Source organism: Actinomyces sp. oral taxon 171 str. F0337 (genome assembly GCF_005696555.1).
Taxonomy (GTDB): Bacteria; Actinomycetota; Actinomycetes; order Actinomycetales; family Actinomycetaceae; genus Actinomyces; species Actinomyces oris_E.
The window spans coordinates 1,892,011-2,007,353 of record NZ_CP040005.1 but is presented as its reverse complement, the minus strand read 5'-3'; the positions used below and the strand labels follow the sequence as shown (position 1 = coordinate 2,007,353).

Genomic DNA, 115,343 nt, shown 5'->3' with positions numbered 1-115,343 from the left:
CATCCCCGCGCTGCCACGTAGGCGCGGTGCGACTCCAGTCCCCAGAGAAACATGAAACGTAAGGAGAATCCGATGCCTGCTCCAACCAGTGCCACTACTGAAGCGGCCCCGGCCAGTGAGACTGTTCTCGAGGTCGCGTCCCAGAAGACCTCGCTCTGGCGTCAGCTCGGCCTGCTCATCCAGTGGCAGTTCCGTCGCAGCCTCCCCATGCTTCCCTTCTTCATCATCGTCCAGACGCTGCTGTCCGTCTCCATGGTCCTGGGATACGGGCTCATCGCGGGCCACCCAGGCCGCGAGGCGAGCCTCTACCTGGCCGGCGGCGGCCCGGCGATCGCGCTCATCTCGCTGGGCCTCATCATGACACCTCAGTGGGTCTCCCAGTCCCGCACTGAGGGCAGCCTGGACTGGATGCGCACCCTGCCCGTCCCCAGGGTCGCCTTCCTCCTGGCAGACCTCGCCATCTGGACCGCTCTTGCACTGCCCGGCCTGGTTGTGGGCGTCCTCGTGGCCAACGCCCGCTTCGACGTCGACCTCGCCCCGCAGTGGTGGCTGGTGCCCGGCGCCGTACTGGTCGCTCTGACAGCGGCCTGCATCGGATACGCCATCGCCACGCTCCTGGCTCCGGCCCTGGCTCAGATCCTCTCCCAGGTACTTGCTTTCGGCATCATGCTGTTCTCGCCCGTCAGCTTCCCCGCCGACAGGCTCCCCGACTGGGCCCAGGAGATCCACCGCTGGTTGCCCTTCGAGCCCATGGCTCAGGTGGTGCGTGCGGGACTGTTCTCCCACGACGCCGCCATGCCCGCCCGTTCCTGGGGCCTCCTGGGCGGATGGTGCCTGGTGGCCGTCGCCGGAGCGTCATGGGCCCTGGGAAGGCGGCCCTGAGTCGGCCGGGATGCCCGAATGGTTGGAGCCCGGTGGGGGAAGTGACGAACGTGGAGGGGGAAGTGCCGTGAACCCCTTTCTGAGGGGCCTCCTCTACAGTGGGGGCATGACCGCCAGGAGCTCTGCCCGTGGGCCGAACAGTGACAGTGATGACTCCGGGGCCTCCGCCTCTGATGACATCAGGGAGGCGACGCGCGCCCTCAATGAGGCGATCACCGCCTTCTCCCGTGCGGTGGGGGCGGCCGGTCAGGGTGCGCGCCGGAGCAGTGAGAGTGCGGTAGCGGCCTCCCTGGACCTCGCCTCCCGGAAGCTGGCCTCCGCCTCCACTGCAGTCAGCGGAGCCACCCCGGGGCGGAGCGGCGGGCGCCGTCGGAGCGAGGAGACCAGGGCGCGGATTCTTGCTGCTGCCAGGGAGGTCTTCGCTGCCAAGGGCTACGAGGGGGCAGCGGTCAGCGACATCGCCTCGGCCGCTGGATTCACCAAGGGCGCCTTCTACTCCTCTTTCCCCTCCAAGGAGGCCCTATTCCTGGAGGTCGTCACCTGTGGTGAGGAGAGCTCGGATGAGGCCGCTCAGGAGCCGGCGACTCCCGAGCAGTGGAGTGAGCAGCTCCAGGAGCTTCCCATGGAGGATGTTGTCCTGCACCTGGAGACCTGGCTCTACGCGATTCGTCATGAGGACTCCCGCGACAGGCTGGCCGGCACCTGGCGCCGCTGGCTGAGAGAGACCTCCCACCTGGTGGCCCGTTCCCGTGGGCGCCAGGAGCCGAGCCAGCAGGATGAGGAGACGGCCTTCGGACTTCTGGCGGTAGGCATCTTCGGCCGCGTGAGTGCTGCAGCCACCACCTCGCAGGAGATCGAGCCCATCATCCAGCGCCTGTCCGAGCGGCTCCTTGATACGGCAGACGACTGACGCCGCCACTCGCCGAGAGCGACATGTTTCGCGTAGGGGTGTGGAAAAACGGTCGCCCTCCGCGAAGAACGCCCGGCTCGGGGCGGGGTGCGCTCGCGGTCAGGCGATCTGCTCCCGGTAGCGGCGGGCCACCAGCTCGGCGATCGCCGGGTGGTCGCCGATCGGGACGGCTACGACGTCGGCGCCCGTGGAGTGCAGGGCCCGGTGGAAACGCCCCTCCGCCAGCAGGTAGGTGGCCACACCCACCCGCCTGGCCCCCAGGGCCCGGGCCGTGCTCACCGCGTCACGGACGCTGGGGCGCGCAGCCGAGAGGTAGGCGGGCGTCACCTCGCGCCCCAGACGCGCCTCGAGCAGGCGAGTGATGGCCTCGACCTCCTCCAGCGCCGCCGCCTGACGTGACCCGGCCGCGCCCAGGACGATGCGGTCGAGCCCTGCGATCCCGCCCAGAGGCGCGGACGCCTCGTGGAGACGCTGTGCGATGGCCTCCACCAGGTGCTCCTCGACCCCCAGATGCCCGGTGACCGTCCCTGATCCGTGCTGTTCCACCGCGGCAGGTACGTCCTTGAGGACGTGATAGCCGCGGGCCAGGAAGAAGGGCAGCACCACTGGATCCACCAGCCCCTCCAGCGCCGTGGCCGGGTCCGGGGGCTGGAGCTCGACATAGCCGGTGCGCACCTCCACCTCCGGCAGGATCGTGCGGACGCGCTCGGCGGTGCGGGACAGGACTGAGGACGGCCCGGGCCGGCGCGAGCCGTGGGCCAGCAGCACCAGAGGACGAGTACTCATGCCGGCTCCACCACCAGATCCGCGCGCGCGTGAGAACGAGCCGGCTCGACCGGCCTCGACCCGACGAGACCACCGGAAGCGATTGGCTCGTCCGGTGCAGCAGTCTCAGGTGCGTGGCCGTGCCGAGGATCGGCGTGGACCTCCTCAAGCACCTGTTCGGTCTCCTCCCGAATCTCTGTGGCGGTGACGCGCGCCTTGCGGACCGCCAGGGCCAGGAAGACCGCCCAGACTACCCCGAGTACGCCGTACAACAGGACCCCGGTTCTGGCCGAGGCCCCGGCCCAGGACAGTAGCACCCGCAGGTTCGTGGCCAGGATCAGCCCGCCGACGGCGGTGCCCAGCACCGCCCCGGGCAGACGGGAGACCAGCCAGGCGGAGACCGGTGCGGCCACCAGTCCACCGGCCAGCAGGGTCAGGACGATCCCGAGGCTGATGCCCGCCGTTCCCAGGCCGGTGAGGAAACCGGCCGAGGCCGCCACCGTCACCAGGAACTCCGAGGCCCCTACCGAACCGACCACGGTGCGCGGCGCCGTGCGACCGCCAGTGAGCAGTGTCGTCGTCACCACCGGTCCCCAGCCACCACCGCCGGTGGCGTCAACGAAACCACCCACCATTCCCAGGGGGACCAGGAGCCGCCTGCCGTGCGGGGAGCGCCGGCTACCAGATCCCCTGGGCGGGCGCAGGGCGAAGCGCCCCAGGACATAGGCCCCCAGCAGGATCAGCAGGCTCGCTGTCACCGGGGTCGCTGCGCGGGTCGACAGGTGCGACAGGACCGTGGCGCCGCTGAAGGCCCCCACCGCACCGGGCAGCCCCAGCCGGACCACCAGGCGGGGGTCGGTGTTGCCCAGTCGCCAGTGGGAGGCCCCCGAGGCCAGGGTCGTGCCGATCTCAGCCAGGTGCACCGAGGCCGAGGCCAGTGCCGGGCTCAGCCCGGCCAGGAGCAGCAGGGAGGACGAGGTCATGCCGTACCCCATCCCGAGGGAGCCGTCGACCAGTTGAGCGGCCAGGCCGACGAGGGCGAGAAGAACAAGCTTGCGCATGAGAGACTCCGGGACATTCGGTCTGCACGCGCCGAGGCGGGCTCAGGCGGCGGGGCTTGCCGGCCTGGTCTCCTCGACGACTCGGTCGGCCCAGTACGGGCTCAGGGTGACGACGTCGCCGATGACGATGACCGCGGGGGCGGTCACGCCGTACCGGGTGGCGACGTCGGCCAGACATCGCAGCTCGGTGGTGGTCACGCGCTGATCGGGGTGGTAGCCGCGCTCGATGATCGCTGCCGGAGTGGCCGGATCGCTGCCGGCTTCCAGCAGGGAGGTCACCGAGTCCCGCAGGCGGGAGACCCCCATGAGCAGGATGAGGGTGTGATCGCGGCGCTGGGGGAGGACCCCAAGATCCGCATGAGCCGTGATGACCGAGAAGCCGCGCGACAGCCCCCGGTGGGTCACGGGTATTCCCGCCGCCGCGGGCACGGCGATGGCGCTGGTGATCCCCGGGACGACCTCGACGGCGATGTCGGCCTGGCGGCAGGCGGTCGCCTCCTCCCCGCCGCGCCCGAGCACGTAGGGGTCGCCGCCCTTGAGACGGACCACCCCCTTGCCGCGGCGGGCGAGGTCGACCAGGAGCGCATCGATCTCCTCCTGGCTCATGATGTGCCGGCCGCGCCGTTTGGAGGCGTCGATGACCTCGGTTCCGGGGGTGAGGTCCTCCAGGATGTCCCGGGGTGCCAGCGCGTCGACGACGACCACGTCCGCCCGGCCCAACAGCTCCAGGCCGCGGGCGGTGATGAGGCCGCTGCTGCCCGGGCCGCCACCTACCAGGGCCACCCAGCCGCCCGCGGGGCCGGTGGGTGCATGGGGAGAGATCTCGAGAGCCATGCCTCAACCCCTGCCTGAGGGGGCGGCCGTAGCGGGGTCACTGCCGCCTGTACCCGCCAGCTGCACCATGCCCGCACCCAGCGTGCCGCCCTCGTGGGCGTCGATGAGGAGGAAGGCGCCGTCAGACCGGGAGACCGAGTAGTCGGCCAACGGCACCGGGGAGGCCAGGCGCAGCTGCACCAGGCCGATGTCGTTGAGCTCTAGGGAATCGGCCGGCACCGTGGTCAGGTCGTCCAGGTCGAGGCGGCCCTCAATGGTGCCCACGATCGCCTGGACCGTCAGGGCGCCGTGCTTGAGCAGTACCCGCGCCCGGGGGCGCAGGGGCTCCTCGCTCAGCCAGGACACGCGGGCGGTGACCTCGGTGAGCACCTGCGGCGCATCGCCCGCCGCGGCCAGGGTGTCACCACGGGCGACGTCGACGTCGTCGCTCAGACGCACCGTCACCGACTGCCCCTCGACGGCCTCCTCCAGGCTGCGCTCACCCAGGTCGATGCCGGCTACGCGTGAGCGCCTGCCCGAGGGCAGCGCCACCACTGGGTCGCCGACGCGCACCGTGCCCGAGGCGATCTGCCCGGCGTAACCCCGGTAGTCGCGCAGCTCGGGTGCCGGCGCCGCACCCTGGGGGCGGATGACCAGCTGGACCGGCAGGCGGAAGGCGCCCTCGTCGCGGGCGGTGGGCAGGGACTCCAGGAGCCCCAGCAAGGTCGGCCCCGCATAGAAGGGAGTGCTGGCCGAGGCCTCGACGATGTTGTCGCCCAGGAGCGCGGAGGTCGGCAGGACATGGATCGCGGCCACGCCCAGCTCGGCGGCCACGGCGCGGATATCGGCCTCGATGGCCGCGTAGACCTCGGCGGAGAAGTCCACCAGGTCGATCTTGTTGACCGCGACGATGACGTGCGGGACCCGCAGGAGGGCGGCGACCGCCAGATGGCGGCGCGTCTGCTCCAGGACCCCGTTGCGGGCGTCCACCAGCAGCACGACGACGTCGGCCGTGGAGCAGCCGGTGACCGTGTTTCGGGTGTACTGCACGTGTCCGGGGCAGTCGGCCAGGATGAAGGAGCGCTGCGGGGTGGCGAAGTAGCGGTAGGCGACGTCGATCGTGATGCCCTGTTCCCGCTCGGCCCGCAGCCCGTCGGTCAGCAGCGCGAGGTCGGCGCTGGTCAGACCCCGGTCCAGGCTGACCTGCTCGACGGCGGCCAGCTGGTCGCGCAGGACGGACTTGGAGTCGAACAGCAGGCGGCCCACGAGCGTGGACTTGCCGTCGTCGACGCTGCCGGCCGTGGCCAGTCTCAGTAGTGAGCCGGTGGCGGCGGCGCGTGCGTCGGCCTCGGCGGGGATGTCGGTGAGGGTGGGGGCGCTCATCAGAAGTAGCCCTCCTTCTTGCGGTCCTCCATGGCCGCCTCGCTCAGGCGGTCATCGGCGCGGGTGGCTCCCCGCTCGGTCAGGGTGGAGGCGGCGACCTCCAGGACGATGTCGTGGTTGGTGGCGGCGTCGGACTCGACGGCGCCCGTGCAGGACATGTCGCCCACGGTGCGGTAGCGCACGGTGCGGGTGACGACCTCCTCACCGTCGCGCAGCCGGTTGACGCCGCCGCCCGCCAGCCACATCCCGTCGCGCAGGAAGACCTCGCGCTCATGGGCGTAGTAGAGGCTGGGCAGCGCGATGTCCTCGCGCTCGATGTAGCGCCACACGTCCAGCTCGGTCCAGTTGCTCAAGGGGAAGACCCGCACGTGCTCGCCGGGTCGATGGCGGGGGTTGAGCAGGTTCCACAGCTCGGGGCGCTGGTTGCGCGGGTCCCACTGGCCGAACTCGTCGCGCAGGGAGACGATGCGCTCCTTGGCCCGGGCCTTCTCCTCGTCGCGGCGTCCGCCGCCGAAGACGCCGTCGAAGCCGCCCTCCTCGATGGCGTCGAGGAGTGGGATCGTCTGGAGCGGGTTGCGGGTGCCGTCGGTGCGCTCGCGCAGACGGCCGTCGTCGATGTAGTCCTGGACGCGGGCCACCACGAGCCGCAGACCGAGGTCCTCGACCGTCCGGTCGCGGTAGGCCAGCACCTCGGGGAAGTTGTGACCGGTGTCCACGTGCAGGACCGGGAAGGGGATCGGAGCGGGCCAGAAGGCCTTGCGCGCCAGGTGCAGCATGACCACGGAGTCCTTGCCCCCGGAGAACAGCAGCACGGGACGGCGGCACTCGGCGGCGATCTCCCTGATGATGAGGATGGCCTCGGCCTCCAGGACGTCAAGGATGTCCAGGGTCTCGGCGGCCGTGGCGGCCCAGGAAAGGTCAGCGAGACCGACCGGTTCGCGGCCCGGAGCCTGAGCAGGGTCGGGGGAGGAGATCGGGGCCGATTGGGTGAGGGTCAGGGTGATGCTCATAGGTGGATTCCGCATTCTGTCTTGGTGAATCCGGCCCAGCGGCCGGAACGGGGGTCGTCTCCGGGGTTGACTCGCGCCGTGCACGGGGCGCAGCCGATCGAGGGGTAGCCGTCGTAGAGGAGGGGGTTGATGAGAACGCCGTGCTGGTCGGCGTAGCCGGTCAGGTCCGCCATGCTCCAAGCGGCCAGGGGGTTGATCTTGACGATCTCGTGGGTGGTGTCCCATCCGATCAGCGGCGTGCGGGTGCGGGTGGGGGCGTCCTCGCGGCGCACCCCGGTGGCCCAGGCCTCGTAGCCGCTCAGGGCCCGGGCCAGCGGCTCGACCTTGCGCAGACGGCAGCAGGCGGCCGGGTCCCGTGACCACAGGTCCGGCCCGTGGCGCTCGTCCTGCTCGGCCACGCTCAGCTCGGGAGCCACGTCGACGACGGTGACGTCCATGGTGGCGGCCACCGCGTCGCGGGTGCCCACGGTCTCCGCGAAGTGGTACCCGGTGTCCAGGAAGAGGACGTCGACGCCGGGCAGGACCCGGGAGATCACGTGCGGCAGGACGGCGTCGGCCATGGAGCAGGCCACGGCCAGTGTGCTGGGGAAGTTCTGGGCCGCCCACTGGGCGACGTCGAGGGCCGGGGCGTCGTCTCCGAGCTCGCGCGCTCCGGCCTCGGCGAGGGCGTGCAGCTCCTCGGCGGACCGCAGCGAGGCCCGGCCGGCGCCCCGTGACCTTGAGGCGGCAGGAGCCCGGTGCGGCAGGCCCAGGGGCACCCGGGCACTTTCAGCGGTTGCGGCGCTCACTGCAGGGCCTCCTCATCGGCTCGGTGCGCCCACTGGGCGAAGGTCTCCTCAGGGAGGCGCTGGTCCAGGTAGCGGCGCACCAGGCGCTCGACGTAGTCGGTCAGGCCGGAGGCGGGGACCTTGAGGCCCCTGACCGTGCGGCCCAGACCGGCCTCGGTGCGTCCGTCGGTGGCCAGGCCGCCGCCCAGGTGCACCTGGAAGCCGGGCATCTGCTCGCCGTCGACCGTGATGATCTGGCCCTTGAGGCCGATGTCGGCGATCTGGATGCGGGCGCAGGAGTTCGGGCAGCCGTTGACGGTCAGGGTGATGCGTCGCTCGAGGTCGGTGTCCGCCAGGCGTGCGTCGAGCTCGGCCGATACGCGCGCTGCCAGCTTCTTGGTCTCCACGATCGCGAACTTGCAGAACTCCAGCCCGGTGCAGGCCAGGGTCGAGCGGGTGAAGGCACCCGGGTCAGGATCGAGCCCCAGCGCCCGCAGGCCGGCGACGGCCTCGTCGACTCTGTCGGCAGGCACGTCCAGGAGCAGCAGGTTCTGCAGCGGGGTGGTGCGCACGCGGTCCGAGCCGACCCGCTCAGCCAGGTCGGCCAGACCCAGCAGGACGTCACCGCTCAACCGGCCGACGGGTGGCTTGGCCCCCACCCAGAAGCGGCCGTCCTTCTGCTCGTGGACGCCGATGTGGTCGGAGTCCCCGCTCGGCTCCTCGGGGGCCGGTCCGTCGGGCAGGGCGCGCCCCAGGTAGTCGTCCTGGAGGACCTGGCGGAATCTCTCCGGCCCCCACTCGGCCATGAGGAACTTCAGCCGGGCCTTGTTGCGCAGGCGACGGTAGCCGTAGTCGCGGAAGATGCGGATGACGCCGTACCAGACGTCGAGGGCGTCCTCCGGCGTGACGAAGGCCCCCAGCCGCTGGCCCAGACGTGGGGCGGTGGACAGGGCGCCGGCCACCCACAGGTCGTAGCCGGGACCGAGCTCGGGGTGGTTGACGCCGACAAAGGAGATGTCGTTGATCTCGTGGAGGATGTCGAGGCTGGGGGAGCCGGTGATGGCCGTCTTGAACTTGCGGGGCAGATTGGCCAGCTCGGGGTCGCCCAGGTAGGTGTCCTTGATGGCCCGGGCCAGTGGGGTCGGATCGATGACCTCGTCCTTGGCGATGCCGGCCACCGGGGAGACCAGGAACCCCCGGGGTGTGTCCCCGCAGCCCTCGATCGTGGTCAGACCCACCGACTCCAGGCGCTGCCACAGCTCAGGCACGCTGCCGATCTCCACCCAGTGGAGCTGGATGTTCTGGCGATCGGTGATGTCGGCGGTGCCGCGGGCGAAGTCGTTGGAGACCGAGCCCAGTACCCGCAGCTGCTCGCGGCTCAGACTCCCACCGTCCAGACGCACCCGCTGCAGGAAGTAGTGGTCGGAGAGCTCGGAGACGTCCAGCTGGGCGGTGCGGCCGCCGTCGATGCCCTGCTTGCGCTGGGTGTACAGGCCCCACCAGCGGAAACGGCCGTTGAGGTCGTCGGGTGCGATGGTCTCGTAGCCGCCGGGGCCGTAGATGTGCATGATCCGGTCGCGCACCGCCAGCGGGTCCCCGTCCTGCTTGAAGGCCTCGTTGTCATTGAGCGGCTTGCGCCCGTCGAGGGCCCACTGGCCGTTGGAACGGGCCTTGCGCGGCGGGCGCAGAGTGCGCGCGGGTGGCGTGACGGTGGTGGTCATTGCTCCTCCATGACGGTGGCGTGTCATTGGCGTATGAGGAGCGTCCGGGGTCGGCCTGGTGTGCAGCTGCGTGCAGAGCCTGCAGGGCCGTTCGGTTGGCGTCAGCCGTCTCAACGGGGCCTTCCGGACGCTTCATTGCGCCGGATACCTCGTTGCGGGGGTGAAGTCCCCGTGGTGTCAGGCGCTGGTCAGGCCCGACAACACATGACAGCATGGGCACGCAGAACGTCAGCGGGATGGGTACCGCTGAAGCGAGCTGCGTGAGAGAAGGTCATGGCCGAAACATTAGCCATGCATTTACCTGACGACAAGCAAGAATGATCTGTGCTTTGAATCACGACAGGGTTGTTGAGAGCCGCTTTATCGTGTCGGGACGCAGAAAAGGGTCGTGCTGCGCACGCTGTGCCTGTGGTGGCGTGCGGCAGCGGGGTGGGACCGCGTCTGAGCTCAGGCGCCCAGCTGCCGGTCGCGCTCGGCGATGGCCTCGAAGGCGCGCACGACGGCGTCGGAGAAACCGGCCCGTTCCAGGGCCACCATGCCCGCCACCGACGTGCCGCCGGGGGAGCAGACCGCGTCGATGAGGTCGGCCGGGGTGCGGCCATTGCCTCCCTCCGCGGTGCGCTGAGCCTCGGTCTGCACCGTGCGGGCGGTCCCCAGCACCGCCTGAGCCACGATCTGGACGGCCAGGGCCTTGGGGATGCCACCCATGACGCCGGCGCGCGCCAGGGCATCGATGAAGGCGCACACCAGGGCGGGGGAGGAGCCCGCCAGGCCAATGAAGGAGGAGAAGTCCTTCTCCTCCAGGATGACGGTGCGACCGATGCTCTCCATGAGGGTGCGCACCGTCTCCAGGTCCGAGGCGCTCGCACTGCTCCCCGGGGCCAGTGCCGTCATCGACTCGCCCACGGCGGCGGCCATGTTCGGCATGGTGCGCACCACCCGGGCCCCGTCGGGCAGCATCGACTCCAGGCGCTCCAGGGTCAGGCCGGCAGCGATGGAGACCACCAGGGGCCTGCTGCGGCCGATGGCCTCCGACAGCCGGGGCAGGACGTCGGGGATGACGTAGGGCTTGAGTCCCAGGATGAGGACGTCGCTGCGTGAGACCAGCTCGGCGGCGTCGGGCACGTGGACTGCTCCGACCTGCCCGGCCAGGCGCTCGGCGGAGCCGTGCTTGCTGGTCAGGAGCAGGTGCCCGGCCGGTGTCCCCGCGGCCACGGCCCCTCGCACAATGGCGCTGACCATGTTGCCGGCGCCGATGAACCCGATACGCATGAAGGCCTCCTGCTCGTCTGCGACGTGAGGTCATCACCGTACCGTGCCGGTGTGCCGGGCGGTGAGACTTCCGGGGGCCGGTGGCCTTCAGAGCACCATCGCGGCGATCCAGCCGGCGATGAGCAGGGGGATGTTGAAGTGCAGGAAGGTCGGGATGACCGAGTCGCGCATGTGGTCGTGCTGCCCGTCGGCGTTGAGCCCGGCTGTGGGACCCAGCGTGGAGTCCGACGCCGGTGAGCCTGCGTCCCCCAGGGCCCCTGCGGTCCCGATGAGGGAGACCGTGGCAACCGGCGAGAAGCCCAGGGAGACGCACAGCGGCACATAGATCGCCGAGATGATCGGCAGGGTGGAGAAGGATGAGCCGATGCCCATCGTCACGATGAGGCCCACGAGCAGCATGACGAAGGCGGCGGCGGGCTTGGAGTCCGCGAACAGGGAGGTCGCCGACTTCACCAGCGGCTCGATCTGCTTGGTCTCCTTCAGGACGGCGGCGAAGCCCTGCGCCGTGATCATGATGAGCCCGATGAGAGCCATCATCCGCATGCCGTCGGTGAAGATGTCATCGGCCTCGGCGATGGTGACGGCCCGGGTGGCCATGAACAGCAGCAGGCCTGTCAGCGCCCCGACCAGGAGCGGGTCGGCCTTGGACTCCGTCCAGGTCAGGAAGGTCTGGACCATGAAGCAGGCGACGACGGCGACCAGGGCGATCGCGACCTTGTGGCGGTCGATCTCGACCGGGCCGGAGATCTCCTCGCCTGAGCCGGTGCCGCCGCCGGTGTCGATCCGGTAGGCGCGGGGCTTGCGGTAGGTGACGAACACGGCGATGAGCAGCCCCACGACCATGCCCAGCGCCGGGATCCCCATGGCGTGGGTGGCTGAGATCTGGGAGACGTCCAGGCCCGCCTCCTGGATGTTGGCGTAGAGGATGTCGTGGAGGAAGACCCGTCCGAATCCCAGGGGCAGGAACATGTAAGTGGTGACCAGCCCGAAGGTGATGGCGCAGGTCACGGCGCGGCGGTCCAGCTGCAGCCGGCTCATGACGATGAGCAGCGGCGGGACCACGAGAGGAATGAAGGCAATGTGAACCGGGATGAGGTTCTGACTCATGACTGCCATGGCCGTGATCCCTCCCAGCACCAGAATGGTGGTGGTGCGCACGGCCTTACGGGAGGCGGACTCGTCCTCGTTCTCGATTCTGCCGATGAGCCAGTTCGCCAGCAGCTGGGGCAGGCCCGAGTGCGCCACCGCCATGGCGAAGGCTCCCAGGAGCGCGTAGGACAGCGCGATCTTGGCCCCGTCGGCCAGCCCGTTCTGGAAGGCGACCATGGTGTGGCTGACGCCCAGGCCGGCGCTCAACCCGCCGGCGAGCGCGCCGACGAACAGGGACAGGACCACATGGACGCGCAGCATCGCCAGGATGAGCATGACCAGGACGGCGAGGATGACGGCGTTCATAGGGGGCCTTCCGGTGGGGCCGACTGTACTGGGCTTCGCGAGTGGGCCTGGGTGGACCCGTGCGAATCGTGGTCGATTGTGCCAGGTGAGCATGACGGAGACGTATCGTGGGCTCATGAGTGAGAACCGCAAGAACGTCACCGTCGACTCCGCACCGGCCCGCCGCGCCCTGGTGACCGGGGCCTCCACCGGCATCGGCGCCGCCACCGTTCGCCTCCTGCGCTCCCACGGGTGGGAGGTTGTCGCCACCGCGCGGCGGGTGGAACGCCTTGAGGCGCTGGCCGCCGAGACCGGGTGCACGTGGGTGGCCGCCGATCTCCAGGAGCCCGACGACGTCGCGCGCCTGGCCAGTGAGGTGCTCGCTGAGGGGTCTGTTGACGCCGTCGTCAACAACGCCGGTGGTGCGCTGGGGGTCGACCCGGTCGCCGAGGGCAGCGTCGAGGAGTGGGCCACCATGTATGAGCGCAACGTGCTTGCGGCCCTGCGCGTGAGCCAGGCCTTCCTTCCGGGACTGCGGGAGCGGGGCGGGGACCTGGTCTTCCTCACCTCCACGGCGGCCCACGACACCTACCCCGGTGGGGGCGGTTACGTGGCGGCCAAGCACGCCGAGCGGATCATCGCGAACACGCTGCGCCTGGAGCTGGTGGGTGAGCCGGTGCGCGTCATTGAGATCGCACCCGGCATGGTGGCCACCGAGGAGTTCTCCCTCAACCGCCTTCACGGCGATGCCGAGGCCGCCGCGAAGGTCTACGCCGGTGTCGCAGAGCCCCTGAGCGCCGACGATGTCGCCGCCTGCATCGCCTGGACGCTGGAGCTGCCCGCCCACGTCAACATCGACTCCATGGTGGTGCGGCCCCGGGCCCAGGCATCCAACACGCTGGTGGCCCGGGAGCGGTAGGGGAGCGGGATCGCCGGACATAGGTGGTCCACAGGCTTGACCTGCCCCGGGCACAGTGCGGGTCCCTAACGTCTGTTCCAGCCCCGGCCGGGCCGGGAAACGGACTGAAAGGACACCCATGACCAAGCACGTCTCCTCCGGCGGCGACGCCACTTCCTCCCCGCGCGACGCGGCCACGGAGAGTCTTCCCACCAGGGACGCCGCCGACGACGCTGCGCAGCGCCTCTCGCAGGGCGCCACCAGTGGTCGCGGCAGTGACGGCAGCAAGGACGCCAAGGACCTCAAGAACCTCAAGGACCTCAAGGATCTCAAGGACACTGTGGAATCCGCTGACGCAGGCTCGGTGAGGACCGAGGCCTCTGCCAAGGACGTCACGCAGGACTCCGCAAAGGACTCCGGGACTGCTCGAGCTGCGGCCGGCAGCAGCACTGCCGACACCAGGCTGGGAGGGGCGTGGGTGTCCCCGGATGCTCAGAACGCGGCGGCCATCGGTGCCGTGCCCTCCACGTCCCCAGCGGCCAAGAAGGCCCGGGCCAAGGCTCGTGGGCCCTGGTACCGTCGTCGCGCCGTCGTGGGTGCTGCCGGGGTGGCGCTGCTGGCGGGCTCCTTCGGGGCCGGGTGGGGGAGCAACGAGCTCCTCAGTTCCAGCGCCCAGAACGGTCACGCCCAGCAGCAGGGAGCCGGCAACGGTCAGGGCGTGCCCGGAGGGGGCCAGGGAGGTCCTGGCGGGCAAGGAGGCCCTGGTGGTCAGGGCGGGCCTGGCGGACAGATGCCCGGTGGCGGCCCCGGCGGTCAAGGTGGCCAGGGAGGCCCCGGCGGACAGAACGGTCAGGGCGGTCCGGGAGGAGGCTCCGGCGGAGCCGGCCGGACCACCCCTAACGGGGACGCCTCCGGTGGTTCCGGCTCGGGCTCGAACGGCGGCCAGCAGTCGGGCTCCGGCTCGAGTGATGGCAGCAACCAGAAGGGTGGCTCAGGCTCCTCGGGTGTCCTCCAGCAGCAGGACGCCTCTCCAGGCGCCCAGGGCTGAGAGCGCCGGCGCCACCGCCCACAGAACAACATTTTCTTCAAAGGCGACGCGTATTCGTGTCGTCTTTGAAGTTCTTGTTGGTGTGTGCAGATTCGGTTACGGTCGCAGGCGTACCTCACATCGCTCACCCTGATGACACGGAGGAGAGGCCCCCCATGACTGACGCACACCCCCGCATGGCGCTGGGCACCATGCACTTCGGAACCCGCCTGTCCGCCACCCAGTCCGGAGAGATCCTCGACGCCTACCTGGATCTGGGCGGCCAGTGGATCGACACCGCGAACTGCTACGCCTTCTGGGGATCCGAGACCGGCCTCGGTGGCCAGAGCGAGACCGTCATCGGCCAGTGGCTCGCTGATCGAGGTGTGCGCGACCAGGTGAGGATCAGCACCAAGGCCGGTGCGGAGCCGACCCGCCCCCACGGCTTCCCCGACGCCGTGGAAGGCCTCAGCAAGGACACTGTCAATCGGGCCATCCGGGACAGCCTGCAGCGCCTGCAGACGGAGCGCATCGACATGTACTGGGCTCACATGGAGGACCGGGAGCAGTTGGTCGCCGATGTCGCCGAGACCTTCGGCGACCTGGTTGGTCAAGGGCTAACCTCACGGATCGGGCTGTCCAACCACCCGGCCTGGTACGCCGCCGCAGCCAACGTGCACGCCCAGCAGCGAGGCTCGGCCGGTTTCAGCGCTCTACAGCTGAGGGAGTCGTATCTCCATCCGAGGCCGGACATCCCGGTCGAGGGTGAGGACCACCCTCACGGGATGATGACCATCGAGAGCAAGGACCTCGTCGAGCGCTACGGGCTGGACCTGTGGGCCTACACGCCGCTGCTCACCGGCGCCTACGAGCACCCGGAGCGCCCGTTGCCCGAGGCCTACAGGCATCCGGGGACTGACAACCGTCTGACGGTGCTGCGCAGGTGGTCGGACAGCCTGGCCATGAAGCCGAGCCAGGTCGTGCTGGCTCTCCTCAACGCCCAGCAGCCGACCATCACCCCGATCGTGGGCGTCAGCAGCGTCACTCAGCTCACTGAGGCCGTCGAGGCCACCCGCTTCAACCTCCCTCAGGAGGCCGTCGAGGAGCTCAACGCAGCCGGCTAGACCGAGCGGATCCGAGTCGGTGATCAGCATCCAGGCTTAGGCTCCCCAGATCAACATTCTCTTCAGGGACGACGCGTATTCGTGTCGTCCCTGAAGTTCTTGTTGGTGTGTGCGGATTCGGTCGGGGTCGGGGCCGGGACAGGAGGGCGCTTGCCGCTATTCCACCTATTCCGCCGTCGGGTGTGGGAAGGACGACGTCGCCGAGGCGGGGTGCGAACTGGCCCCGGATGCATGCCGCCCACTACACTCCCCGGAGCAAAGGCACCGACCCGGCCATCACCGGCGAGCCTCCGGAAGAACCGGACCCCGGCGCACCAGCGCCGTCGGCCCGCAGTAGAACCGGACGGGACAGCCCGTCACAGCTGGAAACGAAGCGGTCGTGCACGCCGTCCCCGTCGGGGCATGCAGCACGGCAAGCGAGGTGGTACCGCGGTGCGGCACCAGCCGGGCACCAGTCCCGGCCGGGAGCCGACGTCGTCCTCGTCAGGCCCTGGGCACCCGCCCGAGGCGGTAGGAACGAGTGAGACGAGAGCACACCGCGATGGCTGAGAAGATGGCTGACAGCACCACCGCCGGCGGCAGCGAGCCGACCGGCGCCGCCTTCTACCCCCTGCACCGGCCGGGGGAGCAGATCGACCCCTCGCCCTCCTTCCCCGCCATTGAGGAGGACGTCCTGGCCTACTGGAAGGCCGACGGCACCTTCCAGGCCTCCATCGACAACCGCGGCGAGCCCTGCGACGAGTTCGTCTTCTACGACGGCCCGCCCTTCGCCAACGGCCTGCCCCACTACGGCCACCTGCTGACCGGATACGTCAAGGACGCCGTCGGGCGCTACCAGACTCAGCGCGGCAAGCGCGTCGAGCGCCGCTTCGGCTGGGACACCCACGGCTTGCCCGCCGAGCTCGAGGCCCAACGCCTGCTCGGCATCGATGACGTCACCGAGATCACCCGCCCCGGCGGCATCGGCATCGAGAAGTTCAATGAGGAGTGCCGCAGCTCCGTCCTGCGCTACACCAAGGAGTGGGAGGACTACGTCACCCGCCAGGCCCGCTGGGTCGACTTCGACAACGACTACAAGACCCTCGACCCCGACTACATGGAGTCGGTGCTGTGGGCCTTCAAGCAGCTGTGGGACAAGGGACTGGCCTACCAGGGCTACCGCGTCCTGCCTTACTGCTGGCACGACCGCACCCCCTTGAGCAACCACGAGCTCAAGATGGACGACGACGTCTACCAGGACCGACAGGACAACACGGTCACGGTGGGCCTGCGCCTGGAGGAGCCCCTGCGCCAGGGTGCCGAGCGCCCCGAGCTGGTCCTCATCTGGACCACCACGCCCTGGACCCTGCCCTCCAACCTGGCCATCGCCGTGGGCCCCGACGTCGAGTACGTGACCGTCCACGTCGACGAGGACCTCGACTCGCCGGTGGCCGGCCAGGACGTCGTCATGGCGCGTGACCTCCTGGGCGCCTACGCCCGCGAGCTCGGCGAGGAGCCGCAGGTCGTGTCCACCTGCACCGGGGCCGACCTGGTGGGGCGGCGCTACCACCCGATCTTCGACTACTTCGACGACGCCGCCCACCGGGCCGAGGGGGCCGCCCCCGGGCCGAAGGCCTGGCAGATCATCGCCGCCGACTTCGTCACCACCTCCGACGGAACCGGCCTGGTGCACATGGCCTCGGCCTTCGGTGAGGACGACATGATCGCCTGCACCGAGGCCGGCATCGAGACGGTCGTGCCCGTCGACGACGGCGGCCGCCTGACCGAGGAGGTGAGCGACTACGCCGGGCTGCAGGTCTTCGAGGCCAACAAACCCATCGTCGCCGACCTGCGCGACGGTACCGGTCCCCTGGCCCGCCGCAACGAGAACCAGCGCGCCGTCCTGGTGCGCCAGGCCTCCTACGTGCACTCCTACCCGCACTGCTGGCGCTGCCGCAAGCCGCTCATCTACAAGGCCGTCTCCTCCTGGTTCGTGCGCGTCTCGGCGATCCGCGACCGCATGGTCGAGCTCAACCAGGACATCGACTGGTACCCCGGTCACATCAAGGACGGCATCTTCGGCAAGTGGCTGGCGAACGCGCGCGACTGGTCGATCTCCCGCAACCGCTTCTGGGGCGCGCCCATCCCGGTGTGGGTCAGCGACAACCCCGACTACCCGCGCACCGACGTCTACGGCTCCTACGCCGAGCTCGAGCGCGACTTCGGCGTGAAGGTCACCGACCTGCACCGCCCCTTCATCGACACCCTCGTGCGGCCCAACCCCGACGACCCCACGGGCACGTCCATGATGCGCCGCATCCCCGACGTCCTGGACTGCTGGTTCGAGTCCGGCTCGATGCCCTTCGCCCAGGTGCACTACCCCTTCGAGAACGTCGAGTGGTTCGAGTCGCACTACCCGGGCGACTTCATCGTGGAGTACATCGGCCAGACCCGCGGATGGTTCTACACCCTCCACGTCCTGGCCACGGCCCTGTTCGACCGGCCCGCCTTCACCTCCTGCGTCTCCCACGGCATTCTCCTGGGCAACGACGGGGCGAAGATGAGCAAGTCGCTGCGCAACTACCCGGACGTCTCCATGGTCTTCGACCGCGACGGGGCCGACGCCATGCGCTGGTTCCTGCTCTCGGCGCCGGTCATGCGCGGAGGCAACCTCGTGGTCACCGACAAGGCCATCCGCGACACCGTGCGCCAGGTGGTGCTGCCGCTGTGGAACACCTGGTACTTCTTCGCCCTCTACGCGGGTCAGGCGGGCCAGTCCGGCTACGTCACCGACGGCGTCGACCTGAGCGACGCGAGCCTGTTCGCCAAGCACGGTGGCCTGCACGTCATGGACCGCTACGTCCTGGCCCGCACCAAGGATCTGGCCGAGACGGTGGCCGCCCAGATGGACGGCTACGACATCACCGGGGCCTGCGCCACGATCCGTGACTTCCTCGACGTGCTCACCAACTGGTACCTGCGCACCTCGCGCCAGCGCTTCACCGACGGTGAGACGGCCGCCTTCGACACCCTGGCCACCGTGCTGCGCGTGCTCACCGAGGTCATGGCGCCGCTGGCGCCGCTGGTGAGCGAGGAGATCTGGCGGGGCCTGACCGGTGGGCGCTCCGTGCACCTGACCGACTGGCCCGTGCTGCCCAACCACGTCGCCAACGCCGAGCTCGTCACGGCCATGGATGAGGCCCGCGCGGCGGTCTCGGCCGCCCTGAGCCTGCGCAAGGCCGAGAAGCTGCGCGTGCGCCAGCCGCTGCGCAGCCTGACCATTGCCACGGCCGACCCGGCCGGGCTGGCCCCCTTCCGCGAGCTCGTGGCCGAGGAGGTCAACGTCAAGGAGGTGCGGGTCCTGGACGCCGAGTCTGCCGGCTACGAGGCCCGAACGGACCTGGCCCTCAACCCGCGCGCCTTCAGCCCCGAGGTCCGCAAGCTCACCTCCAGGCTCTTCGCCGCCGTCAAGGCGGGCCAGTGGGAGCTCACCGAGGACGGGGACGTGCGCTTCAACGACGTCCTGCTCGACGGCACCCCCGTGGTCCTGGAGGCGGAGGACTCCGCCTTCACCCTGACCACCCGCATCGAGGTCGATGACGACTCCCTGGCCGCCACCATGCTGCCCTCGGGTGCCTTCGTCGTCCTGGAAACCGCCCTCGACGACGCCCTGGAGGCCGAGGGCTGGGCCCGCGACCTGGTGCGCCTGGTCCAGGACGAGCGCAAGGCCGCCGGCCTGCACGTGGGGGATCGGATCCGCATGGAGCTGAGGGTCCCGGAGGACAAGGGCGCCTGGACCGGTGCCCACCTGGACCTCATCAAGCGGGAGGTCGGCTGCGTGGATGCCTCCGTCGTGGCGGACCCGGCTGCGAAGGATCCCACCGCCACCGTCGAGAAGGTCTCCGAGACGACGGATCGCTGATCCGACACGACGGTTGATTAACTTTCCGATTGCCTGAAGGATGGGGTGGAGTAAAACCGCTGCTCGGTCACCAGGGCTTGGCTGAGTCACGGCACTTCCTCCCACAGGTCACCTCTCCCACCTCTCGGCCAGCACGCCTCTCGTGTCGTCATGGTGACGACACGAGAGGCGTCGTGCGCTGTTTCCTCCCTGGAACGGGGTCGCTGGCCGGCTTGGCTTTGAGAGGTGCGGAGGATGAGTATCAGGGGAGACGCTGAGGCCACTTCCCCCTGTCGGCTCAGGCTGGCTCAAGGTCTACGACTCCGCCTCTCAAAGGGCGTCTGGCGGACAAGTTCCTGGTGCGTAAGTGGGGAGCCGGCGCGGCTGGTGGAGGAGTGCCTCGTGCCCCTGCTGAGGGTGTGGGACTCGCCCGACGAGATCGGCTTCGCCTCCCTTCCGAGCCGCTTGGAGACCAAGCTCCAGGTGGCCAGCAGGCTTGGAAAGGGGTTGGCCTGTGTGCGCGTCGACTTCTATGAGGCGAGAGGGCGCGTCTGCTGCGGCGAGATCACCTTCACGGACGCGGACGACTGTCTGATTTTACTTCCCCCTCGTGATGGCATGTTATCGGAGCTCGAATTTTACTGACTGAGAGGAATTCGTTCACAGAGGTCACGCTGTGATGGTTTAAAATGCGGGGGATGGCGCTGTAGATCTTCCACGAAAGTCGTCATAATCGGTGAGCGATACCCTTCAATCTTCTCGGTGCGCATGAGGAGATTCTCATGAAAACCGCTAGTCACTTGCCTTTTCTGTGCTCTTGCGTGCTACTTTCTGTGCCATTAATTCTGGCTCTCCTTCGCAGGGGTTTCATGGCTGATGTTTCATGTTGATGGGTGCTGTGATCTATCGGTCCTGAATAATGGCAGGTGATACGCAGATGACGCTCGAGGATCTTCTCCGACTGAGTCGTCGACGTCTCGGATCTCTCGCTCTGGCACTCATGGAGGCTTAGGCACTCATGGAGGCTTATTCGTAGGGTGTTGAGGGTGTTTTAAAGGGGGGGCGTGTCGCTAAGTAAGATGGCGGTTTGCTCTTGAGAGAGTTTTGGTGTCGAAGCCAGCTCAACCAAGAACAAGCCGCCGCCATGAATAGTAGCGCGAGGATTACTCGCGATGATGTCCTGGATCTGTGCGAGACGATCCACGCCGACGGCCCCCTGCCGGCCTTCGGGGCCCGGGTGCTGGGGGTGTTCCTGTGTGTGCGCCTGACCCTGATCCTGGCTGAGGCACAACCTTCCCCAGGGGCTGCTCGCCGAGGTCTACTGCGTCTCCCAGGCCACCGCCTCCCGGGTGATTGGTGCCTGCACACCCCTGATAGCCGGCGCCCTCAGCGACCAGGTACCAGTCGTGGAGGACCTGGACCCCACCGCCCAGCTGATCGTCGACGGCACCCTGCTTGAGTGCTGGTCCTGGAAGGACCGCCCTAAGCTCTACTCCGGTAAGCACAGGACCACGGGACTCAGCGTGCAGGTCGCCTGCACCCTGTCAGGAGCCCTGGCCTGGGTGTCCGACCCCCCACGACGAGAGGGGCCACGACACCGAGGCGCTGCGCCGCTGTGGCCTGAGCGACGTCCCACCCCAGGACCTACCCGACGGAGCGCAGCCACCGTTGCATGTCGGCGACAAGGGCTACACCGGACTGGGCATGATCACCCCCAGGAGAGAACCCGCGAACCTGCCCCTCCACCCCAACGACAGGACCTGCAACCGGGCCGTCAACCAGATCCGCTACAAGACCGAAAGAGCCATCGCCAACATCAAGACATGAAGGGTCCTGCACACCGGCTACAGAAGACCACCAGACACCTTCCCAGAAACCATCACAGCCATCCTCAGACTCATATTCACATACACCCCATGAATAAGCCTCGTTGTGCTCAAGTGATTTTCGTGTCATTCATTGAGACGGAGGTGCGCGTCTGCATCTGTGGCTTCGCATGTGATGAGGTGGGTGGTCCGTGATCGCCCAGGGCGTGAGAGCCCGGGGCGCGGGGGCCTGCGCTGTCGCAACGCGCGGTGGGGCGTGTAGTCATCGCGTCGGACTTCGGCCATCAGGGGGCAGGGGAGCGGGACGGGCTGCTCGGGAGCCTCGGCTAGATTAGGGCGGGACCGGAGTGCATGAGAGAGCCTCTACCCAACCCTCCACGTCGAGTAAAGGATGGCACAGTGCCCGCAGACGACGACTCCAAGCAGACCACTCCCGGCGCCGCCTTCGGCATCCCCGAGGGCGCCACAGGGGAGGAGGTCGTCGACGCCGTCTTCGGTGAGACCGGTGTCGACCCCGAGCTCCTGCCCTACCTGGAGGCGGCAGGCGCCCCCCATCCGACCGAGAGCGATGGGCTGACTGTCTCCGCCGCCGACCTTCAGGCTGCTGGTGCTCAGCAGGAGGTCGACACCGAGGTCCAGGACCGTGAGGACCTTGAGGCTCTGCGCGAGCTCGTCGCCGCTAACATGATCCCCGGCGGCGACACCGACCGTCTCGAGGAGCTCCTCGCCGAGGTGGACGCCGATGACTCCGACGACTGGGACTCTTGGGAGCCTCAGCTCCCCGACGACTCCGAGGGTGAGCACCTGCGCGACCTGGAGGCCGCTGCCCGCGGCGTCGAGGTCTCCGCCCGCATGCGCGAGGTCGAGGCCGAGATCCTCGCGCGCGCTCCCGAGCACCAGGTCCAGCCCTCCCTGGAACGAGTCGAGGCCGTCCTCGATCTCCTGGGCAACCCCGAGCGCACCTACCGCACCGTGCACATCACCGGCACCAACGGCAAGACCTCCACCGCCCGTATGACCGAGCGCCTTCTGGCCGCCGGCGGCCTGCGCACCGGCCGCTTCACCTCTCCGCACCTGGCCACCATCCGCGAGCGCATCAGCCGCGACGGTGAACCGATCAGCGAGGAGGACTTCATCGCCGCATGGGAGGACGTGGCCCCATACGTTGCCATGGTCGACGAGCGCTCTCAGGCCGCAGGTGGGCCTCGCCTGTCCTTCTTCGAGGTCCTGGCCGTCATGGCTCTGGCCGCCTTCGCCGACTATCCCGTCGACGTCGCCGTCATCGAGGTGGGCCTGGGCGGGCGGTGGGACGCCACGAACGTCATCGGCTCCGACGTCGCCGTCATCACCCCGATCGGGCGCGACCACGAGCGCTGGCTGGGCTCGTCGATCACCGAGATCGCTCACGAGAAGGCCGGCATCATCAAGGACGGCTCCACCGTCATCGTCGCCCATCAGGTCCCCGACGCCGCTGCCGAGATCGAGCAGGCAGTGGTCTCTCACCGGGCGATCGTGCGTCGGGAGCGAGACCCGCAGGAGGACCCCGCCTCACCGGAGGCCGGCGTCCTGCAGGTTCTTGACCGCCAGCTCGCCGTCGGCGGCCAGATGGTCACCTTTGCTACCGCAGCGGCCGTCTACGAGGACGCCTTCGTTCCGCTGCACGGGGAGTACCAGGCCCACAACGCCCTGCTGGCCCTGGCGGCCGCCGAGGCGATCCACGGCGGGCGCCGGCTGCCCGCGCGCATCGTCGAGGACGGCTTCGCCTCCGTCACCAGCCCGGGCCGCCTGGAGGTGCTGCGCTCCTCGCCCACGGTACTGGTCGACGCCGGACACAACCCCCACGGCATCGAGGCCCTCACCGGAGCCATCGAGGAGGCCTTCGGCTTCCAGCACCTCGTTGCGGTCCTGGGCGTCATGGCGGACAAGGATGCCGAGGGCATCCTGGCGGGCCTGGAGCCTGTGACTGACGCCGTTGTGTGCGTCCCCATCGACTCGCCCCGGGCGATGGATGTTGATGATCTGGGCGGGATCGCCCAGGAGGTCTACGGTGCCGACCGTGTCGTCGTGAGCCAGCAGCTCGGCGAGGGTGTGGCTCAGGCCGTCGCCCTGTCCGAGGGGTATGACACCCCGCTGACCTCCTCGGGAATTCTCATTGTCGGCTCCGTGGTCCTGGCCGCAGAGGCCCGCGCCCTGTTCGGCAGGCCTTGACTCCTAGCTGCTCACTTGGTTCCCCTGGGCGTCGTGGACTGTGACGTTCGACTTGTCGAATGAGCTCCCGTTCCAGCTCAGGTCAGCGCTGCCCGTGCCTGATCCGCTGTGTATCCCACGGGTGTCCGTGGGGAGCCTCTCGTTGCTCCACTCCACGTGCAGGGTGTCGCCCTGGGGCTCCAGTGAGGTGACGGTGGGCTCGTAGGACTCTGCGTCGCTGATCTTCGACAGATCGTAGGAGGCGATGAGGTTCAGCTCTTCGTCGTAGAACGCCAGAGACGGGAAGGCGGCTGAACCGCCGCCGTTGCAGGTCAGCGCCACCGCGATGGTGGGAGTGCCGTTGACGGTGTAGGTGGCTGAGGGCTCCTCGATCCTGGCGAATCCCCCGAAGCTGAGAGAGGCCTGTCCGCCGGAGAAGGATGCGGGGCCGGTGGCTGGGCACGTCGAGGGCAGGGACAGTGAGGCATTGAGGAGCGTGCTGCGGTCGGGGGCGGTGTTCGCCGGTGTGGGGGTGGGGCTGTCGGCGGTCTGGGTGGGCTGAGATGGCGATGGCGAGGTGGTCTGCGGTGTTGTCGCTGATGGCTTCTGCTCGTCTGCGGGTGTCGACGGGGCTGTCGAGTGCGGTGCTGCGGAGGTCGCCTGGCTGGATGGGGTGGAGGCGGCGTCCAAGGGTGCTGCGCCGTTCGTGCCGCAGGCACTGAGCGTCAGGGCGCACAGGAGTGGGAGCACGGGCGAGGCCCACCGGGCTCGGGAAAGGAGGATTCGGTCAACGGACTTCTGGGTGCTCATGGGAGGGTCGTCTTTCTTATGGGGAGAACGAGGAAGATGGGACGCTATGCCTGAGGCTCGGGAGGATGATTCCGGAAACCGGTCACATGATACATAGCACAAAAGGGCGTATCGGTGAGTCATGTCGCTCCGAAGCATGTACACACAGCGATCACGTCGCTTGACGTCTCCGTGTCATGTGTGGCGGTGCACGTGATCGGACTGGTCGCCAACCAATTGGTTGCCTCAACGCGCGAGGCGGCAAGGTGCGTGAGAGGATGGAACCGCGAGCGGGCGATGAGCACCTCGTCGGCCTGCTTCGGCGCGTCCCACGGACGTTCCCGGGATGTGCCGGGGCCCATCGGGTCCGTGCGGGGCCCGATCACAGCCACATGGTCGTCCTTCACCCTCGGGTGCATGACGGTCAGGCCCGGAACCAACACCTGCCAAGACCCGAGAAGGAAGCACCATGTCTTTGGACGCCGCCTGGGCCCTCGACTGGGCCCGCCGCGCCGCTGATCTGATCGCTGAGAACCGCGCAGAGCTGACCGAGCTGGACCGAGCCATCGGAGACGCCGACCACGGGGACAACCTGGACCGTGGCATGAAAGCAGTGGTCTCCAAGCTCAACGCCGCTCAGCAGGCCGGAGGCATTCCGGCGAATCCCGGAGGAGTCCTCAAGCTCGTCGCCACCACCCTCATGGCCACCGTCGGCGGCGCCGGTGGGCCGCTGCTGGGAACGGCCTTCCTCAAGGCCTCCCGCTCCAGCGAGGCCGCCTCCTGGGGGCCGGAAGAGCTGGCCCGCGCCCTGGAGGAGGCCACCTCGGGCCTGGAGGTCCGGGGGCACGCCAACAGCGGGGACAAGACCATGGCCGACGCCTGGCGCCCTGCGGCGGTGGCCGCCAAGGAGGCCGCCGAGGTCGGAGAGGACGAGGTCGGTGTCCTCACCGCAGCGGCGCAGGCTGCTGTCAAGGGCGCCCAGGACACCGAGCCCCTTCAGGCCCGTCGCGGTCGGGCCTCCTTCCTGGGGGAGCGCTCCTGCGGCCACCGCGACCCCGGAGCCCAGTCCTCCGCGCTCATCCTTCAGGCGGCTCTTGACGCCGCCTGCGACCGTGCTCCGGCCTCGATCCTGGTGGTCGAGCAGGCCTGAGCCCGGCTCTGCCATGGCCGGCAGGGGCCCGGACCCGTTATGGTCCACTCGGTCTCTCACCCGCCAACCCACCAAGGAGCCCCCATGACCAGCACGTCCCAGACCGGTCGCATCCTCGTTCTCATCAAGCCCGACGCCGTCGAGCGTCGCCTCACCGGTGAGATCCTGCGTCGTATCGAGGCCAAGGGGTACGCCCTGACGGCCCTGAAGGTCCTTACGCCCACCGAGGAGATCCTTGCCGAGCACTACGCCGAGCACGTGAACAAGCCCTTCTACCCCGGTGTCGTGGAGTACATGACCTCCGGCAACGTGGTGGCCGCGGTCGCCGAGGGGCAGCGCGTCGTCGAGGGCGTGCGCAGCCTCATGGGGCCCACAGACCCCACTAAGGCCGCCCCCGGCACCATCCGCGGAGACCTGGGACGTGACTGGGGCACCCCGGCCATCCTCAACCTCGTCCACGGCTCGGACAGCGACGAGTCCGCCGCCCGCGAGATCGCCATCTGGTTCCCCGAGCTGGCCGGCTGACTCGCAACCCGCCGCGCAGAGCGCTTGACGGCTGCCATCAGACGACGATGGTGCGCCTCCCTTCATGGGGAGGCGTACCATCGTCGTCGGTATGTGGTCGGTGAAGGCGGATGAGGACCGTGCTCAGGCCCGCTCCGCCCTCCTGAGGACCTCCTTGAGCGGGACCCGGGCGCCGGTGCGGGTGACGGCCCGGGTGTAGATCGCCGCCGCCACGCGCACCAGCAGCGGAAGGAAGACGAGTGCGATCCCCAGGGCGATCAGCTGCTCGGTCCAGGAGGAGATCCCCAGCACCAGGCGCGCCGGCATCATGAAGGGGGCGAAGGGCGGCAGGTAGGACAGCACTCGGAAGGTCACGCTGTTGGTGTCCCCAGTGGCCATCATGAAGCTCAGGACATAGGGGATCATCGAGAGCATGACCAGGGGCATGCTCACCGAGCTGACGTCCTCCTGCCGGCTCACGAGTGAGGCCGCGGCCCCGAAGGCGACCGCGAAGATCGCGTAGCCCACGATCATCCACACGATCATCGCGACGAGCACGCCGTCCAGGTTGAGACTGATGTCCGGCATGACTCCCGTTGCCTTCGCGGTGATGACCCCGGCGACGGCGACGACTCCCGTGGTCAGCACCGAGGCGATGCCGATCCCCAGGATCTTGCCGGCCAACAGTGAGCTGGGCCGTACGCAGGCCAGGAGGATCTCCACGATCCGGCTCGACTTCTCCTCCACCACTCCCTGGGCGATGAACTGACCACCGCCCATGATGGCGAACAGCAGCAGGATGTCGATCGTCATGAGGATCGCGTAGCGCGAGCCGAAGTCGGCGGAATCGCGCTGAGGGGCATGAAGCACCGTGACCTCAGGCTTGGCGGCACTGAGCTGCGAGGCCACCTGGGCGGGATCGCCTCCCAAGGATGCGATCTGCTGGCCCAGAGCCGCCTGCTGAAGGAAGGCCGTGACCCCCGAGACGACCGCGTCGTCAGCCGACTTCTCCACCGTGATGGTGGGGGCGGAGCCGGAGACGTCGAGAACCATGTCCACGTGCGGCGTGCCCTCGGGGGCGTCGTCGGCCAGGACGTCCTTCGCCTGGTGAGCGGAGACGTCAACGAGCTCAATCGTCTCCCCGTTGGAGGCGGACACCTTGTCCAACCCGGTGGCCTGAGCAACCGTCACGCCCTTGAGTCCGACCCGGTAGGCCTGGTCCTGGCCCGAGGTGTAGAGCTTGATACCGACGATGCCGCCAATGGCGGCGATGAGCAGCACCAGGGTCAGGATGATGGTCGACTTCTTCAGCAGGTGCGCCCGCAGCTCGCGGCCGGTGACCAGGGCGATCTCCTGACGGCGAGTGATAGGGGTGGTCCGGTCGCTCATCAGTGAGCCTCCTTCGTCTCGTTCGTGTCTGCCGTCCCCTCACGGGCGGCAGTGGTGAGGACGTCCCGGAAGATCTCGGTGAGCGGGTGGCGCACCGGGCCGAGCTCGCGCACCGTTCCCAGGCGCTGGGCCGTACTCAGCAGCTCCTGCTCATCGGCTCCCGCCGCGGTGATGACCAGGCGGCCGGCATCATCGAGCTCGACCGCGGGGGCGGGCAGGTTCAAGGACGCGGCCTCCACTGGGGCGCTCCCGGCGGCCTGCTCGACGACGACCCGCCACCGGGGCGCCTCGGTGGCCTGCAGCTCGGGAATCGTGCCGTCGGCCACGAGTCGGCCCGAGCGGATGATGACCACCCGGTCACACAGGCGCTCGACGACGTCGAGCTGGTGGGAGGAGAAGAGAGTGGGCACTCCGGCGGCCGCCCGCTCCTGGATGACCTGGCTCATGACGTCCACGGCCACCGGGTCCAGGCCGGAGAAGGGCTCATCGAGAATGAGCAGCTCGGGGTCGCTCACCAGCGCGGCGGCCAGCTGGACGCGCTGCTGGTTGCCCAGCGACAGGCTCTGCACCTCGTCGCCGCGGCGCTCCTCCAGGCCCAGGCGCTCGGTCCACTGGTTCGCGGCCGTCTTGGCGGCGGAGGTGGACAGTCCGTGGAGACGGGCCAGATAGATGAGCTGCTCGGCCACCTTCATCCGGGGGTAGAGGCCGCGCTCCTCGGGCATGTAGCCGATGCCGCGTCGGATAGCGGCGTCCACGGGAGTGCCCTTCCAGGTCACGGTGCCGGCGTCGGCGTGCAGCACCCCCATGACGATGCGCATCGTGGTGGACTTGCCCGCCCCGTTCGCGCCGACGAAGCCGACGATCTCACCGCGGTCCAGGGACAGGGAGAGGTCATCCAGGGCCTGCAGGCTCCCGAAGCGTTTGGACAGACCGGACAGTACGAGCATCATGGCTCCTTCGGGCTCGGGGATGAGATGGGAGGGTGAGGCGGGTATGCGTGTCGCATGCCCTCCTCCCTTGATATGGAAAGTCTGTTTGTCTTATGTGGTCGTGTCAAGTCCCTTTGTCGTTTCTGTCCCCGTGAGAACCGCCTGCGCTGTTAGGGTGGCGCCCGTGCACCTCAAGACGTTGACGATCAAGGGATTCAAGTCCTTCGCCTCGTCGACCACCCTCCGCCTGGAGCCCGGCATCACCGCCGTGGTCGGCCCGAACGGGTCCGGCAAGTCCAACGTCGTCGACGCCTTGACCTGGGTCATGGGGGAGCAGGGCGCCAAGAACCTGCGCGGCGGCTCCATGGCCGACGTCATCTTCGCCGGCGCCGGCTCTCGCCCGGCCCTCGGGCGCGCCGAGGTCTCCCTGACCATTGACAATACTGACGGCGTCCTGCCGATCGACTACACCGAGGTCACCATCTCGCGCACCCTGTTCCGTGGCGGCGGGTCGGAGTACCGGATCAACGGCAGTCCATGCCGCCTTCTCGACGTCCAGGAGCTCCTCAGCGACACCGGTCTTGGGCGCCAGATGCACGTCATCGTCGGGCAGGGGCAGCTCGACGCGGTCCTGAGCGCCACGCCCGAGGACCGCCGCGGCTTCATCGAGGAGGCCGCCGGCGTCCTCAAGCACCGCAAGCGCAAGGAGCGCGCCCTTCGCAAGCTCGAGTCCATGGCCGCCGACCTCGCCCGCGTCTCCGACCTCGCCCAGGAGCTGCGCCGCCAGCTCGGTCCCCTGGCCAGGCAGGCCGCCATCGCCCGTCGAGCCCGGAGCATCCAGGTCGAGGTCCGTGACGCCACCGCCCGGCTCCTGGCCGACGACGTCGTCCAGGCCCAGTCCCTCCTGGAGGCCGGCGATGAGGACAAGGAGGCCCTGGCGCGGCGCCGCAGCGCCGTCGAGGAGGCCGAGCGCGTCGCCAGGGTGCGTCTGAGCGAGCTGGCCGCCATCGAGACCACCTCCGCCCAGCGTCTCGCCCGTGCCGGCAGCATCTGGGAGGATCTCACCGGCACAGCCCAGTCCCTCGGTGCGCTCGCGGACGTGGCCGGTGAGCGGATCCGGCTCCTGGCCTCCGCCCCCGCTCCGAGCCACGGCACCGACCCAGAAGAGCTCGAGCGGCGGGCCGAGGCCGCTGGTCGGGAGGAGGCGGAGCTCGCCGACGCCGTCGAGGCCGCCCGCACTGCACTCAGTGACGCCACCCGGGTGCGCACGGACGCGGAGACTGCTGAGAGGGCGGCGGACCAGGAGCTCTCGGCCGCTCAGCGTCGTGTCTCAGAGCGACGCGAGACCATCGCCCGGGCCGGCGGGCGCGTCGCCTCGGCCCGCAGCCGCCATGAGGCCAGCCTGGCCGCTCTCGAGCAGGCGCGCAGTGCGCTAAGGGCCGCTGAGGCTCGGGAGGACAGCGCCCGGGCCGCCCTGGTCAAGGCCGGGGGAGGAGTGGAACCGGTAGAGGCGGCCAGCGGTGGGCTGGACGATGCCGGAGCTCGACGGCAGGAGCTCACCGAGGCAGGCGTGACGGCCGACGTGGCGGCCCGGGCCGCATCCGCGCACGACGAGGCCACGCGGCACCTGGCCGAAACCCGTGAGGCTGTCGCGGCCGCGACAGACGCGCGTAGGGAAGCCGCCTCCGACCGGGCCACCTGGACCGCCAGGCGCGACACCCTGGCCATGTCCCTGCGTGGCCAGGACGGCACGGCCGCGCTGCTGCAAGCCGGTATCGATGGTCTCCTCGGCCCGCTTGCGGGGCACCTCAGTGTCGAGCGCGGCTGGGAGAACGCCGTCGCCGCCCTCCTGGGAGTGCTCGCTGAGGCCGGCCTGGCCACCGATGCCGAGGCGGCCCTGGCCGGACTCGATCATGCCCGCAGCCAGGACATCGGGGCAGTGCGACTGGTACTGGCCGATGATCCCTCATTGAGCGCTGCCGCCGACACCGATGATGAAGGGGCGCCGGCTCCCGGTCACGGAGCGCTGGCGGCTCGCAGGCTCGTCAGTCCCGCGCAGCCGGGGAGCCTCGAGCAGGTCCTGGACGGGCTGCTCAAGAGCTCCTGGGTGGTCGAGGACCTCGAGACCGCCAGGGCGCTGCGCGCCGAGCTGCCCGACGCCGTCGTGGCCACCCGCAACGGTGACGTCCTGGCGCCCGGCTGGGTCGCCGGGGCCGGCCGAGGGGCATCCTCGGTCCTCGAGCTCGCTGCCGCCCACGAGGAGGCCGACGCTGAGGCCGCCGCCGCCGCCCAGGCCGAGACCGAGGCCGACGCGGCTCTGGAGGAGGCTCGGCGCCAGGAGGATGCCGCTCGCCAGGCGCTCAGCGAGGCACTGTCCGCCCTGCGCCAGGCTGACGCCGAGGCCGCCCGGGCCGCCGAGGCGATGGCCCGTCTGACCTCGGCGGCCCACGCCGCCGCCGAGGAGACCGGACGTGCCCGCCGGGTGCTGGAGCGTGCCGAGGCCGAGTCGGTCCAACGCACCGCCGAGCTCGCGGCTGCCACCGCCGCACTGGCCGAGGTGGAGGGTGGGTCCAAAGATGCAGAAGATTCCGGAGCGGCCGACGGCGTCGGGGGGTCGGAAGACGTGGGCGCCTCGGGGAGGAGGCGCCCCGACAGCCATGAGCGCGTACTGGAGGCTGCCCGCCAGGAGCGTGAGACCGCTGCGGATGCTGCTCGCCAGGCCCGCGCCGCCGAGACCGACGCCAGGCTCGCTCTGCGCACCGCCGAGGAGCGTGAGCGCTCCAGCCGCGGTCGCGCCGACTCGCTGCGGGCGGCCGCGCGCCGTGAACGGGAGCAGCGTGCCGCCGCCGAACGGGCCCAGCAGCGCCGCAGCGCCCAGATGGCGGTCGCCACCCATGTGCGGGATCAGGCGCGCGCCGCCGCCGAGGCGGCGCGCCTCAGTGTTCAGCAGGCAGCCGATGAGCGCGCGGCCATTGAGGCCGAACGAGCCCAGGCCCTGTCCGCAACCAATGAGGTTCGTGAGGAGATCGACCGGCTGACCAAGGAACTCGGTAGTCTCACCGATGCCGCCCACCGCGAGGAGGTGGCCAGGGCTGAGCAGCGCATGCGTCTGGAGGCCTTGGCAGGGCGCGCCATGAGCGAGCTCGGCCTGGAGCTGGACCCCCTCGTGGAGGAGTACGGGCCGCACATGCTTGTCCCCGATCTTATCGAGGACGCTGACGCAGCCTCCGGGGCTGGCACTGACCCTGCTGGAAGCCGGGATGATGCTCATGCCTCGCCCAGCACCGGTCACATGGGCCGTCCCTACGTGCGCTCCGAGCAGGAGAAGCGCCTGGCCAAGGCCTCGCGCGACCTCGCCCGACTCGGCAAGGTCAACCCGCTGGCCCTGGAGGAGCATGCGGCCTTGGAGCAGCGTCACCAGTTCCTGGCCGAGCAGCTGGCCGACCTCAAGCGCTCACGAGATGATCTGCTGAGCATCGTCGAGGAGATCGACGCTCGGGTCCAGGAGGTCTTCGCCCAGGCCTACGAGGACACCGCCCGCCAGTTCGCCTCCGTCTTCGACCGGCTCTTCCCGGGTGGAGAGGGACGTCTGGTGCTCACGGATCCTGATGACATGCTCACCACCGGCATCGAGATCGAGGCGCGCCCCGCCGGCAAGAAGGTCAAGCGGCTCTCCCTGCTCTCAGGAGGCGAGCGATCACTGGCCGCCGTGGCCCTGCTGGTGGCGATCTTCAAGGCGCGCCCCTCGCCGTTCTACGTCATGGACGAGGTGGAGGCGGCCCTGGACGACACGAACCTGGGGCGGTTGCTGGAGATTTTTACCGAGCTGCGGCGCTCCAGCCAGCTCATCATCATCACCCATCAGAAACGGACCATGGAGGTGGCTGACGCTCTCTACGGCATCACGATGCGTGACGGGGTCACCAAGGCCGTCTCGCAGAGGCTGGCCCAGCCCGACCCCGGTACGGCTGTGACTCCTGATGTCTGAGTGAAACTTGAGGAGTATGTGATAGCTTGCTTACAGTATGACGGTCGTTTTCAGATTCGAGCCACCGTTGTGTCAGGAAGTTATCAGGTTTTGTTGTTGATTGGACGACAAATGCTCGCAAAGTCTGGTCAGATCGCATTTCGCAAGGCAGAATCCTGGCCATGGGTGTCATGATTCTTCCCCTCGTTGTCGTGCTGGTCGCCGGCCTGCTTGTGCTCGGCATGGTTTGCGCCGAGCGCTTCCCGGTGCGCTCCTGGCCCTCGCGTATTCGCGGCCTGGTCCGCAACTCGCAGGAGGTGCGTCTGGAGGAGCAGGATGTCGAGGTTGAGGTCGTGCCCCAGGAGGCTCGCCTCTCCGATCTCATGACGCGCGAGGGGCCGGCTGCCTATGTCGGGACCGATGGCTTCGGAGGCCTGGTCGGCGTCGTCGGAAAGGCGATGGATGCCGCGGAGAGGACCCGCGGCTCCGCCGGCTCCCGGCGTCGCGGCCAGGTGCATGAGCCGGCTACTGGTGGACTGTCTCAGCCTCAGAGGTGAGCGGTGACGGCCGCGTCGTGAAAAAACTATGGCCGACGATTATTTTCACGACGAGATGAGGTTGTGGCCTCGCTACTTTTGGATAAAATCCTGACCTCGGGAGAACGTTTCCTTGGCGCTCCTCGTGCTTTCTCTTTATCTCGCTGCCCTTATGGTGCTTCGGTCTGAGAGCGATACGGATCAACAGGCGACGACACGGCGAGAGAACTGCGAGAGAACCGCCCGTCCTGCAGCATGCCCACAGGCATGCTGCAGTTTTTCTCCCCACGACCGAGCCGTGCGTCCGTGACTCTTGCGCCTCCCACGGGTGAGAGGTGACCAGGGGAGGACGACCCTGCCACAGTGAGTCCATGATCGGGCATGATGGGCCCATGGAACCGATCCTCATCGTTCTCGGCATCATCCTGGTCATCGTCGTCGGAGGAGGGCTGTGGCTCTATGCCGGTAGACGGCGGGGCCAGGTCCCTGACGAGATCAGCGCCCACAAGCCCATATCCGTTGAGGACCTTCTGCCCTCAGAGGGTGAGGACGCCGAGGAGGCGGAAGGGGAGGCTGAGCCGGCTGCGACGCTGGAGTCCCCCGAGTCCATCCCTGGTCGCATGCAGCGCCTCCGCGCCCGCCTGGCCGGCGCCGGCGGCTTCGGTAAGGCGGTCCTGTCCGTCCTGTCCCGAGGTGACCTCACCGAGGAGGACTGGGAGGAGATCGAGGACACCCTCCTCACCTCCGACCTCGGTATCGAGGTGACCACCTCCCTCATGGACGAGCTGCGCACTCAGGCCAAGGTCCTGGGCACCTCCGACCCCGAGGCGGTCCGCACCGTTCTGCGCGCCGAGCTGCTCAAGCTCGTCGACCCCTCCCTCGACCGCTCCCTCAACCTGAAGCGCCCCACCCGGGCCGAGGGGGCGCAGGCAGCGCCCGCCGCGGCCATCCTCATGGTGGGGGTCAACGGCACCGGCAAGACCACCACCTGCGGCAAACTGGCCCGCGTCCTGGTGGCCCAGGACAAGACCGTCGTCCTGGGGGCGGCCGACACCTTCCGCGCGGCTGCGGCCGAGCAGCTGAGCACATGGGGCGAACGTGTAGGTGTCGACGTCGTGCGCTCGGAGAAGGAGGGCGCCGACCCCGCCTCCGTCGCCTACGACGCCGCACGCCGGGCCGCCGACCAGGAGGCGGACGTCGTCGTCGTCGACACTGCCGGGCGCCTGCAGAACAAGGCCGGTCTCATGGATGAGCTGGGCAAGATCAAGCGCGTCATGGAGAAGATCGCGCCGGTCGGCGAGATCCTCCTGGTCCTGGACGCCACCACCGGCCAGAACGGTATGCGTCAGGCCCAGGTCTTCTCCGAGGCCGTCGGTATCACCGGTATCGTGCTCACCAAGCTCGACGGCACCGCCAAGGGCGGCATCGTCGTCACTGTTCAGAGGGAGCTGGGCGTTCCCGTCAAGCTCGTGGGCCTGGGGGAGGGCGCCGATGACCTGGCTCCCTTCGATCCGGAAGGCTTCGTCGACGCGCTGCTGGGCTGAGCCGTCGCTCACGGGCCTGCCCGTCTCTGCGTAACACCTCCGGCCACTCGCCTCGTTTCAGAGCCTGGGTAGCCGGAGGCGTCTCGACCATGTCGGGTGAGGGCCCTTACTGAATGATCCAGCCCTTCTGGGCGGCGATATGCACTGCTGCGGCCCGGGTGGGCGCATCGGTCTTGGCCATGGCCTGGGAGAGGTGGTTGCGGGTGGTGCCCTCAGAGAGGTGAACGCGCCGGGCGACTTCGGCGACGGTGGCTCCGTCGGCGGCGGCCTGGAGCACCTCGGTCTCGCGGGCGGTCAGAGGGGAGTCTCCGAAGACGAGCGAGTCGGCGGCCAGCGCCGGATCGACGACGCGCAGTCCCGCATGGACCCGACGCACTGACTCGGCCAGATCTGTGGCCGGAGCATCCTTGACGACGAAGCCGTGCGCCCCGGACTGGACGGCGCGCCGCAGGAATCCGGGGCGCCCGAAGGTGGTGACGATGAGGACCCTCGTGGCCGGCAGCCGCTCCAGGAGACTGGCGGTCGCGCTCAGCCCGTCAGTGCCGGGCATGTCAACGTCCATCAGAACGACGTCGGGTCGGTGCTCGAGTGCGACGGGAAGGACGTCATCGCCGCTTCCTACCTGGGCGACGACTTGGATATCGGATTCCAAGGTGAGCAGCGCGGCCAGCGCTCCGCGCACCATGGCCTGGTCATCGGCCAGCATCACTCGGATCATCGATCATCTCCGTCGCTCGTGGTTCATCGAGGGCTTGGTGCATCAGCAGCTGCGTACTGCGGTTCGCCGCCGGCCTCAGCTCGTCGTGTCGTGCGTCAGTCGAGACGACAGATGGGCGCTCACCCTCAGAACAGTGCCCTTGCCGCTGGAAGGCGTCCCAGTGGTGAGATCGGCGCCGTTGTCCTGACAACGCTGGCGCAGCCCCTCCAATCCGTGACCGTCACCGGTGCCGGACGAGACGAGCCCGATACCGTCGTCGACCACCTCAATGGAATCAGTAGTCAGCTCCACCTTGCAGCGCGAGGCGTGGGCATGGCGCACGACGTTGGTGACGCCCTCACGCACCACCCAGGCGAAGAGCTCGCGCAGCTCGGGGTCAACGGCATCCACGGTCAGCGGCAGGTCGGTGCGGACTCCGGCAGAGGTCAGGACGTTCGTGGCCCGAGCCAGCTCGCCGGCCAGGCTCAGCTCGCGGTAGCTGTTGACGGTGGCGCGCACGTCGGCCAGGGCTGAGCGTGCCAGGGACTGAACCTCAGTCAGCTCCGCCTTGACCTGATCCGGTGCGGTGTCGACGAGCCTGGAGGCGAGCTCGGTCTTCAAGGCGATGACAGTCAGCGAGTGCCCCAGAATGTCATGCATGTCCCGGGCCATGCGGTTGCGCTCCTCATTGATCTCCAGCTCATGAGTGCGCTGCTCCAGAACATGGGCCACCCGCCGCTGCTCCATGATGTAGCGTCCGAAGACGCAGGCGCCTCCCGCACCGAGAAGAGCGATCCACGCGTCATCACTCGTGGACCAGGACGAAATCACCCTGGGGACGAGGAACAGCGTGCCGGCCAGGATCGCAATGGGGCCGATGGCCACCTGCCAGGGCAGGGAGAAGGCCAGGACAACGGCCAGGAACACCGCCAGCTGCAGGCTCTGAGGGCCCACGCCGAAGGCGGCCCCAGTGGCTGTGAGTGCGCCGACGACAATGAGCAACAGACCCAGGCGGCTGGGCCAGGTCAGGCCCTGACGCACCCGTCTCACGCTGAGCGAGCAGGTGGCGTACAGGCATGCGCAGGAGACAACGGCGCTGACGGCGCCCCACACCCCACCGCTGGATCCTTGGGCCAGCCCCACCCTGACGACCGGAACCATGAAGGCGGCCCACACGATTCCCCAGCCGACTGCCACAGCGCGGGTGCGGCGCGCCCGCGCCTCGTCGGGGGACAGGGCGCGGGCGGTCATGGACGAGATCGTACTCATTCTTGGAGCCTAGACCCGAGCAGTGTCGCGGCCCATCCTCCAGGCGGCCCCGCCCAGGAAGACGGCGAGCCAGGTCAGCACGTTGACCACCCACCACCAGGAGAAGCTCTCTGCGCCCATGGGCCACAGCGCCAGGTTGTGCAGCCCGTACATGGGGGTGAGGCTGCCGATGCGATCCATGGTGGAGCCCGGTGTCAACGGGATGAACATGCCCCCGAGGAAGGCGAGCAGGGCCATGAGCGGGCCGACCACCTGCATGGCGTTGTCCGAGGGCAGGAGGTAGCCGACGAACAGTCCGAAGGCGACGAAGACCAGGGAGCCCAGCCAGATGATGAGAGCCGAGGAGATCCAGGCCGTCGCAGGCATCTGCGCGTGACGCAGGGGGCCGCAGGCGTAGACGGCGCCGATGGCCAGAGCGCTGATGAGCATCCCCACGATCGTCTTGGCGGTGATGTAGGCGATGGGCTTGAGCGGGGTCAGACGCAGCTGGCGGCTCCATCCCGAGGCCCGCTCAGTGCTCACGGCCGCTCCGGCCCCGGTGGTGGTCATGAGTGCGCCGTACAGGGCCATGCCGATCATCATGTTCGCCACGACGTTGCCGTTGCCGTAGGGCGTGGAGGAGTAGTCAGTGGTGGTGAACATGAGGAAGAAGGCCACCGGAAGAACGATCGAGAAGAAGACGGACCGACGGTTGCGCAGGCGTCGGCGCACCTCGAGCGACAGCAGGGGAAGGCTCAACCCTCCCAGCGGCGGCGCGGTGCGGGAGGAAAGAGCAAGGCGGTCGACTGCTGATGAGGCGGAGGAGGACGAGGAGGACTGAGAAGAGGACATTGCGGTTCCGGTGGAGGACGTGGACGGGAGGGTGACGGTGCTGCTGGGACGGACGGAACGGCTCATGCTGACGCTCCGGTACTGGGGACGGAGGCGCTGTCGCTGGTCAGGGCCACGAAGGCGTCCTCCAGGCCTCGGCTGGTGATCTCCAGGTCCTTGGCCAGGTGATCGCCGAGGAGGAGCGCGGCAACGGCGTCGGTGTCGGTCGAGCTCAGGGTGAGCGTGCTGCCCAGGATCTCGACGTCGTGGATCCGGCCTCGGGCCTGCAGATCGGCCAGGGCTCCGCGTAGCCGCTCGGGCTCGCAGGTCAGGGTGGCCCGTAGGGTGCGGCCGCTCACGGAGGCGCGGATCTCCGCGGCGGTGCCGTCGGCGATGATGCGCCCATGACGCATCAGGACGATCCGGTCGGCGAAGGCGTCGGCCTCCTCGAGGTAGTGCGTGGCGAAGACGATGGTGCGCCCCTGCTCGGCGTCGGCATGGATGGCCTCCCAGAAGCTGCGGCGCCCCCCGACGTCCATGCCGGTGGTCGGCTCGTCGAGGATGAGCAGCGCCGGATCGCTCACGAGCGCCATGGCGAAGCGCAGGCGCTGCTGCTGGCCCCCGGAGCACTTCTTGACGATGCGCGAGGCGAAGTCGGTGACGCCGGCGCGGTGCATGGCTTCCTCGGCGTCGATTCTGTGGGAGAAGAGACTCGCCGTCAGCTGCACCGTCTCACGCACGGTGATGTCGGGCAGGAGCCCGGCGGTCTGCATGACTGCGGCGACCAGGCCCCGGTCGACCGCTTGGCGCGGGCTCATCCCGAAGACTCTCGCATCGCCGTTGGTGGGGCGGTTCAGTCCCAGGATCATGTCGATCGTCGTCGTCTTGCCCGCACCGTTGGGGCCCAGGAGGGCGACGACCTCGCCGGGACGAATGGTCAGGACGACACCGTCGACGGCGGTGACGTCACCGAAGGACTTGTGCAGATCGGTCAGTCGGACGGCGTCCACATGGTCCGTCCGGGGGACTTCCGGGACGGAGGTCTCCCGGCCGGTCCGAGGCGTTGCTGTGCTCATGGCTCAAGACTCGTCCCGCGTCGGCTGCGGTCTATGGCCCATCGGTCACTACTTGCTCATGACATATCTCAGGGGTCGGCGAGCCGTGAAAAACCGCGGTATACCTGGAGAAAACCCTCGTACGGAGTGGAGAGGCAGTCACGGCGCGCCGAGGCCGTGAGGCATGACGTAGTCAAGGCCGCCGGCCGGGGAGTGTGGGCTCAGTCCCGGTCCGGGCGCGGGGGAGAGGACCGGCCCGTCTTGCCGCTATCCTGGGTCGCAGTCAGCGGAGTCGCCATGGCTCACGGCCATGGACACTCCGCCCTCATCCACTCTCAAGTCTCCCGACCAACGCGCCCGACGGCGCCAGGAAGGACCATCGCGTGTTCGGCAACCTCTCCGATCGCATCACCGCCTCCTTCAACCAGTTGCGCGGCAAGGGTCGTCTCACTGAGGCCGACGTCAACGCCACGGTCACCGAGATCCGCCGCGCCCTCCTGGAGGCCGACGTCGCCCTGCCCGTGGTGCGCGCCTTCACCGCGGCGGTGCGCGAGAAGGCGGTCGATGCCGCCCGCTCCCAGGCCCTCAACCCGGGCCAGCAGGTCGTCAAGATCGTCAACGAGGAGCTCATCGAGGTCCTGGGAGGTCAGACCCGGGAGATCCACTGGGCCGACCGCGGGCCCACGATCATCATGCTCGCCGGTCTCCAGGGTGCCGGTAAGACCACCCTGGCCGGAAAGCTCGGACGCTGGCTGCGCGACCAGGGCAAGCGCGTCCTGCTGGTGGCCTCCGACCTCCAGCGCCCCAACGCCGTGACCCAGCTGAGCGTCGTCGCCGAGCGCGCCGGGGTGCACGTGTGGGCGCCCGAGCCCGGCAACGGCGTGGGTGACCCGGTGGCGGTGGCCCGCTCCGGCGTCGAGCACGCGCGCACCAACGGTTATGACGTCGTCGTCGTGGACACCGCCGGCCGCCTGGGTGTGGACGCCGAGATGATGGACCAGGCGATCCGCATCCGCGATGCGGTCTCTCCCCACGAGATCCTCTTCGTCCTGGACGCCATGGTCGGTCAGGACGCCGTCAACACCTCGGTGGCCTTCCGCGACGGCGTCGGCTTCACCGGTGTGGTCCTCTCCAAGCTCGACGGCGACGCCCGCGGCGGTGCGGCCCTGTCCGTGCGCGGCGTCACCGGCGCTCCGGTCCTGTTCTCCTCCACAGGTGAGGGACTGACCGACTTCGAGCGCTTCCACGCCGACCGCATGGCCTCGCGCATCCTGGACATGGGTGACCTGCTCACCCTCATCGAGCAGGCCGAGCGTACCCTGGACCGCCAGGAGGCCGAGGACGCCGCCGCCAAGCTCGCCAAGGGAACCTTCACCCTCGACGACTTCCTGGGCCAGCTGCGCCAGATCCGCAAGATGGGCTCCATGAAGAAGCTCCTGGGCATGATGCCCGGCATGGGCCAGATGCGTGAGGCCCTGGACAACTTCGACGAGCGCGAGGTCGACCGCATCGAGGCGATCGTGTGCTCCATGACGCCCGCCGAGCGCAAGGACCTGTCCATCCTCAACGGCTCCCGCCGTAGCCGCATCGCCAAGGGATCGGGAACCACGGTCCAGGCCGTCAACGAGCTCGTGGACCGATTCGAGCAGGCCAAGAAGATGATGGAGGCCATGGCCTCCGGCGGCATGGGCGGACTCGGTGAGGGCGGTCCCATGCCCGGCATGGGGTCGCTGCCCGGCATGGGCAAGCACTCCAAGGCCCGCCAGGCCCCCAAGGCCAAGCGCGGCAAGGGCGGCAAGAAGGGCCGCAGCGGCAACCCCGCCAAGGCCGCCCGTCAGGCCAAGGAGGCCGCTGCCGCCAAGCAGGCCAAGATCGAGGGCGGCCAGGGCGCTGCGCCCGCAGCCGGCTCCTCCTTCGGGCTCGGCGGCGGCCAGTCCGGCGCCTCCGGCTACGGGATCATGCCTCAGGCCCAGCAGCAGGCCCAGGCCGGAGCGCAGCCCTCGGACGACGACGTCGCCGACGCCATGGGTGCCCTGCCCGAGGACCTGCGCCGCCACCTCGGGCTGTAGAAGTCAGGCTCCGCTCACAGCCAGCCGTTGGTCTCGGCGGTGCGGGCAGCCTCGGTGCGGTTACGGGCGTGGGTCTTGGCGATCGCTGAGGATAGGTAGTTGCGCACCGTGCCCTCGCCCAGGCTCAGCCGCGTGGCGATCTCTCGGGCGTCCGCGCCCGTGGCCGCCGCCAGCAGAACCTCCTTCTCCCTGTCGGTCAGCGGATTGGGTCCGAGCAGAACTGACTCCTGGGCGAGCTCGGGGTCGATGACCCGCAGACCCGCATGAACCTTGCGGATCGCATCAGCCAGCGCCTCAGGCGGGGTGTCCTTGACGATGAAGCCCACGGCCCCCGCCTCCATGCTCCGTGAGAGGTAGCCCGGGCGACCGAAGGTCGTCACAATGAGACACCTGCACGACGTCTCGGAGGAGACGACCTCGGCGGTGGCCGCCAGCCCGTCGCGCCCCGGCATGTCGATATCCACCAGGGCCACATCCACGGCGTGCTCGCGCACCGCCTCCAGGACCTCGTCGCCCCGCCCCACCTGGGCCACGACCTCCAGATCGCTCTCCAGCCCCAGAAGCGTCGCCAGCGCTCCACGCACGAGGGCCTGGTCGTCGGCGATGAGTACGCGGATCGGGCTCACGGCAGCCTCACTTCCAGTCTGGTTCCACCGGACTGCACGTCAGTGGAGTCTGTGTCGACGGCGCCGGACGATTCGGTGCGACGGTTGATCGGACTGGTCATGGTGAGGCAACCGCCCTCCTGCTCAATGCGGGAGCGCAGGCCCTCCAACCCGTTGCCGGGTTTGTCACCGGCCAGGCCGATACCGTCGTCGCTCACCCGTAGCAGCCCCGGTGCCAGGTGCACGGTGACATGGGTGGCGTGCGCGTGCCGGACGACGTTCGTGGTGGCCTCGCGCAGGGCCCAGGCCAGCACAACTCGCTGCCGCTCGGGAATGTCCTGGGCGCTGCCGGTCACATCCACGCGGATCCGGGCGGCACTCAGGGCGGTACGCGTGGCCTCCACCTGGCTGACCAGGTCTGGGGACCGCAGGCGTGTCACCGTGGATCGCACGTCGGCTAGGGCCCCGCGGGCCAGGGTGATGACCTCGTCGAGCTCCCGGGAGGAGGCGGCCGGGTCGCGCTCGATGAGCCGGCGGGCGACCTCGGCCTTGAGAGTGAGCACCGTCAAGGAGTGTCCCAGGATGTCGTGGACATCGCGCCCGAGCTCCTCTCGCTGGGAGACGAGGGCGAGCTCCCGCTCGGCGGATGCTCTGCGCTCCTGGAGCTCCACCGCGATGCGGGCGATGACGATGGTCAGTCCCGATAGCGCAGCGCCCAGCACCAGCCAGCGTGACTCCGGATGCGTGTTCCACGCCAGGGAGGCGGCCGTCAAGAGAGTGACCGCGGTGATAACGGTCGGGAGTCCCCGACGCAGCGTTGTGAAGAACAGGATCAACGAGCAGAAGAAGGGGAAGAAGTAAGCGGTCCACCAGCCCAGAGCCGGCAGTGCCATCATGCTGAAGAGAATCGGGCCCGCCAATTTACCCAGAAGAGCACGAATCGGGAGATCAGGAAGAGGATCCCCTGCCCGCACCGCCTGGGGGTCCTGTATGGAGAAGGCCCAGACGTAGGCGACGATGAACCCCATGACTCCGGCGATTCCCAGCAGACGCTCCCACTGGGCGAAGGAGCCGAGGAGAAGCTGGACGAGGGGGATGAACAGGAAGAGCACCCACACCGTGGCGTCCCAGACGATATGACGGCGATAGCGGCGCCAGGAGCGGGAACGGGACCCTTCCTTCTGCGATGCTGAGGTCTCTACGGCAGCATCGTTGTCAGAGGGCTGCGATGTCGTCATCGTTGTCGTCACCGAGCTCATTGGTGGCCGGTCGCCCGGCGTCGGGCCCCGATCACGAGCAGCCCGAAGATGAGTGTCCACGCCACCAGGTTAGCCAATGGCATCCACAACGGGTCCTGAACGCCCGCCTGTCGATCCGGTACGTAGGTCCACCCCTCGCCCAGCGGCCACCGGGCCAGCGTCGTCGACCCGTACATCGGGGTGAAGCGACTGATCTTCAGGAGCGTGTGGTTCAGGGGCATGAAGGTGTTGCCGATGAAGGCGAACAGGGAGACCAGGGAGGTCGCGATACCGATCGATGCCGAGGACGGTAACCACATCCCGGCGGCCAGCCCCCACAGGACGAAGGGCAGGACCCCGATCAGGCAGATGAGGGGACTGGCGGCCCAGGCCCAGCCCTCCATCCGGGAGTCCGTCAGTGCGCCGGCGGTGAGCACGACGACGACGGGAAGAGCTGCGGTTCCCACCGCGGTGCCGGTCTTGACCACCAGGTAGCCGCGCAGGCCCCGGGAGGTGACAGCCATCTGCCGGCCCCAGCCCGCAGACTGTTCGACAGCGGCCGCCGCCGAGGCGCTCGTGGCACCCAGACAGGCGCTGAAGGAGGCCATGGCGAGCATCACCGATGCCGAGACATTGCCGTGAGCGTGTGGGCCGTAGTCCCCGGCGGAGGCGTTCAACCGGCCGAAGACGAGGTACATCGCCAGAGGGAAGGCGATGACGAAGAAGAGGTTGGCCGGCTCGCGCAGGCTCCGGTAGAGGTCGAGCCAGAGGTAGGTCAGAAGAGGGCGTGCGGGCCTGAGTCCTCCCGAACGGTGTGACTGGCCGCCGGAGCTGCCGGCAGAGGGACTCACGGGGGAGGCGGAGAGATCGGAGGCTGCCTGGGGTGTCGCGGTCATGATGTGGCCTCAATGCATGTGGTGATGGTGGTCAGGGTGAAGGATGCGGGCTAAGGCGTTGGCGGGGGTGCTTCGTCGGAGCCGCCGGAGGTCAGTGCGGTGAAGACCTCGTTGAGGCTCGCGGCGCCGATACCCAGGTGCTCGGCGGGGGTGGCGCTCAGCAGCCAGCGGGTGACGGTGTCGGAGTCCGTCGTGCGCAGCTCCACGTGCTCACCGTGGACGACCGCGTGCAGGATGCTGCTGGCCGCGGGGCAGTCGGCCAGGTGCTGACCCAGTGCTTCCTCGGAGATTCCGGGCCAGGTGGCGGTGACCAGGGCGCCGTCGCCCAGGGCTCGGATCTCATCGACGTTGCCGTCGGCGACCAGGCGGCCGTGGGCGATGATGACGATGCGGTCGGCGAAGGAGGCCGCCTCCTCCAGGTAGTGGGTGGCGAACAGGATGGTGCGACCTCGCCGGGTCTGGGTGCGCATCGTCTCCCAGAAGGCAATCCGGGCGCTGACGTCCATGCCGGCGGTGGGCTCGTCCATCACGAGGAGGTCGGGGTCTGGCAGCAGAGCAAGGGCCAGGCGCAGGCGCTGGCGCTCGCCTCCCGAGCAGCGGCTCACTCTGCGGGTGAGGATCCGGCCAAGATTCGCCTGGTCGACGACGTCGTCGAGCCTGGAAGCGTGCGAGACGCCGTCGCAGTGCCGGGGTCGCATCGAGGCCACGACCCGCAGGGTCTCCCCGACGGTGAAGTCGTCCAGAAGACCGCCGTCCTGGAAGATGACACCAACGCGACCAGCCTGGACCGCCTGGTTGGGGGAGGTCCCCAGAAGCTCGATCGTTCCGGCGTCGGGCCGGGCCAGCCCCAGGACCATGTCGAGGGTGGTGGACTTGCCCGCGCCATTGGGGCCCAGGAAGGCGACCACCTCTCCGGGCCGGACGGTCAGGTCGAGGTTGTCGACGGCGACGATGCTCCCGAATGTCTTACGCAGACCACGGGAGTTGATCGCGGGGGCTGGAGCTGTGCGCCCGACCTGAGGGCAGGAACTCGGGGAGCGAGTGACGGGGGCTGCGGTGGTTCGGATCATAGCGCCAGGTTCCCGCCGGCCCGCGGCTCCCGGTACTGAGCGCTGTCACCGCTGCCGCATGACAGGTGTCATATGACAGGGGCGCTCCAGTGGTGTACTGGAGCGCCCCGAGTTCTGTCGTGAGTGGCTTACTCCTCGTTGCGAGGTCGACTCAGAATGAATCGCAGGAGGAATGGGTAGAGGAATGCTGCCACCAGAAGGTAGGAGACATACCCGAGGAGGCCAGTGTGAGAATCATGAGAAATGACGAGAAAGACGATGGGGTTCATGAGCAGAATTGTTAAAGCCGTGATGAACGTTATGCTCCATGGGCCCAAGTGCCTGATCGCCATGCCCACACATACGGATGCGAGGAATCCGGGGAACGCCCCCAGGGGGACGAGGAGCCAGAGGTAAGGTCCGACTCCAGTGTACTGTATGACGTAGATATAGGTGACGTTTACGTTCCCTACTGCAATGTCCAATGCGGTGCAGATAGCCATGCCGATGGCGATGAGTGCGGTGGTCGCGCACGCGCAGGCAATCGTAATCCGCCAGATCGTCTGTGCGGTAGCTCCTGCGAACAGGAGAGAGCGTTCAGTCAAGGAGAGCGCAAACCCGACCGTGATGCCCCCGGCAATGAACTGAAGCGATCCGGCATACACGTAGGAGTCAGCCATTGGGGTGATGGAAATGACGATCAGAATGCAGATGATCTGCAGTGCAAAGAATGGTGTGACCCATCTCTTCAGTAGTGCTCTTGCTATGCGGGCTGCTCGGAGCCATTCGCCTGTGGTGGAAGGAGGGGTGGCTACTGCCCCTGACATGCCAGAAGATGTTCTCGTTGTGTCGGCATTCTCTTCAATGGTGAGACGGTCATGAAATGAAGAATGGATAAGTGAGGGCATGGTCCTGCTCCTTCTAGAGCCAATGCTCTGCGCGGAGAGATCTTACGAGAGTATGTGCCGCAGACATGTCTTAACTGGTGGTGTCCGACGCAGGGGTCGTCATGTCCACAAGTGCATCAGTCAGCGATGCCAGCGGGGTGTTGGGGGCGGTGGCGGCGGCTCGCAGGTCGTCGGCGCTTGCCGCCGCGCTCATGGTTCCGTGCTGCAGGACGACGACGTCCTCCACAAGGTCCTCAATGTCATCAACCTCGTGAGAAGAGATAATGATGGTAGGGCGCTCCCGTACGTAGAGGTCGAGCAGGGCCTCCCAGAACATGCGTCGAACCACGGCATCCATGCCCAGCTGGATCTCATCCAGGAGCAGGACGGGACAGTGGCATGCCAGTGCGAAGACGGCGTCGAGTGCGGAACGCTGACCGAAAGACAGTCGCGACGGACGTGTTGTGGCCGGTATCTCGAACAAGGTGAGATAGCGCTCGGCATCCTGACGGCTCCACCCCGGTCGAGAAGCCTCCCACAAGGCAAGCGAGTCCTTGATCTGAGAGCGTTCCAAGAGGCTCCTGCGCGTTCCGAGCAGACAAATCGACGACCGAGCCGCAGAGCTATCGATGATATCCATGCCTGATGTCGTCACTGCTCCCTCTGTTGGGCGACGCAATCCGGCGGCCAGATCCAGTAGTGTCGACTTCCCTGAGCCGTTTCTCCCCAGGAGCCCGGTGATTCTTCCAGGTTTGAAGGTGTGGGTGATGTTGTGCAGCGACCAGTTCCCCCAACGATGCCTGTAGCCGGCGTTGGAAAATTCTATGGAAAGTCCGCTGCTCGTCACCTGCTCCTCCAATGGCGAGTCAGAGTTTGAGGGGCTCGAGACAGGGGTGGAAGATGGTGAGGCGCTCATCATGGTCCTTCAGTCCTCTTGATCGTGGTTCCCGGCGATGTGCAGATGATGGTCAGCGCAGTGGTGGTGTTCTCAGGGTCAGCTGACGGCAAGTGATCGCTCCGAGGGTGAGAACTGCGGCAATGAACTGAACTGAGAAAGTGGTCAGTGATGGGACTGAGAGGGGCCCTGATGATGGGGTGTGGACCTCGCGGGTGAGGGCTGCACGAGGCAGGCCATAGGCGAGGATTCCAATATCGAAGGTGGCTAGCACGAATATCTTGACGATGGCGCTGAGAATCGGGTGTCGCAGCTCAATGGCTCCCATGGTTGCTCCTAGGTAGTAGCTCAGTGTGATGACGCCTGGCAGGAGCGCCCATCTGACGGGCGCTGAGAAGTTGGACCAGATATTGGCTGGCTCGGCGTGACCTCCGACGATGATGAGCTCACACCCGGCGCAGATCAGTGCATAGGGGACGCTCATCGCAAGGATCTGCCGTGCCGAGGTTGTGTGCGCTCTCCAGATGTCCGCCCCTGTCAAGCCCGCATACCGTTCAGCGAGCTCACGAGACGCCGCGTTCTCGCCGAAGAACAGCACGATGAGCGCGGGAACGGCGGAGATCACCAGAAGGACTACTGAGTACGTGTAGAACAACCTGGCATCATCGGGCGTCAACCGCACTGCCGTACCGACAAGAAGGTTGACGGAGGCGCCGAGGGTGAAGATCCGCAGCACTGCTCTTGTTGGTGCCGGTCTGAGTTGACTAAGAGTCGTCCGGTGGTGCGCGTCGTATGACGTGGCGGACGGGTCGGCGGATGAGTCCGTCATGGTCGCTACGGTCATGCTGGCTCCTTGAACGGATTGATGGGTGAGTCCCTCAGGTAGGTTCGTGCTGCCTCGACCAGGTCGTTGTCGCTCAGTCCCAGGACTCTCCCCGTGTGCAGGGCCGGACCAAGAGTGGTGTCCACGTACGTGCGGGCTCGTTCGCTGCGCAGGCGTTCCTCGGCGCCCAGTGCCACGAACATCCCGATGCCGCGCCGCTTGACGACGAGCCCTTCATCAACCAGAAGCGTGATGGCCTTGTTCGCTGTCGCGGGGTTGATGCGGTACCGGGTGGCGTACTCAGTAGTGGAGGTCAGCCGGTCTCCATCCGAGAGGTCTCCGGAGAGGATCTGGGTGCGCACCTCTTCTGCGATCTGGAGATAGATGGGTGTTGAGTCCTTGAAATGACGTGACATCCAGATCACCTCCTGTCTGTCCCACTGGTGCTGTTCAGACGCCGCTGCTGTTCAGGTGGCGCAGGTTGTCTGGTTCATTAGTCGACTAATGAACCAGACAACCTTGGCCCTGTCAACCGGTAGGTTCGCCTCGGGGTGTCGCGCCGGCTGTGGGCGATCTCGCACCGAGTGCTGGGGTGGTGTCCCGGCTCGGGCTGGCGACGTCGTCCGACGCTCTGGCAGAATGTCCGGCTGTACTCGATCGGACGTCGGTCCCTCTCCCGGCCCCGGTCGCGTCTCGGCTCACGCCGGAAACCGTTGCTTGACCCCACCGGGGACCAGCGCGCGCCAAACCATCCAGAACCAGGAGTTCAACCAAGTGGCAGTCAAGATTCGCCTCAAGCGCATGGGCAAGAAGTTCGCCCCCTTCTACCGGGTCGTCGTCCTCGACTCCCGCAAGAAGCGCGATGGCCGTGTCATCGAGGAGATCGGTGTCTACGACCCGATGCAGGAGCCCTCGCTCATCAGCATCGACTCTGAGCGCGTCCAGTACTGGCTCGGTGTGGGCGCTCAGCCCTCCGACGCCGTCTACAAGCTGATCAAGATCACCGGCGACTATCACCAGTTCAAGGGCCTCAAGGGTGTGGAGAGCACCCTCAAGGTCAAGGACGCCGACGCCGCGGCGGTCGCCAAGGAGGCCGCGGTCAAGGCCGCCGCCGACGACGCTGAGAAGCGCAAGGCCGCCGCCGCCAAGGCCAAGGCCGACGAGGAGGCCGCCGAGTCCAAGGCCGAGGAGTCCGTCGAGGACCAGGCCTCCGATGAGGCCGCCGCCGAGGAGGCCTGAGATGCTGGCCGACGCCCTCGAGCACCTCGTACGGGGCATCGTCGACAACCCTGACGACGTCACCGTCACCTCCCGGTCGCTGCGCCGCGGCGACCTGCTGGAGGTACGGGTCAACCCCGAGGACCTCGGCCGAGTCATCGGCCGCTCGGGCCGTACTGCTCGAGCACTGCGCACAGTGGTCGGAGCGCTGGCGGACTCGCCGGTGCGCGTCGACGTCGTCGACACCGACCGCCGCTGAACGCAGGGCCTTCAGGTCGGAGCAGCAGACCGCCTCGGCCGATCTGATCGATCACCACGAGTGCCCGGTCCCCGTGAGGGGGCCGGGCACCGTCGTCCTCCTGGGGCTGCGCGCCCAGCGTCGCGAGCATGACGACCGCCGCCGACAGGAGGAAGGTCTGCATCGAGTTGGCCAACCTCACGCCATCGGTGCCCCACCTCATCCCCGTGGCCGATGGGAACGCAGACCGGGGCGCGGTAGGTTGGCGTCAGATAATCAGACCTTCCGGCCAAGCCTTTCCATGCCCCGATCCCAGGAGAACAGGTGCTGCTCACCCTTGCTGTCATCGGTCCCGCCCATGCCCTCAAGGGCGAGGTGCGTCTCGAGATCCGTACCGATGACCCCGAGGGGCGTCTCGCACCCGGAACCACTGTCCCCACGGAGCCGGCCCACGCGGGTCCTTTGACGGTCAGCCGTCTGCGTTTCGACGGCTTCCGCTGGTTCGCGGCCTTCGAGCAGGCGCGCGACCGCACGGCCGCCGAGGCCCTGCGGGGCGTGAGGCTCCTGGTCGAGACCGACGACGACGCCCCCGGCGGAGAGGACTCTGAGGACTCGGACGAGTCCTGGTACCGCCACGAGCTCGTCGGCCTGCGGGCGCTGAGCGTCTCCGGTGAGGACCTGGGGGAGGTCACTGACCTGGAGCCCGGCGTCGCCCAGGACCGACTCGTGGTCACCACCCCCGAGGGGGACGATGTGGCTGTGCCCTTCGTCGCAGCGCTCGTGCCGGCCATCGACCCTGAGGCCGGCACGGTGACGCTGGCCCCGCCCGGTGGCCTGTTCCCCGGACGCGGAGAGGCGGAGGAGGCCAGGTGAGGATCGACGTCGTCACCATCTTCCCCGACTACCTCAAGGTCCTCGACCTCTCGCTCATCGGGAAGGCGGCCGACCGAGGCCCCCTCGACCTGCACGTCCACGACCTGCGCGACCACGCCCACGACCGGCACCGCACCGTCGATGACACGCCCCTGGGCGGCGGAGCGGGCATGGTCATGAAGCCCGACGTGTGGGGTGAGGCCCTTGATGAGGTGCTCACCGCGAACGCCCCCGGTGCAGGCCGCCAGGTGCTCATCATTCCCACACCCTCGGGCGAGGTCTTCACCCAGCGCACCGCCGAGGACCTGGCCGGCGCCGACTCCCTGGTCTTCGCCTGCGGCCGCTACGAGGGCATCGACGCCCGCGTGCCCGAGCACTACGCCTCCCGCGGCATCGAGGTGCGCGAGCTGAGCATCGGCGACTACGTGCTCAACGGGGGAGAGGTCGCCACCATCGTCATGATCGAGGCCATCGCCCGACTCCTGCCCGGAGTCCTGGGCAACCCCGAGTCGCTGGTCGAGGAGTCCCACGGCGCCGCCGGCCTGCTGGAGTACCCCGTCCACACCCGCCCCACCCGGTGGCGCGGACACGAGATCGACCCCGTCCTGCTCTCCGGTGACCACGGTCGTATCGCCCGAGCGAGACGGAACCAGTCCATCACCCGTACCGTCGAGCGCCGCCCCGACATGATCCGGGCCCTGGAACCCACCGGCCTGGATCGTCAGGACCGTGCGGTCCTAGCCTCCGTGGGGTGGGCGGTCCCGGCCGGAGCGGACCACCCGGTTCCGGTGCGCATTCGCAACGCCACCGCCCACGACGCCGACGCCCTGGCCGCGCTCGCAGCCCGCACCTTCCCTGATGCCTGCGAGCATGTCATCGCCCCCGAGTCCATCACCCGGCACATCGCCACCAAACTGGTTCCCGAGCTGTTCTCCGCCTGGGCCGACGACGATCGCGTCGACCTCGTCGTCGCCGAGCTGCTCGAGCCTCCACCGGCACAGGAGTCCTCCTCCGGGGGGGAAACGGGCACGAGCGCCGCTTCGGCTCTGGTCGGCTACGCCGCGGTGCTGCGCGAGGAACCCGACTCCGACGGCGAGCACCCCCACGGGATCGACCCTCGTCCCGCCTGCGTGCGGCCTCGCGGGGGAGAGGTCGTCGGCGAGCTGTCCAAGGTGTACGTCGACTCCACGATGAGGGGATCCGGACTCACCCCCGCGCTCATGGACGCCGTGATGCGCCAGGCCGCCGCCCACGGAACGAGCCTGCTCTGGCTCGGCACCCACATCACCAACAAGCGCGCCCAGAAGGCCTACAAGCGGGCCGGCTTCCGCCAGGTCGGTACCCGCACCTACAACGTCGGTGGCCAGGACGCCCACGACGTCGTCATGACTCGGCGGACAGGAGAAGGCCTATGAGCAGCGGAACCGACCAGAACCTTCAGGACAGGACTGACGGTGAAACGGATGAAGCAGTGATCCCGGGGAAGCGCCTGCGGGCCGACAATGACCGCCAGAAGGACCGCCGGGACAGGGGCGGCGCCCACAAGGACAAGGCCGGAGCCGCAGAGGCGGCCGAGCCGACGTCGCTGGGGGAGCGGGTCGTCTTCCGCCTCAAGCAGTGGGGCATCACCCTGTCCTACCTGGTCGTCGCCGTGGTGATCATCGCCCTCATCCGCACCTTCATCATCCAGAGCTTCACCATCCCGTCGGGGTCGATGGAGAACACCCTCAACGAGGGTGACCGTGTCACCGTGACGATGTACGACTCCGACGAGGTCAACCGGGGTGACGTCGTCGTCTTCACTGATCCGGACCACTGGTTGACGACCCAGGAGCCCACTGGTCTGCAAGGCGCCGCGCAGGACTTCCTCGTCGCGATCCGCATCTTTCCCCAGGACGCCGGCCACCACCTCATCAAGCGGGTCATCGGAATGCCCGGTGACCATGTCGTCGCCGACGGGAAGGGCTCCTTGACCGTCAACGGCGTCGAGCTCGATGAGGTCTACCTCAAACCCGGCCGGTCGGCCTCCGACCTCGCCTTCGACGTCACCGTTCCTGAGGGCTACATCTGGGTCATGGGTGACAACCGTGCCAACTCCTCGGACTCCCGCTACCACCAGAATGATGCCCACCGCGGCTTCGTGCCCCTGGGCAACGTCGTCGGCGTCGCCAAGAACGTCGTATGGCCCTACTCCCACTGGTCCAGCCTCAGCTCCGGACACGAGGTCTTCTCCCAGGTTCCGGAGCCGACATCCACCCCGACGGCGATTCCCTCCGGTCCGGCCGCTCCGGCGAGCACGCTGGCGGGCTCAGGGAGCTGATCGTCCCGGATACCTGCGAGGGCGTGAGAAAGGCGTGAACTCAGGCACGTCGAGGCTGACGCACTCGTCCGAGGACTGAGCCTGTGGCAAACTGAGCGGGCACTTGGGTCCTGCGGCTCCTCTGCCACTGGGGAGGCGACCGCTCTGAAGGAGCCCAGGAGCGTCCACCTCCGGCGCTGCCCCGTATGGCGCGGCGCCGCCGAACCAGCACTCCTGACCAGTGGCACGGGTGTGGAGAGAAACATGAACCTGATCGACGAGATCAACGCCGCATCACTGCGCGACGACATCCCCTCCTTCCGCCCTGGGGACACCCTCAAGGTCCACGTCAAGGTCGTTGAGGGATCCCGTACCCGCGTCCAGGTCTTCCAGGGCGTCGTCATCGCGCGCCAGGGCGGCGGCGTCTCGGAGACCTTCACCATCCGCAAGGTCTCCTTCGGCGTCGGTGTCGAGCGAACCTTCCCCGTCCACACGCCCTCCATCGAGAAGATCGAGGTCGTCACCCGGGGCCAGGTGCGTCGCGCCAAGCTCTACTACCTGCGCAACCTGCGTGGTAAGGCCGCCAAGATCAAGGAGCGTCGCGAGGACTGAGCGCCTGCACTCTCGAGGCGGCGCCCGGAGCCCTCGGGTTCCGGGCGCTCGCCATCTCTCACCGCCGAGCAGCGGCGGACCCATGTCCATCAATTCCGGGGGAAGGAGCACGGTGAGACCGGTGCAGGATGGGGCCGACGACGTCGGGCTGGACCTGAAACAGGCCGATCCCTCTCAGATCGGTCGGACCTCCCGGTCCGCGATCACTCCGGCCTGCAGCTCTCCGTCAGCGGACTCCCCCCAGGAGTCCCGTAAGTCTCCTGAGACGACCGGAGAATCCCCGAACCCCGTCCCGGTCGACGACAGCGATGAGTGGGACTACGACCCGTTCATCGACCCGGACGCCGACCCCGAGCCCGATGACGAGCCCATCGAGCTGCCTCCCTCCATCCAGCCCCGCCGGCACGTGGCCCCCGCCATCCCTCCGCCGCAGACCAGCTCCCTGTACCAACGGGTGATCAGGCTGGTGCTCGTGGTGGCAGTCGTTATCCTGGTGCCGGCCCTCCTGCGGGCCTACGTCGTCCAGATCTACGAGATCCCCTCGGGCTCCATGGAGCGCACCCTGCGCGACGGGGACAAGGTCGCGGTCCCCATGTACGGCTCCCGTGACGTCAAGCGGGGCGACGTGATCGTCTTCATCGACCCTGATGACTGGCTTCATGTCAAGGAGCCGACGGGTCTGCGCGGTGCCGCCCGGACGATCATGGTCTCAGTGAATCTTCTGCCCGAGCACACCGGTCATCACCTCGTCAAGCGGGTCATCGGTGTCGGAGGCGACCATGTGGTCGCTGATGGGAAGGGGACACTCAGCGTCAACGGTGTCGCGATCAAGGAGCCCTACGTCAAGGACGGTCAGTCCCCGTCCCTGACGTCCTTCGATATCACCGTCCCCCAGGGCTACGTGTGGGTCATGGGGGACAATCGCGGCAACTCGGCCGACTCCCGCTACCACCGCGATGACGCCCATGGCGGCTTCGTGCCGTTGACGAATGTGGTCGGGGTGGCCAAGGGGGTCTTCCAGTGGACGCACCTGAGCCGGTGGGCGACTCTGGGAGGAGGGGAGCGCGCCTTCTCAGACGTACCCGCGCAGGAGGCAACGCCGTCCGCATCGTCCGCTCCGCCCGGTACCCCGGGAGGCGGTGGGGGAACGGCCTCCGAGGAGGAGACGTCGTCGCAGGCCCCCGATGGTAAGGGCTCCGAGGACGACGGTGCTGCCGGTGAGGGACCCGGCAACGACGACGGGTCGCAGACCGCGCCCGGTGGGCCGGCCGATGTTCCGGACGCCTCCGGCGGTACGGCCGACCGGGAGCAGGCTCCGGGGAGAACGAGGTGAGTCCTCGGGGACGTACTCGCCCCGACCGGTGCCTGGAGAAGGCACTGCTTGAGACCTACGACTGCGTCGGCGGTCTGGACGAGGTCGGTCGCGGGGCTCTGGCCGGGCCGGTCAGCGTCGGGCTGGCGATCGTGGCGCGGCGTACCGATGACGGCTTCCCCGAGGGACTCGCCGACTCCAAGCAGCTGACGGCCCGGGCGCGCAGGGGGCTGGTCGATCCTGTACGCAGCTGGCTCGTGGACCACGCGGTCGCCCACGCCTCACCTGCCGAGATTGACGAGCGCGGCATCGTCGGAGCCCTGAGAATGGCGGGTCTGCGGGCCCTTCAGCAGGTCGCTGATCGCGGACACGCCCCCGGCATCATCATCCTCGACGGCGTGGCCGACTGGCTCACCGCGCCCCAGCCCGACCTGCTCACCGCCCTGGAGGGCGCTCCCCCCTTCAGATTCGCTCCAGAGCCCGTCGCAGTTCCTTCCACCCCTCCCGTGCTCATGGAGGTCAAGGCCGATGCCAGGTGCGCCGTCGTCGCCGCCGCCAGTATCCTGGCCAAGGTAGAACGGGACGCCCTCATGGTCGATCTCGATGACCCCGGCTACGGGTGGGCCTCCAACAAGGGCTACGCCTCACCGGCCCACATCAAGGGACTCAGCGCACTGGGGGCCAGTGACCAGCACCGGCGCAGCTGGCACCTGCCCGGCCTGGACCACCGCCACGGCTGACGCGGATGCCCGGCTGACAGGGCCGACTCGCCCCCGCGGCCTGCCGCCTCCAGCGGCTGCGGGCGGGCATGATGGGCCGGTGAGCGCAGAAGACCTCGAGTCCTATGAGAACGAGCTGGAGCTCTCGCTGTACCGGGAGTACCGCGACGTCGCCTCCCTGTTCTCCTACGTGGTGGAGACCGAACGGCGGTTCTACCTTGCCAACGCCGTTGACGTCCAGGTACGCACCAACGGTGGTGAGGTCTTCTTCGAGCTCACGCTCGAGGACGCCTGGGTGTGGGACATCTACCGCGCCTCCCGGTTCGTGAAGTCCGTCCACGTTGTCACCTTCAAGGACGTCAACGTCGAGGAGCTCACCAAGCTCGAGATGGATATCCCCTCCTCCTGACCCGTTCCCGATGCTGCGCCGCCAGTTCTGGCGGTGTCTGTTTCGCTGATCGGCCCGGCTCGCCGGGGGGCCACAGGACGTCTTCTGTCAGCGCCGTCCACAGAGCCGATGGGACCGTGGCGCGCACTGCCTGATCCGGCCTCAGGCTAGTGGCGGAGGTGATCGGGATGACCGACCAGGTCGTAGCAGCCACAACGGAAAGAACGGTGATCGCAGCGAGAGGCGGCGAACACGCGCTCACGCAGCTCGTCCGGGGCCCGGGTGCTGCAGGAGCCGCTCCTTCGCGAGCATCTCGCCAACGCACCGGACGCCGCGGCGAGGACCTTGCCGCCACCTACCTGGAGGACATCGGCTGGCAGGTCCTGGAGCGCAACTGGCGTCCGGAGCACGGCCTACGCGGCGAGCTCGACATCATCGCCCTGGAACCCGCCCACGCGCACCGCGAGCCGAGCAGCGCGCCCGTCGGCGCCCCCGGAGAGGCGTGGCCAGGGCCGAGGCTCGTCATCGTTGAGGTCAAGACCCGCAGCTCCCTGCGCCAGGGTCCACCGGCGGCCGCGGTCGACACCCGCAAGCTCGCCCGGCTGCGCGCTCTGGCGGCTGCCTGGGCGACCACCCATGAGACCCCGCCGCACACCGGCATGCGCCTCGACGTCGTCTCCATCCTCCTGCGCGACGCGCGTCCTGCGCTGCTGCGCCACCACCGGGCGGTGGACGCGTCATGGGGCTAGCGCGCACGCTCGCTGTCACGCTGACCGGGCTGGCCGGGCACATCGTCGACGTCGAGGCTCACTCCGTCCAGGGCCTGCCCGGGTTCACCCTCGTGGGCCTCCCCGATACCGCTGTGCGAGAGTCGCGTGAGCGCGTTCGGGCCGCATTGAGCACCTGCGGCGTCACCTGGGGCGAGCAGCGCCTGACCGTCAACCTCTCCCCGGCGGACCTGCGCAAGAGCGGGACCGGACTGGATCTCGCGCTCGCCCTGGCCGTCCTGGGAGCGCGCGGTCGGCTCGGACGGTCCGCGGCCGGGCTCCTGGGACGGACCGTCTACATCGGTGAGCTCGGGCTGGACGGCTCCGTGCACTCCGTTCGCGGTGTCCTTCCCAGCGTCCAGGCCGCGGTGGCCGCCGGGGTGGAGGAGATCGTCGTCGCCCAGGAGGCCGCCGCCGAGGCCGAGCTCGTCCCCGGCGCCCGGGTCACCGCCGTCCGACACGTCGGCCAGCTCGTCGAGCGCTACGGAGGGCGCCTGAGCGCGGCCGTGGCGGCAGCGGTGGAGCAGATCACCGAGGCCGGAGCAGACGATGCCCCGACGACCCCGACCCGCGACGCCGAGCTGCCGGACCTGGCCGACGTTGTTGGGCAGAGTGAGGCCCGCCAGGCGCTCGAGGTCGCCGCCGCCGGGGGACATCACCTCATGATGGTGGGACCCCCGGGAACGGGGAAGACCATGCTCGCCGAGAGGCTTCCCTCCATCCTGCCGCCCCTGGAGCAGACCGATGCCGTCACCGTCACCTCCTTGCACTCCGTGGCCGGAATCTTCGACCCCGCCCACGGACTCATCACCCGGCCGCCGTTGCGCGCGCCGCACCACACGGCGACTCGGGCGGCCGTCGTTGGAGGCGGATCCGGTCTGCCCCGCCCCGGAGACGTCTCCCTGGCTCACCGCGGCGTGCTCTTCCTCGACGAGGCCCCCGAGTTCAGCGCGGGCGTCCTGGACTGCCTGCGCCAGCCGCTGGAGTCGGGAATGGTCACCATCGACCGCGTCGGTGGGCGAGCCAGCTACCCGGCCGCCTTCCAGCTCGTCCTGGCCGCCAACCCCTGCCCCTGCGGAAAGGCCGGTGGGCGCGGTCTGGAGTGCACCTGCACCTCCCTGCAGCGGCGGCGCTACTTCTCACGGCTCTCCGGTCCACTGCTGGACCGGGTCGACATTACGGTCGAGGTCGGTGCCGTCAGCGCCGCTGATCTCGCTTCAGCGGGCAGTGGAGAGTCCAGCGCCGCGGTGGCGCAGCGCGTCCGGCGTGCCCGCAGGGCCGCGGAGCGCAGACTGGCCGGCACACCGTGGCGCCTCAACGCCGAGGTCTCCGGCTCCTACCTCAGAGGCCCCGACGGTGGACTCAGCGCTCCGCTCAGCCGCCGGCTCATGACCGCCCTCGAACGTGGGGACCTCTCCCTGCGCGGGGTGGACCGGGTCCTCAGACTGGCCTGGACCCTCGCCGATCTCGAGGACGTCGACACCCTCGCCCTCACCCACATCGGGACTGCCCTGGCCCTGAGAACCTCAGGAGTGCGCCCATGAAGCTGCCCTACGACATCGATGATCCGGCGCTGGCACGCGCCACCTGGGCCCGTCTGGCCGAGCCCAACAGCGCCACCGCAGCCATGGTGGTGGGGCGGCTCGGGCCGGGCCCCGCCCTGAGATGGCTCCTGGAGGAGGGCGTCGACTCCTCAGGACAGGTGCGCACCTCTCCGAGCCCGCCGGTGCCGCAGCCACCCCCGGGGATGTCCGGTACCGGTGACATCAGCACCTGCTGGGCCCAGGTCGCCGCCCGGTGGGCGCCGCGTCTGGAGGGACTCGACATCCGCCGCGAGCTCGATGTACTCGACCGTCTCGGTGGGAGCCTCATCCTCCCGGGGGAGCCCTGGTGGCCACCGGGGCTCAATGAGCTGGAGCACCCGCCCTTCTGCCTGTGGGTACGTGGTGACCCATCGCTGCTGGTCAATGCCGCGGATCTGAGGGACAAGGGCATCGGAGGAGGGCCGCCCGGGGCCGTTGAGGACGACGATGCCCAGAGCGTCGTGGGCGCCGGTCAGCCCGTACGTGAGCAGCGGATGCCGGTGGGACCGGCCAGTGGCCTGTGCCTGGCACTGGTGGGGGCCCGGGCCTCAACCCGCTATGGTGAGGGAGTCGCCACCTCCCTGGCCTCCGGAGTGACGGCCAAGGGCGGTCTCATCGTCTCCGGAGGAGCCTTCGGCATCGATGCCTGTGCCCACCGCGGGGCACTCCAGGAGGGACCAACCGTGTCGGTCTCCGCTGGGGGAGTGGATCGCCTCTACCCGGTGGGAAACACCGGAGTGCTGGAGGCGGTCATCGCCTCCGGGGCGCTGGTGGCAGAGGTGCCACCGGGCTGTCAGCCGGGCCGCCACCGGTTCGTCTCACGCAACCGCGTCATCGCAGCGATCTCCAGCGCGACGATCGTGGTGGAGGCGGCCTGGCGCTCAGGAGCCCTGTCCACCGCCCACCGCGCCCTCGAGCTGGGCAGGCAGCTGGGCGCCGTCCCCGGCCCAGTGACCTCCATGTCCTCGGTCGGATGCCATCGTCTCCTGCGCAAGGGGGCGGTTTGCATCACCGACACCGACGACGCCCTGGAGCTGCTGACACCCCTGGGCACCGTCGACGCGGACGCCGTCAAGGAGCAGGACCCCGCGCTGACCGGCGGCGGACTTCTCGACGGGCTGGACCCGGACGCCTCCCTCGTCCTGGATGCCATGCCGGCCCGGGCCGCGGCGAGCACCGAGTCCATCGTCCGCTCCTCGGGGTTGTCCCCGAAGGAGACAAGATCGGCACTGGGGATCCTCGAGCTCGAGGGGAAGGTGGAGCGCACCGCCACTGGTTGGCGAAGACGCCGTTAGCACCCGGAGGCACACTTTCGGAATTGCCCTCAGATCGGCTTGTTCCTGCTTGTTTGGGCACAGCGTGCCCATGGGGGCTTTGCGATAGAGGCTCACGGCAGCGCCAGCACTTGCGCAGGACGCGGGCCCTCGTCCAGCAGCTGAAGCCCCTCAATGAATCGACCTATCGCATATTGTCGATATGTAGGTTATGGTGCTGGTGGCAAGTCGCATCGCCGCGCTGGATACGGGAGCCGGCCGCTTGAGGCGGCTGACGGTCGGTGACAGCGGAAATTAGAGGTGAGGAGGGGGCGTGATGGTGCAGCATCTGAGTCGTGCTGTCGGTGGTCGGGTGAGAGGAGGAGCGATTGCGTGCGCAGTGCTCGCAGTGGGATGTTTGGCGCTCGGGGGAGTGTTCGTTCGGCTGAGTGAGGTCGGACCGATCGCCACCGGCGGCTTCCGGTCTCTGATCGCCGCCCCCATGCTGCTCCTGCTCGACACCGGGGTCGGACTGCGACGCAGGTCCCGAGCGCGGGAACGCATGCCCCTTCGTGACCATGTCACCATCGCCCTGGGCGGCGCCCTCCTGGCGATTGACCTGTGCCTGTGGAACATGTCGTTCTTCCACACCACGTTGGCTGAGTCCAACCTCCTGGCCAATCTTGTCCCCTTCGCCGCGGCGATCTACGGGTGGGTGCTCTTCAGGGAGGTTCCTGACGTCAGACTTGTTTCTCCGGCGATCCTGGCGATCGGGGGGCTGCTTCTCCTGACCCCGGTCGGTGTTCATACGGCCCCGGAGCACCTGCTAGGAAACGCGATGGCCTTGGCCACGGCATTCTTCTACACGGGATTTCTTGTTGTCGCCCAGGGGCTGCGAAAGAGGTATCCCGCGCCACGTATCATGGCACTACTCAGTCTGTGGTGCGCTGCGGTGTGTCTTGCGGTGGCGATACTGCGTGGGGAGAACCTGCTTCCGCGTTCCGCAGAGGGCTGGCTGCTGCTCGTCGTCCTGGCGTTGACCTCTCAGATACTCGGGCAGACCCTCATGGCGCACGCCATGCACTTCATGTCGCTGCAGCTCGGGTCGCTGTTCGCCCTGCTCCAGCCTGTGGCCGCGGCCGTCTACGCCTATATCCTCTTCTCCGAGACCTTGACGCTCCCTCAGCTCCTCGGTGTGGTGGTCCTCATCGCCAGCATCTACTGGGCCAAGCTCGTCCTCGGCACATGATGCGTATCGGTGTCGGAACGCCGGTTTCAGGACGAGTGATATGCTCGCCCGAACCTCGAGCCGCGGCACAGAGAGGGGCGGGAGGGGCAATGCTGGAGGATGTGCAGAGTCATTCGGCAGGTCATTCGGATTCTGCGGACCTGGGTGTGATGGTCGACGCCCTCAAGGTTCTCGCTCATCCGGTGCGCCTCCGGATTCTTCAGTGGCTCCGAGATCCTCGGGCGGAGTTCCCTATTGAGCAGGGGATCGCGGATCCCGATGAGTACGGGGTCTGCATCAAGCAGATCACTGACAAGGTGGGGCTTGCTCAGTCGACCGTATCGGCCTTCATGCGAGCTTTGGAGCGTGAGGGGCTGGTGACCTCCACGCGTATTGGGAAATGGACCCATTACAAACGCGACGAGCAGCGCATCGCCGAGGTCCGCTCACAGGTCGCCACGTTGTTATAGCTGTCTCACCCATGTCATTCGCCAGCGAGGACCGTCATCAAGGGGGCCTGCCATGTCTAGGACGCGTGCTGATCTGCTCGCCTCCTACCGCAGCTACCTGGCCCTGCAACGGGACCTGTCCGGGCACACCGTGCGCGCCTATCTCGTCGACGTCAGTGATCTGCTGAGCTTCCTCGGCGTCGGTGAGAAAGACACCGAGCCCGTCGACCCCGCCCTGGCTACCCTCGATCTGGCGGACCTGCGGGACTGGCTCGCCGCGATGGCCGCGAGCGGTCACTCACGTGCCACCTTGGCCCGTCGCTCGGCCTCGGTGAGGACCTTCTCCTCCTGGGCCTTCGAGGCGGGACTGCTCGCCTCCGACGTCGCCGCGCGTCTGCGCGCGCCCCGCGTCGACAACCGCCTGCCCGGCGTGCTGACGACTCAGCAGGCCTCGCAGCTGCTCAAGACCGCCGCGGACCTCGCCTCGGACAGGCAGGTCCTGGCTGTGCGTGATCTCGCCATCATCGAGACGTTGTACGCGACCGGCGTGCGGGTGTCCGAGCTCATCGGTCTTGATGTCGCCGACCTCGACCACTCTCAACGGACCCTGCGAGTCCTGGGGAAGGGCCGTAAGGAACGGACCGTCCCCTACGGGCTGCCCGCCGCCAGAGCGCTGGAGGAATGGCTGCGTCGGCGCGGTGAGATCTGCGCCGTCGACGCAGGAGGCGCCCTCTTCCTCGGAGCGCGGGGGCGACGCATCGATCCCAGGGCGGTGCGCGACGTCGTCCACCGCCTGTGCTCGGCCGCCCAGGTCCCCGATCTTGGCCCGCACGGACTGCGGCACAGCACCGCCACCCACGTCCTGGGTGGGGGAGCGGACCTGCGCAGCGTCCAGGAGCTCCTCGGTCACTCCTCACTGGCCACCACCCAGCGCTACACCCACGTCTCGGCGGAGCGGCTGCGCAGCGTCTATGAGCAGGCCTTCCCTCGGGCCTGAGCGGAACTCGTCGGGGCCTTGTTCTCAGTGAAGGGGCTTGAGGCGGATGACGGCCGGCTGCAGCAGGCGCAGTGGGTTGATGTAGGTCTTGGGGCCGGTGCGTGCACCCCAGTGCAGGGCGCAGACCCCGTCCGAGCGGTGCCCCGGCAGCAGGGTGCCGATGACCTGCCCCGCTCCCACCGTGTCACCCGCGCTGACAGTCGGTTCGACCGGCTCATAAGTGGTGCGGATCCCGTCGGCGTGATCGACGGAGACCACGGGACGTCCGGCCACCATGCCGGCGAAGGCGACCGTCCCCGCGGCGGCGCTGCGGATCTGTGTGCCCTCAGCAGCCGCAAGATCGACTCCCCGGTGTCCGCGGCCCCACACGACGGCGGGCGGATCGAAGTCCTCCACCACGGTGGCCGGTGCGCCGGTCGGCCACCGGTAGTGCCCCCGCGCTCGCCGAGGGTCCGCAGCCCGGTCCGTTCCCTCCTGACCGCTCGTCCCCGTCTCCTCAATGAGCCGGGAGGGGAGACTGGCGCTTGTGAAGAACGAGGCTGACGAGGTTGACGTCGACGCGGTTGGGAAGGGGATTACTCGGGGTGGTTCTGGCGCAGTCCCCGTCAGTTCGGGAATCACCGGCTCCTGGATCGGTGGGACCGGAGCCGTGGTCAGGGCGGCGCCGGTGGCTGAAACGGTGACTGCGCTCATGCCCTGAGCCGGTGGTGCTCCGGGCAGTGCGGCGAGTGAGCCGCAGGCGGCCAGGGCCGTTGCCAGCACGGCAAGACGGTGGGGTGAGATGCGGGGACAATACAGAGTCGTGCGATGTGCTCGGGTTTGCCGGTCCTGCCGGGAACGTTCTGGTTGCATGCCCTCAGAGTGCGCGTCTACCGCCCGTGGTCGACGGGAGTGTGATCGGCCCTGTGGAAAGCCCTCATCAGGAAGCGCCTGTGGTGACCGGAATGACTCTGAATACGGCTGATTCGGCCTCGGCAGGTGGTCCGGCCCTGTGATAGCCTCGCCTCCGCAGCATTCTGCGGATCGTTCCGGCGTCAGCGGGAGACGGGCCCGGAATGCTGACTTCGCGTGCCTGCACCCGAGCATCTCGGGACGTCCCTCCGGGCGACACGGTCGCGGTCCCGGTCATCACGGTTCGCCACGGTGAGCGGGTGGCCGTGCGTCGCAGGCACCAGGCCCCGTCCGCCGGCTCCCAGCCGGTCACCGGCTTCGGTGCGCGTTCGCAAGCGTGCGGAACCACGGGGAAGAACCCATAAGAAGAACTCCGGGACGCGCCCGAGCACGCAGCTCGGCCGTCCCCCGAATGATCGTGCGTCGAGCAACCTCTCGGCACACACGGAAGGACCGTCATGGCCGTCGTTACCATGCGCCAGCTCCTTGACAGCGGTGTCCACTTCGGGCACCAGACTCGTCGCTGGAACCCCAAGATGAAGCGCTTCATCCTCACCGAGCGCAACGGCATCTACATCATCGACCTCCAGCAGTCCATTGAGGGCATCAACACCGCTTACGACTTCGTCAAGGAGATCGTCGCTCGCGGCGGCAACATCCTGTTCGTCGGAACCAAGAAGCAGGCCCAGGCCGCCGTGGCCGAGCAGGCCCAGCGCGTCGGCATGCCCTACGTCAACCAGCGCTGGCTGGGCGGCATGCTCACCAACTTCTCCACCGTGCGCGCCCGCCTGGACCGCATGAAGGAGCTCGAGCAGATCGACTTCGATGACGTGGCCGGCTCCGGCCGCACCAAGAAGGAGCTGCTCATGATGCGCCGCGAGAAGGACAAGCTCCAGCGCACCCTGGGCGGTATCCGCGACATGAGCAAGCTCCCCGCGGCCGTGTGGGTCGTGGACACCAAGAAGGAGCACCTGGCCATCTCCGAGGCCCAGAAGCTCGGGATCCCGGTCATCGCCATCCTGGACACCAACTGCGACCCGGACGAGGCCACCTACGGCATCCCCGGCAACGACGACGCCATCCGCGCCGTCACCCTACTCACCCGTGTCGTCGCCGACGCCACCGCTGAGGGTCTGCTGGCCCGCTCCGGCGGCCGTGCCCGCACAGGTGAGGAGGCCGAGGTCGCCCCTGCCGACGCTGAGCCGCTGCCCGAGTGGGAGGCCCAGCTCCTTGCCGGAGCCGAGGCCGACGCGTCGGCCTCCGAGGCGGCTGAGGCCGCCGAGGCCCCTGCCGCTGAGCAGGCCTGAGCTCGGGCACATCGCCTCAGCTCCTCGTTCACAGCGTGGCGTCCACGCGCTGTGAACACCTCTCACTCGTCCTTTTTCACACGTCTATTAGTCACTGACTGACCAGGAGACATTCATGGCGAACTACACCACTGCTGACATCAAGGCGCTGCGCGAGAAGACCGGCGCCGGCATGCTCGACGTCAAGAAGGCCCTCGACGAGGCCAACGGCGACGCCGAGAAGGCCATTGAGATCATTCGCGTCAAGGGCCTCAAGGGCATCGCCAAGCGCGAGGGCCGCGCCGCCTCCGCCGGCCTCATCGCCGCCAAGGTCGTCGACTCCGGCGACGGCCAGGTCGGCGTCCTCGTCGAGATCAACGCCGAGACCGACTTCGTGGCCAAGAACCAGAAGTTCCTCGACTACGCCGAGCAGGTCCTCACCGCCGCCCTCGACTCCGGCGCCACCGACGCCGATGCTCTGGCCGAGGTCGAGGTCGGCGGCTCCACCGTCAAGGAGCTCACCGACGGCATGCAGGCCATCATCGGCGAGAAGATCGTCGTGCGTCGCGTCGGTCGCCTCGAGGCCGACAAGATCGAGCTCTACCTGCACCGCACCAACCCCGACCTGCCCGCCCAGGTCGGCGTCCTGGTGGGCACCGACGCCAAGGCCGCCGAGGTGGCTCACGACGTCGCCATGCACATCGCCGCCTACTCCCCGGAATACGCCACCCGCGACGACGTCCCGGCCGAGGTCGTGGACAAGGAGCGCGCCATCGCCGAGGAGACGACCCGCGCCGAGGGCAAGCCCGAGAAGGCCATCCCCAAGATCGTCGAGGGGCGCCTCAGCGGCTTCTTCAAGGAGAACGTCCTGGTCGACCAGGCCTTCGCCAAGGACCCCAAGACCACGGTCGGCAAGGTCGTCGAGGCCACCGGCGGCGAGCTGACCGGTTTCGTGCGCTTCCGCGTCGGCGCCTGATCCGCTCACCCCTCAAGTCGGCCCGCCCAGTGTGCGGCGAGGCCGGCTCCACCGGTGATATCCGGAGACATCCGGGGCGGGGGCACGAGCACCATGCTCGTGCCCCCGCCCCGTCATGTCGTCCCTCACTCGTCGATATCCATCAACCTCCGCTTCCCGGGAGCGCGTCCTCACGCATGCCTCAGGGTGCTCCTCGTCCCATGGCGTGTCTGACCGCCGGGGGTGACTCTCATCGGGGCCCGGTGCCGTCTCGAACGGGGTAGGCTGTGCGAAGCCTGCCCACCGAACCCAGGAGACATAACGCAATGAGTCAGGAACCGGCTCGTGACGACCGCGTGGCCCACGGCACGCACCCCAGGCGTGTTCTACTCAAGCTCTCCGGTGAGGTCTTCGGCGGTGGATCAATAGGTCTGGACCCCGATGTCGTCTCCGACGCCGCCCGTCAGATCGCCGATGCCGTACGCGCGGGAGTCCAGGTCTCCGTCGTCGTCGGAGGCGGGAACTTCTTCCGCGGCGCCGAGCTCTCGTCGCGGGGCATGGATCGCGCCCGCGCCGACTACATGGGCATGCTGGGAACCGTCATGAACGCCCTGGCCCTTCAGGACTTCATCGAGAAGGCGGGGGTGCCCGCCCGCGTCCAGACAGCCATCGCCATGGGACAGGTCGCCGAGTCCTACATCCCCCTGCGCGCCATCCGTCACATGGAGAAGAACCGTGTCGTCGTCTTCGGCGCCGGTGCCGGCCTGCCCTACTTCTCCACGGACACCGTCTCGGCCCAGCGCGCCCTGGAGACCCACTGCGACGAGCTGCTCGTGGGCAAGAACGGGGTTGATGGCGTCTACACCGCCGACCCCCGCAAGAACCCCGAGGCCCAGCGCCTCGACCAGCTCACCTACGAACGAGCCCTGGCCGACAGCCTCCAGGTGGTCGACGCCTCCGCCTTCGCCCTGTGCCGCGACAATGGTCTGGCCATGCGCGTCTTCGGCATGGGAGAGCCTGGAAACATCACCCGCGCCCTGCTGGGTGAGAGAATCGGGACACTCGTCAGCTGCGACTGACCCGGCTGCGGGCTCCGACGGGCCGCCGACGGCCCCGTTCGAGCTACGTGACCGCCCACGGCGCAGACGGCCAGCACACCGTCCCAACCCGCGGCCATCCCCACGATGGCCGATCACTATCTGACGAACCCACGACCGCCCAGTAAAGGAAGCACCATGATCGACGACGTCATGCTCGAGGCCGAGGACAAGATGGACAAGGCCCTTCAGGCCGCCAAGAGCGAGCTCGCCACCATCCGCACCGGCCGCGCCAACCCCTCGATGTTCAACGGGATCGTCGTGGACTACTACGGCGCCCCCACCCCGCTCCAGCAGCTCGCCTCCCTGACGATCCCCGAGGCCCGCACCGTCCTGGTCAGCCCCTTCGACCGCTCTGCCATGAAGGACATCGTCACCGCCATCCGCGAGTCCGACCTCGGCGTCAACCCCACCGATGACGGCACCGTCATCCGCGTCACCCTGCCGGCACTGACCGAGGAGCGTCGCAAGGACTACGTCAAGCTGGCCCGCTCCCGCGCCGAGGACTCCCGCGTCCAGGTGCGTGGTATCCGCGGCAAGGCCAAGAAGGAACTCGAGGCCATCAAGAAGGACGGCGAGGCCGGCGAGGACGACGTCAAGCGCGCCGAGCACGAGCTCGACGGTCTCACCAAGCGCTTCGTCGAGCAGATCGATGCCGCCCTGAGTGCCAAGGAGAGCGAGCTCCTCGAGGTCTGACCCGCCTCGTCCCGGGATCGGCCGTGCCTCCGCCCGGCCTCCCGCCCCTGTCCCGTCAACCTCTGTGAGCCCCGTGTCGCCTCTGCTGAACCCGCGCCCCACGCGCAACCACGACCCCCTGCCCGCCACCGGGCGGGCGGGACGCAACCTGCCCGCCGCCATCGGGGTGGCGGTCGTGCTCATCGCCGTGGTCCTGGGCTCCCTGGCCTTCCACAAGGTCATCTTCGTGGGTGTCGTCGTGCTGGCCGTCTGCGGGGCGTTGTGGGAGCTGGCGGCCGCCTTCGCCCGCAAGCGCATCCGCCTGCCCCTGGCGCCGCTGTGGCTGGGGACCCTGGGAATCTCCGTGTGCGCCTGGGAGGTGGGAGCGGAGGCGGCCTTCGGGGCCTATGTCGCCACTGTCGGCGCCTGCGTCCTGTGGAGCTTCATGGACCAGGCCGAGGCGGAGGTCGGTACCGTCCTCGAGCAGGCCGGTCACGACATCCCCCGCACCGAGGCCCATGACGAGGTCCGTCGCTCGCGCTCCAGCGCCGCGGCCGCCTCGGTCTTCGCCGCCACCTACCTGCCCTTCCTGGCCGGCTTCGCGGTCCTGCTCCTGGTGCAGGATCACGGAGTGGGAAAAGTCATGATGCTCATCGCCCTGGCGGCCGCCAACGACACCGGCGGGTGGATGGCCGGCATCACCTTCGGCCGTCACCCCCTGGCGCCCTCGGTCTCGCCCAAGAAGTCCTGGGAGGGACTGATGGGCTCCCTGCTGGCGGCGGTGGCGACCGGGGCCGGATGCGCCTGGGCCATCGACGGCCCCTGGTGGGCCGGAGCCGCGCTGGGCGCCTGCACCGTGGTCGTCTCCACCCTGGGCGACCTGGGGGAGTCCCTGCTCAAGCGCGACCTGGGACTCAAGGACATGGGCACGCTCCTGCCCGGACACGGCGGAATCATGGACCGGCTCGACTCGATCCTCGTGGCAGCCCCACTTGTCTACGCCTTCACCCTCCTGGTGAAATAGGGACGGCATGCCGCACCCACCCCTATCGATCAGCCCGGCCCTCCCCAGCCCCGGGACACGAGGAGCACGAGCGTGAACTCATCGCGAGCACAGCAGCGCCCCCGGCGCCCGCAGCCCGTCAGCATCACTAGGCGGCCGCGTGACGGCCAGGTCCAGGTCATGCCCACCGACCAGCCCCCGGAGGGCGCCACCAGCCCGGATGCCAGGCCGCGCCTGTCCTTCGCGGTGCCTGCGGTGCGCGGCAAGGCCCCCCGTCACCTGGCCGACCTCGATCTGGCCGGACGCAAGGCAGCTTGTAAGGACTCGGGACTGCCCTCCTTCCGTGCCGACCAGCTCTCACGCCACTACTTCACCCACTTCACCCGTCACAGCGCGGACATGACCGACCTGCCCGCCGCCCAGCGCGAGCAGCTGTGCGCCGAGCTGCTGCCCGAGCTCATCACACCGGTGCGCGCCCTGCGCGCCGACGGCGGACGCACCATCAAGCACCTGTGGGAGCTGCACGACGGCGTCCGCGTCGAGAGCGTCCTCATGCGCTACAAGGAGCGCACCACCCTGTGCGTCTCCTCCCAGGCCGGTTGCGGCATGGCCTGCCCCTTCTGCGCCACCGGTCAGATGGGCCTGACCCGCAACCTGTCCACCGGGGAGATCGTGGAGCAGGTGCGCCACGCCGCCCAGGCCTCGGCCGCCGGGGAGCTGACCGGGGGACCGGCCCGACTGTCCAACGTGGTCTTCATGGGCATGGGTGAGCCGATGGTCAACTACAAGAACGTCGTCGGCGCCCTCCATCGGCTCATTGACCCGGCCCCGGAGGGCTTCGGCCTGTCGGCTCGCGGTATCACCGTCTCCACCGTGGGCCTCGTTCCCCTCATCCGCAGGCTCGCCGGTGAGGGGCTGCCGGTGACCCTGGCCGTCTCCCTGCACGCGCCTGACGACGAGCTGCGCGACGAGCTCATCCCCGTCAACTCCAAGTGGAAGGTCGGCGAGCTGCTCGACGCCGCCCACGACTACTTTCTAGCCACCGGCCGGCGCGTGTCCATCGAGTACGCGCTCATCAAGGACATGAACGACCACGCCTGGCGCGCCCAGCTGCTCGCTGACGAGCTCAACCGCAGGGACACCGGGTGGGCCCATGTCAACCCCATCCCGCTCAACCCCACTCCGGGGTCCATCTGGACCTGCTCGGAGGTTGCGGTTCAGGATATGTTCGTTGACACGCTCCGGCGTGCCGGAATTACCACGACAGTGCGAGACACTCGAGGCAGCGACATCGACGGTGCCTGCGGTCAGCTCGCGACCGAGGTACTCAACCAGGAGAGGGTCAAGACGACATGAGCGACATGTTCCCCAAGTCAGCGCTCCTGCGACCGGGCTACCGCCCCGAGCAGGTGGACCGCTACTTCGAGACGGCTCACGAGATCTATGACGCCGGCGAGCTCGACGAGATGGACTCCGAGGGCGTGCGCACTGTCGCCTTCGACGTCGTTCTGCGCGGCTACCAGCCCCAGGCCGTGGACGCGGCTCTCGACCGGCTCGAGGCCGCATTCCTCCAGCGCCGGCGCGCTGCCTTCGTGGCCAAGAAGGGCCGCCAGGCCTGGATGGATCAGGTCACCCAGCTCGCCACCACCCTCTACCCGCGTCTCCTGCGCCCGGCCGGCGAGCGCTTCGCTCCGGCCTCCGGGCAGGGGTATGACAAGACCGACGTCGACGCCCTCATGGACCGCATCGCCGGCTACTTCGACTCCGACACGACCCTGACCTCCAGCGAGGTGCGCGGAGCGGTCTTCCGTCGTGCCCGGGGCGGCAAGGCCTACGGGGAGCCCAGCGTCGACCGCTACCTGGCGCGCGTCGTCGAGGTCCTCCTGTCCGTCGAGTGAGTCGAGCCCGTCGAGCCCCGTCCTGAGGAAACCCACCGCCCCATGACCAGCCACGCACCACTGCCTTCCCATACCCCAATCCCGCAGCGACTGGTTCTGCTCGGTTCCACCGGGTCGATCGGTACCCAGACCCTCGAGGTCCTCTCACGCCTGGGGGAGGTCGCTCCGCACGTGGCCGCCCTGGCCGCCGGCGGATCGCGCCTGGACCTCCTGGCCCGCCAGGCCATCGCCTGGGAGGTCCCCGTCCTGGCCGTCACCGGTGGGGGAGAGGATCTCTCCGACCGCCTGCGCCAGGCCCTGAGGGCCGCAGCCGCCCAGGCCGGCCGTCCCGACCCGGTCACCACCATTCTCACCGGCCCCGATGCCGCCACCACGGCGGTTGAGGTCGCCGGACTGGAACCTCACGACACGGTCGTCAACGGCATCACCGGCTCCGTGGGCCTGCTGCCCACGCTGGCCGCCCTGGGCAGCGGAGCCCGCCTGGCCCTGGCCAACAAGGAGTCCCTCGTCGTCGGGGGCGCCCTGGTTCGTCAAGCGCTCACCCGACCCGGCCAGATCGTTCCCGTGGACTCCGAGCACTCCGCCATCGCCCAGGCCCTGGCCTGCGGCCGTCACGAGAAGGGACTGACCAGTCCCGTCGTCAGCGGGCGCAGCGAGGTGAGACGGCTGGTCCTGACCGCCTCCGGCGGCCCCTTCCGCGGGCGCAGCCGCGCCGAGCTCACCGGGATCAGTGCCGCCGCCGCCCTCAAGCACCCCACCTGGGACATGGGGCCGGTGGTGACCATCAACTCCTCGACCCTCATCAACAAGGGACTCGAGCTCATCGAGGCCCACCTCCTGTTCGATATGGCACCCGAGCAGATCGACGTCGTCGTCCACCCCCAGTCCGTCATCCACTCCATGGTGGAGTTCACCGACGGCGCCACCATCGCCCAGGCCTCCCCGCCCGACATGCGCCTGCCCATCGCCCTGGGGCTGACCTGGCCCGAGCGCCCCGACCTGTCGGGCCTGGTGACTCCCAACGACTGGAGCGAACCGGTCAGCTGGACCTTCGAGCCGCTGGACGACGCCGCCTTCCCCGCCGTCGGCCTGGCCCGCAGCGCCGTGGCGGCCTCGGACACTCACCCGGCCGTGCTCAACGCGGCCAACGAGCAGGCCGTCGCCGCCTTCCTCGCCGGCGGCCTCGAGTGGCTGGACATCGTTGAGATCGATGCGGTCGTTGTTGGCGAGCACGAGGGTCTGACCTCCCCGAGCCTCGAAGACATCCTGGCCGCGGAGACCTGGGCGCGCACCCGCGCCGACGAGCTCATCGCGGCACGAAACGGAGGAGCGGACTCGTGAGCACCACCCTGGCCTACATCCTGGGCATCGTCATCCTCATCATCGGGATCGGTGTCTCGGTGGCCCTTCACGAGCTCGGGCACATGATCCCCGCCAAGAGGTTCGGCGTGAAGGTCCCCGAGTACTTCATCGGCTTCGGCCCGAGGATCTGGTCGGTCAAGCGCGGAGAGACCGAGTACGGCATCAAGGCCATCTGGCTGGGCGGCTACGTCAAGCTCGTCGGCATGCTGCCTCCCGCCAAGCCCGGCAGGCCGGACCGCAAGCGCAAGGACGGAAGCCTGGGCATGGTGGGGGAGGCGCGTGCCGAGGCCCTGGAGGAGATCCAGCCCGGGGAGGAGCACCGGGCCTTCTACCACCTCAGCGTCCCCAAGAAGCTCATCGTCATGGCCGGGGGAATCCTCACCAACCTGGTCCTGGGGATCGTGCTGCTGGCCGTGGCCATCGGCGTGGTCGGTATCCCCGGACGCACGACGACGCTGTCGACCGTGACACCCTGCGTCTCGTCCAACATCGACGCGGACGCCCCCTGCCAGGACTCCGACCCGACCGGCCCCGCCAGCGCCGCCGGTATCAGGGCCGGCGACAGGATCGTCTCGTGGGGCGGGGTGAAGGTCTCCTCCTGGGAGGAGCTTCAGGCCCGGATCGCCGCCGGAGGAACCAGCCCCACCCAGGTCGTCGTCGAGCGCGACGGAGCCGAGCGCACCGTGAGTGTCACCGCGGTCGAGGTCCAGCGCACCGTTCGCGACAGCCAGGGGGCCCCGGTCAAGGACGCCTCCGGGGCCGTGCGCACCCAGGCCCGTCCCTATGTCGGCATCTCCCCGTCGTTGGGAACCATTCCCCAGAGCCCCGGCAAGATCCCGGTTCTCATCGGGCAGGCCATCGGAGGGACGCTCAAGGCCATCGCCACCCTCCCGGTCGGCCTCTATCACGCCGTCCAGGCGGCGCTGGGCATCGAGCAGCGCAGCGTCGACAGCGGCGTCGTGGGCCTGGTGGGCATGGGGCGCATGGCCGGACAGGCCACCAGCGGCGGTGCTGCCGGAGGCGGGGAGGTCCCCCTGTCGATGCGGGTGAGCACCATGCTCATGCTTCTGGGCAGCCTCAACCTGGCGCTGTTCGCCTTCAACCTGGTGCCCCTGCTGCCCCTGGACGGCGGGCACGTGGCCGGGGCCTGCTGGGAGGGCATCCGGCGCTCGATCGCCAAGGTGCAGGGCAAGCCCGATCCGGGACCGGTGGACACGGCCAGGTTGCTGCCCGTCGGTCAGGTCGTCTTCGGTCTGCTCATCGTCATGGCCCTGGTCCTGGTGTGGGTGGACATCGCGGCGCCACTGTGACACCCGCAGGACCTGCGAGGGCGTGAGCAAACCGGTACCGGCGGGAGCGATGCCACACACCTGAGGTGCTGGGCCGAGCGGGGTGGGTGACATACTGGTCGGGTGACTGAAGCGATCGCTCTTGGCATCCCTACGATGCGTGCCCAGGCCCCGGTCCTGGCGCCGCGCAGACCGACCCGCAAGATCAAGGTCGGCAGCCTCAACGTCGGTGGGGACGCCCCTATCACCGTGCAGTCGATGACCACCACGAAGACCCACGACATCGGCGCCACCCTTCAGCAGATCGCCGAGCTGACGGCCTCGGGATGCGACATCGTGCGCGTGGCCTGCCCCACTGACAAGGACGCCGAGGCACTGCCGATCATCGCCAGGCAGTCGCGCATTCCCGTCATCGCGGACATCCACTTCAACCCCAAGTACGTCTTCGCCGCCATTGAGGCCGGCTGCGGCGCGGTGCGCGTCAACCCCGGCAACATCCGCAAGTTCGACGACCAGGTCGCCGACATCTGCAAGGCCGCCTCCGACGCCGGCGTCTCCCTGCGCATCGGTGTCAACGCCGGCTCCCTGGACAAGCGCCTGCTCAAGAAGTACGGCAAGGCCACCCCCGAGGCGCTCGTGGAGTCCGCCACCTGGGAGGCCGGCCTGTTCGAGGAGAACGACTTCCACGACTTCAAGATCTCCGTCAAGCACCACGACGTCGTCACCATGGTGCAGGCCTACAGGCTCCTGTCGGAGGCCGGTCAGTGGCCCCTGCACCTGGGCGTGACCGAGGCCGGCCCCGCCTTCCAGGGCACTATCAAGTCCTGCGCCGCCTTCGGCACCCTGCTCGCCGAGGGCATCGGTGACACCATCCGCGTCTCTCTGTCCGCGCCTCCGGTCGAGGAGGTCAAGGTGGGCACCAAGCTCCTGGAGTTCATGGGCCTGCGTCAGCGCCAGCTCGAGATCGTCTCCTGCCCCTCCTGCGGCCGCGCCCAGGTGGATGTGTGGACCCTGGCCGAGGAGGTGGAGGCCGGGCTCAAGGAGGTCACCGCCCCGCTGCGCGTGGCCGTCATGGGCTGCGTCGTCAACGGCCCCGGTGAGGCCCGTGAGGCGGACCTGGGCTGCGCCTCGGGCAACGGCAAGGGGCAGATCTTCGTACGCGGCCAGGTCGTCGAGACCGTCCCCGAGGACCAGGTCGTCGAGACCCTTCTCAAACACGCCGAGGGCATGGCCGCCGAGATGGCCGAGGAGCTCGGTGAGGAGGCCCTGGTCGGCACCAGCCCCATGGTCTCCGCCGCCGGCTGAGGACCGGTGAGGGCGGGGGCGCCGAGGCCCCGCTCGAACCTGGTGGGTATGAGCTTCCTGCGACACCGCGATCGCGGACGCGTTCAGCGCGGCGCTGACCGTTTGACACCGGTCCCCTCCGACCAGGTGTCAGGGGTCATGTCTCTGTGCGCCCTCGAGCCGGTCAGCGCCGTGGGCCTGGTCCAGCAGATGCAGCGCTGGTCTCGTTGGGGCCGCGGTGACGTCGTCGCCCTGGGTGGCCTGGCCCACCCCATCGCGGCGGCGTGGGCGGTCGGCTCGCTCATGCCCTTCGGCCTGGCCGGACGCTCCGAGCACGGCCTGCGAGCCGCGGACTCCGGAGAGATCTGGGCTCTGGCCGAGCATGCCAGACCTCGGCTGTCCCGTCGCGGCTCGGTCTCAGGACCGGCTCAGGACGTCGCCGCCGTCTGGGGCGCTCTGAGCGAGCAGGGGCAGCGCTCCCGCCACGAGCGCTGGAGGCAGCCGGTCCTCACCGCCCCTCACATGGGGGGTGGGCTGGTGAGCGCGTACCTGGGGCGTCGTTCGTCTCAGGCGTGGGTGGTGCAGGCGGTTCGTCCGGCCCGGCCGGATGAGGAGGAGCTGGTCCTGCCGGCCTCGGTGGACATGTTCGTCGGCGAGCTCGGCTACGACCCCACCGCCGACGGCCTCGGATACAGGCGCCACGTCAGCTGGCTCATTGAGCAGGGACGCAGCTACATCGTCCTCGACGACGGCGCAGGCCACCCGATCCGGCCCGGATCGCCCCGGGAGGTGGCTTTCAAGGCCGACGTCGGAGCCCTGTGGCGCTCCCCGTCCGGCGGCGTCGCCCAGCTGACCGGAGTGTGGACGCGCCCGGACCTGCGTGGGAGAGGAGTGGGGGCGGCGGCGCTGGCCGGCGTCGTGGATGCCGTCTACCGAGACCATGTCGGGGCCGACGGCGTCGTGAGCCTCTACGTCAACGACTACAATGCCGCGGCCTTGGCGCTCTACCAGTCCCTCGGCTTTCGACAGGTGGGCCTGTTCGCCACTGTGCTCCTGTAATACCGGTGAGGCAAGACGATGTTCCTTGGCACAGGGCGCCTGCAAAGCCATGGTGAACAACATATGGAGCACCCTGGGCAACTCGCCTACGATCACCAATCGTGCGCAATACGGTCGAAGTCGACTCCGAGAGCACGGAGCGTCAGAATAATATCGAGGTCTGGAACGATCTCGTCTCGCCCAGAGATTTGCTCATCTGTCTTCTGATTTCGGTGATGTGTATCGTTGCGGCGGTACTTTTATCCGCCTCTTTCGGGGGAAAGCCGCTGTTCTGGGGGCTGGGAGCCTCAACGATCGGATTTATCGCCTGCTGCTTCCTGGTGAGTCCCAAGCGCGAGGTCACCATTGTCGAGGAGCTGAGCATCGGCACGAGTGAGGGGGTGGACCAGTGACCGTGAGCCTTCTTCTCATGATGGTGGCCGCCATTCTGGCCGCCGTGCTGCTGTACACGTTCATCGGGTTCATTCCCGGCACCGATGAGACCGGGGTGCTCGCGCCCGTCACCCTGGCGATCATCCTGGCCGGAGCCCCGCCGCACGTGGTCCTCGCCTTCTTCATCTCCGCCGTGGTCACGCTCAACCTCATGAACGGCATCCCAACGGCGCTGGTGGGCCTTCCCGGCGGGGTCATGTCCGCTCCGCTCATGGATCATGCCATGGTGCTGCGCACCAAGGGCCTGGCCTCCGACACGATCCGGAAGATGGCGGTGGGCTCGGCCATCGGAACCCTCATCTCCATTCCCCTGAGCTTCCTCCTGGCCAGTCTGCTGCTTCCCATGGCCGACTGGATCAAGACCCATTCCGATATCGTCCTTGCGGCCGGAGCCGTGGTCCTGGCCCTGCTCGGAAAGAATCGCATCCTCTCACTGGTGTCGATTCTTCCCATGGCGCTGCTGTTTCAGGCGCTTCCGGCCCTCTACCGGGGCGCGGGCATCATCCCGGAGAAGGCCAGCGTCAACACCTCCTTTTTCCTCGGGATCACTGTGGGACCCATGCTCCTGACCCTCCTGGAGCTGCTCAACGCCAAGCGCCGGGAGGAGCTGCCGCACGGTAACCGCACCAAGGCCGAGCTGCTGCGCTCCGGTTTCGGCCGACAGGCGCTGTGGCCGGGTCGGCTCATCACCAGGTCCGAGGGATGGTGGAGTGCCGCTATGGCCGCCGCCTCCACCCCGCTGTTCATTCTCAGCCCGGTGGGCCTGACCTTCTTGCTGGGGGAGGCCTCCGTGGCCCGCCAGAACGAGGACCGGGTGCCCCGCGCACAGCGTGCGGTGACCGTTATGAGCGCCCTGGCCCACTCGACCTACCTCGCCGGCGTCATTATCCCGTTGGTGGCGCTCGGGGTCCCGATCTCCGGGGTGTCCGTCGGACCCGCCGGCCCGCTGTTCAATGCGGGCTCGGTCTACACCAAGCAGCACAACCTGCACCACCTGCTGGACTTGCCCGGGTTCATCATCACCGTGACCATTGGGGCTCTGATCGCGGTTGCGATCACCTACGTCATTGCGGTGCGCTGGTCCTCGCAGATCACCTACTTCGTCATGCGTCGGATCCCTCACGAGGCGGTACTGGCGCTGTTCGTCGCCTTCGTCATCCTGCTGGCCTACATCGACGCTGACCAGAAGGCGGGCCTGGCCAACGTCTTCGGGGTCCTGCTCGTAGGAGTCGTGTGCGGATCACTCAACCGCCTGGGAGTTGCCTACGGCGTCCAGTTCATGTCGCTTTACGCCGCCCCCGGCATCGTCAAGGCGCTGGCGGCGTTGGCCTGAGCGGCCCTCCAGAGGGAGGCGGCGGAGGCCGGGGACGGGCCTCCGCCGCACGCCTGTTCTCGTGAGGGACGTGAGACTTGGTCGCTGAGTCACGCCGGGTACCGGCAGGACGCCGATCGGGTCAGTCCGTCACCTCAACGGACATGCCCGCCAGCTGGAACAGCTTCGTCAGCTCCTGCTTCCCGAGCCATCCGTCCGGGTCGGTGGCGCCGCTGTGCTTTTTCTGGAAGCCGGTGGTTCCGCCGTAGCCGCTGGAGCCGTCGCCAATCGTTGAGGTTCCGTAGTGGCCATCGACATACCGAGACTGGATCCACTTGGTGCGGGCGAGCGCCGTCTCAAGGGTGAAGACCTCGTCGCCGTAGGGGCCAACCGGAGTGCCGTCCTTCTCGGGATCGGTGTACCGGGCCTCTCTGAGGTGGGACACCGAGACCGAGCTGACCAGCCGGGGCTTGCCGCCGTCCCCGACATCGGGCAGACCGGGCCTGGGGTAGATCGTGGTCGAGTCGAGTGAGGCCGGCCAGGTGGTGTCCTCCTTGAGGAAGAGGTGGACGTGATCCACATGATTCGCTGAGATGGATCCCAGGTCTTCCCCCGAACGCCAGGTTCCCGGGTGTGTACCCCCAGAACTCGGGGCGTGGCGCGGAGTCTCGGCTGAAGATGATGCCTTTGATCTTGATGTCGTCCGCGTGGTCGATGAGCCAGTTCACGAAGGCGTTGCCGTCAGCTCGCTCGTCCAGTGTGGGCTGCATTTCGGTGTCTGCGGTCACCATGATGTCGATGGATCGTGGCTTTTTGAGGAAGCCGGTCTCGGGGATGCTCAAGGCATCAGTGACGGTGGTGACGTCCTTGAACCCCGATACCCACACCATAACTACCGATAGGAAAAATAAAGGAGAGGGGTCGATCCCCCTTGACGAGACCGCCTGTCGACAGCTAAGCCTCGCTGCGGTGCGCCAGCCGCCCCAGATCGACGCCGAGCAGACGCGCCTGTTCGGCGGTGCGTCCGGTCACGACCACATCGGTACGGCGCAGCTGGGCCACATCGGCCGCTCCCAGCAAGGTCATGAGCGTGCGCACGTGGTCGCCCCAGGTGCTCAGCTCGCGGCGCAGGGCCTCGGGGCCCTCCTTGACCAGGGTGCGCAGCACGTGCCCGGAGGCCCCGACGGCGCAGGCCCCCAGGGCCAGTGACCGCACGACGTCGAGCGGGTTGCGCACGCCCCCGGAGGCCAGCACCGGCAGACCGACCGGGTCATCGACCGCCACAGACTCCAGCAGGCACAGCGCCGTCGGCTGCCCCCAGCCGACCATGTAGGACAGGTCGCGCTGCGGGCGGCGCTCGTTCTCGATGGCGATGAAGTCCGTGCCCCCCGCCCCGGCCACGTCGACGGCCGCGACACCGGTACGCGCCAGGGACTCGATGCTCCGGCGTGAGAGCCCGAAGCCCACCTCCTTGACCACCACAGGGACGGGCACGGCCGCGACAATGGTGGCGACCGCCTCCTCCCAGCCGCTGAAATCGCGGTCGCCCTCGGGCATGACCAGCTCCTGGGCCGCGTTGAGGTGGATCTGCAAGGCATCGGCCTCAAGCATCTCCACGGCCCGCGCCGCCTCCTGCGGGCTGACCGTCGGCCCGACGTTGGCCAGCACGAAGGCGCCCGGGGCCCGACGGCGGATGACGTGGAAGCCATCTGCCCGCTCGGGGTCGTGCAGGGCCACGTGCTGGGAGCCGCAGGCGATCGCGACTCCTGCCTCAGCGGCCGCCTCGGCCAGGTCAGCATTGATGGCCGCCGTCGCCTGCGTCCCGCCGGTCATGGCATTGATGTAGAACGGGACCTCCCAGCGGGAGCCCAGCACGGTGGTGCCGATATCGACCTGCTCAGCGCTGACACCCGGCAGGCTGTGGTGGATGAAGGAGACGTCGTCGAAGGCGTTCACACGGTCCTGGCGGTGCAGGTGCACCGCCAGCTCCAGGTGCTCGTCCTTGCGGGAGGCCCGCTGTGAGTCGGTGGACTCGTGGCTCATGAGGTGACCTCCATAGGGGGCACGGGGGAGTCGTGGGTGTAGATCGCCAGGTCCAGGGGCTGGATACTGGCCGACCTCCAGGCGGAGCTCATGGCGGCGATGTCCTTGTCCGGCGGGCACAGGGCGATACCGCAGTCCCCGCCGCCGGCACCCGAGCTCTTGGCAGCGGCCCCGTGAGCGCGCGCGATCTCGACCAGCCGCGTCAGCTCGGGAGTCTCGATGACACGGCCGCTGATCCGTCCGAGCTGCGCCAGAAGCGCCCGGTTTCGCGTGATTGCGCTCATGACCTGGCCGGCGTCGTCGGCCTCGATGGCCGCGGTCAGGGAGGCCAGGCAGTCCTGGCTGGCGCGTAGGAAGGACGCGTAGACGTCGTCGGCCCCGCGGGAGCCCGCCTGGACGCCGGCAACCAGGGCCGGGGTGGAGGCGGGAGCCCCGGTCCATCCCACCTGAAGCCTCACGGAGGGAACAGGCAGTCGACGCAGGCGCAGGCCGGGCCAGTCGGATTCCATCAGGTCTCCTGTGCCGCCACGGGCCTGCGCCCGTTGCCGGGCCCGGCGCAGCCACACGCGGTCGGGTGAGGCGTAGGCCACCCAGCCGGTCACGGCGCTGGCCGCGATGTCGCCCCCCGAGCCGATCGGCTGGACCGCGTCACTGGCCAGCATCGCCAGCTTGTAGACGCGCGAGTCGTCCAGACTCAGGCCGTAGAAGCCCGCGACGGCGCGCACCGTCGCCACGGTGACTGCTGAGGAGGATCCCAGGCCCAGCTTGCGCCCGTCCGCCTCGTCCAGCTCGCTGGAGATGTCCAGGTCGAAGGACCCCAGCCGGCCACCGCCCTCGGCCACCAGCGCCTCGACGACGCGGATCGCCGAGATCACGTAGTCGTCATCGCCTCCGACCGCCTCGGCCAGGCCGTCCTGCGGGCGGTGACGCCAGGGCCTGGAGCCGGTGGCGTAGAGCTGCGAGCGGATCGTGCCCGCGTACCCGCCGGCGGGGGAGCAGGGCGTGATCCGCATGGTGATGAATCGGTTGACCGCCACCAGGACCGCCCGGTGGCCGGGCTCGACGACGGCGTACTCGCCTGCGATGTAGAGCTTGCCCGGCGCCCTGGCGACCACGCCGTCGGCGTGAGAGGTCATGAGCCTTCCTCGATACGCACCCCGCCGCCGGGACGCCTCACCGAGACGGTGGTGCCGGGCAGACGGTCGCGCAGCGCGGCGGCGACCTCCTCGGCGCGGGCACCCTCCGTGAGCACCTTGACATTGGGACCCGCATCGATCGTTGCCCACACGGGCAGTCCTTCATCGCGCATGGCGCGGATCGCGTGCAGCGCCGCAACGGTCTGCGGCAGCCAGTAGACGATGCCCGGACGGGTGGCGATCATCGTGGCGTGCATCCCCAGGGCGTTGCCCTCGACAACCTCCCCGAGCCGCTCCAGGTCACCAGCCCGGACCGCGTCCAGCGCCACCTGAAGGTCCCCTCTGCTGGCCTCGACCCAGGCGGGGAAGAGCGGGGAGGTGGTCATCGTGGCTCGCATGGCCCGGGTGGAGCTGATGGGCTTGTACCGCTCGGAAAGCACGACGACGACCATCGCCAGATCCATCTCGCACCCGACCGGCTCGGCGTAGGAGGAGGCGTCGTCGTGGCCCGCGTTCCACAGGACCAGCCCGCCGAAGACGGAGCGCGTGGCCGACCCCGACCCGCGCCGGGCCAGCCGGGAGAGGGCACGGTCGTCGAGGTTCATGCCGGTGGCGCGGGAGGCGGCCGCCGCAAGCGCCGCGAAGCCCGCCGCCGAGCTCGCCAGCCCGGCCGCCAGCGGCACCGAGGCCCGGGAGATGACGGTAGCCGGTGTGGCGACGCCTGAGCGGGAACGTACCAGGTCGAGGAACCGGCTGACCCGGGCCAGCTCGGTGCTGGTCGGGCAGGAGCCGTTGATCGTCACCGAGTCTGCGGCGCCGGCACCGCCGTCGAAGGAGACCGTTGTCGTCGTGCGGGTCCCTGCGAGGGTGAGGGACAGGCTCGAGGTGGCGGGGATCGCCAGCGCCTCATCCACCTTGCCCCAGTACTTAATGAGCGCGATGTTGGTGTTGGCGCTGGCTGTCACCGTCGGGGCAGCGGCCGGGGAGAAGTCCGCGGTGGCTGGGGAGGCGGTGCTCACTCGTCCACCTGGCTCAGACGCATCCGGTAGCTCCACGTCGCCGCGGCGCCGGCCCTCTCCAGGGCGGCGCGAACCCGGCGCGTGGCCGGCTGCCCGGCCACCAGGGCGATGACGCAGCCACCAAGCCCCCCGCCGGTGAGCTTGGCGCCCAGAGCCCCGGCTCTGCGTGCGGCGTCGGCGAGGTCGTCGAGGATCGGCAGACTCAGGCTGAGCTTGGTGAGCAGCGTGTGCGCCTCATTCATGGCGGCCCCGAGGGCAGGGGCGTCGGCCTGGTCCAGTGTCATGATTGCGATCTGGGTGAGCGTCCCCAGGTGGTTGATGCGCGGCCCGATGTTTTCCGGATCGTTCTCGTAGCGCTGGCGCAGGCCACTGACGGCCTCGCGGGTGGAGCCGTGGACGCCTGAGTCGGCGATAACCAGGAAGGCGTTGTCGATGCGCTGGCTCAGGGGGCGCATCTGTCCGCCCTGGAACCGGATGGGGCACGGTGAGCAGGTGGCGGCGGCGTCCAGCCCCGAGGGCTTGCCGTGCGCGATCTGCTCAGCCATCTGCGTCAGCGCGAACAGCTCATCGGAGTTGGCCTCACGCCCGCAGGCGTCTAGGACAGCGCGAATGATCGCGCCGGCCGCCGCCGCCGACGAGCCGAGCCCGCGCTCATGGGGGAAGTCGCTCACGGTGGTGATATCGAAGGCCTGGCCCAGCCCCCCGGAGAACTCGCGGGCCACCTCGAAGGCCCGTGCGACACTGGCGAACCGGGACCCGGCCTGGTCCAGGGGCCCCGAGTAGTCCAGGCTGCTCAGCGTGGAGGGACCCGAGGTCGGGCTCGCCGTGGCTCGCATCCGCAGGTCCTGCAACGGTACGGCCACAGCGGGATGCCCGTAGACGACCGAGTGCTCACCCAGGAGAATGGCCTTCGCCCACGTCTGGCCGTGTCCCTCACGGATGGAGGAGTGCCTGTCCATATGTTTCCTTGCCAGTGGCCCACGCGCCGGGAAACCGTGATGCGGGCCGGATTCAGGGATAAGAGGGCTTGACGAACCCTTTGATGGGATCGAGCGTATCGGGCGCTTCTCGAGGGCTGCAAGTCCTACCTGACCAGCATCGAGACGGTTCGCGCGCAGCCGCGGACGCAGATGCGCTGTGACCCTTTGCTCCCGTGATTTCGCAGGGCCGAGCGGGCCCCGTTGGGGCGACGGCTCCGGGACCCCTTAGGATCGCCTTGTGCTGCACAGACTCTCCACCTCCTTCATCCGAACCCTGCGCGAGGACCCGGCTGACGCCGAGGTCGCCAGCCACCGGCTGCTCGTTCGTGCCTGCTACGTCCGCCGGGCCGCCCCCGGGGTGTACACCTGGTTGCCGCTGGGCCTGCGGACGCTGCGCAAGATCGAGGACATCGTGCGCCAGGAGATGGACGCCATGGGCGGCCAGGAGGTCCACTTCCCGGCTCTCCTACCGGCCGAGCCCTATCAGGCCACCGGGCGCTGGGACGACTACGGCCCCACCCTGTTCAAGCTCCGTGACCGCAAGGACGGGGACTACCTGCTGGCACCCACCCACGAGGAGATGTTCACCCTCGCGGTCAAGGACCTCTACTCCTCCTACAAGGACCTGCCGGCCATCGTCTACCAGATCCAGACCAAGTACCGTGACGAGGCCCGCCCCCGGGCAGGCATTATCCGCGGCCGCGAGTTCGTCATGAAGGACTCCTACTCCTTCGACATCGACGACGCCGGGCTGGCCGCCGCCTACCAGGCCCACCGGGACACCTATGAGCGGATCTTCACCCGTCTGGGTCTGGACTACGTCATCGTCAACGCGATGGCCGGCGCCATGGGCGGGTCGCACTCCGAGGAGTTCCTCTACCCCTGCGAGATCGGTGAGGACACTTTCGTGCGCTCCTCAAGCGGCTACGCGGCCAACGCCGAGGCCGTCATCACCGTGGTCCCCGAGACCGTGGACGCCTCCGGGGTCGGCCCGGCGCGCGTGGTGGACACCCCCGACACCCCCACCATCGACTCCCTGGTCGAGCTGTGCAACGAGGCCTACCCGCGCTCGGACGGGCGGGCCTGGACGGCCGCCGACACGCTCAAGAACGTCGTCGTCACCCTCACCCACCCCGGCGGTGAGCGTGAGCTGCTGGTCGTCGGTGTGCCTGGGGACCGCGACGTCGACATGAAGCGTCTGGAGGCCGCCGTCGCCCCTGCTGAGGTCGAGATGGCATGCGACACCGACTTCGAGACCCACCCCGAGCTCGTGCGCGGCTACATCGGCCCCACAGCCATCGGCCCCAACTCGCCACTGCGGCGCGTTGAGAGGCTCGACGACGGCACCGAGGTCCTCACCGGATCCGTGCGCTACCTGGTCGATCCCCGGATCGTGGAGGGAACCAGCTGGGTCACCGGCGCCAACACCGACAAGAAGCACGTCCTCGACCTGGTCATGGGCCGCGACTTCATCGCCGACGGCACCATCGAGGCCGCCGAGGTCCGTGAGGGCGACCCCGCCCCCGACGGCTCCGGCCCGCTCCACCTGGCCCGCGGCATCGAGATCGGTCACATCTTCGAGCTGGGACGCAAGTACTCCCAGGCCCTGGGACTGAGCGTCCTGGACGAGAACGGCAAGGCCCGCGTGGTCACCATGGGCTCCTACGGCATCGGCGTCAGCCGCGTCATGGCCGCCTTGGCCGAGGCCAACCACGACGACAAGGGACTCACCTGGCCCGTCCAGATCGCCCCCTACCATGTGCAGGTCCTGGCCACCGGCAAGGACCAGGCCGTTTTCGACGTCGCCGGGCAGATCGCCTCGTCCCTGGACGCCGACGGCGTCGAGGTCCTTTACGACGACCGCCGCAAGGTCTCCGCCGGCGTGAAGTTCGCCGACGCCGAGCTCCTCGGCCTGCCCTACACGGTTGTCGTCGGCCGGGACCTGGCCAGAGAGGGGACCGTGGAGATTCGCGACCGCCGCACCGGCGAGCACCGCTCCGTGCCTGCCGATGCCGCCGCGACCGAGCTCAGCGCCACCGTCCGCGCCGCTCTGGAGACTGCCCGTCGCTGAGCGGCATGGAAGCGCTCAGTCCTCCAGCCAGCGTCTGGTACGGCGCAGGCTGACTCGCCCGGTGGGACCACCGCTGCCGAGACAGGACAGGAGTGCTGCTGCGTCGTCAGCGTCACGGACCAGACGGAGGCGGCACGGTCCCACCCATACGGACCATGCGCGGGCAAAGGCGTGCATGTCGGCTCGTGAGCGAGCCAAGGCCGTTGGAACCGCGAGGAAGATACTGTTATCGCGGTTCCAAGCGCCTAGTGACAGCAACCTTCCCAGAAGGCGCCGCGGCCCGCTCAGTGGTCGCTCCGCATGGCCCTGCGCCCATGTGGCGGTGGCTACCTCGAGGATGAATCGAGGACGACGCTCCGGGGCGCTCAGAAGTTCTTCCACGATGCCCGCGAAACGTGCACTCCGGGTGGCCTCCGCCCCGTCCAGGCCGATGAGTACGGTACGAGTCGATCCACTGGCCGAGTCTGCTTGAGACTCGCGAACCACGAGGCGCGGGAGGTCCCCCTCGGAGGAATCGTTGTCGGCAGTGAGCCCGTCTCGTGAGAGGACGACATCGAGGACGGCCCGGGCGGCGCCGCTCCAGAAGGCGGTGGGCCGTCCCCGACGCAGAAGGTCCGCCGCGCTCGTGATCTCCACCGCCTCCAGCACCCGGCCGTGGTTGCGACGCGAGGCCCTATCGCCCGCCGGGCCCGAGGCGAGCCAGCGGTGCGCTTCCAGGTCACGATCAAGGCCGGCCGTCGTGACTGCGTTGAGCGCCTCGATGTCCTGCGGAACAGCCCCGCCCGCGACAGCGTCGAGCCTGTTGCACTGAGCGGGTGTGAGCATTGCTCGCAGACCCGTCTCAATGACGGGCGTGGCTGCCGCTATCGCCGGGTCGAGGGGAACCTCGTCGGGCCGCACCACCGACCAGAGGTGCTCGGCCTTGCGACGCAGTCGGTTCAGGTCCGCACCGGAGTGCAGACGGGGATGATCCGGTAGAAGACATGTGACGGACCAGTTGTGAGCGGTTTTACCGGCCCAGGTCGGGTCCAGACGGGTGGTGCGCCCGTACAGCTGCTGCGTCGCAGTTGAGGTCGTCGCCGTCGTCAGGTCGATGAGCGTGTTCACGGCGGGGCAGTCCCACCCCTCGCCGAGCAGTCCTCGGGTGCCTACCACGAGTCGTACCTCCCCGGCAGCGACCAACTCACTGACGGCCAGGACTAGCTCGGCGCCGCCGACTCCCCTCCCGGTCACCGACAGCATCCAACCATCATCGGTGGCCGGCAGCTCGAGACCGGTGCACCGGCGCAACCGATCCAACAGTGAGTTCTCCCCGCTGGCCAGGCCGAGCCGGGAGCTGGTGAGCAGCACCGGGTGCAAGGAGCGCAGATCTGCATCACTCAGCAGCGTGCTCATGCAGCGCACCGCGCCTCCCGGAGGGCCGGGACGTGAGGTCGGGAGCACGATGTCCAGCGCCCGATGATGAGCAGAGCGCTCGGCCGCATCGGTGACGACCACGGCCCGCATACGTTCGCCGATGGAGTCGAGCTCGTGACGCAGGATGTTGATGACGGCCGTGTCCTTGGCCCTCGATGCGGCAGTGATGGTATCCACCGGGGATCGTCCCGCCCGGATGCCGGAATCGGTCAGGTACAGGCCGAAACCTCTCAGCAGCTCGCGCGTGGACTCCCAGTCCCGCCGGCGCTCGGGCACTGCCAGGAGCCGGTCATGAGCGTACCGACCCAGGAGCCTGAGCTCATCGTCAAGATCGAGCAGCTCGAGCTCGGGCAGGAGCGGAACAACCCGGGTGCTCAGAGCCGTGGCCCGGTAGCTGCCTATTCTCTGCAGCAGCGCGGCCGCGGACGCGGCCAGTGTCGGATCGGCGTCGAAACCCGCAACGATCCGACGCACCAGTTCGTCATCCCCAGGAGGCCTAGTCGCTGCAGAGGCACGGTCACCATCCGCTCTGCGGGTACGAGGGGGTGGTTCCAGCCCGCCCCCGTCACCGAGTGCGGTGGTCGGAGCGGGTGGGGCGACGACTTCTAGCAGGTAGTCGACGCCGTCAGGGCTCAGCAGCAGCTCGTCTATCCGGTGATGAAGCTCTTCTCCGGCGGTGGTCAGGAACTCCGTTTCCTCCGGGGACGGGAGCGTGAACCAGGCCAGCTGACGACATGGGGCGAGATGACCGGCGCGGATGACGGCAGGAACCGGAATCTCGGCGTCGACGTCGCCCAGGAGCGCACGATAGCGCCGGGATGACCGGTCCTCGTCCGAAGGTCCAGTGGCCGTCAGGCCGATGAGAGTGGGAGACAGGCCCGCTCGCCTCAGGCGCCGTGCGAGGTAGTGGACGACGACGGCCCAGTGGGCCCTCAGATGGTGGCACTCGTCGAGGATGATGGTGGTGACACCCGCTTCGATGAGTGTGTCCAGACGTGCCTGGGCACCAGGTCCCAGAAGAGAGGCGACGGCGGCGTCGTCGAGCTCATCGACCTGGCGGCGGATGATGGCGGTGCGTGAACGGATCCCGCGGGTGTAGGCCCTGGGGTTGTCGGCCTCCAGCCGCCTCAACCACGCCTCGGCGCTCACGGCGCTTCGTCCGTCAGCAGTGAGCTCAGTGACCCAGCGCGAGCGGGCCGCTTCGTTCCAGGCGGGGGAGGAGTCGACGACGGCCAGAGACTGATAGGTCAGAACCGTCAGGTCGGCGCACTCTGCCACCTGCTCCAGACGCGCGCTCGGCAGGCGGGCGTTGACCGAGTCGGTGACCGAAGAGGAGCCGGAGGCGGGGGAGGTGTAGAGCTTCTGCGCTTGATGGATCCACTGGGCCCTGATGACCGTGGTGGGTGCTAGGACGAGCGCACGACGGCCGTTGCGTACGGCCAGCTCCAGCCCCACGAGAGTCTTACCTGCTCCCGGCGGTGCGAGCAGGTGCAACGTGGAGCCGTCGTCGGGGTGGAGCCGATCAAGCACTTCCTGCTGGTAATCGCGTAGCGGTACCTGACGTGCCCACCGGTGCAGCGGGCGCTGCGCGGTGGCGGCGGCTGCGCTCCTCATGTCTCACCTCGGGACCGTGTTCGCCTGGATGCTGGCCCGGATGTCGGCTTGGAAGTCGGCTTGGAAGTCGGCCAGGCGCTCCTCGGTCTCCTGCTGCTCAACCACGTGCTCGTGGGCCGGGTTGAAGACGTTGTCGATGGGACCCAGGAGGGCGCCACGTGGGTCGCGCTTGGAGCGCCGCCAGTAGATCCAGCCACGGCGTTCCATCCACAAGAAGAGCTGGTCCACGGCCGCCAGGGCGGCCATGAGGACCAGGACCGTTACGAGGAGACGCACGTCAGGCGGCGTAGCCGGGCAGGGAGGAGAAGTCCGTGCCCCAGGCGGTGGCGCGCCGGGCGGCGTCGACCGCCCCAGTGACGGCCGCTTCGCGGGCCGGACTGGAGGCCTTGGCGGAACCGGCCTCCTGCACCTCTCCGGAGACGATGTTGGACCACACCTGCCGGGCCCAGAGCACCTGGGTGCTGACGTTGGGATCGGTGGACTCGGTCGGGGCGACGTAGGCGCTCAGCCGCTTGTCCTCAGTGCCCGCGGCCACCGCGGCATTGACGACGGAGGTGGCGACCTTGGAGTCGGCAATCGCCTGGGTGCGCTGAGGGTCGTCGCTGCGCGCCGCGAGCTCCTCCATGGCGTACCGGGCCGCGTCGTAGGAGGTCAGCAGACCGGAACTGATCTTGCTGCCCTGCGCGACCTCCACCCGTGGCGTGTCCGCCGAGCTCGGTGGCGCGAAGAGGTCGTGCTGGAGACTCCAGGCCACTGTCAGCGAGGTGAAGAGCCGTGCGTCCTGCTCCGAGGTCGCGGTGATCGCCGCCCTGCGGGCCAGTGTCGATCCATCGGCCAGGGCCGTGGCCAGGTCTTGCACGGAGGCGCCCGCCGAGGCCGACGGCACCGGAGCAACTGTGGGGTAGGAGGATGGCACCTGCGTGGGCCATGGCTGCCATACTCCGCCCAGGGTCTCGAGCTGAGCGTCAGCCGTCTGCTTCACTCCCTCGGCCAGGGGAGCGGTGGTGGAGTCCACGCCGCCGGACTGTGCGACCACACCGGCGGTGGAGGAGATGAGCGCGGCCTGCCTGGCCAGGCCGTCACGAGTGGTCTCGGCCGCCGAGGCCGACGGCAGGGACGCCGGCGACCCCTTCCCCAGGCGCAGTCCGCAACCGCCTAGTGCCGCAGTCAGAGCCGTTCCCACCGCAAGCACTGCGGTGCGGCGCGTCAGGCCGTGGCCCGCCGCGCCAATGTCGCCACTGGTACGGGGACTGGCACCGACTCGGTCACCGTAGGGTGACGGAATGCCGTTCAGCTGGGTGGGGAGGGGAGTGCGGCGAGTGTTCACCGGGGAATCCTCCCACAGACGGCAGGTAGCATGACCCCGACCTCGACCACCTCGATCATGTCGACCACGTCCGCCCGAGCCTCGGCTCGGGCCAGCACGGGAGGAAGAACGACCATGGCAGCCCATGATCCGCGTCAGGATCCGCGCAAGCGCGCTGACGCTCTGGCCCGCAGTCTCACTGACCTGCTCGTCCCCGTCGTCAACGATGCCGGGCTTCATCTCGAGGGCGTGGAGACCACCCGTGCGGGCAAGTACTCAGTCGTGCGCGTCCTCGTGGACCTGGTTGACGGTCCCGGAGACCTCGATCTCGACTCCTTGGGGCCCGTGACGGCGGCCGTCTCCCAGGCCCTCGATGAGGCCGACCCCGTCAAGGGGCAGTACACCCTCGAGGTCTCCACCCCCGGAGCCGAGCGGGAGCTGACCACCCTGCGTCACTTCAGGCGTGCCGTTGGTCATAGTGTCCGGGTGCGCACGGCCGATGACGAGCTCACCGGCGTCGTCACCGCGGCTGATGGGGACGGCGATGCCAGTGAGCACAACGGCGGCATGGTCAGGATCAAGGTCGATGGCGTTGAGGACCGTATCGCCCTTGGGGACATCACAGAGGCACGGATGGTGGTGGCCGGGCTCTAGGGCCGGGCAACAGGCCGAAGGTCTATAAGATGCTCCCCGCGGATAGTGACCGGGAATAATGTATGTCCTGATAACTGATAGGTTGACGGACCGGCCCGGAACGATGTGATGGACCATCCGGCCCGTCACGGGCTACCGTCGACGGGAACCCAGTGCACACCCGCTCAGCGGACTAGAGAGGACCCAAGGACCCATGGACATCAATATGCCGGAGCTGCGAGGCGCTGCCGACGAGCTCGGCATTGACCTGGACAACCTGCTGCCCGCTATCGAGGACGCCATCCTGGGGGCCTACTCCAAGGTTCCCGGTGCCATCCGGGGTGCCCACGTCGAGATCGACCGCCGAACTGGGCACATGAGCGTTCTGGCCCCGGAGGTCGATGATGACGACCAGCCCACGGGGGAGTACTTCGACGACACTCCCGACGACTTCGGTCGCATCGCCCAGGCCACGGCCCGCAGCGTCATCGTCCAGCGCATCCAGGACCGCCGTGACTTCGAGGTCCTGGGTGCCTTCAAGGACAAGACCGGCGAGCTGATCTCCGGCACCGTGGAGCAGGGACGCGACCCCCGCATCGTCTACGTGCGCCTGGACGAGGAGCACGAGGGCATCATGCCTCCCCACGAGCAGGTCCCTGCTGAGCGCTACCGCCACGGCGACCGCGTGCGCGCCTACGTCACCGACGTCTCACGCGGCACCCGCGGGGCGCAGATCATCCTGTCGCGCACCCATCCCGGTCTGGTCCGCAAGCTCTTCGAGCGCGAGGTTCCTGAGATCTCCTCGGGCGACGTCGAGATCGTCTCCGTCGCCCGAGAGGCCGGTCACCGCACCAAGATGGCCGTGCGCTCCAAGGTCCGTGGCGTCAACGCCAAGGGGGCCTGCATCGGCCCCATGGGGCAGCGGGTGCGTGCGGTCATGACCGAGCTCGGTGGAGAGAAGATCGACATCGTGGACCACTCGGAGGATCCTGCGCGCTTCATCGCCAACGCCCTGTCGCCGGCCCGGGTGGCCGCCGTGGGCGTCATCGACGCCGAGGAGCGCACCGCTCGCGCCATCGTCCCCGACTTCCAGCTCTCCCTGGCCATCGGCAAGGAGGGGCAGAACGCCCGTTTGGCCGCCCGCCTGACCGGGTGGAAGATCGACATCCACGCCGATGCCGAGTCCGGTGAGATCACCCCCGGTCAGGGCTCCCAGTCCGACGACGTGACAGGTCCCTCAGAGCTGGGCGACTGAACCGCCCTGCGGGGCGATGTAGACTTTCCGGCGGACCTTTGCGGGTCCTGCGCCGGGATCTCCCGGCCGCGGTGCCCGCGTCAGCGGTTGCAGAGCAGCGGAAGGACACCGACGGACGGTGGTCACCATCCCCCACGTGCCCGAGCGCACCTGTATCGGCTGTCGACAAAGGGCCCCGCGGACGCAGCTGCTGCGTCTCGTACTGACGCCGAGCGGTGAGCTCGACGTCGATGCCCGGGCCGTCAGACCCGGGCGCGGCGCCTGGATCCACCCGGATCCGGTGTGCCTCGACCTCGCTGAGCGACGACGCGCCGCTCCACGCGCCCTGCGCACCGGCGGACCACTCGATGTGGCCCGGGTGCGCGGGTTCCTGGAGCGGGGAGTGGTCAACGACGGCGAGGCTCCCGCTGCCCGACCGGGTGAGCGGACCACCGATAGCGAAGGCGGGTAGGAAGCCGATGGGCACCCGATGAGTACCCAGCGATGAGCTGCCTCTAGAAGCACCCACCCCTGTCCGGGGTGGGAAACCGGACAGGAGTAATGTGGCTAAACCACGCGTTCATGAGCTCGCTAAAGAGCTCGACCCCACTGGCAAGAAGGTCACCTCGAAGGTGATCCTGGCCTGGCTCAAGGACCAGGGAGAGTTCGTCAAGGCGGCCTCCTCCGCCGTTGAGCCCCCCGTCGCTCGCCGGGTTCGTGAGCACTTCGCCGCCCAGGTGCAGGAAGCGCCGGCGGACACTGCGGTCGACAAGCCGGCCAAGACTGCCTCTCAGGCCCCCAAGCCCTCCAAGGGTGCTCCCAAGCCAGGAGCTCAGGCTGCCAAGCCGGGACCCGCCGGTGCTCAGGACCGGGCTCCGAGCCCCGCTGCCAAGCCGGCCGCCCCCAAACCGGGTACCGGCGCTCCCAAGCCAGGTGCTCAGGCCGCCAAGCCGAGTGGCGGAACCCAGGCTCCGGCGGCTGCCGACAAACTGGCGCCCCAGAAAGGCGCCGCCGGCGACGCGCCCAAGGCCCCCAAGCCCGGAGCCGGCGCTTCCAAGCCAGCAGGTGCAGCCCCCGGCGCGCCGACGCCCGGCTCGCGTCGTAGCGCCCCGACGCCGGGGCCGCGTCCCGGGGCACCGCGTCCTGGCAACAACCCCTTCGCCGCCTCCCAGGGCATGCCCCGTCAGGGTGGCCAGGGAGGCCGAGGCGGCCAGCGCTCGGGCCAGTCGCGCTCGGGTGCGCCGCGTCCTGGCAACAACCCCTTCGCCGCCTCCCAGGGCATGCCTCGCCCGGGCGGCTCGGGCGGTCCCCGTCCTCAGGGCGGCCCGCGCCCCGGTGGCCCCCGTCCTCAGGGCGGTGCACGGTCTCAGGGAGCCGGTCGTTCCGGTGCCCCGCGTCCGGGTGGTCCGCGTCCCAACCCGGGCATGATGCCCGGCCAGTCCTCCATCGGCCGCCCCGGCGCTCCGGCGCGTGGCGGTGCCGGCGGCGGAGGCCGCGGCTCGCGTCCCGGTGGTGGCGGCCGTCCCGGAGGCGGCGGCCGTCCCGGTGGCGGCTTCGGCGGACCCCGCGGTGGTCGTGGTGGTCGCGGTTCCACCCAGGGCGCCTTCGGTCGTGGCGGCGGCGCTCCGCGAGGACGCAAGTCCAAGCGGGCCAAGCGTCAGGAGTTCGAGCAGCAGAGCGCGCCGTCGATCGGCGGTGTCATCGTCCCACGAGGTGACGGCTCCACCCCGGTGCGCGTGCGCCAGGGGGCCACTCTCACGGATCTGGCCGAGAAGATCAACGCCAACCCCGCGGCCCTGGTGACCGTCCTGTTCCATCTCGGTGAGATGGCCACGGCCACCCAGTCCCTCGACGAGGACACCTTCGCCCTCCTGGGCGCCGAGCTGGGCTACAACGTCCAGATCGTCTCGCCCGAGGACGAGGACCGCGAGCTCCTGGAGTCCTTCGACATCGACCTCGAGCCCGACGAGGACGACGCCAACCTCATGCCCCGGCCCCCGGTGGTCACGGTCATGGGCCACGTCGACCACGGTAAGACCAAGCTGCTGGACGCCATCCGCTCCACCGACGTCGTCGCCGGGGAGGCCGGGGGCATCACCCAGTCCATCGGCGCCTACCAGGTGCGCGTCAACCTGAACGACGAGGAGCGTCCGATCACCTTCATCGACACCCCCGGTCACGAGGCCTTCACGGCCATGCGTGCCCGTGGTGCCGAGGTGACCGACATCGCCATCCTTGTCGTGGCCGCCGATGACGGCGTCATGCCCCAGACCGTCGAGGCCCTCAACCACGCCCAGGCGGCCAACGTGCCGATCGTCGTGGCGGTCAACAAGATCGACAAGGAGGGCGCCAACCCGGACAAGATCCGTGGCCAGCTCACCGAGTACGGCCTGGTCCCCGAGGAGTACGGCGGCGAGACGATGTTCGTGGACATCTCCGCCAAGCAGCGTCTCCACATCGACGAGCTCCTCGAGGCCGTCCTGCTCACCGCGGACGCCGCCCTGGATCTGCGGGCCAACCCGGAGACCGAGGCCCGCGGCGTCACCATCGAGGCCAAGCTCGATAAGGGACGCGGCGCCGTGAGCACCATCCTGGTCGAGCGTGGCACGTTGCGGGTCGGGGACCCGATCGTGGCCGGAAGCGCCTACGGGCGTGTGCGCGCCATGTTCAACGAGCACGGGGAGAACCTCACTGAGGCCGGGCCCGCCCGTCCGGCCCTGGTCCTGGGGCTGACCAACGTGCCCAGCGCCGGTGACTCCTTCATCGTCGCCCCCGACGACCGCACGGCCCGACAGATCGCCGACAAGCGTGAGGCCGCCGAGCGCGCCGCCATGCTGGCCAAGCGTCGCAAGCGGGTCTCCCTGGAGAACCTCACCGACGTCCTCAAGGAGGGTAAGGTCGACACCCTCAACCTCATCCTCAAGGGCGACAGCTCGGGTGCGGTCGAGGCCCTGGAGGACTCCCTGCTCAAGATCGACGTTGGTGAGGAGGTCGCTCTGCGCGTCATCCACCGGGGCGTGGGTGCCATCACGCAGAACGACGTCAACCTGGCCACGGTGGACTCCGCCGTCATCATCGGCTTCAATGTCCGGCCCGCCGAGCGCGTTTCGGAGATCGCCGACCGCGAGGGCGTCGACATGAAGTTCTACTCGGTCATCTACAACGCGATCGAGGACGTCGAGGCCTCCATGAAGGGCATGCTCAAGCCCGTCTACGAGGAGGTCGAGCTCGGTACGGCCGAGATCCGGCAGATCTTCCGCTCCTCGAAGTTCGGCTCCATCGCCGGTTCCATTGTCCGCTCGGGCATCATCAAGCGGGGCACCAAGGCCCGCCTGGTGCGCGACGGCGTCGTCATCAACGGCGATCTGTCCATTGAGACGCTGCGCCGCGAGAAGGACGACGTCACGGAGGTCCGCGAGGGCTACGAGTGCGGTATCAACCTGGGGTACAAGGACATCGCCGAGGGCGACGTCATCGAGACCTGGGAGATGCGTGAGAAGCCTCGCGACTGAGCGTGACGGCGTTCATAGACCGCGTTCATAGATGGTGGCCGGCCACCCCAGTGTGGGGTGGCCGGCCACCATCATCAGCGACGGACGCACGTCGGCCGCCTCGTGTGAGCCTGACCGAGTGCCGTGAGGCCGTCAGATGCGCGCGTTGACATCCTGGTACCCGGAGTCCTCACGGGTCCCGCCCATACCGTCACCGACCTCGCTGTAGTGACGGATCAACGTCACTGACCGGACCCACTTGATCATCTTGTACCCGTGGCTCGTCTCGCAGCGCAGGCGCAGCGGAGCGCCGAACATGCCCGACAGCGGCTCGTCATTGCGGTCCCAGGCCAGGATCGTGTCGTCCTCAAGGGCCATGTCCAGGGGCAGGCACGTGTAGTACGGCTCGACCGGGCGCCCGTCGTGCATGTGCTGGGCCATCCCGAAGGACTCGAACATCACCCATTCGGCCTCGGGATCGATCTGACCGACCTGCCCGAGCAGGTCCCGCACACGGATCCCCGTCCACTTGGCGATTCCCGTCCAGCCCTGCATACAGGTGTGCATAGTGATCTGGGACTGGCTGGAGATCGCCTTGAGCTCTGCGAGGGAGAAGGATGCCGGTGCTGAGACCATACCGCCCACCTCGAGGCGGAAGTCGGCGAAGTCATTAGCCGCCAGCTCCTGGTACTCCGGGGACTCCTCTCGAGAGGGGGTGCGGGTGTTGACCCAGTGGAACTTGGAGATGTCCTTCTCCGTCCACGGTTTCCTGGCCGCTTGCTGCGACTTGAAACGGTCGACCGTGACGCGGCGGATCCCACGCGTGGCATCCCACAGGATCCGCTGGCTGCGGCGAGTGTCCGTCAGCGTCCAGTACGACATGGCGATCCACAGCGCCACAACGACGACGACCGTTCCGATCACGGTGACGTAGGCCTGACCCACCCGGTTGGGGTCGTAGTAGCCGAAGACGATGTGGGTGAGGTTGTGGGGGGCGTGCACGATGAACACCAGACCCACGTGGACGATGGCGAAGCCCAGGTAGACGAACATGCCGATCAGGTGCAGGGAGCGGGCAGCCTGGCGGCCACCGAACATCTTGGCGTACCAGGGGAAGCGCCCCACGAGGGCGGGGGACATGACCGGCCCCGTCACGATCATCAGCGGGGCGGCGATGAAAACGATGAAGAAGTACCCGAGCTGCTGAAGGCTGTCGTAGGGGGTGAAGTCGCACAAGGACGGGGTGCGCAGGTGTGCGTAGGTCAGCAGGGAGTCCCAGGCGTCGGGCAGGATCTGCCACGTGGTTGGAACCAGGCGCTGCCACGCCCCGGTACCCACGAGGAAGGCGACGTACACGATGCCGTTGAGCAGCCAGAAGCTGGTGGCTATTCCGTGCCAGGCACGACCCAGCCCGATCTTGGCCCGACCGGGCAGGGACACTAAGGGGGAGAGGTCTCGCTGGTCGTCCCGGGCGGTGAAGGCGCCCTCCTCGAGGGGCACCTTGTCCTTGGTGAACCGGATCCACTCGGAGCCGGGTTCGCACTGGTCTTTGAAGTAGAAGCGTGGGTGCGAGGCGATGATCTCGATACCGGAGCGGATGAGAACGCCCATGAGGAGGAAGTTGATGAAGTGGGTGACGCGCAGCCACAGTGGGAAGGTCTCAGTATCGACGCACTGCTGGGCGACGTCGTTGGCGGTCTGGGCGGCAAGGGGCAGGAGGGACATCATCGTGCCTTACGAACGGGGTGACAAACTTTCCGTATAAATCATTGTACTGCTGTTTCTCAGTTCTATGTAGGGTGTGGTGACAAGATGTCGCGATCAAGGGTTCGACGTGACGGAACAGAACTTAAGTCAACCTTCCTTAAATAGGAAACATATTGGTATTTAAAATATGTGACACCCTGGCTGTCGCGTCATTCCACGTGTTGAATACCAACGGAGAGAATCTAATGAAATGGGACCGATCAGTCGTTATATCGACGGAGAGCTCCCGGATCGTTCCTCCTCTCGACCCTGCACGGCTTGTACGGTGGTTGTGACGACGCGGAAGACGTCCGCCGTCTCCTGAGATACACGGAGGTAATCTCATGTCATCCGCTGCCACGACTGAGGGGGCGGTCTCCCGGCGCGCTCGCCTCATCGGCAAGGGGTGGATCCAGGGCGTCGCCCTGGTCATGCTCTTCGGGTTCACCGTCATGGGCCTGCTGGCCTATCGCACCTATACCAACTCCATGCCTCAGCCACAGAAGGTGGTCACTGAGAGCGGCGAGACCGTCTTCACGACGCAGGACATCACCGAGGGGCAGAAGCTCTTCCAGGCCAGAGGGCTCATGGAGTACGGCTCCATCCTGGGGCACGGCGGCTACCTCGGTCCTGACTTCACTGCCGAGTACCTCCGTATGGAGGCCACGAGCGTCAAGGAGCAGCTCGCCGCCCAGGGGGTTGCCAACCCGGCGGACGCCACCAAGGAGATGATGCGGACCAACCGCTATGACCCCTCCACGGGAACCCTGGTGTGGACCGATGAGCAGGTCAAGGCCTACAACGAGGCGGTCAGCCACTACACCACGATGTTCGGGCCCGAAGCCCACAGTCACGGTCTCAAGCCGGATCTCATCACCGATCCCGTCCAGGTCAAGCAGGTGACGGCCTTCTTCGGCTGGACCGCCTGGGGCTCGTCCGCGCAGCGCCCGGGGCACGACTACTCGTACACGAATAACTGGCCTGCCGAGTCCCTGGTAGGTAACGCGCCCACCGGCGACCTCATGATCTGGTCGGTCCTGTCGCTGATCGTCCTCATTGGTGGAACCGGGGTCATGTTCGCCATCTACGGCCGCTGGAGCCAGAAGATCGGCTGGCACTCCGAGGAGGCCCCGGCGCTGTCCTTCCGACAACCTGAGGAGATCGGGCTGACCAAGTCGCAGAGGGTGGTTGCGTGGTACGTCTTCACCATTGCCGCCCTGTTCCTCGTTCAGACGCTCCTGGGAGCCCTGGCCGAGCACTACCGGGCCGATGTGCTGTCGTTCTTCGGCTTCGACCTGGGCCGGCTCCTGCCCTTCTCCCTGGCCCGCACCTGGCACGTCCAGCTCTCCTTGTTCTGGACGGCCATCGGGCTGCTGGCTGCAGGCCTGTTCCTGACCCCGTTCATCGCCAGGCGCGAGCCGAAGAAGCAGCACGTGCTGGTGTGGATCCTGTTCATCGCGGCCACGGTCGTCGTCGTCCTGTCCTGCCTGGCGGAGGGGGCCAGCCAGCACGGCCTGAGCTGGGCCAAGGGGCCGCTGTTCGCCCAGCAGTGGGAGTATCTCGACCTCCCCTTCGTCTTCCAGGTGCTGCTGACCCTGGCCCTGTTCGTCTGGGTATTCATCATCTGGCGCGCCATGCGCTCGCGCCTGAGGAACGAGCACGTGGCGAACATGCCCTGGCTGTTCATGTTCGCCGCCCTGGCGATCCCCGCCTTCTATGCCGTGGGGATGATGGCGCGCACCGGTACCCATGTCACTGTCGCCGAGTTCTGGCGCTTCTGGGTGGTGCACCTGTGGGTCGAGGACTTCCTCGAGCTGTTCACCACCGTCATGGTCGCCTACGTGTTCGTCCTCCTGGGCGTGGTCCGGGAGAGGATCGCACTGGGCATCATCTTCATGGACATCATCCTGTACTCCGCCGGAGGCGTCATCGGCACCATGCACCACCTCTACTTCTCCGGCACGCCGGTGGAGCACATGGCTTTGGGTGCCTTCTTCTCAGCGGCCGAGGTGATCCCCCTGACCTTCCTGACGGTTGAGGCCTGGGCCTTCATGCAGCTGGGCGCCAACCGCCACGGCAAGGAGGCCGGCCCCTTCCCGCACCGCTGGGCCGTCATGTTCCTCATGGCTGTCGGCTTCTGGAACTTCCTGGGCGCCGGTGTCTTCGGTTTCCTGGTCAACCTGCCCATCGTGTCCTACTACGAGATCGGGACCGCGTTGACGGCCAACCACGCCCACGCCTCCATGATGGGTGTCTACGGCTTCATGGCGCTGGCGCTGGGGATGTTCGCCCTGCGCTACCTGGTGCCGGCCGACAAGTGGCCCGAGAAGCTCGCCAAGACCTCCTTCTGGAGCCTCAACATCGGCCTGGCATGGATGTGCTTCGCCACCTTGCTGCCGCTGGGCATCCTCCAGCTGCGCTACTCGGTGGGAACGGGCTACTTCGAGGCTCGCCAGCTCACCTACGTCACCAACTCGGTCAACACGATCATCGAGTGGGGACGGATGCCCGGAGACCTCATCTTCATCATCGGCGGAGTCCTGCCCTACCTCTACATCGCCTTCCTGGGACTGAGGAACTGGCGTCGTGGACGAACAGTGGACACCTTCGCCGAGGACGCCCTCTACGAGGAGATCAAGGGCGGGCGCAAGGTCTGGCGCGGTGAGCGCGCGGAGCTGAACGACTGATGGACTCACCCGATCTGAGCGTATGGCTCATCTCCGCCTACGCGCTCATCATGCTGGCCGCTGGGTGGGCCGTGGACGTCCTCGGCTCGCGCAGCGCCCGGCACTCGATGTCCTGGCGGCACGCGGACTTCATGTACCACGACGACGTCGACGGCTGGAGGTGCCACGAGGATCAGTGGCTCTGGCCCACCGCCTTCGACCCGGACAAGCGCGTCATCCGCTACGAGGGGGCCCACGCGATCTGCGGGCGCTGCCCGTCCAAGGACAGCTGCTCTCCCACCCCCGGCCCGCGGGAGATCACCCGGCCCGTCGACCCGTGGCCCTACTCCGACGCCGGACGCTTTCATCGCGGCGTGGGCCTGGTCATCGCCTGCGTCGGCGTCTTCATCCCGATGCTGCTCATGGTGGCCTTTCACGCCACCGGCGACCTCATCGTCCTGGGCACGACGATGGTCGTCGTCATTGTCGCCGGAGTCCTGCCGCTGGCCCGCCACCTGTGGAACGTCCCCGACAACGCGCCGGCCCACCTGCCCCACGTCGGCTCCCAGGAGTACCGCGAGGCGGAGGAGGCACGTCGCTCGGCGAGCACCAGGCCCGTGCCGGTGGCGATCGGCTCACGCCCCTCGGGTTACCGCTCAGTGCGTGAGGCTGCCGAAGCGATCGCTGCCGCTCAGGCGCGTGCGACGGCGTCAGGGCGAACCGTGCACGTCTCCTTCCTCGCCGACTCCGACGGCGCCGGGAGAGCGGACGGCAGGACTGCTGCCTCCGCAGAGCCCGAGCTGCGTCGCGTGACCGCCCTGCGCACCCGCAAGCGAATCCCGACCGCCAGTGCCGAGCTCAGCTCGGACGGTGTCGGCGACGGCGCCCGCGGCGGAGCCCGGCGCTCATGGTCCTCGGTGTGGAACGAGGCCACCGACAACACAAGCAGATGATCCGGATCCAGCCCTGAGCCGTTTCGACCCACCTTCCTGAAGGACCCTCCATGACTACTCCCACCGTCGCCATCGCGGCCCTGGCCGTCCTCGTCCTGATCGCCCTGGCGCTCTCGCTCAAGATCATCACCCAGTACGAGCGGGGCATCGTCTTCAGGCTGGGGCGTCTGCGACCCGTCTACGAGCCCGGCCTGCACCTGGTCGTCCCCTTCCTCGAGCGCCTGGTACGGGTCGACACCCGAGTGGTCACCCTGACCATCCCGCCCCAGGAGGTCATCACGGAGGACAACGTGCCGGCGCGCGTCAACGCCGTCGTCCTGTTCAACGTCACCGACCCCGTCAAAGCCGTCATGGCGGTGGAGAACTACGCGATCGCCACCTCCCAGATCGCGCAGACAACGCTGAGATCCGTCCTCGGCCGGGTCGACCTGGACACCGTGCTCGCCCACCGCAGCGCCCTGAACGCCGACCTGCGTGACATCATCGAAAAGCTCACCGAGCCCTGGGGCGTGGAGGTCAGCGTCGTCGAGATCAAGGACGTCGAGATCCCCGAGCAGATGCAGCGGGCCATGGCCCGTGGAGCCGAGGCCGAACGTGAGCGCCGCGCCAAGATCATCAACGCCCGCGGTGAGCTCCAGGCCTCCGAGGAGCTGCGTCAGGCGGCGGACACGCTCTCGAAGTCACCAGCCTCCCTCCAGCTGCGCTACCTGCAGACCCTTCTGGAGCTCGGCGCCGACCAGAACTCCACGGTCGTCTTCCCCCTGCCGATGGACATTATCGGCCCGCTCCTGGAGCGCTTCGGCCCCCAGGCCGCTCTGTCGGACGCTGACGACGACGAGGGCGACGAATGAGCTGTCGCACCGCGTCACCGATGAAGACCGCCACCGCCGCCCACACCAGCACCATGGCCGCCCACCGGGCCGGCGGGATCTGCTCATGGAAGGCGCCCCAAGCCAGCAGGAACTGGATGGTCGGGGCGATGTACTGACCCATCCCGACCACAGACAACGGTACTCGCCGGGTTCCGGCTGCGAAGAGCAGCAGTGGCACGGCCGTCACCGGGCCGGCCACCACGAGCAGCGCCAGGATCTGCCAACCCTGGTCGGGGGCCTGCCAGGCCGACTGACCCTGCCAGGCCAGGTGGCCCATGTATGCCAGCGCAAGGGGAGCCACGACGGCGCTCTCCACCGTCAGCCCGGTCAGAGCATCCACGTCGGGCCCGATCCGCTTCTTGACCAGTCCGTACAGGGCGAAGGAGAAGGCCAGCGCCAGGGAGATCCACGGCAGCGAGCCCTGCAGCACCACCAGGAGGGCCACTCCAGCGCCCGCCAGCGCGATCGAGACCTGGTGCGCGGGGCGCAGCCGCTCATGCAGCACCAGCGAGGCCAGCGCCACCGTCACCAACGGGTTGATGAAGTAGCCCAGGGCCGCGTCGGCCGTGCGAGCGGTGTTGACGCCGTAGACGTAGACGAGCCAGTTGACCGAGACCAGGAGCCCGCAGACGGCCAGCATCCCCAGCAGACGAGGCGTGCGCACCACGCGGGCCAGCGTCACCCAGCGGTGCCGCAGGGCGATGAGCGCCAGGCAGGAGACGAGCGTCCAGGCGATCCGGTGACCGATGATCTCTACGCTTCCGGCCGCCGAGAGCAGCCGGAAGTAGAGGGGGAAGACGCCCCACAGGGAGTAGCAGCCGATGACCAGAGCCATCCCGGTGCCATCGAGCGTCCCTGACGCCGAGGCCGCGGTGGCGGCCGGAGTGTTCGGCGCGGCGGCGGGGTCGTGCTTCCAGGAGGGGGCATCGGGGGAGGAGGCCATTGTGATCTGTTCTCAGTCCGTTCGCGCTCGGGGATGGTGGCGCTATCCGCACCACCGCTCCACGTAGCATACTGAGGCGCGCAGATCCGCCAGGGGAGGGGATCACGTGACCCCGCTCCCGGCCGTGGACGGCGCGCACCGATCCGCCACGATCACGACGACCCGGACCCCGCACCTGAAGGAGCCCCGCCATGGCTGATACCGCCCGCGCCCGCAAGGTCGCCGACCGTGTTCACGAGACGGTGGCCCGCCTCCTGCAAGGGCGTATCAAGGACCCGCGCCTGGGTTTCGTCACCGTCACCGACGTCCGCGTCACCGGGGACCTCCAGCAGGCCACCGTCTTCTACACCGTCTACGGCAGCGATGAGGAGCGTGGGGAGACGGCCAAGGCGCTGCGCTCAGCCAAGGGACTCATCCGCTCCGAGGTGGGCAAGGCACTGGGAATCCGCCTGACCCCCTCGCTGTCCTTCCAGCTCGACGCCCTCCCCACCACTGCCAAGACCCTCGAGGACGCCCTGGCCCAGGCCCGGGTGCGCGATGCGCAGATCGCCAAGGTCGCCGAGGGGGCCACCTACGCCGGTGACGCCGACCCCTACCGTCATGACGAGGAGACCGAGGATGGCGACCCCGAGGTCGAGGAGACCGGTCCGGAATCCGCAGCGGATGCCGAGGACCTGTGAAGGCCTCCGAGCGGGCTGAGCCGGTGGAGCGGACAGGCCTCCGTAGCGGCCACGACCGTGCACGTCGTCGGCCCGACGTCCCCCGCGGCGTGGTCACGGCCGCCGACGGGATCCTCGTGGTGGACAAGCCCCAAGGGCTGACCAGCCACGACGTCGTCGGCGCCACCCGCCGCCTGGCCGCAACCCGCAAGGTGGGGCACGCCGGCACCCTCGACCCCATGGCCACCGGCCTGCTGCTCCTGGGCATCGGGCGCGCCACCCGCTTCCTCACCTACCTGGTAGGGGCAGGCAAGACCTACGAGGCCACCGTCCGTCTCGGGGTGGAGACCACGACGGAGGACGCCGACGGGGAGATCACCGCAGCCCGCGGCTGCCGGATCGAGGACCTTCCCGAGGATCGCCTCGAGGAGGCGCTGACGAGCCTGACCGGACGGATCCAGCAGGTGCCCAGTGTGGTCTCCGCCATTAAGGTCGACGGCGTGCGCGCCTACAAGCGGGTCAGAGACGGGCAGGACGTCGAGCTGTCGGCCAGGCCCGTCACCATCCACGAGCTGCGCCTGACCGGAGAGCCCCGGAAGACGATCACCGACGGAGCTCGGAGCGACGTCTCAGACGCGGTGGAGGCCGTCGACATCGACATCCTCGTCTCCTGCTCCTCAGGCACCTACGTGCGCGCCCTGGCCCGCGACCTGGGCCGGGCACTGGGCTGCGGGGCTCATCTGACCGCGCTGCGACGCACCGCAGTCGGCCCCTTCGACGTCGACGAGGCCCGCACCCTGGCGGCCCTGTCCGAGCAGGTCGAGGCCGATGCCTCGGCCCCTGAGCCTCGCGGGGTCGCCACGGTCCCGCTGGAGGAGGTCGCCCGGCGCTGCTTCGAGCAGCTGGCCCTCGCTGAGGATGAGGCACGCTCACTGCGCTACGGCCGGCCTCTCGACGCCGCGGTCCTGGAGCGGGCCGAGGCGCCCGAGGGCCGGCGATCGCCGGTCTCACGGAACGCGGCCGAGCAACGCGTCGTGGCCGGATTCGCTCCCAGCGGGCGACTCGTGGCACTGTTGAGGCACCAGGGCCCACGTGCGCGCCCGGTGCTGGTCCTTGATCCGGCCTGAGACGCGTACAACGGGCCGCCGGCCCGTCCGGCGGGAGCACACACGATGAGTACCTTTCCGTGAGGAGACATGATGAGCCAGACCGGCGGATGCCGCTGCGGATGCGGCGGGCACGGCAAGCGCAATGAGCAGGACGAGCGGGCCGCCGCTCCCACAGTCTCCCAGCCGGTGGGAGAGGGCTACCGGCCGGAGCCCGCACAGACCTCCCCGGAGGCCGTCGACGCCGTCGCCATCGCCTCAGCGGTGACGACAGCGCTGGGGGCGGCTGCGCCGCAGGGCATCACCCCTGGGCACAAGGCCGGCAACCTGCTGGGCCTGCGCGACGTCTCCGCGTCCGCCTCGAGCGGCGGCGGCTGCGGCTGCGGAGGCCACTGAGCCGGCCCAGTCACACGCTGCGCCGCTGGAGGGCCTCGGTGACCGTCGCCAGGCGTGAGGGCCCCTCAGCCTCCTCGTATCCGCCCAGGAGCAGGTCCTCCATGATCCGCCCGTCCACCAGCACCAGGACCCGGTCGGCCCGGGCCGCCACCTGGGCGTCGTGGGTGACCATGACGAGAGTCGTTCCCGAGGCGTGAATCTCCCCGAGCAGGTCGAGGATCTGCAGCGCGGTGGCGGAGTTGAGCGCTCCGGTGGGCTCGTCGGCGAAGACGATCCCGGGGTCGTTGATGAGGGCCCGGCAGATGCCGGCGCGCTGCAGCTGGCCGCCGGAGACCTCGGTGACGCCGCTGGTGGCCAGCTCGGCGATCCCCATGCGCTCCATCAGCTCCTCTCCACGCGCCGTGACCTCGGGACGCGGACGCAGACCCGCCAGGAACCCGGGCAGGACGATGTTGTCCAGCAGGCACAGGGTGGTCATGAGGTGCGCCCGCTGGAAGATGAATCCGAAGCGCGTCAGCCGCAGCACCGCCAGCTCCTTCTCACTCAGGCTCGTGATCTCAGTGCCGCCCAGGAGCACCGAGCCGGCATCGGGCCGGTCCATACCGCTCAGGCAGTGCAGAAGGGTGGACTTCCCAGACCCGGAGGGCCCCATGATGGCGACGAACTGCCCCTGCTCGACATCCAGGTCGAGGTCTCGCAGGACGGGGGAGTGGTAGCTCTTGGACAGGTGCTGGGCCCGTAGGGCTAGTTGTCCGTCTCCCGTGGGGACGGCTGGTTCCACGGCTGCTGAGCCGGTGCGCAATGCGGAGCCCGATGGTGTGGAGGCGCGCATTCTGTCTCTCCTTACTCGCCGGTGTTCAGGGTCATGGTCAGGGGCATGGTGCGCAGACGTTTGAGGGCCAGCGCGACGGCGCCGATGACGGTGGCCAGCAGCGCCCCCGGCAGGACGAGCCCCACCAGCCACCAATTGGGAAGGAGCTGGAGGTCGGGTGCTCCGCGTGAGGCCATGACCATCCCGATCGCAGGGCTGCCCAGGGCCGAGGCCCCCAGGAGCCCCAGCGCGATCCCTGTCAGCGCCAGAAGACCGAAACGGACGAGGTACTGCCCCGCAACGGCCCGCCTGGTGCAGCCCAGTGCCATCAGGACGCCGATCTGAGGCCGCTCCCGCGAGACGATGAGGACGGTGAACAGCACCGTGATGAGGAAGGACAGCCCCAGTGCGATGGCGCAGGCCAGCGTGGTGATGACGCGGACCTGGGAGCCGGTGGCCCCGAAGAACTGGGCGGCGTACTGATTCATGCTGATCGCCTGGACTCCCGGATACTCGCCGCTCAGCTGCTTGGCGAGGCTACTGGCCTGCTTGGTGGAGTGGGCGTCGGCGTAGACGATCTGCCACAGCGCGGGAGCGCCGTCGTCGAAGGTGGCCTTGGCGGTATGCCCGTCGTTGGTGATGTCCTGGTAGACGCCCGTGACCGTGAGGTCCTTGTTGCTGTCGGCGGTCTGCACGGTGACCGTGGATCCCTCCTTGGCGCCCGTGGCCTCGGCCTGGCTGTAGGACAGGGAGACCTCGTCGTCCGTGCTGGGACCGCGCCCGGAGATGTACTTCATGGGGAAGGCCTCATGGTTCCCGATATCGATGATCACCGGCTCCCAGCGGCCGGCGGCCGAGGACATCTTGTAGCTGCGGCGCAGCATGGTGGCGTGCCGGGTGACGCGAGGGTCGGAGTCGACGGCCTTCTCCACGGCGGCCAGGTCCTGGACCCCGGCGCGCACATCGATGCGCAGATCGGCCCGGCCCGCCCCCAGGTAGGTGGCGACTTGCGGATTGCTCAGGGTGGTGGAGACGTTCGTCGGCAGCACCATGGTGAAGGTGCACAGCGCCAGGATGCCGAGCAGCAGGGCGTTGGAGGGGCGCAGCGCCTCGCGCGCCCCGAGCCACACCTGAACCGGGAGGCGGCGGAGAGCGGCCAGTCTCCAACGCTGTCGGCGCGGGCGCAGGCTGGCGCTGGTGCCGCTGCGCAGTGCCTCGATCGCCGAGATACGGCCGATGCGCCGCAGGGCCAACCAGGTGAAGCCGATGACGCCGAGTGCCAGGACCAGCACCGTGAGGATCGGCAGCCCCACGCTCCACGGGGTTGTCGCGGGCCTGCCCAGGTAGAGGTTCGTCGGTGCCTCCAGGGCGGTGGCCAGGGACTGCCCCACCGCATAGCCCAGGGTTGCTCCCACTGCTGACAGGGCCAGGTACTTGGCCACGTAGAGGCGGCGTATCCCCCTCAGTGGAGCTCCGATGGCCTTGAGCACGGCGATCTGAGCCAGGTCCGTCTCGATGGCCGCGAACACTGTGTAGCGCAGGGCGAGGATGGCGACAACCGCCAGAACGATCGCCACCACCAGGGCCACGGCCACGATGAGCATGGTGTTCAGGGAGTTCATGAGCTGCATCATCGAGGCGCTGATGTTGATGCCACTGCTGGGCAGACCCGCCTCCTTGTAGGCGTCGATGACGCCACCGGGACGGGCGGAGTCGGTCAGGGTCATCTCAATGAGGTACTCGGGCTCGGTGATCTGCTGCTCCAGGGCGGAGAAGTCCTCGGGTGAGACCACCAGGCGCTTGGAGGGGATCATGGCGGCATTCATCTGGGCGTCGCGTGCGAATCCCACCACGGTCAGGGTCGTCGTCCTGCCGGCGCTGCTGACGGTCACCGTGTCGCCGACATCGGCGCTCTTGATCGCCCGGTAGTGGATCGGCAGGACCACCTCTCCCGGCCCCGGGCTGACGGGCTCGCCATCGTCGTCGAGCAGGAGGTCGAGGTGCTTGGGGGAGGTGACGAAGGCGGGCTCGTTGTAGGACTCGGACTGGTTGACGCCGTTGATGGACAGCTCCTGGCGCGCCACCGGCAGGGTCTTGATGACCTCGTGGTCGGTGACGTCGCTGCGGGCCTCCATCCACGTCTCGATCGCCTGCAGGTCGCGGTCGTCGATCCGGCCGGCGTGCATCTGTACCAGGTCCGGCAGCTCTGCCCGCTGCGAGAGCCGATTCGATGCCGACAGGCTGTCCACGATCAGTGACATCCCGGCCGACATCAGTGTGGCAGCCAGGGCGATGAGAGCGGTCAGGGTCGCGGCCACAACGGCGCCGCGCGCAAGGTCCGCCTTGAGAAGTCGCATCAGCATGACAGCAGCCTCCTTGGAGTCTGTCCTCGGTCTTGCGGGCTCTTTCACAGGTGAGGGATTCCCAGGTGAGGGAACGGTTCATGACGTTAATCGACTGGCAGTCGGTATCGAGAATAGACCGACGGTCGAAACTCGTCAAGGCGTGTCGAGGGCGACCGGGTCGCATCCTGCGGCGCCCCCGTGGCAGGGTTGTCCCGCACAGGCACCTCTCCCGACCCGGCCGGGTGGGCAGGAGCGTGCGGATGCGGATGCAGACAGGGGCGCGTTGCGCCCCGCGGGCCGATGAGAGCAGGGACAGCGACAGTGGAGGTCTGGTACGGCGCCGAGCAGGTGCCAGCGAGCCTGAGCGCTCCGGGAGGACCGGGTTCCGTGGTCACGATGGGCATCTTCGACGGCGTCCACCGCGGGCATCAGGCGGTCCTGGGGCGCGTCGTCGAGCTATCCCACGAGCTCGCCCACGGCGACCGGCGGCCCCTGGCCGTCGCGATCACCTTCGATCCCCACCCCCGTAGCGTCCACCAGCCGGAGGCCGACCTGCCCCTCATCGCCTCCCTGACCGACCGCCTGACCTCCCTGGAGGACCTCGGCCTCGACGCGGTCCTGGTCATCACCTACACGCTCGACTTCGCCTCCCAGAACCCGCAGGACTTCGTGCGCACCTGGCTGGAGGGGCTGCTCGGGGCCCGTGCGGTCGTCGTCGGCGACGACGTCCGCTTCGGTTGGCGCAACGCCGGAGACGCCGCCACCCTGGAGCAGATCGGGAGGGCTGACGGCTTCGAGGTGGAGATCGTCTCCACGATCCGCTCCGACGAGGGGCGGCGCTGGTCCTCGACGTGGATCCGGCAGTGCCTCAAGGACGGGAACATGGGGCAGGTCAGCCGGGTCCTGGGCCGGCCCCACCGGCTGCGCGGCGTCGTCGTACGAGGCCTGCGCCGCGGCCGCGAGCTCGGGTTCCCCACCGCCAACCTGGAGGCCGCCACCGCCGGCGTCGTGCCGCCGGACGGCGTCTACGCCGGCTGGCTGATTCGTGGTGGCGGTGACGGAGGCAGCGTCCAGCGGCTGCCCGCTGCCATCTCGATCGGAACCAATCCCACCTTCGACGACGTCCCCCAGCGTACGGTCGAGGCTCACGTCCTGGGGCGAGCCGACCTCAACCTCTACGGCGAGGAGGTGGGGGTCGAGCTCGTCGAGCGCCTGCGTCCCATGCTCGCCTTCGACGGGCTGGATCCGCTCCTGGCTCAGATGCGCTCCGATATCGAGGACACCGCCCGAATTCTGGGGGTTCCGGTCCCCGAGCCGATTCGTCCCGAGGACGTCACCGCGCAGTAGCCTCGGTGGTGAAGCTGAGTCCTCGGGGGAGTGCCCATCGTCAGGGCACGACCGTGGTATCCCGCTTCAGCCCTGCGATTGTGCCGGTTCACACAGCCTCTGGCGCGATCGGAGGGACACGGCGCTGGTAAGGTTGGCGGGCCGTCGATCGGCCACGGATACCTCATGCCCGGGAGAACCTGCCCCGGCGCTCCGTGCAACGAGACCCGAAGGAGTCCGCATGTCGGTTACCGCAGAGCGCAAGCAAGAGATCATCGCCGAGTACGCCACCCACGAGGGCGACACGGGCTCCCCGGAGGTCCAGGTCGCCATCCTCACCGAGCGCATCTCCAACCTCACCGAGCACTTCAAGGGCCACACCCACGACCACCACTCACGTCGTGGCCTCTACCTGCTCATCGGTAAGCGCCGCCGCCTGCTCGACTACCTCATGAAGGAGGACATCGAGCGCTACCGTGCCCTCATCGCCCGCCTCGGCATCCGCCGCTGAGCGCGCTGACAGCCTCGAGCCGTGCGGCCCGGCCCCCACTGTGAGGGGAGCCGGGCCGCACGGCGTTTCCGGGATGCTTCGCCCACGCTCAGAGCAGTGAGGTGTAGAGCGCCTTGATGTCCTCGCGGGTCGCGGGACGCGGGTTGCCCGGCGTGCACACGTCGGCGAAGGCGTCTTCGGTCAGGGCCTCGATGCCGTCGGCCTCCACTCCGACCTCGGAGATCCGGGTGGGGTTGCCCAGGTCCCGCGTCAGCTGGGCCACGGCCTCCACGGCCGCGGAGCGCGCCTCCTCCAGTGGCATCGTCCGGGCTTCCTCAACCCCGAAGGCCTCAGCGATATCGCGGTACTTCTCCCCGGTGTGCTCGGCGTTGAAGGCCATGACCGGTGCCAGGAGGATCCCGTTGGCAACCCCGTGCGGGGCGTTGTAGCGCCCGCCCAGCGGGTGGGCCATGCCGTGGACCAGACCGAGTCCGACGTTGGAGTAGGCCATGCCGTTGATGTAGGCGGCCAGGCTCATCTGCTCGACGGCGTCGGCGTCCCCGTCGGCAGCGGCCCGCAGGTTCGCCGCGATCATCTGGATGGAGCGCAGGCACAGGGCGTCGGAGAGCTCCCACGCACCCGGTGTGATGTACCCCTCGATGGCGTGGGTGAGGGCGTCCAGACCGGTGGCAACCTTGAGCGAACGGGGCATGCCGTCCATGAGGTCGGGGTCCACGATGGCCAGGACCGGGATGTCGTGGGGGTCGACGCACACGAACTTACGCTGCTTGGCGGTGTCGGTGATGACGTAGTTGATGGTGGTCTCGCTGGCCGTGCCCGCAGTGGTGGGCACGCCGATGATCGGCACGCCCGGCCTGGTGGTGGGGGACAGGCCCTCCAGGCTCAGCACGTCCTCGAAGTCGGGGTTGGTGGCGATGACCGAGATCGCCTTGCACGTGTCCTGGGGCGAGCCCCCGCCCAGGCCGATGAGTACGTCGGCGCCCGAGGAGCGGAAGGCTGCCAGTCCGGCCTGAACCTTCTTGATCGGTGGGTTGGGGGCAACGTCGGAGAAGACCTCCCAGCCGATGCCGGCCTCATCGAGCAGATCTGTGATGCGGGCGGCGGTGCCGTTTTCGGCCAGGACCGGGTCGGTGACGATGAAGGCCTTGGTCAGGCCCCGGCGGGCGATCTCGGGGGCGATATGGGCGATCGCGCCCCTGCCGAAGTAGCCGGTCTGGTTGAAGATCATGCGGTGGGTCATCGTTGACACTCCTGAGAAGAGAAGGAACAGGACTGCTTCGTCCTGCCGTCGGTCGCCACCTTGTCACGATCAGGTGAGCCCGGTCCAGGAAGTCATCGGTTCCGCGCGTCCCATCTCACGTGGCATCCGGTGGCGCTGATCGGCATCATGAGGCCGCGCACGATAGAATCTGCGCGGCTGCGCCCTCGGGTACTCGCCACGGCTCTTCGATGCTCTCCCAGCGTGTGAGCCGACCAGGAGTGCGGAGGAGTCGCAGTCCGCCTCCGGGAAGAGACCCGGAGAGCGGCCGGCCCCGTCGGTTTTCGGTGGTGGCCTCCGGAACCGCGCTCGCGCCCTTGGATCATGGAGATCTGCGTGTGGTAGCACTCGGCTCCGTGGGCCTCGATCGAAGGCCACGGACCCGGCACGACGATCGCGAGAAAGAGACTTCATGTTCATTGACGACCCCGAGGTCACCGCCGCCGAGGCAGTGATCGACAACGGCTCCTTCGGCAAGCGCGTGGTGCGCTTCGAGACGGGCCGCCTGGCCAAGCAGGCCGCCGGAAGCGCCATGGCCTACCTCGACGGTGAGACCGCCGTCCTGTCCGCCACCACCGTGGGCAAGCATCCCAAGGACCAGTTCGACTTCTTCCCCCTGACCGTGGACGTCGAGGAGCGCCAGTACGCCGCCGGCCGCATCCCCGGCTCCTTCTTCCGCCGTGAGGGCCGCGCCGGCACCGCCGCCATCCTGGCCTGCCGCCTCATCGACCGCCCGCTGCGCCCCTCCTTCGTCAAGGGCCTGCGCAACGAGGTCCAGGTCGTTGAGACCGTCCTGGCCATCCACCCCGACGACGACTACGACGTCCTGGCCATCAATGCGGCCTCGATGTCCACCCAGATCGCCGGCCTGCCCTTCTCCGGGCCCGTGGCCGGTACCCGTCTGGCCCTCATCGACGGGCACTGGGTGGCCTTCCCCCGCTACTCCGAGCAGCAGCGCGCCACCTTCCAGATGGTGGTGGCCGGTCGCGTCCTGGAGTCCGGCGACGTCGCCATCATGATGGTCGAGGCCGGCGCCACCGAGCACGCCTGGGAGCTCATCAACGCCGGGGCCGTGGCCCCCACCGAGGCCGTCGTCGCCGAGGGCCTGGAGGCCGCCAAGCCGCACATCAAGGCCCTGTGCGAGGCCCAGCTCGAGGTCGCCCAGCACGCCTCGAAGCCCACCGCCGAGTTCCCCCTCTACCTGGACTACTCCGACGAGCAGTACGACGCCGTCGAGAAGGCCGCCGAGGCCCACGGTCTGGCCGCCGCCATCGCCACCGAGGGCAAGCAGGCCCGCGACCTGGCCACCGACGCCGTGCGCGACGAGGTCCTGGCCGAGCTCGCCGAGTCCTTCCCCACCGAGGAGGACACCAAGGCCCTCAAGGCCGCCTTCCGCTCCGTGACCAAGAAGATCGTGCGCCACCGCACCCTCACCGAGGGCGTGCGCATGGACGGGCGCGGCCTGAAGGACATCCGCACCCTGGCCGCCGAGGTCGAGGTCCTGCCCCGCGTGCACGGCTCGGCCATCTTCGAGCGCGGCGAGACCCAGATCCTGGGCGTGACCACCCTCAACATGCTGCGCATGGAGCAGCAGGTGGACGACCTCTCCCCGGTCACCCACAAGCGCTACATGCACAACTACAACTTCCCGCCCTTCTCCACCGGAGAGACCGGCCGCGTGGGCGCCCCCAAGCGCCGCGAGATCGGCCACGGCAACCTGGCCGAGCGGGCCATCGTGCCCGTCCTGCCCGCCCGCGAGGACTTCCCCTACGCGATCCGTCAGGTCTCCGAGGCCCTGGGCTCCAACGGCTCGACCTCCATGGGTTCGGTGTGCGCCTCCACCCTGTCCCTGCTCAACGCCGGTGTGCCGCTGCGCGCGCCCGTGGCCGGTATCGCCATGGGCCTCATGCACGAGGTCATCGACGGCGAGACCAAGTGGGCCACCCTCACCGACATCCTCGGCTCCGAGGACGCCTTCGGGGACATGGACTTCAAGGTCGCCGGAACCCGTGACTTCATCACGGCCCTCCAGCTGGACACCAAGCTCGACGGCCTGCCCTCCGAGGTGCTGGCCGGTGCACTCGGCCAGGCCCGTGACGCCCGCCTGTTCATCCTCGACGTCCTGGCCCAGGCCATCGACACCCCCGACGAGATGGCCCCCACGGCCCCGCGCGTCCTGGCCGTGCGCATCCCGGTGGACAAGATCGGTGAGGTCATCGGCCCCAAGGGCAAGATGATCAACCAGATCCAGGAGGACACCGGCGCGGACCTGACGGTCGAGGACGACGGTACCGTCTACATCGGCGCCTCCGACGGTCCCTCGGCCGACGCGGCCCGCGACGCCGTCAACGCCATCGCCAACCCGCAGATGCCCGAGATCGGCGAGCGCTTCGTGGGCACCGTGGTCAAGACCACGACCTTCGGCGCCTTCGTATCGCTGACCCCCGGCAAGGACGGCCTGCTCCACATCTCCCAGATCCGCCGGCTCGTCGGCGGCAAGCGCGTGGAGAACGTCGAGGACGTCCTGAACGTGGGGGACAAGGTCCAGGTCGAGCTGGCCGAGATCGACCAGCGCGGCAAGCTGAGCCTGCACGCGGTCCTCACCGACGAGCAGCTCGCCGCCGAGGCCGAGGGCGAGGCCTCCCGCAAGGCCTCTCGTGAGAACGGCTCTCACCGTGAGGGCAAGGACGAGGACGGCGAGCAGCCGCGCCGCGAGCGCCGTCCGCGCCGTCGACGCATGCGCAGCGCCGACTCTTCCGAGGAGGAGTGAGGCCCGTTCAGCGGCGCTAGCCGGCTGACGTGCACGGTGTCCCCGATCGGTCCCCTGGGCCGGGAGGGGACACCGTCGTCATCGGGGAGCGCGTTCGCTGCGCGCGGCAGGGCGTGGCCGGGTGGGGGAACGACAGTGGGCCCCGCAGCCCGTTAGTCTTCGCGGGTGACCAACCCAGACATGCGACCCGGCTCAGCCCGGCCGGCGGCCTCTCAGCCCTCCTCGACCCCCGCGACCGGGGAGTCCTCGAGCCCGACCGACTACGCCGAGGTGGATCTCGGGCGCGGGCGGCCCGGCCGCGACGGGACCGAGCTGACCCTGCACGACGACGGCGCGCTCACCCGCCGCTCAGTCCTTCCCGGTGGGGTGCGAGTCATCACCGAGTCCGTGCCGGGGCTGCGCTCGGCATCGATCGGCATGTGGTTCGGTGTCGGGAGCCGTGACGAGGTGCCCGGCCAGGAGGGCTCCACCCACTTCCTGGAGCACTTGCTGTTCAAAGGCACCGCTACACGTGACGCCCACGACATCGCCGAGGCCTTCGACATGATCGGCGGGGAGTCCAACGCCGCCACCTCCAAGGAGCACACCTCCTACTACGCCCGCGTGCTCGCCCCGGACAGCATGCAGGCCCTCGACGTGCTCGCCGACATGGTGACCTCCTCCCTCCTGGAGCCGACCGACGTCGAGACCGAGCGCGGCGTCATCGTCTCCGAGCTGGCCGACGCCGCCGACGACCCGGCCGACGTCGCCCAGGAGGCCTTCGCCCGTGCCGCCTTCGGTGAGGACACGCCGCTGGGCCGGCCCATCGGCGGCACCAACGAGACCGTCACCGCGGTTCCGCGCGACGCCGTGTGGGAGCACTACAGGCGCACATACGCCTCCGACACCCTCGTGGTGGCGGCCGCCGGCGCCGTCGACCACGACGAGGTCTGCGAGCGGGTCCTGGCCGATCTGGCCGCGGCCGGCTGGGACGCCTCACCCGACGCCGTCCCGCGCGAGCGCCGCTTCGAGATCGAGCCCTTCGCGCCCCTGGACGTCCACGACATCACCGTCCCGCGTGAGAGCGAGCAGACCCACCTGTACCTGACCTGCCAGGGCATTGCCGTGCGCGACGAGCGGCGCTGGGCCATGAGCGTGCTCACCACCATCCTGGGCGGGGGTATGTCCTCGCGCCTGTTCCAGGAGGTGCGCGAGAAGCGGGGCCTGGCCTACACCACCTACGCCTTCGACGCCTCCTACGCCGGCGCCGGAGCCTTCGGGCTCTACGCGGGCTGCGCCCCCGGCGACGTCGACGAGGTGTGCGCCGTCATGATCGGTGAGTTCGAGAAGCTCGCCGAGCACGGCGTCACCGAGCGGGAGATGATGCGCGCCCGCGGCCAGCTGCGCGGGGCCATGGTGCTCGGGGGAGAGGACTCCCTGGCGCGCATGGGACGCCTGGGGCGGGCCGAGGTCGTCACCGGGCGCCTGCGCTCCATGGAGGAGAACCTGCGCCGCCTGGAGGCCGTCACCCCCGAGGCGGTCCGTGAGATGGCCGCCTGGCTGGTGGAGCAGAAGCGCGCCCGTATCCTCGTGGGCCCGGTCGACTGATGACTGCCGATAACTGAACGGGGCCGACGACGCACTGCGGCAGGCGTCGTTGGCCCCTCGTGCTAGTGATCCGCATGGGCCGGGCCTTGGGTCAGCGACGGAAGCCGAAGGCGGCGCTGATGAGCTGGTCGAAGGCGCGGTCGGGCAGGACCCGGCGCGCGGCGATGAGCGGCTTGGCCATGAAGCCCACGGCGTAACGGGTCCGGGGGTGGTGGGCGGTGACGATCTTGCCGACGGTGCGGGCGATGACCTCCGGCGGGGAGTAGCGACGCCGGTTCGACTCGCTGCGCATGGCTCCGGCCACGGCCCTGATCTGATTGGCGTAGGCGCTGCCGTCGGCCGTGGCCTCCAGGTGGTCGGCGGCGATCGATGCCCACTCGGTGCGGATGCCGCCGGGCTCGACCACGACGACGTCGATCCCGAAAGGAGACAGTTCGATGCGTAGGGCGTCGCTCAGGGCCTCGACGGCGTACTTGGTGGCGTGGTACCAGCCGCCCAGCGGTGTGGTCAGTTTCCCGCCGATGGAGGAGATGTTGATGATGGTTCCCGAGCCCTGGGCGCGCATGTGCGGGGTGACGAGCTGGGTGAGGCGCCCCAGGCCGAAGACGTTGACCTCGAACTGGCGCCGGGCCTCGTCGATCGGGACGTCCTCGATGGCCCCGTAGGAGCCGTAGCCGGCGTTGTTGACCAGGACGTCGATGCGGCCGGTCTCTTCCAGGATGCGGTTCACGCCGGCGCTCATGGAGGCGTCGTCGGTGACGTTCATGGCCAGCGGGCGGATGCCGTCAGCGGCCAGGACCTGGAGACGGTCGGTGCGGCGGGCTGCGCCGTAGACGATGTAGCCCAGTGCCTGGAGCTTGCGGGCGGTGTCCTCGCCGATGCCGGAGGAGGCGCCGGTGACGAGCGCGGTGCGGGTCGCACCGTGGTCTGCTGAGTCGGCAGGAGAGCTCGTAGTGGCGGTGGCCTGGTCGGGAGCGGTGGTGGTCATCGTCTGAGGTGTCCTCTCGTTAACATGAATCGTCGTTCAGGTACTATCGTGAATGTAGATTCATGTTTGTGCAAGTGAAATGCTCGGCACGGTATCGGGCATGCCTGAGGAAAGGGAGAAGAATGGCTCGGGTGACCCATGGTGCGGTCGATAGGGGCCGGACGGTGTCGGAGGCGAGCGGTGTGGTGTCGGAGCGCTCGGTACGGCGTGCTGATGCGGTGCGCAACCGGACCTCCATCCTGGAGGCAGCCAAGCAGCTGGTCGCCGAGCAGGGCGCAGACGTTGCCATGGGGGAGATCGCTCGGGCAGCCGGCGTGGCCGTGGGTACGCTCTACCGGCACTTCCCCAACAAGGCCGACCTGCTCGCGGCGGTTGTCAACGAGTACGTCGAGGCTCTGGCCGATGACGCTCAAGGCGCTTGGGAGCGTGTCGAGGCCGGTCGGTCCGATGTCGACCAGGAGCTCCTGGGCTTCCTGGAGCGGGCGTTGGAGCTGATCGCCCGCAGCCATGCCGCCAAGAGTGTTGCTCAGGCGCTGGGGGCGGAGGTGGAGTACGCCGAGCCGGAGAGTCGCGCCACCGAGGCGCTGGGGCGCCTCATCGAGGCGGGGCGCTCCAGCGGCCGGCTGCGATGCGACCTCACCGTCTCCGACCTCTACATCCTTATGGTCTTCTACCCCGGTGACGATTCTGCCGAGGTCCGTCGGCGCTGGCTCGAACTCATCCGCCCCGGTCTGCTGGGGCGCGCGAGCTCTGACTCCCAGGGGGTTTGAGAGATCCGAGGGTGGTGAGGAGTTCTGGTTGAGCCGTTGTCTAGGCCGGGGCGGCCGTTGCCATGAGGTGGCCACGGGCCAGGGTGTGAGTCCTGATCGTGAAGCCGAGCATCTCGGGGGTGGCGGTACCTGACTCCGGCAGCTGCTCGATGTCGAGAGCGGTCACGGTGAAGTAGTACCGATGCGGTGAGTCCCCCTTGGGAGGGGCCGCGCCCAGATAGCGGGGCATACCGGCGTCGTTGGGGACCTGAACCGCTCCAGGGGGAAGCAGTGTCGAGTTGGCGTCACCCGCACCTGCCGGCAGCGTGGTGGTGGAAGCGGGCAGGCCGTGCACTGCCCAGTGCCAGAACCCGGAACCGGTCGGTGCGTCGATGTCATACATGGTGACGACATAGCTCTTGGTTCCCTCGGGGCCAGGGCTCCACTCCAGCTGAGGGGACTGGTCCTGCCCGCCAGGGACCCCGAAGATGCCCGACATCTGGGCTCGGGGCAAAGGTGCCCCATCCATGAGGGTCTGACTGCTCACAGACAGGCTCGGCACCTTCGGCAGCTTCTCGTAAGGATCGTCCGGTGCCGAGGTGGCTGAAACGCTCGCTGACGTTGTTGTCGCTGCAGAGGTGGATGCGTCAGATGCGGAGATGGGGGAGCAGGCGGAGCAGCACAGGAGGACGATGCAGCCGATACTCATCCGTTGGCGTCTGCGGAGACAAGGTTCCTTGAGTGTCTGCCTGTTGAGCCGACTGAGAAGACGGGGGTCGTCGCCGGGGGTGGCGAGATGGTCTGAGGTGGGACTGAGAGCGTTTCGCATGGCCTCAACCATAGGTGGGGTGTCTCTTTATATGAACATCTGTCTCATGATTCAGACAAACGACTCTGCTGTTTCGCGAATCCGATCCAGGGCTTCGATGAGGCTGTTAATGGCAAGCGGAGTGCCTGCTTCCTGTAGTGAACGCTCCAGTGCGCGAACTCTCTTATCTGCTACTGCCAGGCTGCTTCTTCCGCGTTCGGTCAGCCGCAGGACCAGCGCCCTGCCGCCGTGCGGAGATGGCTGGAGGGCGATGAACTCCGCTTCCCTGAGCCGTTTGACGGTCTGACTCATGGCCTGCTGGGAGATGTTGCAGTCCCGTGCCAGTTGCGACGCGGTGGCTTCATCCCTTCGCTGCAGCATGATCAGGGCGTTGTACTGGGCCTTGGTCAGGCCGCTGTCGAGAATTGCTCGATCCTTGGCCTTCTGGCTGGCCTCGGATGTTAGACGGAGGTGAGGGAGTAGTCGGTTTGTGGATTCCATGTCGGGAGTATAACATTTAATTGTATTAAAACAAGTGCTTGTGATGATGGTTGGTTGATGATGCTGAGACTCATGGGCCGTGAGGGGGTATCCAATGTTTGGTGAGTCTCGCTTCGCGTAGAAGCCGGTGGCTAGGGTGGGGCCATGACGATTCGCGTAGCTGTTGTGGGCGCCGCCGGGCGCATGGGATCGACCGTCTGCCAGGCGGTGGAAGACGCCGAGGGGCTCGAGCTCGTGGCCCGCCTGGACGTGGGGGACACCCTCGACGCCGAGCACCTGGCGGGCGCCAACGTCGCCGTCGACTTCACCGTCCCCAGTGTCACCGAGACCAATGTTCACGCCCTGCTCGACGCCGGAGTGGACGTCGTCGTGGGAACCACCGGCTGGAACGAGGAGTCCTACGGGCGTATCCGCGAGCACCTGGCCCGGCCCGAGGCCGCAGGTCGCAGCGTTCTCATTGCCCCGAACTTCGCCCTGTCCGCTGTGCTGGCCATGGGCTTCGCCGCGAAGGCCGCCCCCTACTTCGAGTCCGCCGAGGTCATCGAGTTCCACCACCCGAATAAGGTCGATGCGCCCTCGGGCACCGCGGTCGCCACTGCCCAAGGCATTGCCGCCGCCCGCGCCGAGGCGGGCCTGGGTGCCATGCCGGACGCCACCCAGACCGACCCCGACGGCGCTCGAGGGGCGGTCGTCGACGGCGTCCACGTCCACGCCGTGCGCCTGCGGGGACTGACCGCCCACGAGGAGGTCGTACTCGGCAACCCCGGTGAGCAGCTGACCATCCGCACCGACTCCTTCGACCGGGCCTCCTTCATGCCCGGCGTGGTCCTCGCCGTGCGGCAGGTCGCCGGCCGCCCCGGCCTGA

The 115,343-nt window shown here is 68.6% G+C and carries 101 protein-coding genes (1 of these 101 running past the window's edge); 60 read left to right on the top strand and 41 right to left on the bottom strand.

Features of this window, described 5'->3' with window-relative positions; all coding sequences use genetic code 11:
* Positions 1-72 precede the first annotated feature (72 nt).
* A complete protein-coding gene (locus FBF36_RS08805; RefSeq protein WP_009398763.1) occupies positions 73-882 on the top strand; it encodes an ABC transporter permease in 810 nt (269 codons plus the stop codon).
* Between the two features lie 106 nt (positions 883-988).
* The gene (locus FBF36_RS08800; protein ID WP_009398764.1) at positions 989-1,792 is read left to right on the top strand and encodes a TetR/AcrR family transcriptional regulator; all 804 of its coding nucleotides are present in this window, start codon (positions 989-991) and stop codon (positions 1,790-1,792) included.
* A 99-nt stretch (positions 1,793-1,891) separates the two neighbouring features.
* On the opposite strand, the gene FBF36_RS08795 is transcribed toward FBF36_RS08800, so the two are convergent.
* The 9 genes from FBF36_RS08795 to FBF36_RS08755 form a co-directional block, all read right to left on the bottom strand.
* Positions 1,892-2,578 (bottom strand): sirohydrochlorin chelatase, encoded by a 687-nt coding sequence (locus FBF36_RS08795; RefSeq protein WP_009398765.1) that lies wholly within the window; start codon positions 2,576-2,578, stop codon positions 1,892-1,894.
* On the bottom strand, positions 2,575-3,618 hold the full coding sequence (locus tag FBF36_RS08790) for a sulfite exporter TauE/SafE family protein (protein ID WP_009398766.1): 1,044 nt from the start codon (positions 3,616-3,618) through the stop codon (positions 2,575-2,577). The genes FBF36_RS08795 and FBF36_RS08790 overlap by 4 nt, the downstream gene beginning before the upstream one ends.
* A gap of 42 nt (positions 3,619-3,660) precedes the next feature.
* Positions 3,661-4,452, bottom strand: coding sequence for a uroporphyrinogen-III C-methyltransferase (gene cobA, locus FBF36_RS08785; protein WP_009398767.1), 792 nt, complete (start codon positions 4,450-4,452; stop codon positions 3,661-3,663).
* A 3-nt stretch (positions 4,453-4,455) separates the two neighbouring features.
* Positions 4,456-5,814 (bottom strand): sulfate adenylyltransferase subunit 1, encoded by a 1,359-nt coding sequence (locus FBF36_RS08780; protein ID WP_009398768.1) that lies wholly within the window; start codon positions 5,812-5,814, stop codon positions 4,456-4,458.
* Positions 5,814-6,824 (bottom strand): sulfate adenylyltransferase subunit CysD, encoded by a 1,011-nt coding sequence (gene cysD, locus FBF36_RS08775; RefSeq protein WP_009398769.1) that lies wholly within the window; start codon positions 6,822-6,824, stop codon positions 5,814-5,816. The genes FBF36_RS08780 and cysD overlap by 1 nt, the downstream gene beginning before the upstream one ends.
* Positions 6,821-7,612 (bottom strand): phosphoadenylyl-sulfate reductase, encoded by a 792-nt coding sequence (locus FBF36_RS08770; RefSeq protein WP_034493633.1) that lies wholly within the window; start codon positions 7,610-7,612, stop codon positions 6,821-6,823. The genes cysD and FBF36_RS08770 overlap by 4 nt, the downstream gene beginning before the upstream one ends.
* On the bottom strand, positions 7,609-9,312 hold the full coding sequence (locus tag FBF36_RS08765; protein WP_009398771.1) for a nitrite/sulfite reductase: 1,704 nt from the start codon (positions 9,310-9,312) through the stop codon (positions 7,609-7,611). Before FBF36_RS08765 ends, FBF36_RS08770 begins: the two co-directional genes overlap by 4 nt.
* Before the next feature lie 447 nt (positions 9,313-9,759).
* Positions 9,760-10,584 (bottom strand): pyrroline-5-carboxylate reductase, encoded by an 825-nt coding sequence (gene proC / locus FBF36_RS08760; protein WP_009398773.1) that lies wholly within the window; start codon positions 10,582-10,584, stop codon positions 9,760-9,762.
* An 87-nt stretch (positions 10,585-10,671) separates the two neighbouring features.
* Entirely contained in the window at positions 10,672-12,039 is a 1,368-nt protein-coding gene (locus tag FBF36_RS08755) for a Na+/H+ antiporter family protein (RefSeq protein WP_009398774.1), read from the bottom strand.
* A gap of 115 nt (positions 12,040-12,154) precedes the next feature.
* On the opposite strand from FBF36_RS08755, the gene FBF36_RS08750 reads away from it, so the two are divergent.
* The 7 genes from FBF36_RS08750 (at position 12,155) to FBF36_RS08715 (ending at position 22,981) form a co-directional block, all read left to right on the top strand.
* Entirely contained in the window at positions 12,155-12,937 is a 783-nt protein-coding gene (locus tag FBF36_RS08750) for an SDR family oxidoreductase (RefSeq protein WP_034493636.1), read from the top strand.
* A gap of 118 nt (positions 12,938-13,055) precedes the next feature.
* A complete protein-coding gene (locus FBF36_RS08745) occupies positions 13,056-13,964 on the top strand; it encodes a hypothetical protein (RefSeq protein WP_009398776.1) in 909 nt (302 codons plus the stop codon).
* Positions 13,965-14,119: 155 nt separating this feature from the next.
* Positions 14,120-15,067, top strand: a complete 948-nt coding sequence (locus FBF36_RS08740) for an aldo/keto reductase (protein ID WP_009398777.1) — start codon at positions 14,120-14,122, stop codon at positions 15,065-15,067.
* 541 nt (positions 15,068-15,608) lie between these two features.
* Positions 15,609-18,968, top strand: a complete 3,360-nt coding sequence (gene ileS / locus FBF36_RS08730; protein WP_009398779.1) for an isoleucine--tRNA ligase — start codon at positions 15,609-15,611, stop codon at positions 18,966-18,968.
* Positions 18,969-19,349: 381 nt separating this feature from the next.
* The gene (locus FBF36_RS08725) at positions 19,350-19,592 is read left to right on the top strand and encodes an ATP-grasp fold amidoligase family protein (protein WP_034493637.1); all 243 of its coding nucleotides are present in this window, start codon (positions 19,350-19,352) and stop codon (positions 19,590-19,592) included.
* An 810-nt stretch (positions 19,593-20,402) separates the two neighbouring features.
* Positions 20,403-20,774: a transposase family protein gene (locus FBF36_RS13480; protein WP_225792330.1), complete on the top strand. Its 372-nt coding sequence runs from the start codon at positions 20,403-20,405 to the stop codon at positions 20,772-20,774.
* Between the two features lie 398 nt (positions 20,775-21,172).
* The gene (locus tag FBF36_RS08715) at positions 21,173-22,981 is read left to right on the top strand and encodes a bifunctional folylpolyglutamate synthase/dihydrofolate synthase (RefSeq protein WP_009398785.1); all 1,809 of its coding nucleotides are present in this window, start codon (positions 21,173-21,175) and stop codon (positions 22,979-22,981) included.
* A gap of 3 nt (positions 22,982-22,984) precedes the next feature.
* Here FBF36_RS08715 and FBF36_RS08710 read toward each other — a convergent pair whose 3' ends face one another.
* Complete coding sequence (locus FBF36_RS08710; RefSeq protein WP_034493639.1) at positions 22,985-23,770, bottom strand: hypothetical protein; 786 nt, start codon at positions 23,768-23,770, stop codon at positions 22,985-22,987.
* A gap of 448 nt (positions 23,771-24,218) precedes the next feature.
* Here FBF36_RS08710 and dhaL point away from each other — a divergent pair, with 448 nt between their 5' ends.
* Together dhaL and ndk are read left to right on the top strand one after the other, a co-directional pair.
* A complete protein-coding gene (gene dhaL, locus FBF36_RS08705; RefSeq protein WP_009398789.1) occupies positions 24,219-24,899 on the top strand; it encodes a dihydroxyacetone kinase subunit DhaL in 681 nt (226 codons plus the stop codon).
* Positions 24,900-24,983: 84 nt separating this feature from the next.
* On the top strand, positions 24,984-25,424 hold the full coding sequence (gene ndk / locus FBF36_RS08700; RefSeq protein WP_009398790.1) for a nucleoside-diphosphate kinase: 441 nt from the start codon (positions 24,984-24,986) through the stop codon (positions 25,422-25,424).
* A gap of 123 nt (positions 25,425-25,547) precedes the next feature.
* Here ndk and FBF36_RS08695 read toward each other — a convergent pair whose 3' ends face one another.
* Positions 25,548-26,792: an ABC transporter permease gene (locus FBF36_RS08695; protein ID WP_009398791.1), complete on the bottom strand. Its 1,245-nt coding sequence runs from the start codon at positions 26,790-26,792 to the stop codon at positions 25,548-25,550.
* Positions 26,792-27,739, bottom strand: a complete 948-nt coding sequence (locus FBF36_RS08690) for an ABC transporter ATP-binding protein (RefSeq protein WP_034493642.1) — start codon at positions 27,737-27,739, stop codon at positions 26,792-26,794. Before FBF36_RS08690 ends, FBF36_RS08695 begins: the two co-directional genes overlap by 1 nt.
* Before the next feature lie 166 nt (positions 27,740-27,905).
* Here FBF36_RS08690 and smc point away from each other — a divergent pair, with 166 nt between their 5' ends.
* From smc to ftsY, 3 genes are all read left to right on the top strand, one after another.
* Positions 27,906-31,709: a chromosome segregation protein SMC gene (smc, locus tag FBF36_RS08685; RefSeq protein WP_138137386.1), complete on the top strand. Its 3,804-nt coding sequence runs from the start codon at positions 27,906-27,908 to the stop codon at positions 31,707-31,709.
* Positions 31,710-31,870: 161 nt separating this feature from the next.
* The gene (locus FBF36_RS08680) at positions 31,871-32,245 is read left to right on the top strand and encodes a hypothetical protein (RefSeq protein ID WP_138137384.1); all 375 of its coding nucleotides are present in this window, start codon (positions 31,871-31,873) and stop codon (positions 32,243-32,245) included.
* 371 nt (positions 32,246-32,616) lie between these two features.
* Positions 32,617-33,768, top strand: a complete 1,152-nt coding sequence (gene ftsY, locus FBF36_RS08675) for a signal recognition particle-docking protein FtsY (protein ID WP_034491478.1) — start codon at positions 32,617-32,619, stop codon at positions 33,766-33,768.
* 106 nt (positions 33,769-33,874) lie between these two features.
* Here the strand turns inward: ftsY and FBF36_RS08670 are convergent, their stop codons facing one another.
* The 4 genes from FBF36_RS08670 to FBF36_RS08655 form a co-directional block, all read right to left on the bottom strand.
* Positions 33,875-34,486: a response regulator transcription factor gene (locus FBF36_RS08670; protein WP_009394481.1), complete on the bottom strand. Its 612-nt coding sequence runs from the start codon at positions 34,484-34,486 to the stop codon at positions 33,875-33,877.
* Positions 34,487-34,561: 75 nt separating this feature from the next.
* The gene (locus tag FBF36_RS08665; protein ID WP_138137382.1) at positions 34,562-35,734 is read right to left on the bottom strand and encodes a sensor histidine kinase; all 1,173 of its coding nucleotides are present in this window, start codon (positions 35,732-35,734) and stop codon (positions 34,562-34,564) included.
* Between the two features lie 9 nt (positions 35,735-35,743).
* On the bottom strand, positions 35,744-36,472 hold the full coding sequence (locus FBF36_RS08660) for an ABC transporter permease (RefSeq protein ID WP_009394486.1): 729 nt from the start codon (positions 36,470-36,472) through the stop codon (positions 35,744-35,746).
* Between the two features lie 155 nt (positions 36,473-36,627).
* Positions 36,628-37,620, bottom strand: a complete 993-nt coding sequence (locus FBF36_RS08655) for an ABC transporter ATP-binding protein (RefSeq protein ID WP_009394488.1) — start codon at positions 37,618-37,620, stop codon at positions 36,628-36,630.
* Positions 37,621-37,982: 362 nt separating this feature from the next.
* On the opposite strand from FBF36_RS08655, the gene ffh reads away from it, so the two are divergent.
* Positions 37,983-39,668, top strand: a complete 1,686-nt coding sequence (gene ffh, locus FBF36_RS08650; protein WP_138137380.1) for a signal recognition particle protein — start codon at positions 37,983-37,985, stop codon at positions 39,666-39,668.
* A 14-nt stretch (positions 39,669-39,682) separates the two neighbouring features.
* Here ffh and FBF36_RS08645 read toward each other — a convergent pair whose 3' ends face one another.
* The 8 genes from FBF36_RS08645 to FBF36_RS08610 form a co-directional block, all read right to left on the bottom strand.
* A complete protein-coding gene (locus FBF36_RS08645; RefSeq protein WP_009394492.1) occupies positions 39,683-40,294 on the bottom strand; it encodes a response regulator transcription factor in 612 nt (203 codons plus the stop codon).
* Positions 40,291-41,385: a sensor histidine kinase gene (locus FBF36_RS08640; protein ID WP_034491504.1), complete on the bottom strand. Its 1,095-nt coding sequence runs from the start codon at positions 41,383-41,385 to the stop codon at positions 40,291-40,293. Before FBF36_RS08640 ends, FBF36_RS08645 begins: the two co-directional genes overlap by 4 nt.
* Positions 41,386-41,528: 143 nt before the next feature.
* Positions 41,529-42,407 carry a hypothetical protein gene (locus FBF36_RS08635; protein ID WP_009394495.1) on the bottom strand — a complete coding sequence of 293 codons (879 nt, stop codon included), beginning with the start codon at positions 42,405-42,407 and terminating at the stop codon, positions 41,529-41,531.
* Between the two features lie 50 nt (positions 42,408-42,457).
* A complete protein-coding gene (locus FBF36_RS08630) occupies positions 42,458-43,477 on the bottom strand; it encodes an ABC transporter ATP-binding protein (RefSeq protein WP_009394497.1) in 1,020 nt (339 codons plus the stop codon).
* 128 nt (positions 43,478-43,605) lie between these two features.
* Entirely contained in the window at positions 43,606-44,364 is a 759-nt protein-coding gene (locus tag FBF36_RS08625) for a hypothetical protein (protein ID WP_225792328.1), read from the bottom strand.
* A gap of 70 nt (positions 44,365-44,434) precedes the next feature.
* Complete coding sequence (locus FBF36_RS08620; protein WP_138137840.1) at positions 44,435-45,259, bottom strand: ATP-binding cassette domain-containing protein; 825 nt, start codon at positions 45,257-45,259, stop codon at positions 44,435-44,437.
* A gap of 52 nt (positions 45,260-45,311) precedes the next feature.
* Positions 45,312-46,082: a hypothetical protein gene (locus FBF36_RS08615; RefSeq protein WP_034491481.1), complete on the bottom strand. Its 771-nt coding sequence runs from the start codon at positions 46,080-46,082 to the stop codon at positions 45,312-45,314.
* A complete protein-coding gene (locus FBF36_RS08610) occupies positions 46,079-46,477 on the bottom strand; it encodes a GntR family transcriptional regulator (protein WP_009394506.1) in 399 nt (132 codons plus the stop codon). The genes FBF36_RS08615 and FBF36_RS08610 overlap by 4 nt, the downstream gene beginning before the upstream one ends.
* Before the next feature lie 358 nt (positions 46,478-46,835).
* Here FBF36_RS08610 and rpsP point away from each other — a divergent pair, with 358 nt between their 5' ends.
* The 15 genes from rpsP (at position 46,836) to FBF36_RS08535 (ending at position 59,997) form a co-directional block, all read left to right on the top strand.
* The gene (rpsP, locus tag FBF36_RS08605; RefSeq protein WP_034491483.1) at positions 46,836-47,300 is read left to right on the top strand and encodes a 30S ribosomal protein S16; all 465 of its coding nucleotides are present in this window, start codon (positions 46,836-46,838) and stop codon (positions 47,298-47,300) included.
* 1 nt (position 47,301) lies between these two features.
* Positions 47,302-47,538, top strand: a complete 237-nt coding sequence (locus FBF36_RS08600; protein WP_003786440.1) for an RNA-binding protein — start codon at positions 47,302-47,304, stop codon at positions 47,536-47,538.
* A 303-nt stretch (positions 47,539-47,841) separates the two neighbouring features.
* Positions 47,842-48,390, top strand: coding sequence for a ribosome maturation factor RimM (gene rimM, locus FBF36_RS08595; RefSeq protein WP_034491485.1), 549 nt, complete (start codon positions 47,842-47,844; stop codon positions 48,388-48,390).
* Complete coding sequence (gene trmD / locus FBF36_RS08590; RefSeq protein ID WP_009394515.1) at positions 48,387-49,805, top strand: tRNA (guanosine(37)-N1)-methyltransferase TrmD; 1,419 nt, start codon at positions 48,387-48,389, stop codon at positions 49,803-49,805. The genes rimM and trmD overlap by 4 nt, the downstream gene beginning before the upstream one ends.
* Positions 49,802-50,710, top strand: a complete 909-nt coding sequence (gene lepB / locus FBF36_RS08585; protein ID WP_009394517.1) for a signal peptidase I — start codon at positions 49,802-49,804, stop codon at positions 50,708-50,710. Before trmD ends, lepB (FBF36_RS08585) begins: the two co-directional genes overlap by 4 nt.
* Before the next feature lie 243 nt (positions 50,711-50,953).
* Positions 50,954-51,301 (top strand): 50S ribosomal protein L19, encoded by a 348-nt coding sequence (rplS, locus tag FBF36_RS08580; RefSeq protein ID WP_003786428.1) that lies wholly within the window; start codon positions 50,954-50,956, stop codon positions 51,299-51,301.
* A gap of 112 nt (positions 51,302-51,413) precedes the next feature.
* Positions 51,414-52,634, top strand: coding sequence for a signal peptidase I (lepB, locus tag FBF36_RS08575; RefSeq protein WP_034491487.1), 1,221 nt, complete (start codon positions 51,414-51,416; stop codon positions 52,632-52,634).
* Positions 52,631-53,353 carry a ribonuclease HII gene (locus FBF36_RS08570; RefSeq protein WP_009394523.1) on the top strand — a complete coding sequence of 241 codons (723 nt, stop codon included), beginning with the start codon at positions 52,631-52,633 and terminating at the stop codon, positions 53,351-53,353. The genes lepB (FBF36_RS08575) and FBF36_RS08570 overlap by 4 nt, the downstream gene beginning before the upstream one ends.
* 79 nt (positions 53,354-53,432) lie before the next feature.
* Entirely contained in the window at positions 53,433-53,741 is a 309-nt protein-coding gene (locus FBF36_RS08565; protein WP_009232177.1) for a DUF2469 domain-containing protein, read from the top strand.
* A gap of 167 nt (positions 53,742-53,908) precedes the next feature.
* Positions 53,909-54,469, top strand: coding sequence for a YraN family protein (locus FBF36_RS08560; RefSeq protein ID WP_138137378.1), 561 nt, complete (start codon positions 53,909-53,911; stop codon positions 54,467-54,469).
* The gene (locus tag FBF36_RS08555; protein ID WP_138137376.1) at positions 54,460-56,031 is read left to right on the top strand and encodes a YifB family Mg chelatase-like AAA ATPase; all 1,572 of its coding nucleotides are present in this window, start codon (positions 54,460-54,462) and stop codon (positions 56,029-56,031) included. Before FBF36_RS08560 ends, FBF36_RS08555 begins: the two co-directional genes overlap by 10 nt.
* Complete coding sequence (locus tag FBF36_RS08550) at positions 56,028-57,365, top strand: DNA-processing protein DprA (protein WP_009394531.1); 1,338 nt, start codon at positions 56,028-56,030, stop codon at positions 57,363-57,365. The genes FBF36_RS08555 and FBF36_RS08550 overlap by 4 nt, the downstream gene beginning before the upstream one ends.
* A gap of 295 nt (positions 57,366-57,660) precedes the next feature.
* Positions 57,661-58,572, top strand: coding sequence for a DMT family transporter (locus FBF36_RS08545; RefSeq protein WP_087943968.1), 912 nt, complete (start codon positions 57,661-57,663; stop codon positions 58,570-58,572).
* Between the two features lie 89 nt (positions 58,573-58,661).
* Positions 58,662-59,021 (top strand): ArsR/SmtB family transcription factor, encoded by a 360-nt coding sequence (locus tag FBF36_RS08540; RefSeq protein ID WP_009394533.1) that lies wholly within the window; start codon positions 58,662-58,664, stop codon positions 59,019-59,021.
* Positions 59,022-59,073: 52 nt separating this feature from the next.
* A complete protein-coding gene (locus FBF36_RS08535; RefSeq protein WP_009394534.1) occupies positions 59,074-59,997 on the top strand; it encodes a tyrosine recombinase XerC in 924 nt (307 codons plus the stop codon).
* A gap of 24 nt (positions 59,998-60,021) precedes the next feature.
* Here FBF36_RS08535 and FBF36_RS08530 read toward each other — a convergent pair whose 3' ends face one another.
* Positions 60,022-60,759: a M23 family metallopeptidase gene (locus tag FBF36_RS08530; protein WP_225792327.1), complete on the bottom strand. Its 738-nt coding sequence runs from the start codon at positions 60,757-60,759 to the stop codon at positions 60,022-60,024.
* 587 nt (positions 60,760-61,346) lie between these two features.
* On the opposite strand from FBF36_RS08530, the gene rpsB reads away from it, so the two are divergent.
* The 13 genes from rpsB (at position 61,347) to FBF36_RS08465 (ending at position 74,561) form a co-directional block, all read left to right on the top strand.
* Positions 61,347-62,195, top strand: coding sequence for a 30S ribosomal protein S2 (gene rpsB, locus FBF36_RS08525; RefSeq protein ID WP_009394538.1), 849 nt, complete (start codon positions 61,347-61,349; stop codon positions 62,193-62,195).
* Positions 62,196-62,310: 115 nt separating this feature from the next.
* On the top strand, positions 62,311-63,150 hold the full coding sequence (gene tsf / locus FBF36_RS08520) for a translation elongation factor Ts (RefSeq protein WP_009394542.1): 840 nt from the start codon (positions 62,311-62,313) through the stop codon (positions 63,148-63,150).
* Between the two features lie 305 nt (positions 63,151-63,455).
* The gene (gene pyrH / locus FBF36_RS08515; RefSeq protein ID WP_009394544.1) at positions 63,456-64,208 is read left to right on the top strand and encodes a UMP kinase; all 753 of its coding nucleotides are present in this window, start codon (positions 63,456-63,458) and stop codon (positions 64,206-64,208) included.
* Between the two features lie 156 nt (positions 64,209-64,364).
* Entirely contained in the window at positions 64,365-64,922 is a 558-nt protein-coding gene (frr, locus tag FBF36_RS08510) for a ribosome recycling factor (protein WP_009394550.1), read from the top strand.
* 73 nt (positions 64,923-64,995) lie between these two features.
* Positions 64,996-65,925 (top strand): phosphatidate cytidylyltransferase, encoded by a 930-nt coding sequence (locus FBF36_RS08505; RefSeq protein ID WP_075376214.1) that lies wholly within the window; start codon positions 64,996-64,998, stop codon positions 65,923-65,925.
* Between the two features lie 72 nt (positions 65,926-65,997).
* Positions 65,998-67,260, top strand: coding sequence for a 23S rRNA (adenine(2503)-C(2))-methyltransferase RlmN (gene rlmN / locus FBF36_RS08500; protein WP_034491493.1), 1,263 nt, complete (start codon positions 65,998-66,000; stop codon positions 67,258-67,260).
* On the top strand, positions 67,257-67,802 hold the full coding sequence (locus FBF36_RS08495; RefSeq protein ID WP_009394555.1) for a DivIVA domain-containing protein: 546 nt from the start codon (positions 67,257-67,259) through the stop codon (positions 67,800-67,802). Before rlmN ends, FBF36_RS08495 begins: the two co-directional genes overlap by 4 nt.
* Before the next feature lie 42 nt (positions 67,803-67,844).
* On the top strand, positions 67,845-69,143 hold the full coding sequence (gene dxr / locus FBF36_RS08490; RefSeq protein WP_138137374.1) for a 1-deoxy-D-xylulose-5-phosphate reductoisomerase: 1,299 nt from the start codon (positions 67,845-67,847) through the stop codon (positions 69,141-69,143).
* Positions 69,140-70,474, top strand: coding sequence for a M50 family metallopeptidase (locus FBF36_RS08485; protein ID WP_075376217.1), 1,335 nt, complete (start codon positions 69,140-69,142; stop codon positions 70,472-70,474). Before dxr ends, FBF36_RS08485 begins: the two co-directional genes overlap by 4 nt.
* Before the next feature lie 102 nt (positions 70,475-70,576).
* Complete coding sequence (gene ispG, locus FBF36_RS08480) at positions 70,577-71,758, top strand: flavodoxin-dependent (E)-4-hydroxy-3-methylbut-2-enyl-diphosphate synthase (RefSeq protein ID WP_034491496.1); 1,182 nt, start codon at positions 70,577-70,579, stop codon at positions 71,756-71,758.
* Between the two features lie 48 nt (positions 71,759-71,806).
* Entirely contained in the window at positions 71,807-72,796 is a 990-nt protein-coding gene (locus FBF36_RS08475) for a GNAT family N-acetyltransferase (RefSeq protein WP_087943965.1), read from the top strand.
* Positions 72,797-72,897: 101 nt separating this feature from the next.
* Positions 72,898-73,188, top strand: a complete 291-nt coding sequence (locus tag FBF36_RS13815) for a hypothetical protein (RefSeq protein WP_009394565.1) — start codon at positions 72,898-72,900, stop codon at positions 73,186-73,188.
* Complete coding sequence (locus FBF36_RS08465) at positions 73,185-74,561, top strand: tripartite tricarboxylate transporter permease (RefSeq protein ID WP_009394567.1); 1,377 nt, start codon at positions 73,185-73,187, stop codon at positions 74,559-74,561. The genes FBF36_RS13815 and FBF36_RS08465 overlap by 4 nt, the downstream gene beginning before the upstream one ends.
* Before the next feature lie 121 nt (positions 74,562-74,682).
* Here the strand turns inward: FBF36_RS08465 and FBF36_RS08460 are convergent, their stop codons facing one another.
* The 5 genes from FBF36_RS08460 to mvk form a co-directional block, all read right to left on the bottom strand.
* Positions 74,683-75,120 (bottom strand): hypothetical protein, encoded by a 438-nt coding sequence (locus FBF36_RS08460; RefSeq protein ID WP_009394569.1) that lies wholly within the window; start codon positions 75,118-75,120, stop codon positions 74,683-74,685.
* A gap of 374 nt (positions 75,121-75,494) precedes the next feature.
* A complete protein-coding gene (fni, locus tag FBF36_RS08455; protein WP_009394576.1) occupies positions 75,495-76,583 on the bottom strand; it encodes a type 2 isopentenyl-diphosphate Delta-isomerase in 1,089 nt (362 codons plus the stop codon).
* Positions 76,580-77,719, bottom strand: a complete 1,140-nt coding sequence (locus tag FBF36_RS08450) for a phosphomevalonate kinase (RefSeq protein WP_009394577.1) — start codon at positions 77,717-77,719, stop codon at positions 76,580-76,582. The genes fni and FBF36_RS08450 overlap by 4 nt, the downstream gene beginning before the upstream one ends.
* Complete coding sequence (gene mvaD, locus FBF36_RS08445; protein ID WP_138137372.1) at positions 77,716-78,738, bottom strand: diphosphomevalonate decarboxylase; 1,023 nt, start codon at positions 78,736-78,738, stop codon at positions 77,716-77,718. Before mvaD ends, FBF36_RS08450 begins: the two co-directional genes overlap by 4 nt.
* The gene (gene mvk, locus FBF36_RS08440; RefSeq protein WP_009394333.1) at positions 78,735-79,697 is read right to left on the bottom strand and encodes a mevalonate kinase; all 963 of its coding nucleotides are present in this window, start codon (positions 79,695-79,697) and stop codon (positions 78,735-78,737) included. Before mvk ends, mvaD begins: the two co-directional genes overlap by 4 nt.
* Before the next feature lie 259 nt (positions 79,698-79,956).
* On the opposite strand from mvk, the gene FBF36_RS08435 reads away from it, so the two are divergent.
* Entirely contained in the window at positions 79,957-81,789 is a 1,833-nt protein-coding gene (locus FBF36_RS08435; protein ID WP_009394332.1) for a proline--tRNA ligase, read from the top strand.
* A gap of 15 nt (positions 81,790-81,804) precedes the next feature.
* Here the strand turns inward: FBF36_RS08435 and FBF36_RS08430 are convergent, their stop codons facing one another.
* Genes FBF36_RS08430 through FBF36_RS08420 form a run of 3 tightly spaced genes read right to left on the bottom strand, consistent with a single transcriptional unit; the run spans position 81,805 to position 86,146 of the window.
* Positions 81,805-84,819: a DEAD/DEAH box helicase family protein gene (locus FBF36_RS08430; protein WP_009394331.1), complete on the bottom strand. Its 3,015-nt coding sequence runs from the start codon at positions 84,817-84,819 to the stop codon at positions 81,805-81,807.
* A gap of 3 nt (positions 84,820-84,822) precedes the next feature.
* A complete protein-coding gene (locus FBF36_RS08425) occupies positions 84,823-85,095 on the bottom strand; it encodes a hypothetical protein (protein WP_009394330.1) in 273 nt (90 codons plus the stop codon).
* A gap of 1 nt (position 85,096) precedes the next feature.
* Positions 85,097-86,146, bottom strand: a complete 1,050-nt coding sequence (locus tag FBF36_RS08420; protein WP_138137370.1) for a Tat pathway signal protein — start codon at positions 86,144-86,146, stop codon at positions 85,097-85,099.
* 114 nt (positions 86,147-86,260) lie between these two features.
* On the opposite strand from FBF36_RS08420, the gene rimP reads away from it, so the two are divergent.
* From rimP to infB, 4 genes are all read left to right on the top strand, one after another.
* Complete coding sequence (gene rimP, locus FBF36_RS08415; RefSeq protein WP_009394325.1) at positions 86,261-86,779, top strand: ribosome maturation factor RimP; 519 nt, start codon at positions 86,261-86,263, stop codon at positions 86,777-86,779.
* 193 nt (positions 86,780-86,972) lie between these two features.
* On the top strand, positions 86,973-88,013 hold the full coding sequence (nusA, locus tag FBF36_RS08410; protein WP_009394317.1) for a transcription termination factor NusA: 1,041 nt from the start codon (positions 86,973-86,975) through the stop codon (positions 88,011-88,013).
* A gap of 118 nt (positions 88,014-88,131) precedes the next feature.
* Positions 88,132-88,464, top strand: a complete 333-nt coding sequence (locus FBF36_RS08405) for a YlxR family protein (RefSeq protein WP_034491404.1) — start codon at positions 88,132-88,134, stop codon at positions 88,462-88,464.
* 91 nt (positions 88,465-88,555) lie between these two features.
* A complete protein-coding gene (infB, locus tag FBF36_RS08400) occupies positions 88,556-91,504 on the top strand; it encodes a translation initiation factor IF-2 (protein ID WP_138137368.1) in 2,949 nt (982 codons plus the stop codon).
* 132 nt (positions 91,505-91,636) lie between these two features.
* Here the strand turns inward: infB and FBF36_RS08395 are convergent, their stop codons facing one another.
* Positions 91,637-93,208: a molybdopterin-dependent oxidoreductase gene (locus FBF36_RS08395; protein WP_034492377.1), complete on the bottom strand. Its 1,572-nt coding sequence runs from the start codon at positions 93,206-93,208 to the stop codon at positions 91,637-91,639.
* A 365-nt stretch (positions 93,209-93,573) separates the two neighbouring features.
* On the opposite strand from FBF36_RS08395, the gene FBF36_RS08390 reads away from it, so the two are divergent.
* The 3 genes from FBF36_RS08390 to FBF36_RS08380 are packed head-to-tail and all read left to right on the top strand — an operon-like array spanning position 93,574 to position 97,699.
* Positions 93,574-95,916, top strand: coding sequence for a nitric-oxide reductase large subunit (locus FBF36_RS08390; RefSeq protein ID WP_009396531.1), 2,343 nt, complete (start codon positions 93,574-93,576; stop codon positions 95,914-95,916).
* Entirely contained in the window at positions 95,916-96,848 is a 933-nt protein-coding gene (locus FBF36_RS08385) for a hypothetical protein (protein WP_009396530.1), read from the top strand. Before FBF36_RS08390 ends, FBF36_RS08385 begins: the two co-directional genes overlap by 1 nt.
* 50 nt (positions 96,849-96,898) lie before the next feature.
* Positions 96,899-97,699, top strand: a complete 801-nt coding sequence (locus tag FBF36_RS08380) for a slipin family protein (protein WP_009396529.1) — start codon at positions 96,899-96,901, stop codon at positions 97,697-97,699.
* Here FBF36_RS08380 and rarD read toward each other — a convergent pair.
* The gene (rarD, locus tag FBF36_RS08375) at positions 97,623-98,663 is read right to left on the bottom strand and encodes an EamA family transporter RarD (RefSeq protein WP_009396528.1); all 1,041 of its coding nucleotides are present in this window, start codon (positions 98,661-98,663) and stop codon (positions 97,623-97,625) included. The two genes, FBF36_RS08380 and rarD, sit on opposite strands and share 77 nt — an antisense overlap.
* Before the next feature lie 191 nt (positions 98,664-98,854).
* On the opposite strand from rarD, the gene rbfA reads away from it, so the two are divergent.
* The 3 genes from rbfA to FBF36_RS08360 all read left to right on the top strand — a co-directional run bounded on the left by rbfA (position 98,855) and on the right by FBF36_RS08360 (position 100,824).
* Positions 98,855-99,343 carry a 30S ribosome-binding factor RbfA gene (gene rbfA, locus FBF36_RS08370; RefSeq protein ID WP_009396527.1) on the top strand — a complete coding sequence of 163 codons (489 nt, stop codon included), beginning with the start codon at positions 98,855-98,857 and terminating at the stop codon, positions 99,341-99,343.
* Positions 99,340-100,449: a tRNA pseudouridine(55) synthase TruB gene (truB, locus tag FBF36_RS08365; protein ID WP_087944003.1), complete on the top strand. Its 1,110-nt coding sequence runs from the start codon at positions 99,340-99,342 to the stop codon at positions 100,447-100,449. The genes rbfA and truB overlap by 4 nt, the downstream gene beginning before the upstream one ends.
* Before the next feature lie 72 nt (positions 100,450-100,521).
* The gene (locus FBF36_RS08360; protein WP_075376229.1) at positions 100,522-100,824 is read left to right on the top strand and encodes a hypothetical protein; all 303 of its coding nucleotides are present in this window, start codon (positions 100,522-100,524) and stop codon (positions 100,822-100,824) included.
* Between the two features lie 10 nt (positions 100,825-100,834).
* On the opposite strand, the gene FBF36_RS08355 is transcribed toward FBF36_RS08360, so the two are convergent.
* Both FBF36_RS08355 and FBF36_RS08350 read right to left on the bottom strand, forming a co-directional pair.
* Positions 100,835-101,656 carry an ABC transporter ATP-binding protein gene (locus FBF36_RS08355; protein WP_075376230.1) on the bottom strand — a complete coding sequence of 274 codons (822 nt, stop codon included), beginning with the start codon at positions 101,654-101,656 and terminating at the stop codon, positions 100,835-100,837.
* Between the two features lie 11 nt (positions 101,657-101,667).
* A complete protein-coding gene (locus FBF36_RS08350; RefSeq protein WP_009396523.1) occupies positions 101,668-103,998 on the bottom strand; it encodes an FtsX-like permease family protein in 2,331 nt (776 codons plus the stop codon).
* Between the two features lie 303 nt (positions 103,999-104,301).
* Here FBF36_RS08350 and FBF36_RS08345 point away from each other — a divergent pair, with 303 nt between their 5' ends.
* Both FBF36_RS08345 and rpsO read left to right on the top strand, forming a co-directional pair.
* On the top strand, positions 104,302-105,327 hold the full coding sequence (locus FBF36_RS08345; protein ID WP_034492351.1) for a bifunctional riboflavin kinase/FAD synthetase: 1,026 nt from the start codon (positions 104,302-104,304) through the stop codon (positions 105,325-105,327).
* A 220-nt stretch (positions 105,328-105,547) separates the two neighbouring features.
* Positions 105,548-105,817, top strand: coding sequence for a 30S ribosomal protein S15 (rpsO, locus tag FBF36_RS08340; protein ID WP_003786006.1), 270 nt, complete (start codon positions 105,548-105,550; stop codon positions 105,815-105,817).
* A gap of 88 nt (positions 105,818-105,905) precedes the next feature.
* On the opposite strand, the gene fucO is transcribed toward rpsO, so the two are convergent.
* On the bottom strand, positions 105,906-107,057 hold the full coding sequence (gene fucO, locus FBF36_RS08335; RefSeq protein WP_138137366.1) for a lactaldehyde reductase: 1,152 nt from the start codon (positions 107,055-107,057) through the stop codon (positions 105,906-105,908).
* Positions 107,058-107,487: 430 nt separating this feature from the next.
* Between fucO and FBF36_RS08330 the strand changes: the two genes are divergently transcribed.
* Together FBF36_RS08330 and FBF36_RS08325 are read left to right on the top strand one after the other, a co-directional pair.
* A complete protein-coding gene (locus tag FBF36_RS08330) occupies positions 107,488-109,845 on the top strand; it encodes a polyribonucleotide nucleotidyltransferase (protein ID WP_009396519.1) in 2,358 nt (785 codons plus the stop codon).
* 180 nt (positions 109,846-110,025) lie between these two features.
* Complete coding sequence (locus FBF36_RS08325; protein ID WP_138137836.1) at positions 110,026-111,432, top strand: M16 family metallopeptidase; 1,407 nt, start codon at positions 110,026-110,028, stop codon at positions 111,430-111,432.
* Positions 111,433-111,523: 91 nt separating this feature from the next.
* Here FBF36_RS08325 and FBF36_RS08320 read toward each other — a convergent pair whose 3' ends face one another.
* Positions 111,524-112,420, bottom strand: a complete 897-nt coding sequence (locus FBF36_RS08320; RefSeq protein WP_009396516.1) for an oxidoreductase — start codon at positions 112,418-112,420, stop codon at positions 111,524-111,526.
* A 122-nt stretch (positions 112,421-112,542) separates the two neighbouring features.
* Between FBF36_RS08320 and FBF36_RS08315 the strand changes: the two genes are divergently transcribed.
* Positions 112,543-113,190 (top strand): TetR/AcrR family transcriptional regulator, encoded by a 648-nt coding sequence (locus FBF36_RS08315; RefSeq protein ID WP_009396514.1) that lies wholly within the window; start codon positions 112,543-112,545, stop codon positions 113,188-113,190.
* Positions 113,191-113,230: 40 nt separating this feature from the next.
* Here FBF36_RS08315 and FBF36_RS08310 read toward each other — a convergent pair whose 3' ends face one another.
* Together FBF36_RS08310 and FBF36_RS08305 are read right to left on the bottom strand one after the other, a co-directional pair.
* Positions 113,231-113,716 carry a YbhB/YbcL family Raf kinase inhibitor-like protein gene (locus tag FBF36_RS08310; protein WP_225792323.1) on the bottom strand — a complete coding sequence of 162 codons (486 nt, stop codon included), beginning with the start codon at positions 113,714-113,716 and terminating at the stop codon, positions 113,231-113,233.
* 333 nt (positions 113,717-114,049) lie between these two features.
* Positions 114,050-114,478, bottom strand: coding sequence for a MarR family winged helix-turn-helix transcriptional regulator (locus tag FBF36_RS08305; RefSeq protein WP_009396508.1), 429 nt, complete (start codon positions 114,476-114,478; stop codon positions 114,050-114,052).
* A gap of 144 nt (positions 114,479-114,622) precedes the next feature.
* On the opposite strand from FBF36_RS08305, the gene dapB reads away from it, so the two are divergent.
* Positions 114,623-115,343: the 5' portion of a 4-hydroxy-tetrahydrodipicolinate reductase gene (gene dapB, locus FBF36_RS08300; RefSeq protein WP_009396507.1), read on the top strand. The gene runs 32 nt beyond the window's last position; only the first 721 of its 753 coding nucleotides appear in the window; its start codon is at positions 114,623-114,625; its stop codon lies beyond the right edge, outside the window.

What these genes read in the sequence shown, in the direction of transcription:
- FBF36_RS08430 (WP_009394331.1), bottom strand. Translation starts at nt 84,819, where the DNA reads ATGAGGAGCGCAGCCGCCGCCACCGCGCAGCGCCCGCTGCACCGGTGG.
- FBF36_RS08680 (WP_138137384.1), top strand. Translation starts at nt 31,871, where the DNA reads ATGGGTGTCATGATTCTTCCCCTCGTTGTCGTGCTGGTCGCCGGCCTG.
- FBF36_RS08355 (WP_075376230.1), bottom strand. Translation starts at nt 101,656, where the DNA reads ATGCGCGCCTCCACACCATCGGGCTCCGCATTGCGCACCGGCTCAGCA.
- FBF36_RS08325 (WP_138137836.1), top strand. Translation starts at nt 110,026, where the DNA reads ATGCGACCCGGCTCAGCCCGGCCGGCGGCCTCTCAGCCCTCCTCGACC.
- FBF36_RS08615 (WP_034491481.1), bottom strand. Translation starts at nt 46,082, where the DNA reads ATGACCGTAGCGACCATGACGGACTCATCCGCCGACCCGTCCGCCACG.
- FBF36_RS08740 (WP_009398777.1), top strand. Translation starts at nt 14,120, where the DNA reads ATGACTGACGCACACCCCCGCATGGCGCTGGGCACCATGCACTTCGGA.
- FBF36_RS08805 (WP_009398763.1), top strand. Translation starts at nt 73, where the DNA reads ATGCCTGCTCCAACCAGTGCCACTACTGAAGCGGCCCCGGCCAGTGAG.
- tsf (WP_009394542.1), top strand. Translation starts at nt 62,311, where the DNA reads ATGGCGAACTACACCACTGCTGACATCAAGGCGCTGCGCGAGAAGACC.
- FBF36_RS08550 (WP_009394531.1), top strand. Translation starts at nt 56,028, where the DNA reads ATGAAGCTGCCCTACGACATCGATGATCCGGCGCTGGCACGCGCCACC.
- FBF36_RS08795 (WP_009398765.1), bottom strand. Translation starts at nt 2,578, where the DNA reads ATGAGTACTCGTCCTCTGGTGCTGCTGGCCCACGGCTCGCGCCGGCCC.
- FBF36_RS08315 (WP_009396514.1), top strand. Translation starts at nt 112,543, where the DNA reads ATGGCTCGGGTGACCCATGGTGCGGTCGATAGGGGCCGGACGGTGTCG.
- FBF36_RS08555 (WP_138137376.1), top strand. Translation starts at nt 54,460, where the DNA reads ATGGGGCTAGCGCGCACGCTCGCTGTCACGCTGACCGGGCTGGCCGGG.
- FBF36_RS08690 (WP_034493642.1), bottom strand. Translation starts at nt 27,739, where the DNA reads ATGCTCGTACTGTCCGGTCTGTCCAAACGCTTCGGGAGCCTGCAGGCC.
- FBF36_RS08790 (WP_009398766.1), bottom strand. Translation starts at nt 3,618, where the DNA reads ATGCGCAAGCTTGTTCTTCTCGCCCTCGTCGGCCTGGCCGCTCAACTG.
- FBF36_RS08695 (WP_009398791.1), bottom strand. Translation starts at nt 26,792, where the DNA reads ATGAGCGACCGGACCACCCCTATCACTCGCCGTCAGGAGATCGCCCTG.
- lepB (WP_009394517.1), top strand. Translation starts at nt 49,802, where the DNA reads ATGAGCAGCGGAACCGACCAGAACCTTCAGGACAGGACTGACGGTGAA.
- cobA (WP_009398767.1), bottom strand. Translation starts at nt 4,452, where the DNA reads ATGGCTCTCGAGATCTCTCCCCATGCACCCACCGGCCCCGCGGGCGGC.
- frr (WP_009394550.1), top strand. Translation starts at nt 64,365, where the DNA reads ATGATCGACGACGTCATGCTCGAGGCCGAGGACAAGATGGACAAGGCC.
- pyrH (WP_009394544.1), top strand. Translation starts at nt 63,456, where the DNA reads ATGAGTCAGGAACCGGCTCGTGACGACCGCGTGGCCCACGGCACGCAC.
- dxr (WP_138137374.1), top strand. Translation starts at nt 67,845, where the DNA reads ATGACCAGCCACGCACCACTGCCTTCCCATACCCCAATCCCGCAGCGA.
- ndk (WP_009398790.1), top strand. Translation starts at nt 24,984, where the DNA reads ATGACCAGCACGTCCCAGACCGGTCGCATCCTCGTTCTCATCAAGCCC.
- FBF36_RS08450 (WP_009394577.1), bottom strand. Translation starts at nt 77,719, where the DNA reads ATGACCTCTCACGCCGACGGCGTGGTCGCCAGGGCGCCGGGCAAGCTC.
- FBF36_RS08635 (WP_009394495.1), bottom strand. Translation starts at nt 42,407, where the DNA reads ATGACCGCGACACCCCAGGCAGCCTCCGATCTCTCCGCCTCCCCCGTG.
- FBF36_RS08305 (WP_009396508.1), bottom strand. Translation starts at nt 114,478, where the DNA reads ATGGAATCCACAAACCGACTACTCCCTCACCTCCGTCTAACATCCGAG.
- rarD (WP_009396528.1), bottom strand. Translation starts at nt 98,663, where the DNA reads ATGGCCTCCTCCCCCGATGCCCCCTCCTGGAAGCACGACCCCGCCGCC.
- FBF36_RS08390 (WP_009396531.1), top strand. Translation starts at nt 93,574, where the DNA reads ATGTCATCCGCTGCCACGACTGAGGGGGCGGTCTCCCGGCGCGCTCGC.
- FBF36_RS08800 (WP_009398764.1), top strand. Translation starts at nt 989, where the DNA reads ATGACCGCCAGGAGCTCTGCCCGTGGGCCGAACAGTGACAGTGATGAC.
- fucO (WP_138137366.1), bottom strand. Translation starts at nt 107,057, where the DNA reads ATGACCCACCGCATGATCTTCAACCAGACCGGCTACTTCGGCAGGGGC.
- FBF36_RS08610 (WP_009394506.1), bottom strand. Translation starts at nt 46,477, where the DNA reads ATGTCACGTCATTTCAAGGACTCAACACCCATCTATCTCCAGATCGCA.
- FBF36_RS08655 (WP_009394488.1), bottom strand. Translation starts at nt 37,620, where the DNA reads ATGAGCACAGCAACGCCTCGGACCGGCCGGGAGACCTCCGTCCCGGAA.
- ileS (WP_009398779.1), top strand. Translation starts at nt 15,609, where the DNA reads ATGGCTGAGAAGATGGCTGACAGCACCACCGCCGGCGGCAGCGAGCCG.
- FBF36_RS08395 (WP_034492377.1), bottom strand. Translation starts at nt 93,208, where the DNA reads ATGTCCCTCCTGCCCCTTGCCGCCCAGACCGCCAACGACGTCGCCCAG.
- FBF36_RS08350 (WP_009396523.1), bottom strand. Translation starts at nt 103,998, where the DNA reads ATGCTGATGCGACTTCTCAAGGCGGACCTTGCGCGCGGCGCCGTTGTG.
- FBF36_RS08600 (WP_003786440.1), top strand. Translation starts at nt 47,302, where the DNA reads ATGCTGGCCGACGCCCTCGAGCACCTCGTACGGGGCATCGTCGACAAC.
- FBF36_RS08320 (WP_009396516.1), bottom strand. Translation starts at nt 112,420, where the DNA reads ATGACCACCACCGCTCCCGACCAGGCCACCGCCACTACGAGCTCTCCT.
- FBF36_RS08620 (WP_138137840.1), bottom strand. Translation starts at nt 45,259, where the DNA reads ATGAGCGCCTCACCATCTTCCACCCCTGTCTCGAGCCCCTCAAACTCT.
- FBF36_RS08545 (WP_087943968.1), top strand. Translation starts at nt 57,661, where the DNA reads ATGGTGCAGCATCTGAGTCGTGCTGTCGGTGGTCGGGTGAGAGGAGGA.
- rimP (WP_009394325.1), top strand. Translation starts at nt 86,261, where the DNA reads ATGGCAGCCCATGATCCGCGTCAGGATCCGCGCAAGCGCGCTGACGCT.
- FBF36_RS08535 (WP_009394534.1), top strand. Translation starts at nt 59,074, where the DNA reads ATGTCTAGGACGCGTGCTGATCTGCTCGCCTCCTACCGCAGCTACCTG.
- FBF36_RS08665 (WP_138137382.1), bottom strand. Translation starts at nt 35,734, where the DNA reads ATGAGTACGATCTCGTCCATGACCGCCCGCGCCCTGTCCCCCGACGAG.
- FBF36_RS08625 (WP_225792328.1), bottom strand. Translation starts at nt 44,364, where the DNA reads ATGCCCTCACTTATCCATTCTTCATTTCATGACCGTCTCACCATTGAA.
- FBF36_RS08750 (WP_034493636.1), top strand. Translation starts at nt 12,155, where the DNA reads ATGAGTGAGAACCGCAAGAACGTCACCGTCGACTCCGCACCGGCCCGC.
- ftsY (WP_034491478.1), top strand. Translation starts at nt 32,617, where the DNA reads ATGGAACCGATCCTCATCGTTCTCGGCATCATCCTGGTCATCGTCGTC.
- fni (WP_009394576.1), bottom strand. Translation starts at nt 76,583, where the DNA reads ATGAGCCACGAGTCCACCGACTCACAGCGGGCCTCCCGCAAGGACGAG.
- FBF36_RS08765 (WP_009398771.1), bottom strand. Translation starts at nt 9,312, where the DNA reads ATGACCACCACCGTCACGCCACCCGCGCGCACTCTGCGCCCGCCGCGC.
- FBF36_RS08755 (WP_009398774.1), bottom strand. Translation starts at nt 12,039, where the DNA reads ATGAACGCCGTCATCCTCGCCGTCCTGGTCATGCTCATCCTGGCGATG.
- FBF36_RS08560 (WP_138137378.1), top strand. Translation starts at nt 53,909, where the DNA reads ATGACCGACCAGGTCGTAGCAGCCACAACGGAAAGAACGGTGATCGCA.
- FBF36_RS08710 (WP_034493639.1), bottom strand. Translation starts at nt 23,770, where the DNA reads ATGAGCACCCAGAAGTCCGTTGACCGAATCCTCCTTTCCCGAGCCCGG.
- proC (WP_009398773.1), bottom strand. Translation starts at nt 10,584, where the DNA reads ATGCGTATCGGGTTCATCGGCGCCGGCAACATGGTCAGCGCCATTGTG.
- dhaL (WP_009398789.1), top strand. Translation starts at nt 24,219, where the DNA reads ATGTCTTTGGACGCCGCCTGGGCCCTCGACTGGGCCCGCCGCGCCGCT.
- FBF36_RS08495 (WP_009394555.1), top strand. Translation starts at nt 67,257, where the DNA reads ATGAGCGACATGTTCCCCAAGTCAGCGCTCCTGCGACCGGGCTACCGC.
- FBF36_RS08780 (WP_009398768.1), bottom strand. Translation starts at nt 5,814, where the DNA reads ATGAGCGCCCCCACCCTCACCGACATCCCCGCCGAGGCCGACGCACGC.
- rplS (WP_003786428.1), top strand. Translation starts at nt 50,954, where the DNA reads ATGAACCTGATCGACGAGATCAACGCCGCATCACTGCGCGACGACATC.
- rbfA (WP_009396527.1), top strand. Translation starts at nt 98,855, where the DNA reads ATGGCTGATACCGCCCGCGCCCGCAAGGTCGCCGACCGTGTTCACGAG.
- FBF36_RS08670 (WP_009394481.1), bottom strand. Translation starts at nt 34,486, where the DNA reads ATGATCCGAGTGATGCTGGCCGATGACCAGGCCATGGTGCGCGGAGCG.
- FBF36_RS08475 (WP_087943965.1), top strand. Translation starts at nt 71,807, where the DNA reads ATGAGCTTCCTGCGACACCGCGATCGCGGACGCGTTCAGCGCGGCGCT.
- FBF36_RS08630 (WP_009394497.1), bottom strand. Translation starts at nt 43,477, where the DNA reads ATGATCCGAACCACCGCAGCCCCCGTCACTCGCTCCCCGAGTTCCTGC.
- rpsB (WP_009394538.1), top strand. Translation starts at nt 61,347, where the DNA reads ATGGCCGTCGTTACCATGCGCCAGCTCCTTGACAGCGGTGTCCACTTC.
- FBF36_RS08385 (WP_009396530.1), top strand. Translation starts at nt 95,916, where the DNA reads ATGGACTCACCCGATCTGAGCGTATGGCTCATCTCCGCCTACGCGCTC.
- FBF36_RS08540 (WP_009394533.1), top strand. Translation starts at nt 58,662, where the DNA reads ATGCTGGAGGATGTGCAGAGTCATTCGGCAGGTCATTCGGATTCTGCG.
- FBF36_RS08330 (WP_009396519.1), top strand. Translation starts at nt 107,488, where the DNA reads ATGTTCATTGACGACCCCGAGGTCACCGCCGCCGAGGCAGTGATCGAC.
- rpsO (WP_003786006.1), top strand. Translation starts at nt 105,548, where the DNA reads ATGTCGGTTACCGCAGAGCGCAAGCAAGAGATCATCGCCGAGTACGCC.
- FBF36_RS08360 (WP_075376229.1), top strand. Translation starts at nt 100,522, where the DNA reads ATGAGCCAGACCGGCGGATGCCGCTGCGGATGCGGCGGGCACGGCAAG.
- cysD (WP_009398769.1), bottom strand. Translation starts at nt 6,824, where the DNA reads ATGAGCATCACCCTGACCCTCACCCAATCGGCCCCGATCTCCTCCCCC.
- nusA (WP_009394317.1), top strand. Translation starts at nt 86,973, where the DNA reads ATGGACATCAATATGCCGGAGCTGCGAGGCGCTGCCGACGAGCTCGGC.
- mvk (WP_009394333.1), bottom strand. Translation starts at nt 79,697, where the DNA reads ATGGACAGGCACTCCTCCATCCGTGAGGGACACGGCCAGACGTGGGCG.
- FBF36_RS08380 (WP_009396529.1), top strand. Translation starts at nt 96,899, where the DNA reads ATGACTACTCCCACCGTCGCCATCGCGGCCCTGGCCGTCCTCGTCCTG.
- FBF36_RS08745 (WP_009398776.1), top strand. Translation starts at nt 13,056, where the DNA reads ATGACCAAGCACGTCTCCTCCGGCGGCGACGCCACTTCCTCCCCGCGC.